The following is an 86,850-nucleotide window of genomic DNA, read 5'->3' as shown; positions in this document are numbered from 1 at the left end:
TCGCCTAAAAAATAGTCGCTGTCAGTGCCATGGTCGAATGTTCAACACGCCCTAAAACCATTATGCGATACTTTTGACACAAAATCAGTAGGATTTGATATAAACTCAATAATGATTGAGAAATATCATCAATTGATGCCGACCTTTTCGCTAGACACAAAAAAGCCAGTTAAGAGTCCCTTAACTGGCTTTTTTTGCATCAACTAAACAAGTTAGTCAATCATTAGCAGCTGTAGTACATATCAAACTCAACTGGATGTACAGTCACGTTTAGACGTTGTACTTCATCTTCTTTTAGGGCGATAAAGGCATCTAGCATGTCTTTGGTGAACACATCGCCTTTTAATAAGAACTCGTGGTCGTCTTTGAGTGCTTGCAATGCAACATCTAGACTCTCTGCAACCGTTGGGATTTGTGCTTCTTCTTCTGGTGGCAAGTCATATAAGTTCTTGTCAGCCGCTTCGCCTGGATGCATTTTGTTTTGGATACCATCAAGACCTGCCATCAATAGCGCGGCAAATGCCAAGTATGGGTTCGCTGTTGGATCTGGGAAGCGTGCTTCAATACGTACCGCTTTCGGGCTGCTTACATGTGGCACACGAATAGACGCTGAGCGGTTAGACGCTGAATACGCAAGTTTAATAGGTGCTTCATAATGCGGTACAAGGCGCTTATAGCTGTTCGTTGATGGGTTGGTAATTGCGTTCAATGCACGAGCGTGCTTAATGATACCGCCGATGAAATACAGTGCTGTTTCAGATAGTCCAGCATACTCATCACCAGAGAACGTGTTTACGCCATCTTTTGAGATTGACATATGCACGTGCATACCTGAACCGTTGTCACCAACGATTGGCTTCGGCATAAAGGTCGCTGTTTTACCAAACTGGTGCGCCACGTTATGGACAACATATTTCAACTGCTGAACTTCATCCGCTTTACGTACCATTGTGTTAAACGCTACACCGATTTCAGACTGGCAAGACGCCACTTCGTGGTGATGAACTTCAACGCGGCCTTCGCCAACGATTTCTTCGATACGCTCACACATCACAGAACGCATGTCATGCGAGCTATCGATTGGTGGTACTGGGAAGTAACCGCCTTTGACGCGTGGACGGTGAGCCATGTTGCCCCACTCGTACGTCTCATTGGTTGACCAAGCCGCTTCTTCAGCAGTGATCTTGTGGCTCACGCCAGACATGTCAACTGACCATTTTACATCATCAAATACAAAGAACTCAGGCTCAGGACCGAAGTAAGCCGTGTCACCAATACCAGTCGACTTTAAGTACTCTTCAGCGCGGCGTGCGATAGAGCGTGGGTCACGATCGTAGCCTTGTAGTGTTGATGGCTCGATAATATCGCAAGTCACGACCACAGTAACCGCATCAAAGAACGGATCAACGAACGCCGTTTCTGGATCAGGACGCAAGATCATATCAGACGCTTCGATACCCTTCCAACCAGCGATAGATGAGCCGTCAAACATTTTGCCATCTTCCATGACATCTTCATCGACAGTCGATGCTGGGAAACTGATGTGCTGCTCTTTACCGCGCGTATCAGTGAAGCGAAAGTCAACCCATTTAGCATTAGAGGATTGAATAAGATCTAATAATTTGTTCGACATACATAATCTCCGTTGTGTTGGTCACGTTATTGCAATTTAAAATTATTGGTGCCATTTTTTTGTTCAAAAATGTCGGATGTGCTTTTAATACCAAACAGCGCATTCAATATCACGCTTATTATCAGCACTATTTTGCGTATTAGTCAAGACGCTCATTTCCAGCACTGACTCAATCTGACCTATCGCCATCTTAGTGGTTTAAACATAGGCCAAGTCAATTCTAGCAATATATAACGCATCATGCTTTACTGTTTGGCTGCTCGTTAACAATTATTTTTTAACCAACTTTTTGGTTGTTCATAATCATAGCCCCATAAATGCAAACCGCGTGCCAATATATTTTTGAGCTGGTGGAGTTTATATTAAAAATAATTTATTTCTATTATTTACAGTTACTTATAAAAAATTACGCTGATATAAATAACTATTTTGTACAACTACCTCTATGTTGCGGTATTAATTGGCGCACCAATGATGATACATATGCACCACTATAGTGCTTTTGAGATATTACCCTTATTTAACTGTTCTCCCATGGTGCAATAACGATATATTTATTTGCCAACTTATACTTAAATGAAAAATATCAGAATGAGCAAAGCCCTCTTTATATAAGACTTATCTGGCAGGCTCGCTCCCTGCATTTGATAGAGGGAAAAATAGTGGTAAGATAACGACGCTTTATACAGTCAGATGGCGTTATCGCTTACTGACGCAAAGCTTTGGAACTACAATAAAATTGATAAGTTGACCTTTTAATGATTCTGATGATCGATAACTACGACAGTTTTACGTACAATATCGTGCAGTACTTTGGCGAATTAAAACAGGATATTACGGTTTGTCCTAATGACCAGATAAGTATTGAGCAGATTCAGATCCTTGCCCCTGATGTCATTGTTATCGGTCCAGGCCCATGCGACCCTGATCGTGCCGGTATCTCGCTAGAGGTTATCGAGCGATTTCAGGGCATTATTCCTATCCTTGGTATTTGCTTGGGTCATCAAGCCATCGGTCAAGCGTTTGGTGGTCAAGTGGTTAAAGCTGGTGAAGTCATGCACGGGCGCTTATCCGCTGTATATCATAATAACAAAGGGGTATTTGCTGGGCTTCCAAACCCATCACAAGTGACGCGTTATCACTCACTCGTCATTGATAAGCACACCTTGCCAGATTGTTTTGAGCTGACCGCATGGACGCAGAGCGTTGATGGTCGTATGGAGGAAATCATGGGTATTCGTCATAAAACGCTTGCCATAGAAGGTGTACAATTCCATCCTGAGTCCATCTTGAGTGAAGCAGGATATCAGCTGCTCAATAACTTTTTGCAGACTCACGGGGTGGCGACACTGACATCCGACGAGTTACCCCAAATAGGCTGATTTTGACTTGACATCCCGCTTTTATTACTCTATTCCAAACCATAAACAGATTCCCATAAAAATAATAGTAAGAGAGATCATAATGAGTACAACAACAGAAAACACACACACACCAGAAGATATTGAAAAATTGTCTGATGAGCAAACGCATCAATTGCTCACAACCGCGCTAGGCAGAATATTTCAGCACATTGATCTGACTTTTGATGAGATGTATCAAGTCATGCTAATCATCATGCAAGGCCGATGCAGTGATGCCATGATGGGCGCTATTTTGACCGGATTACGCATGAAAGGCGAATCCATCGATGAGATCACCGCATCAGCTAGTGCCATGCGTGCGCTGGCCGCCAATATCGAGCCAAAAAACTGCAATTATTTAGTTGATATTGTCGGTACGGGCGGAGATGGTGCCAACTTATTTAATGTATCGACCGCATCGGCATTGGTAGTTGCCGCAGCAGGCGCACAAGTTGCCAAACATGGCAATCGCGGCGTCTCAACCAGATCTGGTAGCTCAGACTTACTGGAGCAAGCAGGTATCAGTCTTGCGCTCACGCCAGAGCAAGCAAAGGACTGTATCGAAAATGAAGGGATTGGCTTTTTGTTTGCCCCCAATCACCACAGCGCCATGCGTTATGCCAATCCTGTACGCCGTGAGCTAAAAGCACGTACCATCTTTAATATTTTAGGCCCATTGACCAATCCAGCTGGTACGCCAAACCTAGTTATCGGCGTCTTTACCGCACAGCTGTGTGAGCCAATCGCCAAGGTCATGAAAAACTTAGGGGCTCGTCATGTCATGGTCGTCGGAGCAAAAGATGGTCTGGATGAAATCAGTCTGGCAACCTCGACCACAGTTGCCGAATTAAAAGACGGTGAGATATCTGTGTATGAGATGATGCCAGAAGATGCGGGTATTGAATCTCAAACGCTCATCGGTCTCGATGTCGACTCTCCAGAACAAAGCCTTGCGCTCATTCGTGCCGCGTTATCTGGTACAGACACTCATGACCGCGCCGTTCTAAAGGCTCGTGACATGATTGCATTGAACGCAGGGGCGGCCATATATACAGCAGGACTTGCCAGCAATTATCCCAACGGCGTCAGCCGAGCACAAAGCGTTATCCAAAACGGCGATGCCTTACTCAAGCTTGAGTCTTTGGCCAAGTACACACAGCAGCTAGTGTCTGAAGGTTAATTGCTACGCACCCAACTCGTCAAAAATTAACCGCGACCTTATTTAAGCCCATTCACCTTTTATGATATTTGGATAACAGCATGACCATAACAAAATCAGACATACCTTCCGTGCTACGGCGCATCGTTGCAACCAAAGTAAAAGAGGTAAAAGCGGCGCGCGAGATATTATCACTTGACGAATTAAAAGCAAAAGTCGCAGCTGACCATAAGCCACGCCGAGGCTTTGCCAATGCCCTACGCGCCTCTAGCGCTAAAAATAACGGCGTTGGTATCATCGCCGAAATCAAAAAGGCCTCGCCTTCCAAAGGCATTATCAATCATAATTTTACCCCTGCACTCTTTGCGCAGCAGTACGAGCAAGCGGGCGCCAGCTGTCTGTCGGTTTTGACTGATCGCGATTATTTTCAGGGCGATGATACCTATCTTATTCAAGCAGCAAATGTCTCAAGCTTACCGATACTACGCAAAGACTTTATGATTGATGCCTACCAAGTATATCAAGCATACTTGATGGGGGCTGACTGTATCTTACTCATTATGGCCTGCCTAGACGATGCACAAGTACAAGAACTGCATGCGCTGAGTATTGAGCTTGGTATGGATGTATTGATAGAAGTACATACACAGTCTGAGCTTGATCGGGCGCTACAACTGCCACGCTCAGCGCACAATATCTACGGTATCAATAATCGCGACCTAAATACATTTGAGGTCAGTTTGCAAACCACACTTGATTTAAAAAACCTACTAATAGAAGCGCTCGCAGCCGATACTGACGATACAGCGAGCACACCACTTATTGTAACCGAAAGTGGTATTCATGATAGTGATGATATTCGTCTTATGTTAGATAATAATATTCAGACCTTTTTAATCGGTGAGCAATTTATGAAAACCGATCACCCTGGACAAGCGTTACAATCCTTACTTGCGAGCGTTGCAGTAGACGAGTAAAGTAACTCACACTTATATAAACCACTTGAATAAATCGGCTATCATATAGCTTATTCAAACTTTCTTTCATCCATCAACGATACGTTAACTTTTATGTCAAACTCTCTGTTTTCAAAAGAAATGCAAGATCAACTCAAAGAACTAAAGGGCCAATTGAGTAAAGGCCGAGATACCAATAGCCCTGAAGGCGAAAATCAAAAGCCCACTGAGCCTGTCGCTTTGCCAACGCAAAAGCAAGTCAAAAAGACCGTTAAACAAATGGACAGCGAGCATGTCGACGATGATAAAGTGCTGTTTATGCAAGCGATGCATGGTGTTCAGCAACTAGAAGACAAAAATGTACGCTCACCAGTCAAAGCGAATAAAGCTGGCAAACCTGATGCAGTGACGCTATCAAAACGTGCCGCGGCACAAGGTAGTGAAGCCAGTGACTTGGGCGCAGGCTTGTCAGACATGCAGGCGCTACTAAACCCTGTCGCCGCTGAAGCTTACCTCTCATATAAGCAGCCAACCTTGCAAAACAAAATCTTCGATCAGCTCAAAAAAGGCAAGCTGCGTTGGTATGATGCGGTAGATATCCATGGTTGTACGATAGAAGAAGCCCGCGACGCCATGACTCAGCTACTGAGTCAAGCAAAACAAAAAAATGAAACCATGGTAAAAATCGTTCATGGTAAAGGTAGCGAAGCGATTCTAAAGACCTGTGTCAATGGTTGGTTACGTCAATTGCCAGAAGTATTGGCATTTTGCTCTGCACCGCCAAAAGACGGTGGCAATGGCGCGGTATTGGTACTGCTCAAAAAGCCTAAAACAGATGGTGAATAGAAGTCATCGCTTATGACAACTCTATTAGATAAAAAAAGGACTGCTTACTTGCAGTCCTTTTTTTATCTATAACTCGTATATCAATCTTTAACGATTTTCCCTTTAATATGTGCCTCTTACCCTTTACTATTAAGTTTATTAGAGCACTGTTTAATGAGCCAAGCGAAATCCCTATGAGTATCAAAACCATTAAAAATAAACAAGCACTACAGGAAAACATCACCGCATTAATTGCAATTGAGCCAAAATTCGCGGCTGTCTACGAGCAAGTTGGTCTACCTGATCTTAGGCACAATGCAGGTGGGTTTGAGCAATTAATGAGAGCGATGGTCGGTCAGCAGTTGTCTGTTGCGGCGGCGGCAAGTATTTGGAAAAGATTGGTTGAGGCCAAATTAACCACACCTCATGACATTCGTGAAGCGACAGACGATACCTTAAAGGCGCAAGGGCTGTCTAAACAAAAAACTCGCTATGTGCGCTCCTTGGTCGATCATAATATCGATTTTGCAGCTTTAGAAAATATGCCTAATGAAGACGCCATCAAAACGCTTACGGCGGTCACTGGTATCGGACGCTGGACCGCAGAGATGTATTTATTATTTTCCTTAAAACGTGCAGACATACTCGCGGTCGATGATTTGGCGATCAAAGTGGCAGCAATGGCGTTGCTGGGTCTAGCCGAACGACCAACACCTAAGCAGCTTAACAACCTCACTCAGCACTGGTCACCTTATCGCAGCGCTGCCAGCCTACTTCTGTGGTCATACTACGGCTCATTGCGCAATAAAAACGCCATTCCTTTATGACTCACCTGACAAAGTAAATAGCCGTAGGCGAAGAGTTCTTGCCTAAGGCTGATTCCATATAGAAAGGCTAAATTTATGCTTGGTGTGTTTAAACTTACTTTTTCGTAGCATACGACTTTTGTGTTTGAGCGCTTTTAGCGCACCCTTTCTACTGACAGTTGCCATAGATAACTTGTGGTTATTTGCCATATCATCGTTAGCATTGTCGGGGTCTTTGTTGATAGTCACATCATCAGAATTATTATCACCATTGCCTTCTAAACTGACATTTGTTTCATTGCTATTCGTATTGCTATGGTCTTCTGAGGCGTCATCCTCTGTTTTAACAATATTGTTTTCCATATGATGTTCAAGCTCAGCTTGATTGACAATCAGCTGCTGGGTTGGCAATGCATGTTCGACATCATATTTTGCGACTTGGTTTAATACATCAACGAATACCACGTTTTGCTTATCATAAAACTCCATCACATCATTGGCATTGATATATGCCTGTAGCTGAATGACGTAGCAGTCTTGGCGTAGCTCTAAAATATTAACTTGATTCCACTCTTGGTTGGTCATCTCATGCTCTTTTAAAAACTCATCTAAGTCTTTGACCATCTTGAAGACCACATCGATATCCGCAGTACGCTTCAGATATAACTGATGAAAGAAGCGGAACATATCACGCGAGGTAAAGTTTTCAATCTGCATCGATGAAAAATCACCGTTTGGCACCGTGACAATGGTCCGTGTCAATGTGCGCACACGTGATGAGCGAATACCGATGTCAATAACAGTACCTTCATAAGTGCCAAATTTGCAATAATCACCGATACGTACGGGCGAATCCGCTACGACAACGACGCTCCCAACGAGATTTTCAATGGTCTTTTGTGCACCAAGTGCCAATGCCAAACCACCCACACCCAGTGCAGCAATACCTGTGGTTAAGTCAAAACCCAAATTACCAAAAATGACGATAACCGCAAATATCAACAGTAATGCTTTGACGACTTTTCGGAGCAGTCCCAAAATAGAGACACGTTCAGTATAGTTTTTCTTATAGCTCAGATTGACAGCGCGAGTGAATATCGCATCAATAACCCTCAGCAACAGCCAAGTCAATGCCAACCAAGAAGCAATATCAGTAAAGCGATTGACTGGTTCGCGCAGCGTGACGGACACGCCTGCATAGACCATCACTTCAGATAAGATCAGCGCCATAATGACCACAGAAAGCGGCAGTATCACTTTGTCCGGTAATGGCAAAGGCACACCGCGCACACGAGGATAAACAATCCTCAATAGATGGTATAACAGCCATACTGCGATATAAGTGAGGACAAAGCTGCTCACAATCATGGATAGCGCAGCGACCAAATCAGCCAACTGATAACCAAAGAGCTTTTTGCCATCTAATGAATCCACCGTGTAGCGCGACACCAAGGTCGGCTCTGAGTTTTCTATCACTTCTGGTATGGAACTCAGCGTCTCACTCGAGAACTGCCAATATTGCTCGTTCTCTTTAGAGACCACTTTTTCTAGTAACAACGACACACTTTTTTCACCGATGTTAATCACACCGACATTTTCTTGATTCGGTGGTAATTGATCCGTGAGATTGCCCTCAGGGGTATTACTGATCTGTAGGTCAGGCCGAAATCGGCCACCTGCATCCAGGGCTTGCTTAAACTGACGTACGACTGTGGTTGGGTTATCAGACTTGGATAAATTAAGATAATTGCTTGCCAGCAAATAATCGTTTTCACCCAGTGCACTGATAAAACCCTGTACGGTGTGGCGCGGTGTGTCACGCCCAAACGAATCTGGTATAGGCGTGCTCGCCGACTCTTCACTGCCAGTCGTGCCATTTACGCCAAGCGTTGTCGTTTCTGCAGCAAAAGCAGTATGCGGCACCACCATACTCAACACGGCAGCCAGCAGCAGCGCTATGACTATAGAGGGTATTTTGATGATGGAATTTAGGAGAGAGGACGCGGTACTGGGAGTCAGATTATGCTTAGTAGACAAAACAAACCTCTTAGCTTAACGAGTGGCACAATGAAGAACACATAATATCTGGCCTATGATAGCAATTATTTATAACAGCAGTGCTTTTGATTATAGGTTTTTGTCGCTAACTGTGTGAGTCAGTTATTTTATCGCTCTGTGCAACCTCTCTCACTTGCTAAAAATGATATGTATTAATAAGAAAAGTAGCTTTCCAATGAATGAGTAGCTGTAAAAAGGCGTTTAGTTTTGCATAAATAAGCATTTAATAGTGCATAACGTAAATTCAAATAGGCGTTTAGTTTTGCATAGGTATGCAGTATTAAACGCCTAACATTATACAGCGTTTAAACACCTGCTAAACGCTATACTTTGAATAGATAACGTCTGGTGCTTCGCCTAGTACCTTTGAACTTCTCTTTTCGTAATAGCACATCTTACCTGTCTCCATCTCACCTGTGAGCAATATGGTCGCACCAGATGTTGTCTGAGCGACTACCTGCCCGCCGCCACGCTGTCCTGTGATACGTGCCACGCCTCGCTCTGTACGCCCCAATATCTGATTAAACTGACTTAATAGATTCACCGTGCGCTCCTTATACGTCCATATAGCGATCAACAGTGACCGTCTGCGATACTGTCAAAGCACCATCATCCAGCCCAGTATCGACGCTCACGCCTGTGACGACGCCACGCCATGCGCCCTCTGGGTCGTTAATCTGCCAAACCTGCCCTAATTGTGCGAGCTGTATGTTGTATTTATCCGCCCAGCGCATCTTGAGCGTGTAGTCGCCATGAATGCCGCTGTCTGACAGTATAGCTGTGCCAGCGGGGACGATAGCATCTCTATCTGTGTATAGGTCGTGACTATGGGTCGGTGCCTCAGCGTCTTGGCCTTGATTTTGGCGATAAACCTCGCCACCCTCACTAGAACCCGTCAGCAAAACCGTGTTATACTGTGCATTGGTGCGTCTTTTGTCGCTGATATCGGTTATCACATCGATAGGCACTGTTACGTCTGGCGTAGCGCTACTTAGCTGCCATGCAGCGACAGGCCAGCGTGGTTTGACCGACAATGTTGCCTGTGACGCATCACTGACGACAAACCCGCCTCCAGCCTCTGCAACATCTTGAATAACGGCAATTGGCGTCTTATTAGCGACGCTGTACGCGCCTGCTGGCACTAACCAGTCGTTAATATCCCAATCTAGCACGCTGATAGGCAAACCATTGAGCTGCTGCGCGACAATTTGGCTCACATAGCTTGCTTGATCTATCAATCCGCCTTGTGACCCCGCATAATCCGCGCCCAATCGCGCAGTAATCGAGCGTCCAGACAGACTGTGACTGCTTTGTGCAAATTTGCGGCTACGCGACTGCTCCTCTGCAATGAATCCGAACACAAAACCATTAACCGTGACGTTAATCATCGGCTCTGAGCCGCGTGGTGCATCTAGTTTTGTCTTAATCTTAGCGTAATCCTTAGCAGTGATCGTGATATCACCCTGCCAACAGTAGCTGTCCATGTCTGTCTTGATGCCAAACGACAATATATCGACAGCAATGCCACCAATCGTCGCTGTAATGATGTTGTGCACGATATAACTCCTTAAATTTGGTATAGATAGCGGCGGGTCATCATGCCAACACGTCAGTGATAGCGGTAAATTGCTTGATAATAAACCACCCCGTCGGCGTGCCATACGCAACGGTAACTGACTGCTAGGCGGCCTAATACGGCAAACATTATCAGGCTTAACGGGTGGCGGCTCAGGTATGGGGTAATAACGATCTGGCACTTGCACCGCGTGCTGTATTTTTACCGCTTGGCACTTATCAATACCCATGCCATGCAGTTTGTGCCCCGCGCTTACGCTATGATTAATCGCTGATTGTAGCGGTAGCGTCTCGCACTGCTGATAATGCGCCACTTTTGCGCTGTGAGCCTTAACACAGCGCGTATAGCCGACTGTGCCGCTGTGCGTGTACTGAGTCTCACCAGTTATGTGGATAAATGCGATATAGCTAATACGCGCATCTGCTGCCAGCTCAAACACTTGCGATGTCAGCGTAGCGCTAGGATTAGCTATCGCTATCAGTCCGCGCTGGGTCATAGTGTAGCGCTGACCGATGTTAATCACGTCTGTGCGCATGACAGCGCGGTCATTTGCGATATGATGCCCGTTATGGTGCCAGTCACGGCATTGATTGATTGTGCGCACGCCAGTAATCACGCTGCTGACATATGACGCCAACGCGGTCATCGGTGGGGCGTATTCTTTGGGTGGCTCTGGGTCGGTTGGCTCTTCAGGGTCTGTCGGGTCTACAGGCGGTACATAACTACCCGTGACTGTGCCAAGTTTGCGAGTCAAGCCAAGCGGTAACGCATTACTAGGCGGCTGCTCGCTGATTAACTCAGACAGCGGCAGTGGCAGCGCGTTTGATGTCACATACATGACTGGCGCAAGCGTACCAAGCGGCTGACTGAGCGCAAGGTATAGCGCATTAGACGCTGGCTGGTCGCTAATCTTACGCTCCATACGCAACGGCAACGCATCAGCATAGACGTAGGTGTAGCGTGATAAGTCGCCTAATTTACGATCAAGTGGCAACTCAAGCGCACTAGATAAGCGATTAGCACTAATAGCACGCTCAAGCAAAAGAGGTAACGAGTTAGACATGATTACCCCAATTTATTTTAAGTAGTTTGCCATGACTGCCATAGCGCTTGCTGCTCATCAATAGTCAAATCGTCAGCAGGTTTGACGTAATCCCATACAAACGGCTCAAGCTCTTTTTTGTAGTCCCGAGCCATGACTAAATACTCTTTAGTGGGATCAAGTCCTAAAAACATATAATGGCCGTTATGCAAAGACTCCGTTTTGCGCACTACTTGCAAGTCACTAGAATCTAGCAGATAAATATCACGCTTATTTTCTTGTCCGCGCACTGTGACAATACCGTCACCTGACCCTGCGATATAACCAGCTTTTATTGCACCAACAATTACAGTATCAACTATCATTTATAGCTCCCAGTAATCTAATGGTATAAATAACGCGCGAGAGTTGGTGTCGCGATCCATCTTATTCATCCAGCGCAACATCGGGCGGCCTTTGATCGTAACCGCCTCTGTTGTTTTGTCGTTACTGCGCGACGCGACGCTGATATAAAATGGAGTAAAGTAACTACTAATAATCAATTTTTGCACAAAATCTTTGTCGGGATATAAAGATATAGACACGTATTGCTTATCTGTAAGCTCTGCACCGCTACGCATATCAATGAAGCTAACACCCGTACCCAGCAGCTCGTCCACGCCATAACCTGCCGTACCATTATCCGCTGCTTTATTGTTTTTAAGCATTAGCATTGGCGACCCAGTGTCGCGCAGCGGGGACATACTGCCGACGTAGAGTATATTATTTTTATCACTTGCAGATGATCGCCCCATCTGATAGCAAAATAAAAAGCCAAAGTCGCTAGCAATGAGATGCCATTCTGTACCACAGTTAGCGTCTCGGGCTATCATATTGATTTTTGCTAAAAACGCAGCATCACTAATACTAGCAGGATTATCTTGACTGACAATCTGATAGAATCCGTAGCCATTTATTATCTTGACATCGACTGGGTTACCCGTCTGTAGAGGACGACGCAAAACTATTTTATTGTCATCCTCGTGTAACGCTGTCCACCCTGCGCCTGTCTTTGACCCATAACCCGTGACTAAACAGGCTTTGATTATCGTTTTGATTACAAGATCACCATCAGTCATCTGCGGCGCGTCAGCGTCTTTGCTTGAGTAATATTTAACAGGGTGCTGCTCTGGTGTTAATAAACTCATCTCTCTCTCCTTAAACTGTAATCTCAGTAGTATCACCATACAAGCACTGTGTATAACCATCAGTGCCAGTCGGTGGGTTTGGATTAGGTTGCACAGCGCACAGTACCCAAATTGGCAGTAGCGTGCCCCATGTATTAAAGCGGATAATATCCTGCGATGCCCACGGCGCGTCGCTTCCAAACGCCTGTTTGGGCAGCGTAAAGTAAGGCTTGCCCGTGGCGGGGTTGATCGGCGCTAGGTCGGTCAGCGTGTCACCGCGCATGACAAAGCCTAGCGTCTCACCATATAGCTCAAACGTGTTTGTACCGGTCATCTTAATCATCCAGCGCTCTTTGATAGCGCCGTCATCGGTCAAGACCATTGGGTAGTCTTTTAGATTGAGCTTATTAAGTAACTGATCGCCTTTGGGTTCGTCGCGCCAGACGTTATCCCAATTGCGCTGAGTAAACGGTATCGACACGCGCACTTGCAAATCACCGCCAATCAGAACGCTTGAGACGTAGGTATCAGCAATGGGATAGCTGCGACGCATGGCAAACAGCAGTGTCAGCGTGCCATCGATGTCCGCTTGGATGATACGGTTGCGCTCCTCTTGTGCGTGCATTACCTTGAGTGGCATCTTATACATAGATAGATCAAGCGGCGTGCGCCATGTGATAGTGCCAGCTGCGAGGTCGTAGTCCCACAGCTCGGCATTGACGGGCGTGTCATCTGCATCACTCACAGCAATGCGCGTGACATCGTTGCGCGGTAGCGTGACCGTCTGACCGCCTGTGTGAGCGCTGCCAATGTCAGTCGTGACGCGGTTGCCGATGATAATAGTATCGCCACGACGGAATATCGGAATACGGCCGTCTTGGGGTAGTCGCACGGTGTCGATTTTGACGACGTTGCTATCAATGGGTAGGTAGCTGTATGAGGTGGCGTTATATGTGATTGTCTCAGCAAACACTGACTTGGGTTGCCAAATCTGTCCGTCAGTTGTGACCGCATCGGCGCTATACCATGGCTCTGACTCATTGCCAGCAGCAGCGACCCACGCACCAAACTGGACGCTTGCGACGCCATATTCGACATCAACCACGCCCTCAATATTGGCGGCCTTTAGATTGCCTTGCGCGTTGGCGACGGCTGATATGCGTGTGCCGTCGACGGCGGTTGCCCAAACGTTTAAGCTATCAGGACGTAGCGGCGCGGATGGCGTGCGAAAGGTCACTTGGTCGACGGGATTACCCGTAAGGCTGGTGAGTAATGATGTCAATGTCGCAGGGCTGCCATTGACCCACTGCCAAGTTGTTAGCGTTGCGCGGCCAGACTGATAATCGATATCGCCGACAGCAGTAGCAGCGCCGTTGCTCGGATTGAGGTCAGTGTATAAACGCCCTTCACGGTCAAAGTAGCTTTTCCCTGCCCAGCTAAAGTTAACGGATGACGGGGTGACAACCTCAGAATAATTGGGTAACAAATCAATCTCGATAGGGCCGCTTGCTAGATTATCTGTGACGGCTGTGTCCGAGCCGTCAGCAAAGCTAAATAGCGTAGCATTAGTGGTATCGTCACTGGGTAACGTGCATAACACATCTTCGTACTCATAGTGATGTACCGCAAATGTGGTTTTTGTGGGTAGCTCATGAACCATGCCACCATTACCGCCAGACGTGAAGACTATCTCAGTAAACGCACCAATAATTGCCTTGGGTAAGTTAAAGGTCATCGACGGATCAAACTCACCCGCGCCCGATGCGTAATCAATTGAACCTACGATAACGCCCTTTCTATTGATTAAATTGCCATTGCTATCATCGGTGATTGTCGCTTCTAGTTTTTGGTCCCGCTTAGCAAAAAAATTGCCATCAAGCTCACCGAAACCTAACGGCATCGGTAACTCATAATCAATCTGTAGCGTGTTTGGCAAAAGACCATGCGCGGTAAAAGAGACTTTGTCAGATATGTTGGTTGCTGACAGCACGATAGGTGACTGCTGCACCTCACCTGTACTGTACTGCACCGTAATATCAAGTGCGCCTGCCGGATGATTGAAGTTAGCGCCTGTATCGATTCGTAGCTCTCGCGTTTTGGCGTTATATTTGCCTGTCCAGTCGCCCGTTATATTGCCACGCGCATCACTGACGGCGGTCTTTGCTGTGCCGTCATTCCACGTAAGCGATAACGATGACGGTACAGCCGCTTGGCTAAGCGTGAGCAGCATCTTGGCGCTTGACGCTTGATCGCTACGATTAAAGTAGCGCGCCCGTCCGCCCCAGGTAAACATCACCGATGAGCCGACGTCTGGTAGCTCGCCTGTGCTGATCTCAACACTGCCTGTCACAAAGTTGACTGAGCCTGAACCATGCGCTGCTGATGCACCGCGTAGCACACCATCGCCGCTATCACGTAAATCATACCAACGACCTTGAGCACGATAACTGACCAATAGACTGCCCGGTGCGGGTGGCGGATTGATATTGCGTGACCAAATATAACCACGATTATTAATCGTCACAGGCGTACTGGCTGTGTCGCCCACTTGCAGCTCACTACCCGCAGGTCGAAACTCTAGCGAGGTGATATAACCGCTGAAGCTGGCGCCGTTGATTGTCACCTCACCAGCCGCTTGATTGACACTGCCCACGACCGTCTCACCAATGACTAGAGCAGAGCCTTTATCCTTGATTTGGCCTGCGGCGGTATCGATAACTAGCGTGCCTGGCGTGATGGCATTGCCTGTATATAGCGCGGTCGTAGAGCCGGTGCTGTGTGATTTATTAATTGACAAGGTAATGATGCCGCCTGCACCTGTCTTTGAGCTGTCTAGCAAGGTTTGGCGCTGACCTGCTGCTGTTAGGTCAGTTAGGCGTACTTCAACCTGATTGGTGGGCACGATTTTATCCATTAGGCTTGGTACTTGTAGCGTGATGTCGTTTAGCGTGATAGGAGACGCTAAAGGCTTGACGCCATAGTATTGCGCCGCGTCTGCTACCGCTGTCTCACGTATCTTGCACGGATTGTCAGTATAACCCTCTACTGGATAATCAGACCCAACAAAATCCGCTTGTAGCTTAGCGCTAATCTCCATCTTGACGACAGTCACTGTAAACTCACGTCGGCTGCCGCTGGATTGAGCGACAAACGTACGATCTTCAGACGTGACTCGCGTCACTTGGATGTACTGCTCATGCTTAGGATAGCCCGCCTTGTTTTGACGCAAGCAGTACACATCACCAACTAACGGCAACGGCTCGCCAACGCGCTGATACGCTTGCACTAAGCGGCTGTTTTGGCTTTGTGTTGATAGCAGTAGCATACGGCTCTCAATCGTCGCTACGTTGTACGCTTCAACGCGGTCAAGCGCTTCGTGGCGCAGCTCACCAAATTTGGTAGCGCGTGACAGTAGATAACTCACAGTGGGGTCTGATGGCGGTTTGGTAATCGCAGCAAACGACCCGATAAGTGGCTCATCATCGATACGCTGTACGCCTGCATACATCAGACGGGCATAAAACCCACCGTTAACCCTAGCGATGTTAGAGATAGGGTTAAACAGCTCATTAGCCTCACCGCTAATCGGCGTACCAAGCGGCATACCGCCGCCGTCGTCATTGTCTGTCAGGCGTTCGGATGGAAAAAATTGCAGGTCGCTGCGTTTGATTTTAGTCTCTGGTGTGGTCATTTAACTGGCCTTTAAATTGCGGTTAAATTGTCATTAAATGGATATTGGCGGTCATGGGGTCTGCTGGGCGCTTGTCGCTGGGCTTATAGTTTTTAATATCGACGATATCGCTTAGCGCTTGGGTGGCAAAGATGACATCAAACGCCCGCCCGTCCGGATGGGTCAGCGTCAGCTCAAGCTCAGGCACAGCCGACCATGCTTGCAGCAGCTCTACATCACTGCGTGTGATGCGCGCGTACTCACAGTCGAGCGTAATCGGGCGACCAGCGAGCATCGTGCCTTGCTGAACGTGCATCGCGCCGTTTAATGAATACTCAGGCTCAGACTGCTTGAGTGGCGACCACTCATACTCATCTGACCAGATATACTGGGCGTGTAGTGTGAGCGTCGATTGAGTGTCTTTGCGTGATAGCGTCCAGGTCATGAGCGTCTTTTTGCCTCGTCTTTTAGTTGTTTCATAAATTGCTCGACTGCCTCTTTTGCTGCTTGCTCTTTAGCTGCTTCGATACGCGCATCCCAAGCGTCGGCGACATCAGACGCACTATAGCTATTATTACTTGTGCCATTCCGGCTAGTTTGCCGTGATGACGATGATGACGCAGAGGGTGATTTGGCTTGTTTTTCAGCTTCGCGCTCACGCTTTTCTTGCTCTTGACGCTTTAACTGCTTACGCTCTTCTTTGTTAATCTCTTTTTGCAATCTGAGCGCATCGCTATAATGCTTAACCTCTTCGGCATTGCCGCGCTTGCGTGCTTCGCGTAGTAAATCTTCGAGCTTTTTTAGATCTTTGGTTTGTTGAATCTCCAGCGCCTTATCATCTTCGCCGCGCAGCCTTGCAAGCTCCCCCTCTAGCTGGTTAGCCGTTTCGCGAGCTTCATCGGCGAGGTCAGTCATTTTTTGCTTGGTGTCATCAATTGCGTTTTGCAGATTATCGAGTGTCGCCTGATCCATGCGGATGAGACCTTTGATATTGGCATCAGTCGCTTGCCGTAGCGCGTGCTGGGCATCTGTCAGATCACGACTGGTCACTGATGTGCCGCTAAGCGCGTCCGTCATCTCCTCTGCGCGCGCTTTTGCTTGCGTAAAACTCGTTATTTGCGAGGTCACGACATCATCGACGCGCTGCATATTATTGGCAAAGTCTTGCACGCCCAAAAACCGCTGACCTTCAAAAATACCAACGCTGTCCATAAACTGCGCCCACGCGCCATCGACTTGCTCAGTCGTTGCGCCCATCTCTTCAAGCGCGGCAATCTTGCCTTTAATGCGTGCTGTTATTTGCTGCATGATAGCCAGACTGGCACTCTCACTTTGCGTCGCATCATCAGTCGCCATTGACGCATTCCAAACCGCAATAGATTGCTCTTTTTTAGCATCAGTATTGGCTTTGGTTGTGCTGGTGTTGGCGTTGGTAGTGACAGCGTTATCAGCCAATGCTTGGCTTTGCGCCGCGATAGCATCAGCAGCTGCCTTGGCCGCATACGCGCCGCCCTGCATACCCGCTTGCAGCACTTTTTGCTGCTCAGCAGTGACGACAGATGACAGTCCATAGTGCTGAGTCATATCACTTAGGGCTTTAAACTCTTCTTTGGTCTTGGCCGCATTTAGACCTTCCGCAAATAACGCAGCGAGTAGTTTCGCTTTTTCGGTGGCGCTATAGGTACTCTCTGATATGCTCTTTGCTCCGTGCGCAATGAGGTCAAAGGTTTGCTGCGTCTTGCTATTGATGCCATTTAGATTTTGCGCGACATCGATACCGAGTGATGCAAATGTGCCATCAATCGCTTGTCGGGTGGCCTCTGCTTGCTCGTTGGCGGCATTGCCGAGCTTTTCGACAGCGGCGGTGGCTTGGTCTACCGCGACTTTTGCTTGCTCTGTACCATCCGCAGCGCCAGCACCTAGGCGACTAAGCAGCTCAGCACCGACGACCGCTTCATTGCCCGTTTCGACGATGGCGGCGATAAGTGCAGCAAACTGCTCAGGCTTATCAAAACTGTCTATCATTGCGGCAACATCAGCGCGTATCTGATCTACTGCTGCGCCAGTCTCTTGACTGCCTTGAAATGCGGCATCGACGATACCGCCAAAGGTATCGGCTATTTGATCGCCTGCGCTGACTACTTCGATAGCAGCTTCGTCAGCACTACCAGCGATAGAGTCAAAAGAGTCCCTAATGCTTTCGCCTGACTTTGCTATTTCGGCGGTTGCATACTCTCTAAAGTCCTCGCTCGCTTGCAGCACATTGCCCATAGACTCAGACATACCATCAGCCGCATCGCTCGTTATGCCAAAAAACCCAGCGACAGAGCGACCGACATCTAGTGTCAGCTTATTGAGCTCAACAAATACAGTAATGACCATCGACACAGCCACGCCGATAGCTAAGACGCCAGATTTCAGCACATTAAACGTGATGGCGAGCGCCTGAAACGCACCGTTCGCAGCAGTACTGATGCCGCGCAAATAATCCAAGCTGTTGCTGACTTTATCCAAGATTGCCGACATATCGACATTGCGAATAAAATCGATGACGTAGGTCGTTGCCTCACTAAATACCGCAGCGACACTATCGCCAAACCGTTTAATCTTGCCAGACGCGGTCAGGTTATTAATCTCGTCACCCAAATCTTTAAACGACTGCGTCATACTGCCCAAAAACGACTCGCCCAGCGTGTCTTTGAGCGACTGCCATGCCGAGCCAAGACCAGCAAGCGCACCTTGCCAGGTGTTATTCATCGTATCGGCTTGCGACTGTGCCGCGCCGCCTGCATCATAGAGCTTGGCGGTTAGCTCATCGAGCGAGCCAATACCTTGTGATAGTAACGCCTTGAACGCTGGGCCTGCTTCCATTCCCAAGGCGTTGATGGCTTTTTGACCTTGCGGCCCTGCCGCGGCTAACTGACGTATAGCGAGGTTAAAGTCATCGGTGGTGATATTGATATTGGCAAGCTCGCGACGAAACGTAGACGCGTCATTGCTAAACTGACTCAAGATAGAGTTAAACGCAGTACCCGCACGGCTCGCATCGACACCCGCATCAGCAAATTTACCGATATAAGCGGCGGTCTCCTCGATGCTCACGCCCAATGCAGCAGCAGATGGGGCAGCGTAAGAGAGCGCTGCGCCAAGTCCTTGCACATCCGTATTGGCACTGGCCGCAGCCTTTGCCATGACGTCAGCGACACGGGCAGAGTCATCGAATGACAGCCCCATGCCTTGCACAGCCTTGGTCACAAACCCCGCAGCCTCGGCCAGCTCCAAGCTATTGCCTTGTGCCAGCGCCAGTACAGACGGTATCGTCTGGAGTGAGGCTTCGGTGTCGAGACCAGCACGCGCAAGGATTTCAAACCCTTCAGCCGCTTGGGTAGCGTTATAGCGTGTGGTTTTTCCCAGCTCCTCCGATGCCGCTTTGATACGGCCCATTTGCTCAACAGTCGCACCAGATACCGATTGCACAGTAGCGAGCTGCTGTTCAAAGTCCGCCGCACCTGTAATAGCTTCGGTAAAAAACCCTTTGATTTTGCCGATAATAAAAGTAATACCGATTAAAGCACCTAGAGTTTTGAGCGTGCCAATCATCCGATCAAAGGCGCTGGTCGTCTGGTCAGTATTACGACCCAAGATATCGACATCATCCGCGCCTTGATTGGCGGCATTGCCAAGGTCGCGCAGACGCTGGGCTTGCTCATCGGCTGATAAGTTGTCCCACTCGTTACGTAGCTGCTCAGACGCCTGGCGCAGCTGATCGGTATCGCCGCCTGCCGCGTCGATACGATTAATCAGATTGTCAATCTGTGACAATCCATTGACGCCAGCAGTAATCAGCAGCTCTGTATCTAAACGTGCAGCCATAAAAAAACCCTATCAATCGATAGGGTCATTGTTGCGTATTGGGTGCGTACTGGTTAGATGACGGGGTTCAGGTAAAGACAGCCATTAGCACAAGCAGTAAAAAAGCAATGCAAAACAAAATAATTGGCCGCCTGCGGTCGCGTTTGGGTCGATTGCGAGTAGCACCAGCGGCATTGCAGCGATGTAGTGTGGTATGTGATAACCCCGTACCGGGCAGCCCGACAGTCGTCCTAACGCCAGTCTTACCCACTGTCACATTGGCACCACGTCGACCAACTGAGACGCTGGCACCTTTTTTACCAAGATTTACTCGCACGCCTGGCACAATTTTAATCGACCGTCGAAACCTAAACCCCATATCATGCTCCTTGTCTTAGCGCTCGGCGGTCATATAGTCATTGTCATAACCGCTAAAATCAAACTCAAATTCCGCGTCTGGCACACCAATCAGCGGTACTGATATCGATGCCTTGCCAGACGTTTTTATCGCTTTTATGAGCTTTTCCATGTCACCCAGCGCAAAGCTGTTTTCGCTGAATACACCATTAACGCTTTCGCGGACTTGATAGACAGCGCTTGTGCTGCCGTTTTTCTTATAGCGTAGCTGGCAATTTACCGCGCAATCAGTACTGGCAAATAGCACGGTGATGTTTAGATAGTCTTTTGCCACACCACTTGAGTTGATAAAGTTATGTATTCTTACCAGCATAATGGCGTCGTTATACTGATTGTCTGTCGCAATGGTATTGAGCGAACGCATCTGTGCAAACCTTGATGTACCAGTCTGGCTGTACTCCCAGAGACTCTTGCCATCAGGGGTGGTGGGCGATGACGTAGAACTGCCGATACCACTCATTCCAGCGCGGGCAGCATCCATATCATCATACCCGCCGCCACATCCTGCTATCATTGCTACCAGCGATAATGCTAAAAACCTTTTCATACCTCACCTTTGTCGACAAACTTTATCGCATCATACAACAAAAAATCAGCAAACAAAAATTGTCTGCTGATTTTATTAAACACTTGCGCTAGTTACTTTTACTGATTACTTGTACTCAGTAAAGCGCATGGTCGGCTTGCCGGGGTCTTTGATAAGAGGCCCGGATAATCCGCCCTCCCACCAGTCGTCACTCATCCAATTGATTTCGCTGTCACTAGATAGGTCGCCATGCGGCATGTCTAAAATGCCATCCGCGCCGCTGATGCGGTCTTTGCCATCCAGATACATCTCAAGTGGCAATGATGACAGCGTATTGGCGTCAATCATATAGCCTGCACGTCCAAGCGTTGTGCCGCTATAAGTCACGGTGCTGTCGGCTACAGGCGTGGCAGTCTCGTTAAATCGGATCATACCTAGACGTGGATTAAGCTCATACTGCGTCGCCTCAATAACATTGGGCGTGTCTTCTGTGTCGCTGAGTACAAATGTTGCCGGGTCGATATCACGATGGGCAAGCTTAATCCAGCCAGTAGTGACCGTCAGCGGCTCGTCAGTAATGGTCACAGGCGCGGTCTCCAAGTCCACAGCCTCACCCATCATGACGCGCGCCATTGCAAGCTTATCAAAGGTATTAAACTTAATCGACAGCTCAGTGGTGCCAGGCTTGCTATCTGAGTCGATGACCTCGCCATACTCGCCGCGACCAGTGCTGGTTAACTGGTCTTTTTCAGACTCTTTGCTGGTCGTAAGCTCAGTGACGTTACCAACCATCAAAAACCCGTCGTTAGTACCCCATTTGCGTGCGTATAAGTCGCCGCTGTACTTCTTGCCTCGTTGTGCCATGAGAAAATCTCCTTGTGGTTTAAATGCTATTTAAAAACGTGCTTGATTAAGGATTAAAATTACTTTTTACGCTTGGTATGGCGGTTATTGCGCGGGTTATGCGCGATGAGTAGCCAGTGGGCGTGACAGTCCAAAATACTTGATGACCACATAGTGTTGTCCTTATTTGCAGTATGTAAGAGTGACGCAAAAAGCTTAGCGGCCTTGGCCATCTGCATCAAAGCGTGGCGCAGTGCATCTGCGAGCGTTAGGTTTTTATGCATAATCAGTCCTGCACCACGGCGACCGTGGTTGTAAATCGCAAGGGGAAAAACGCAAAGCCATACTCATACTGAATAGCAAGCGCCTTTGCTTGCTTAAATGATGATACTGTCAACGCGCGCCCCTGTTCATCAACTGGGTCAAAGCCTTGTAGCGCCTTGCTAATCGCAGTCAATGTCGGACCCACGCTATCAGCGGCGGGGTTTGGCGTGACTTGCTGCTTGGTTAAGATGACGCTAAACCCAATTTCAATTGTTTGCTCGCGGCTGTCGTTGTTGTCACTACTTGGCGTAAAGCCGTCAAGCAGCACATAGACTGCGCCGTCTGTGGGGATTTGGCGGCGGTCTTTACCGCTAATCGCCGCAAAGTCTTGCGCCTCGCACACTTGATAGACCGCATCGATACCGCGCAATCGCTCCAGCAAATACGGATAGCAGGCTAAAATATCATCACGCCAGGCGGGTTTGTTATCAGTCATCGTCATAGTAGGTCACTCATAAAATCATTTAGCAGCGCTTGAATATCGGTCACGTCATCGCTGGATAGTCCAAATATCTCGCGCTGCTCCATATTAGGCGTGCCCGTCTGGTGATACTTGGCGTACGGACGGTCTGAGCCAACGCTGACAGACGTACTCGATGCAAAGGTGGTGATTGAGCGCATCAAGTCGCCACGGTCTACCAGCGTCCCACCGCGTCCGTTTTTAGCCTCTAGCGTTGACGGCTTAAGATCAGCCCAGCTTGAGCCATCAGGCGCGGTCTTGGTGCTAAACCGCTCACGCGTGCTGCCCTCTACGACAGCGCCTATCGCCTGCATGACGGGTGTTAAGTCGCCCATGCCTTGGGCTAGCCGCTCTAGTCTGTCCGATACGCCTGTTAGATCATGTACGACATCGACTTGCATCAGTTATCCCATAAAGTTGGCACGGGGTTTGGTATTACATGCACCGTACTATCAGATGGCGGCTTGACGACTTGACCTGTCAGCATCGACGGGTCTTTTTTGACCTTATCGAGCCATTTTGTCGCGGCTTCATAACGCGCCTCGACGATGGGCGTGACGCCATTGTCATACAAGTAGTACCGCGCGATGTCACACGCTTTGAGCTTGAGCACGCGTGGCGCTGTGTCTGCTTGATACTCAAGCCCTGCGGGGCGCAAATAACTCACCACCTCACTGACCGCATCGCCAATCGCGGCTTGCATGACCACATCATCAATCACTGAGTCATGACGGGGCTGCTCATTGGTAACACCTACCATCTCTTTGCTGCCAAAGCGATCAATCATGTCTTGTGATGTAATCATGTTTTTACCTTAAAAACTGTTCGGCTGGGCGATGCCACGGGTGACGCACATCAAGCCCTTTTGGATATCGGTTGCGCCAGTAGCAATCCAACGCTGGTCTAAGCCGTCAGTGCTTTTGAGCTTATCGATCAGCTCGCCCATCTCCTGACCTTTCGCTTTGACTTGATTCATCAGATCAATATCAGCGTCAGTCAATTGGCGGTAGCCTGTGATTTTTGGTTTATCGCTCATCATCTTTACCTTGTCTTAAAAGTTTGTATAAAGACCCTTGACCGACTGTCGCCAGTCAAGGGGAAAGGCGATTAGGTCGCTTTTAGCGTAGCGGCAAGGTCAGGACGTAGCAGCAATGGCAATGGGTTGGACTGCGCCTCTAGGTCATAGCCCTTACCATGACCCAACGGCTCACGGCTCGCATAGTACGGCTTGGCTTTGGTATTGACCGCAGCAGCAGTATCAGCAGGGGCAAAGTACTCGCGGAACGTCTTGCGGGTGCCTTTCGGAATGATCTCAGCTTCGCCAGCTTTGATTTGCAGACCAGACTCAAATACATGGTCATACTGGATAAACTCTAGGTTTTTATGCTTAAAGCCGACATTGGTGTCGCCTTCGCGGTAGACCTTACCGTCTTGATAGCGCTCATATAGCGCAGTCATCGTTTTGTGATAGATGACCGCCTGCATAAACTCAGGCGAGCACAGTACATACCAGCCATTCACAGGCTCGCCGCCACGCTTTTTGCTGAGTGCAGTCACCGCATCATCAATCATCTTGCCGACGTTTGAGCTTTCGCCGGACAAATTCCAGGTAAAGGTCTTGCGAGTCAGGCCAAAGCGATCATAGATATCGACCAGCGGCGTACCATCTGCGTCCAAGATTTTGCCTTTGATGGCGCCTAGCATCAAATGCTCGCGCGTATATTCAATATCAAACTTCATATCAGCAAGCTTGTCATTGACTTTACCTGCGACCGTTTCGGCTTTGTTGTCACTACCAAACGACTTGACGTTTTGCACATCGTCAGCGCGCACGATGTCGTGCTTGGGCAAATGCAGCATCTCAAACGACTCTCGCTTGCCGCGACTAGTCGTCGCCACTGGCTCGCCAGGCGTGCCGCGCGGGACGGCTGGCACTAACGACAGCACGCCTTCTTTTGACTCAACGACCACGCTGGTGGTGTCTAGATATTCAGGCTTAAAGATGCCCAGACTACGGATGATCGTAGGCGTGGCAGGTAGTTTGTTAATAGCCTCAGTCATAGGCTTCACGCCGTATTGACTCTCATTAGATAAAGGCATAATGCAATCCTTGTTAGCTGTAAATTAAATGCGGTTTAAATTAGGGTTAAAGAGTTGTTAATTAGCGTTTAGGCGCTGGGCGTGCCGACGTACTTGATACCGTACAAATCGCCTTGCTTGATAAGTGCTGCGGTAGTCAAGGCCACGGTATTATCTTCATCAGTAAACTGACTGTCGATATCGGCTTGTAAGACGCCGCCCAAAAACATGACGCAGTTATGCGGCTGTACCAACACTTCGCCATTGGTCTCGTCAGTCAGCGCGATCAAGTGCTCGTTACGTTCTGCATATTTGACCAGCTGTCCCGCTTTAGTGCCGACAGGCGCAGGGATAGCAATGCGGCTATTTGGATCAGCCTCTGATTTGAGGATATCGCCGATGGTTAAATCAGGCATAGGGTGCTCCTAGGGTTCGATGTGTAAAAGCGTGTGTAATAAGTTGCGTAAAACAATCACCGCACCGTAATGCAGACGCGCGGTGACTGGTTGTATGATTTAGATATAACCTTTTGCGGCGTCGGCGCGTGCCTCGGCATCGCGTAGCATGGCATTGGTTTGGTGTTGCTGATTTTGATTACCGCTGCCGTGCTGCTCACTGAGCAAAAACCCTGGTGGCGGGGTGCGCTCATCCGCACCTTGCGGCTTAGGTAAGTCGCCAATTAGCGCGGTGGCATCTGCGTCATCAGCAGATAGCAGCATCTTATATGTCGTAGCACTGATACCGTCCCAGCCTTCGTCATTTTTGGCAAATCCCGCTTGTGACAGTTGCGCATCGACATTGGCAGCATGTGCCGCTTCGTCGGCTTCTTTGGCTTTTTCTTTTAGCTGCTCAATCTCTTCGACCAGCTTTTCGTTTTGCTCTTTCATCGCTTCGAGCGCCGCTAGGGCTTCTTCTAGGGTCATATCGTCACCTGTTTTATCAGTTGGGGATGGGGTTGGTTGTGAGGTAGGTGCGTCTGTGCCGTCATCTGACAGCACCATCGCAAATGTATCGCTATCAACGCCTGTGGGGGTAAACGACACCTCATAGCAGTGTGAGTTACGCATGATGAGCACAGGGCCAGTCACGGTTTGCCCGTTTACTGTCTCAGTCTCACCATGTGCCAGCTCATCAACTGTCTGCGACTCGATGTGCGCGGACAGCTGCCAAGGAAACCCAGCATCAGCATCGGTTGCGACATCATTGCCGTACACGTTATTGAGTAGATAACCGTCGATATTGAGCGTCTGATCGACTGACAACGCGCCAAATCCTGCGCGGCAGCCTCGGTCGTGCAATAGCAGCATAGGCAGTTTGGGATGCGACTTGACGCTTGATAGCTCAATCACGCACTGCATACCGCCATAACTAAACGGCTTGCCTGTATGCGCCACGCCACTAAACTTGCGCAGCTCGCCTTGCGGGGCGGCGTCACCAATGGCGACATCAGAGGATAATTGCACTTTAAGGGTTCGCGGGTTTGCAGTCGTCTTTTTAGATTTGGGCATAATGGCGTCCAGCTAATGAGTAAAATCGCTTTAATAAAATACAGAACATCTATAAAGCCTCATTATGCTAGTCGCTGAGCATCACGGTTAGATGACGCGGTTCAGGTAGTCAGATTAAGCCAGCAAGCCCAAAAATCGCAGGCACAAAAAAAGCGCCTTAAATTTGCGATTTAAGGCGCTTTGGTTGTGTTTTGGCGTAATGATATAGGTGTGAGTTTAAAAACGCGTGGTCGAGCGTTTAAACGGGTGTTAAACGCTATCTGTACTAGGCTATCAAACTACATCCGCACCAGCTCAATAATATTCAGCGTTTTTAACTCACTATCGACCGCCAGCGTCATCTTATGCAGCCCCTTATCACTGGTATATGTGATGACGTATTGCCCGCCTGATTTGCTGATTTGCTCGATACTGCCCAGCATATCACTGGTAGAGGCCAGCAGCGCACGCACATCATCCAGCCCCATCTTGCCGACCATATCGCCCAGCAGCCGCTCAGGCAGCCACGCAATCACATTATCAATACCCAGCTGGTCTTGCACACTAGCGCTCATCGATGCGACTGCCCACTGCCTATCAGCCTTGGCAATGTCCGCTGCGCTCATCTTGCTCAATGCGGTGAGGCGCTCGGCAAACTGCTCGGTATTGATATGCGGCGTCATCGGTTTAAGTGACGGCATATCCAGCACAGTCTGCATATAGTTATCGAGGTCTAGCTTATATTGCTCAGCTTTCGCCGCTTGCTTGGCCTTGGGGACGTGCGACCACGTTTGCGCTTTTTCGCTGTATAGACTGCGTATGGCCGTCAGTCGGTCATGGTTATGGTCAAAGCTTGGGTCGATGCCTTGGGGCGATTTTATCTTATCGCCTGTGCGCGGATTTTCTGTTTCCACCTCGTCCAGCTCAATCTCGTCACTGATGCCCGCACGCTCCGCCTGTGCGCGTGTCAACTGCTTAACCCAGCACAGACAGCCATAACCATTGGGCGGCATGATACGCTGCCAGATAGGGTCATCGACAGGGCGTATGATTCCATAGTAGCGTTTGTGCTCGTCTCGCTTACGTCCAGCGACAGATGGCATATATTGCAGATAGGGCAATGCCGCCTTGGTGTCTTGGATGCGCTGCCACTGCCCAGCGGCGTATGAGCTGTGCAGATTGGTATGATAGATAGTGCGCAGTCGCCGCGTGCTACCCAGTTGCACTGCTTTACGCTCACCGGTCACAGGGTCAGTCATGACTTGCTCGCCCCACCAGCCACGGCTCATCAGGTACGGCTTGAGGCGTTTTTCAAAGTCCCTAAAATCTGTACCGTTTGCCAAGGCGGCCGTGATAGCGTCTTGCGTCTCACTCAGCATATCCTCATCGAGCATCTTAGCGACACTAAACGCCACAGCGTGCTCACGCGCGAGCATATCCAGATAGCTATAGCTAGACAGCAGCGACTTGCCCTTAAAATTGGCCAACGCCTCAAAATTTATCAGCTTGGCAAAATTAGCCTCATCATACTCATCGCCCATTTATGACTCCTCGTCGGTGCGTGCGGCCATATCGGTGATGCCCTGCACATAGCTGTCACCGCATTGATTGGCAAGGTCGGCGATCAGCTCGGCATCAGGCAGATCAGCCGTGCGCAAACGCTCCTCAAACTCACTATAGCTCTCGCAGTCACCCAGCAGCGACAGCAGCGCGGTTATCTTGGGCTGCATGATAGCGCGGTCATGCTCTATGTCGTCATCAGTGGTCGGCTCAGTGATATTGTCAGGCAGGCCGTTTGACATCTGCATCGACAGCGCTTGCACTTGTTTGGCTAATTGAGCGACCGCAGGCTTATCCGATGGCTCAACCATCTTAAAGTGCTTTTCTTCGTAACCTAAAATCTCAGAATAATACTCTTTGGTAAATACAATCTGCCCAGTCTCTGCATAGGTCTTATCGACCGTCGCACGGTTTTGGTCGGGCTTGGTCTGCTTTTGATACTCAAACCAAATCCCTTGCGGGGCGACGATGGGCACGCCCCAGTACTGATTGACCGTGATAATCGCATCGATGGCGTGCTGGATGCCCCGTGTCATCAGCGACAGATAGCCGCTGATACGGTCATGCCGCGCCTCATCATCGGTCTCTTGTGCAGCACGGCTACCAGATGTCAGCTCAGAGGTTTTTACCTTGCCCAGCAGTAGCTTTTGGATGCGTCTATTGGCCAAGCGCTCAAACAGCTCAAACGCCTCGCCGTTGCCATTGAGCTGATGCAGATTAATCTCATCATCAGCGCCCACACCCATCGCGCCGCCATTGATAAAGGCAAATATCTTGCTGGTAAAGTCGGTCACGTTACCGCCAAAGCCACTACTGCCTTGCTTGCCGACGACATACGGCTGAGCATAACGAGCGATAAACTGCCCAGCATACGCCCATTCGCGCCGTCTGAGCGCTACCGCAGGATAGGCACGGATGACCAACAGCTCACCCGCTGGCCGTGCTGGCACCGCTTTGTTTTTAAGTACCAGGTACTTGATGTTTTGGTCAATCTCAATCACCTCATCCTCAGTACCAAACGTCACCGTACCGTCTCGCTGGGGCGTGTAGCTATCCAGCTCGCCATCTTTGGACAAGATAGATTTGAGCGTCAAAAACCCATTGGCTTGTTGCTCAAACACATACTCCGCCACCGCATAGCCGTTAAACTTAGCGAGTAGCACCAGCTGGATAAAGTCGGGCAGCAATCGGCGCACAGTCTTAATCAGATGATTAATCAGCTCCTCATTGACATCCTCACCCCAGATACGCCATGCCTCAGCGTTGATCGCACCTTGCAGATCCTCATAGCAGCTGATGACCTCATCGTCCGCCATCACTGCATCTAGCAGCTCTTGGCGGGTTTTGCCCGTCTCTGACAGCAGCTGGTCAGCACTGGCCGCGTCACTGGCCTCTAGTGCGCTATCAATGGCGACCAGCAGCTTTTTGGCATCAATTTTTTGCTTCTTGGCTTTTATCCCAAACATAATTTATCCTCAGTAATACAGTGACGGCTGTGGCACATCGAGCGGCTGCGCTTGGGTAGACTGTGCAAAGCCAGTGGCGAGTTTCCAGACCATTTCCACCGCATCAGGGCCATCATCATGATCCGCCTTTGGAAAGTGCTCAAACTGACGGATGAGCGTCGCTTGCTCTGTATGCAGCAGTAGCAGCTTATTGCTCATGTGTGGCTGTAGCGCCTCGATGCGTAGCAGCTTATCGCTATGTGGATTGACAGGATTGGCGGGCACATGGATGCCTTGCTGTGCTGAGCGTTTGACCAATTCTGTGCGTAAAAACTCCTGAAACTGCACAGACTCCACCGCCCACACCAGACAGTTAAACTCGCGCTGATACTTGATGACATCCGATATGATTTTATCGGGCAGCCGCTTTTTGATATCCGCCTTGACGATATACACCTTGCCGTTCAGTCGGTCATAGCCGCCGATGACGATAGCAGACGGGTCACGACTTGCGCCAGCTTTACCCAATGACGGATCAACCGCACCAAAGTAAATCAACCCCGCAGGCAGCGTGTGCCAATAATGCACAGCATTGTTAAATGGCGCATCCTCACCAGCAGATGGGTCGTTTTGATATTCACAAGCAAAGGTATCATGACCATCACGCGCGCGGATTTTCATCAGCGCAAGGATTGGACGCGCCGCCCACGACACGATAGCGCCTTTGTCCATCTTGCGCTTATTCTTAATATAAAACGCATCAGCATCATCAAGGCGTTTGGCCTTAAATAGCGCCTCCCACTCGTCCCAAATCTGCATATTATCGGGCATCTTGATGACAGCCTGAAACCGTGCAGAGCGCCATGCACCATTGTCCAGCGTGCGATTGAGCACACTGTCATAGTGCAATATCGTGCCGATATAGATGATATCCAGCTTTTCGCCCGCAGCGCCCAATGGCATGATGGTCTTTTTTAGCCAGTTATGCAGCTTGTCACGCTGCTCAGGTTTGCGCACGTTGTCATCGTTCTCGATGTCATCGAGTATCACCATGTCTGGGCGATACGCGCCATGTCGCAGACCACGCAGCTTTTTGCCTGCGCCAGCCACTTGTACCTTGATGTTATTAGCGGTGACGATAGTGCCTGCTTGCCATACACGGCCAGCGCCAAACACCTTGGGGAAGTCAATACGCAGCCGCGGATTAGCCTCAAGCTCCGCTTTGATAGCCTCAAGCATCGGGTACGCCTGATCGATAGAGTCCATGACGATAAGGCTATAATGCGTCTGCTCAGTAACGATACGATATAGCGTGTACAGCTGACTGACGATAGTAGACTTTGCCTCACCACGCGGGGCAGCGATAGCGTCTAGCTGGCTATCAGGCGTCTTTAATATCTCAGCCAGTCGCTTAAATAAATACTTGTGCAGATTGGATTTGGCGGGGTTGCGAATATAGTGAGGGAAGTAGTTTTCAACAAAGTAATCAAAGCCCGTATCGGCGTCTTTTACTTTTTTGACACGCGCCTCAATGGCTTTGGGGTCATCGTCCCAGCCTGTGCAATTCGCCTCGATGTTTGCTCGCAGCTCATCGCCCAGCGTGATTAGATTTTTTAAAAACTCTCTATTTTTCATATCATCCCGCGCACGTTGTTAGCATAATCACAAACAGCCAAATACAAATCCATGACAGCTGACTACTAATAACCTTTAGGCGTTTAAGTAGCGCTTGTTCAAAGTCGGTCATACGTCAGCCTTTCAAATTTGGTAATTGCTCAATCCAATCAAGCGCTTCTTGCGAACTATCAAACTGGCTTTCGATTTCGCAATTAGGGTCTATATCTAATATGTCAGGCTCAACACCGTCAGCAAGGAAAACAAAGTAAGACCAGCCGCCGCCATATGCGCAACGTGATGAGTACAGTTCTTTAGTCTTAATACCCTTTTTTTTCAATTTTGCTTTTATCTTTTTACAACTCATTTCAATGCTCCATCCAATGTCTGCCCAAACGGCTCAAGCAGCGCCATAAAATCAGGCAGCAGCTCAGGCTTATGCTCTTGTAAATAACCTGCTAATAGCTCCAGCACTTGCAGCGCGATAGCCAGCTTGGACGTCTCAGGCAACAGTTTGCGGCTTGATGCGACGGTCTTGTTATAAGCATCGGCAAGGGAAGTCAGCATCTCAACGCGCTGATTGGGCGCGATATCATCAGCGGTCTTGATAGCGTCCATTGTCGCCTTAAACTGGATGATAAAATCAGTCAGTATCTGGCGCGATATATCCTCTAAATCGCCGCCTGCCATGCTATGCGCGGTCTTGACCTTATCCCAGTCATCACCATTTTCAGCCGCTGCATTTTTCCAGCGCTGGGCAGTTGGATAGCTGACTTCAGACATGACTGCCGCCATAGCGAGCGATAAGCCCTCAAAAATATAGCGCTTACGCAGATCATCCTTTGTCGCTTGACTATGCGCCATTTTTAGCCCCCAAACTTAGCTTTGATAAGCTCGATGCCGACGCTGACGACCGTACCGCCAACGCCGCCGGTAAAAGCGCCTGCCATAGCGCCCGCCATCGTGGCGCGCTTGCTGATGTTAGTCTCTAGCGTGTCAAACTGCTGTATCATCGTCTCGTTTTGCGACTTAATGTCGCCCAATAGCTGCATGACCTCATCAGGCGCATCAGTCTGGGCTTGAGGCATCGGGGCTGTGTCTTGCTGATGTTTTGGCATACTCACTTGTCCGCTTTTTGGTCCATTTTGTCACCGAGTCTGGTGACATCGTTTTTAATCTCACGCAGCATATCGATGATCTGTGCGTTATCTCGATGCGACTCAGACTTGCTCTGATAGTCGCGGTACACCTCAGCCTTGAGTGATGCCACTTCGCTTGTCAGCTCGTCGATCTTAGTACCATCTTTATCCCGTGCATTACTCAGCGCCGTCACCCAGCGCCAAAATATCGCCGTGACGACGGTAAATACCGAGCTAATACCAAACATAATCAGCGCATCAGACATACCACCCCCTTAGCGCTTGCGCTCATAGTGTGACTGGCAGTCAACGCAGCGCGTCGCCCACGGCACAGCAGCTTTGCGCTGGATACCGATGGGTTTATCACACTCCACGCAGTCATAGATGCTATTAGCAGGGGCGGTATAAGCTTGGCGATACGTATCATCTAACATGCGCTGTACTTGGCGGCTTGATAACTCTCTAATATCAGTCATGATAATGATCCTTAGACTGACTAATAAACCGCAGCACAAACCCAGCCATCGCCACGACTGCTATCATCTTTTGTTGCAGCTCAGGCGGCAGCAATGCCATCACCTCCGGCGGTAGCGGGTTTAATGTCAGATAGACGATGAGTAGCATCGCCCACGTACTAAACCAGCGCCAGCCATCTCGCCAGTTCGAGACCACCTTAACTTTATTTTTTTGCATCATTGCACTCCGCGTCTTGCGTCTTGTAGCAGCTTGATGTCGTTGACGTGCCCGTCAGCCGCTGCTGCCAGTTTTGTAATTGATCCGCTACACTCTTTGAGTAGCTCACCTGTGGTAGCGGCGTACTCAACTCGATAGTCGGCGTCTGTAGCGGCATTGGCGGCGAGTCGGTCGATAGTCTGTGACAGCCGCTCATTAGTAGCGTTAGCACGAGCAGCATTAGCAGCATCGGCTTTGGCGCGAGCGGTTGCCGCATTGATAGCAGTGATGGTCTGGTCATATTGCTCTTGCTCCAGTTTGCGCGCGCGGGCCTCATAGTCAGCGCGTAATGTCGTCAGCTCAAGCGTGTGCTCAGTTTGCATGTTCTTTGCGCCATCGCGTATATTGCTGCACGTACTGATAGCGCTGACAGACACTGATAACAGCGCGCCGATGGTCAGCTCACGCCAGTATTTTGCTACTAATAACAAATACGTCATTACCAGCCCTCACTTTTTGCGCGAGCATAAGCGCTTGCAAGCTTATTGTCGTAGTCATTGCGCTGATAGTCCTTGCCGTTATAACCGCGCGCAAATGCAGCCCAGTTTTTGCGACGTAGCACCTTATCCAGCCCAGTCGCCTTAATATAGCGACATACCGCGTCCAGCTGCGCCCCTTCGGACTCATACATCAGCGTCACAAATTCGCGGATAGACTCATAACCCAGCATCTGCCAGTTAAATCCCATCACCTGCCCAAATCCCCAGCTACACGCTTCATGCGCGGCGTCCCAATTGAGCGTGGCGGCAATCTCTAGCTTTTCGTATTGAGGGCGGACGTTATATGCACCACTGCTTGAATTGCAGATATCAGGATATTTACCGACCATCTCATCGCGCTTGGTGTACCATCTGCGCGCGGTCAATGCCTGATAATATTTATGGCGCTCAAATAAGATGACGGGCGACCCATCAGCATAAAACCCACCCTTTGGCGACTCGACATCATTGAGCGCCTTGATAGCAGCAGGCTCTACATCGATACGCTTAGCAGCGGCTATGATGTCGGCGCGGGTGGCTTTTGGCGGTTTTTTATGCGGGGTAAGCAGCACAGCAGGCTTGGCAAGCCCTATGCGGATAAGCAAGTCTTGCAGCTCAGCAGTTTGAAACTGACGCAGCAACACATGAGCGGCATCGACATTGTCTTGCGTCAGTGATTTGGATGATTGCTGAGAGCGTAGCCAGTCAAAAAACTGCGTACGATCGCTGACCATGTTTTGCTCAGACATAACACACTCATATCCATAATTGATTTATGTCTATTATGCGTAGCGATGAGCAAAGCGGTTAGATGATGGGGTTCAGGTATTGCGGCGAGTGTTTGGACAAGCACAAAAAAAGACCCGCGTTATGCGAGTCTTTTTATCAGTCGTTTAAATGGGGTTTAAATATCAGTTAACTTATAAATTAACCGCCTCTTTTAACCCTTTACCAGCGATAAAGCTCACCCGCTTTTTGGCTGGGACTTCTACTTCTCCACCTGTAGCAGGATTGCGGCCGATACGGGCAGGCTGTGGACGCGCCTTAAACGTCCCAAAGCCGATCATTTTAACCTCATTGCCATTGGCCAGCGCCTCAGTCACGCGAAACTCAAACGACTGTAGCATGATCTTAACAGCGGTTTTAGTCATGCCTGTGTCAGCAGCGATGGCGTTGATTAATTCTTGCTTATTCATAATATTATCCTTAGTTTAAGATTAAGTTTCTATAGAGTGGATTAGCGACTGCGCAACCCACCGTTTGGGGCTAAACAATAGATTTAATATCAGCAGGCACTTCCTGATAACGCTCGCCTTGACGATACTCCAAGCGCTTGCCACCTTTACTCAAGCGACACGCTCGGTTATACAGCCCTGTTAAATGGGCGCAGGTGCTTTTAATCACCCACTTTTCGGTATCGATATCTAGCGCCGTGATACCTGCTGGATTTGGCGCAAAAATAACGGTTTTGATACTCATGACCAACTCCCGATAAACATTAAAGCGAGCGCAGCGACCATTGCTACTGCAACAAACTTGTGTGTTTTTGGGTTAGCTCCTAAAAAGTGTATAAGTAAAACGCTTATAACCGATAGCGCAAAGCCTGCTATCACCATCCAGTCTTTATTGATATATTCCATAACGTCCCCTAACAATTACTAAAATCAAGGGCGATCTGCCGATACGCGCCTGTCTCATCGTCACGCTCATAAAATCGGATATACTCTTTGGTATCGGTCACTTGCACCGCATCACTGATAGCCTCCATCGCGCGCAGCCACTTATCATCATTGATATCGAGTGAACGCAGACTCAGTACACGATGCGTCGAGATTTTACCCTCTTTATCGACCTGAAACGCCTGATTAATCAACGCCTTGATATTGTCATTACTGCCTTGCGTCCACTCAGTCAGACACTCATCAATCAGCGACTTGGCGACTTGCAGACGCTCATCAAACACGATGTTCTCACTGACGGCCAATTGGATTTTAAACTTGCCATCATAGCTCAGCAGCGTCGTATTGCCTTTTTTGCCGCCGATTTGCACGTCGTACTCTTGAGCAGAGAGGGTGATAAAGTCATTAAAAGCGGCAAACAGCATGATCTTTTTGCGCTTCATGTCTTCATTTAGCGCTTTGGCATGACGCATCATCATGCGTACTTGCTCATCACGCAGCTTATCGACGGGCTTAACTTTATCGACAGGGATCAGATGGCCTTTGGCGTTCATCATATAGCCGTCAGGCACGACAGGCGCGGCGGCAGTGGCTTGCTCATTTGTTGCCGCACTGGTGGCGACAGGGGCGGTGGCGTTTGGGGTTTGATTATTCATCGTTAGTTTCCTTTTGTTTGTCTGACATTTGGTCTGTAATTTGACGAGCAATTTCTGCGGCTAGTTCATTGACGGGCATACGTAGTGCATCCTGCTTATCTGATGGTTGCGCGTCTAAAAACTCTTTGGCGGACAGCGCCAGCTCCGCAGGGATATCAGACGACAACCTATTTACTGTACGCGCAAACAGCTCATAGCCGATATCTTCTATCATTTGCTGGATACCCACAGTGTCTGCTTTATAACGTTGTGTTGACATGATTACTTTCCTTTTTGGTTTGATTGATTTTCGTTTAGCGCGGGGGCGTGCTCAGGCAGCATATACATCCAGCGTGGGTGATCGGTGTACTGGCTATAAAACCGACGGCGCACCACACGGCCACTTTTATACAGTTGTCTGAGCGTCGATCCCGCCGTATCCTCCAGCATATCCAGCTCATCCGCGATGTCTTGGATCGTCGCAGGGGCGCAGCGCAGCTCATTGAGTATAGCGACGGCGCTAGTTAGTCTAGACATCAATACTTCTCCTTAATCCGCTCATACGTTTCATCAGCAGACTCACCAGGCATCTGCGCCTGCATCACAATATCCCACGTCTCGCGCTGGGTTTTACCGGTCAGCACAGGCTTGCGCAGGCCATTCAGCATCACTGTCGCATTACTTGTCGCACTGCCAGACCATGCCTTGGCCGCCTCATCGCCCTCAGTTGAGTGCTTGCGATGGTCATAGCCTTGGACGATACGGTACAGATAGTTATGCGTGGTCATCGGCGTCTTAAGCGAGCCGCTATCACGCGCCGCCAGCACTTGATTGATACCCCACGCCCACGCGGCCACAGGGGCATCAGTCGTCTGACGATCAAACGTCAGCTTGCCATTATTGATAAAGGGCGTCAGCTCAGACAGTAGCGTCGTCGCACGACCAAACGCCAGCTCGCGCTCAGGCGGGCGAAACAACCCCAGATATTTGAGCATCAGCGGCGCAAGCGGCGCAGGCACATTGAATGCAGCGGCAAACGCACGGCCAGCGGCGTTGGTACTGACTAGCATATCGAGCGATGCGCTAGCACCGCAGTTATGACAACGTGTTTTCATAGCTATCTCCTTATACAATCCACACAAAGACCGCGCACGTAGCGCCGAGCAGCAGAGCCATACAGACGATGACGTTAAACACATACATCTGATCGACTGCCAACTTGAGCGCTTGGATATCGGTATCCGTACGACGCTCAAACTCAGGATAGCGAGCGAGCATATTTTGCTGATATTGCTGTTTGAGATAATCATCGACGCTCTGTCTGTTGCGGTCAGCGCTGGTTTTAGAGCTATCAGTCGCCTCGGCTGACCAGTCATAGCCGCGTAGCTCGTCGGCCAGCGCTTGCTCGTCAGCACTCAGTACAGGGCAGTCGATAGTCTCACGTAATTTTTGCATACCGTGACGATACTCCTCTCGCGTTGGCAAAATCGGTACATGATGGTCAGGTTTTGCACGGGTCTTATCCATTATTGTCGTCATTATCATCACCATTTAATCAGTTATTAATCAGTTGTTAGTTACATCAAAACCGCAAATCAGTTATCAAACAAACTCAGTTGCGTATCAGCTCGCTTGCTCTCAGCGCGTAGCACTTTGTAAGCCCAGCGTTCGCTAAACCCATACTGCTTCATACAGTGGTGGATGGCTGCCGTCTGTGTCGAGCCACCAGCGACCATCGTCAGCACCTGCTGACAAAACTCCTGATTGCGTAGCTGTATCAGCGCCGCATGGCAGCGCGGGATATAGACATCATCGCCACCATAGACCTTCGTCAGCTTTTGGGTAGCAGCGCTGCCGATGGTATCGACCAGTTTGCGCAGGGCGTTTGAGTCGATAGCACCTGTCGGGATAGCAAAGTCCACACCGCCAAACGCCTCTACGAGCTTAAGTGTGGTTTCATAGCCGATCAGCTCAGCGATATCATTGACGACATCGGGCAGTAGCGCAGGCTGCAATTCATTGACCAATGCATCGATATCTAGCGGCGTGTGGCTCATTGACGGCTCCATCTATGTTTATTTGCGTTCATTTGCGTTCATTTTTTGCTTAGTGTTACTTTTTTCGCTGCTGATGCACGCTCAGCGCTTGCGTCAGCTTGTACAGTTGCGAGTCATTGAGCCATTGCAGCCGCTTGATGCCAAACATACTCTCAGCCATACCGTGAGCGTAGTTCCAGTGCAGCCCCATATCCGCCAGCATCGCCTCAATTTTGTCCATCAATGGCTGCCGCTTTCCGACCACTGACGGCTTTTTGCCGTGATTTGGTGCAGCTTTTGGGGTAAAGCCGCGTGACTCCATGTCTTTGATAACCGCTTCCAGCTCACCAATCAGCATTTTTTTACAGCTACGCTTACCAGTCACACGCTCCAGCACATCGCGGTAAGTCGCATCATCCAAGCCCAGCTCTTTTTTGCCGATATGGACTTTCGCCATCAGCGCCATCTTAGCGGTGCTTACTTTTGCTCTTTTATTTGACATCTTTTAGCTCCTTAACCGTGGCGACGACCATGTTTGTTGACTTGTCATAGTCGATAGATACGCGTGTTCCGCAGTTTGTACAGTGACCAATACTTAGGTGCTCACTTTTCATGCCTCGCACTGTGGCAGTGCTTTGGTAGATGAGAGTGACAGGACAGACAGGGCAATCCACGTCATAAACCACACGCGCATTTTTCACTTTAATAGACATCTCAATCTCCTTATTAATCAATCAACATCTCAGCAAAGCGCTCAATGATCGCCTCGTTGACATCCGTGTCATTTATCACCGCGATACGGCGTACCCCGCGCAGCAGCTTGTTCAGACGGCGCGCATTGCCTTTGCTCACCTCATACAGCCGCTGGTTAAACGCATCAGTTCCCAGCGCCGACTCACAAAACATATTGATATCACCAGCAGGCAGACGCGTCTTGATATCCAGCGCCAGACCCACACGGCTAAACAGCTGCTTATACTCACCGCGCGCACCGCGCAGGTTGGCACGTAGGCGAGGCATACCCGCGAGCACGATAGCGCAGCCCGTCTTATCATGAATGCGGCGCAGTATCTCAAGCGGCTTATAGCTCAGCAGCTCCGCTTCATCGACGATCAGTAAGCGGTCAGAGCCTTTGAGCTTATCGATCACAGCGGTCATCATCGCGTGACTGTTTTTCGCAGGCGTAATACCCAGCAGGGCGCACAGTTCTTGTAGCATCACCTTGGCGGTAAACGTCGGATCAACCTCCATCATCACTACATTAGACTTACGTGCCGCATACTCTTTAAGCGCCATTGTCTTACCCAGTCCCGCCTCACCGATGACCAGATAGATATCACTCATGTCATGCGCCAGACCGCAGATTTCCAAGATGCGATTGGCAGTAGGCGTGGGCACAAAGTCCGCCGCCACATCCTTTTGCTTGCTGCGATAGCGCTCTGCCAGCTCAGCGACAGCCTTATCGATAGCAGCCACGTCGCCTTTATACGCGCCTTTTAAATACTGATTGATCGCAGTGGCAGAGTAGCCCAGCTGCGCAGCGGCCTTGGCTTGACTCAAACCCGTGTTTTCGATATGCTCTTTTAAAAGTTGAATGCTCATTTATTTAGCTCCATTTGACTTTTTAGTTTCATCCAAATCCAAATCACTCAGGAACATTGCATATTCCTGCTTGGCTTTGGGCGCGACGGGCGCAGCTTGCATCAGCTCATGCAATGTCTGCGCTTTTTCATGCTCTAGTGTTGGCCGCAGCTCAGCCTCAGCCTTCACGCGCTCTTCATCCAGTTTTTTCAGCCTACGCTCAGCACGCTGGCGGCGACTTCGTTCGACGACCGTTTCACTAAACGCCGCCTTTTTATTACCATCGAGTATCGCATCACAGATATAACCACCATCTGTATCACGCACGATGATGCTACTGGCGTCATGCTGATCGAGATACGCTACGACAGACTGGCCGTCCCATACCTCCAGCGCCTTGTGCCAATACTCATTGTTATAGACAGTGATCCACGCACGCTGTACCACACGAGTGACCGCAGGGCGAAACATATCCCGCGCCTCAACCTCGGTCAGCGGTATGATGTCGGCCGCGTCCATCTGCTTCATGATGTGCTGGCGCATTTGCAGCGGTGTCACATTACCGATGGCAGTATGCTTGTGCTCAGTGTTGTACCAATGCACAGCAGCCTCGATCACATCCAGCAGCTGGTTCCAGCTTGGCAGCTTACCCTTGGCCCATTTCTGTTTTGGTGTCAGCTCGCTGCGGCCTTCCGCCTCTGCCTTAGCAAGGCTGGTCGTCGCGGTACTGATTTTGCGCAAGCTGTCACTGTCCACATTAGGGCCGTGATAAGTCTCAAACTGACGCGCGATAGGCTGCGCAAGTGTTTTCATGACACGCTCAATGATGCCGCGCCCCTGCGGATTGCCGGGGATGCCTGTCTCGTGATGGACACCGAGCCGTGCAAACACACCGTTTACATCCGTATCAAACACCTTATTTTTCTGACCACCGCCGTTATCTGAGTAGTAGATAGCAGGGATGCCATGATTGACCATCGCGTGGCGCAGCGCATCGCCCACCGCGATATTGTTCTCCGCATAAGCCAGCGACCAGCCCACGATATAGCGGCTTGCCGTGTCCATGATGAGCGTCAGCTCAGGGGTGAACGGCTGCCCATGCTCAGGGTGCGCCACCTTCATCTTCAGACTGTGACCATCGCCCGTCCACACATCGTTATTCATAAGCCCAGACCAGTCCCGCTTTTGATACGTCTTAAGCGCTTTCATCTTCGCCCCAGTCAGACGACCCGCCTCACGGAGGAACTTAGGCATCTTATCCAGTGCGCGGCGCACCGCATCATAGTGGGGCACAGCATCTGCGCCATGCTTGGCAGCGTAGGCTTTTTCAAACGTCCGATAAGCCTCAGCCATCCCCACGCCATTGGTATTGCGAAACACCGCCATATAGTCTGGCAGCCACTCCATCTGCGTTGGTGCGATTTTTGGCTGACCCTGCTTTTGCGGTGCCAGTGCAGCAAGGCGCTCTGTTGGTGTGTTGCATTTATCCGCAGCGATACACCAGTCATGCAGTGCACGCTTACCGATACCCACCTTGCCGCGTGCGCTCGCTCGCGCCTTAGCACATATCGCGTTATAGTCAGCATGGTCATCGACTGGCAGCGCCGCATCACGGCTCATAGCGACCACCGCATCCAGCGCCTTGTTACGACTACCCAGAGCCGCCTCATACTGACCGACTAATAAAGTCATCTGAATGCGCGCATCAGCAGTAGCACGCTGAGCATCGTCAAGCGCTTGCAGATCACGATTAGCAATAGTCGCAACTTGCCGTGCCGCATCAGCAGACTGCTTGGGTACAAGTACTTTGTAGGCTTTCGCCTTGATTTCGGCTTGCACCTCAGCGGGCAGACTGTCAAAAGCGTATTCAACACCACCACCACGTCCTGACCGTTTACGGTTAGACCAGTCATCTTTTTTTGCTCGATAGATGACACCAGCTTTTGTTGATGGTAAACTCTTTAACCGATAGTCGGCTAATTCTTGCGCATTCAACCACTTTTTAACTTTCATAACCTTTATCCTGTTAAAAATTGATTGCTTAAGAATAACGGCTTGGCCAGATATCGCTTGCCTCTACGCCAATAGCGCCTGCGATGATACGTTCAGCCTTTGGATAAGGACGATACAAAGCATTACGCAAACTGTTACGCGAATAACCGCTTGCCTCTGATAGCCTTGACATATTCGTCCCTGCTTTTTTAATAGCCGCTATAATGTCGGCTTGATGCCAGTCTTCTGGCATCTTTTTTTGACTTTGAAAAGAATACATTCAATTACTCCTTTTGCTTATTGAATGTATTCATTCTAACCGTAAAGTGTTTAGCTGTAAACAGTAAAAAGACACTTTACAGTTAAAAAATAGCTGCAAAGCATCCGATTAAAGGTAACGTATTGATATAAAAGGGGTTTATTTAACTGTAAAAAGGAAAATAAAATCTAAATATTTTTTACTCTTTACGGTTTATTAACTGTAAAGCATCAATAATGGATTCTAGCTGATGAATAGACAAGAAATCGGAAATCGCTTAAAGAATGCCAGGGAAGACTGTGCGTATTCCAGAAACCGTGTTGCAGCGGAAGTAGGCATAGGCACGACAACATTGCAGCAATGGGAGACAGGCACCAGAGAAGCGTCCATCGAAACCATCGGAAAGCTGGCAGAGCTATACTGTGTTAGCTCTCAATACTTGATATTTGGAGAAGTATCGCCATCGCCTAGCCATGTCAGCACACCGCAGCCCCCTGATAGCGCTGACTCAGACACTACCAGCGACGACTACGTTTACATCCCAGCCTATGACATCGAAGTCAGTGCAGGGCATGGCAGCGTATGCTTTACAGACGCCGAGCCACACAAGCATCTAGCATTTAGACAGCGCTGGATCACAGCCAGAGGGCTACAAGCCGACGCCCTCGCAGCGCTGTTTACCAGAGGCGACTCCATGACACCCACCATCCCAGAGGGCGCAGCCGTCATCATCGACCAGACCCGCAATCAGGCGCTGGACGGCAAGGTCTACGTCATCCGCATCGACGACAGGCACTACGTCAAGCGTACCCAGTGGCTCATAGGCGGCGGTCTCAGGCTTATCAGCGACAACAAGCTCTACGACCCACTCGACATCACCAAGGACGACATGGCAGCAAACAACATCCAAATCTGCGGTCAAGTCATCCATGCAAGCTATGACCTGCCTGACTAGCAGTGCTATACTGGGCGGACATACAGGAGCGCACACCATGACAACAGAACCTGAAAACCCCTTGCAATCAGTCCGTGACACCATCTGCCTAGGCTCAAAGGACTATAGCCTAAACCACCGTGACGCTTGACTTTATGGCATTGTGGTTGGCTGGGATGACTGTCTCGATAGCATTGCCAAGCAGCACAACTGGTCAGCCGCTACCGTCAGCCGACTAAAGAGACTCCACACCGCCTACCAATCCCAGCTAAACGCCTAACCATCACCCACAAAAAAGGGCAACCCATCACAGGCTGCCCTCATCACTTCTTAACCGCTCTTTAAATACCGTTTAAACGCTCATCACATTATTATCACTTATGCACAATTAAACGCCTATTTTATATCATTAAACCTCATTTTTTATCATTCCCTAGTTCTGCATAACTATTCGACCCAATTTTGTCTAACCCTTGTTATTATTAGCTTAGAGAGTGATAATGATGGTCTTTCCTCTATACTTAACCTATGCAATACTAATCACTGCCCCACATAGCATCTCATCATGAATTATATTCATCCTACCGTGAAGAAACATTAGGTTAAAGTGGTTTATAAAGGCGGAACTTTTGTAGATAATGAGCGCAGTTTTGCTTATATACTGTTTTTTGTAATTTTTGACACCTTTTACGTCTTAATAGTTATTTCTTATGTCTGCATTTTTTAATTTGATTACTTTGGAATCGACCATGTTTTTATCACGTTTATCTTCACGTACCTATCTTCGCCTAAGTATTTTAAGCGCGCTTGGTCTGCTTGCCGCCAACACCGCGATGGCAGTGACCCCTGAGACAACCAGCATTGATAACGGTGAGATGCCACAGGTTGAGCTTGATAAAATTGTCGTGACAGCGACGCGTACACCCACTAAAACAAGCAATGTGGTCGCGCAAACTCGCGTCATTGATAGCGAAGAGCTGCAGCGTTATCAAGGTCAAAGTGCACTTGATGTATTAAAACGCCAACCTGGTGTCAGCTATTACACTAACGGGGGACCTGGTACGGTATCAAATTTTTATATGAGAGGTTACGACAACAAGCAAATCTTGGTATTGATTGATGGTATACGGTATAGCTCATTAAGTGCAGGTGGAGCAACTCTAAGCCTACTCCCTGCTGATCAAATTGAGCGTATAGAAGTCGTCTATGGGGCTTCTGGTTCTAGTATTTATGGCGCTGATGCAATGGGTGGCGTGATTCAAGTTTTTACTAAAGGCAGCAACGTTGAGCGTAGTCAGTTCTCAGTAACCACAGGCATAGGCTCAAACGATGAATATCTATACGGCGCTAGCGCTCAGTTTACTAATGGTAAAGGCACTTCAGTCAGTTTATCTGCTAGCCACAATGAAACCGATGGTATCAACGTAACGCTACCTAATAATTTTGGGTACAATCCTGACGATGATGGCTTTGAGAGCGATAACTTTAGCATTGCCTTAAACCAACGTATCAATGAGCAGTGGTCTGTAGGTGCTAGCGGGTTGTATAGTAAGTCAACGACTGAGTTTGATAATGGAGCGACACGAGACGATTATTCTGACCAAGAAAATGGAGCTGCTCAAGCCTTTGTTGATTGGCGTTACTTGCCTGGCTCATCAGTGAAATTACAATACGGTCATTCTATTGATAAACTGGATAACAAGTTTGGCGATATATTCGATACCAAACAAGATCAAATTAACTTAATTGGTAAGCATAGACTACCCGTTGGACAAGCTATTTATGGTTTAGAATACCTAGACCAAAGTTTAGACACTACAGCTTCTGGATATAATATTGAAGACCGTGATGTAAAAAGTGCGTTCTTAGGCTATCTGCTAGCTAATAATCAGTTTGATGCTCAAGCCAATATACGCTTCGATGATAACTCGCAGCATGGCGACCAAACCACTTATAATTTAGGTGGTGCTTATCATTTCAACCCGAGCTTACGTATTGGTGCTAACTACGCTAAAGGCTTCCGCGCTCCTGATTTTAACGAATTATATTATCCAGGCTCCGGAAATCCTAGACTAAATGCTGAAACTAGTGATAACTATGAAGCTTTCATCGAATATGAGACATTGCTACAATCCACACGCTTGACAGGTTATCATAACAAAGTTGATGATTTAATTAACTTTAATGCGCTATACGATAGTGATGGAAAATATATTGGTGGTAGTTATGAAAACATTGAACAAACAAAAACTAAAGGGGTTTCATTAACTTCAGATTGGGTTATCAATAATTATCTGCTTGGAGGTAGTTATGACTATCAGCAAGCTAAAGATGATAGCGGTAAAGCCAATGATGGTAACTTTCTTGCTATTCGTCCTGAGCATAAAGGCCTAGTCTACATGGGATATCGTTTACCAAGCTTAGATATTCGTGCTGAATATCAGTATGTAGATGATTACTACAGTGGCACTGATAATACTGATGCACAACTCGTTGACAGCTATGGTTTGTTGAATATTAGTGGCAACTATCAGTTAACCAATAACCTAACTATGACCGCGCGTCTTAATAATGTTACTAATAAGAAGTATATTACCTTACCTGGTTATAACACCGACGGCACTAACTTCTTCACGTCTTTAACCTATAACTGGTTCTAAGCCTGTCTAGCAGTATAAAAATCCTGTCGTTATCAAAATAAATTAAGGTCATCAATCGATGGCCTTTTTTTGTATGAGTAAATACTCCAAACGCTTACTATTTATATCAAGCAAAAGGTGACAAGCTGCATCGCATCTATTACAATAACGACCTCCGAGAGGTGTTGCGCCATAATCATCGATCACTGCATCTAGGCTTTATCGCTAGGCACATCAAGCATTATGTTAGGCTCGGTTAACTGTTTGCAGCATTTTTTGCTTATTAACAGCGCAAATAACGGCACCTGCGTTTTTATTCTTTTTATCAATCATTGACCACTGATAGGAGCATATTATGGACGCAGTGTCTACCACCCCATCTGCCCATACCATCGACCCTTCCTTTACTGACTATAAAGTCGCTGACATCAGTCTGGCTGACTATGGCCGCCGTGAAATCACCCTTGCCGAAGCTGAAATGCCTGCATTGATGGGTCTACGTCGTCGCTATCAAGACGAGCAGCCACTCAAAGGTGCCAAAATCGCCGGCTGTATTCATATGACCATTCAGACCGCAGTGCTTATCGAAACACTCGTTGCGCTAGGTGCAGAAGTACGCTGGACCTCATGTAATATTTTTTCGACCCAAGACCACGCAGCGGCAGCAATCGCGGCGGCTGGCATTCCTGTGTTTGCTTGGAAGGGCGAAACTGAAGAAGAGTACGAGTGGTGCCTCCGTCAGCAAGTACATGTCGGCGGCGAAGCATCAGGCGAGCTTTGGGAAGCCAACTTGATCTTAGATGATGGCGGCGACCTTACTGCGTTGATTCACAATGAATATCCACAGATGCTCGATAGCATCCATGGTATCTCAGAAGAGACCACCACAGGTGTGCATCGTTTGATCGAAATGCTAGGCAAAGGCACGCTAAAAGTACCGGCTATCAACGTCAACGACGCGGTGACCAAATCAAAAAATGACAACAAATACGGCTGCCGTCATAGCTTAAACGATGCTATCAAACGCGCTACCGATATGTTCCTTGCTGGTCGCCGCGCTTTGGTTATCGGTTACGGCGATGTAGGTAAAGGCTCTACACAAAGCTTACGCCAAGAAGGCATGATTGTCCGTGTGTCAGAAGTGGATCCTATCTGTGCCATGCAGGCATGTATGGACGGCTTTGAAGTATTATCACCATACATCGACGGTGACAACACTGGCGGTGCAGACAGCATCAACAAACGATTGCTTGAAGACACAGACTTGATTGTCACCACGACTGGTAACTATCACGTTTGTGACCGTCATATGCTAGCGGCCCTTAAGCCTGGTGCGGTTGTATGTAACATCGGTCACTTTGATACCGAGATTGATACTCAGTTTATGCGTGATAACTGGCGCTGGGTTGAGATCAAACCACAAGTTCATCAAATTTTCCGCTCAGATGATGAAAACGATTATTTGATCTTGCTTGCTGAAGGTCGTCTAGTGAACTTAGGTAATGCTACTGGTCACCCATCACGCGTCATGGACGGCTCATTTGCCAACCAAGTATTGGCTCAAATGTATCTGTTCGAAGAGAAGTTCGCTGATCTGCCGACTAATGAGCGCTTTGATAACTTATATGTAAAAGTATTGCCTAAGAAGTTAGACGAAGAAGTGGCCGCTGCGATGGTTGCAGGCTTTAACGGTACACTAACCAAGCTGACCCAAAAGCAAGCTGAATATTTGGGTGTGCCTGTCGAAGGTCCATTCAAACCTGACACTTATAAATACTAAAAGGAGCCTGACTGTGAGTAAGCCTGCTTTCTCCTTTGAGTTCTTTCCTGCAAAAACCGAGCAAGGTCACGAAAAGCTTCTTGGCACTTATGATGAGCTAAATAAGTTGTCACCAGCGTATTTTTCGGTGACCTACGGTGCGGGCGGGTCGACTCGTAGCCGTACCTTAGACATCGTACAAGCACTAAGCGCGCGCAGTGAGACTGAAATTGCGCCGCATATGTCTTGTCTTGTATCGGCGATGACAAAGCACAAATCGCTGAGTTACTTGAGTTTTATAAAAGCTTAGGCATCAGACGTCTTGTCGCACTACGTGGCGATTTGCCATCCGGTCAGGTGGGTATGGGTGAGCTGCCATTTGCAGTAGATTTGGTCAAGTTCATTCGTGAGCACTCAGGCGATCACTTCCATATCGAAGTGGCGGCCTATCCTGAGATGCATCCACAAGCGCGTAGCTTTGAGTTTGATGTTGACAACTTGGTGAATAAGTACCGCGCTGGTGCCAATGCATCAATTACGCAGTTCTTTTATAATGCAGACAGCTATCTGTATTTGCGTGACACGTTAGAGAAACGCGGTATCGATACCATTGCCCAACCATTGGTAGCTGGCATCATGCCGATCACCAACTCTAGTAACCTGATACGCTTTGCTGATAGCTGCGGCGCTGATATTCCGCGTTATGTGCGCAAGCGATTGGCAGATTTTGGCGATGACAGCAAATCTATTCGCGAGTTTGGTTTTGATGTGGTGTATCGCTTATGTGAGCGCTTAATGAGCGAAGGCGTGCCAGCCATGCATTTTTATAGCATGAACAAAGTTGAGCCAAATAAACGCTTGGTTGAAGCATTAGGACTTACTGTTTAATACTTGATAATCTTGATAATTAAGCAAGTATATAATGAATTTATAACTAACTGGCGCTCTTCGGAGTGCCAGTTTTTTTATTGGAAAATTTTATCTACTGGACATTCATGTATCAAAAAACACATTTCATCTTAATGTATTTCTTAAATTTTTCTTACTATATGATAATGTCGTTTATCCGTTGAGCGCTGTTATCTAGCAGTAATTATCATAAAGGGAGTGCCTTTCGTAGCATCAAGTGATATTCTATTGGGTCAATAATAATCGCTCACAATCAAATAATAGGAATAAGACCAAGTGCGACGTTTTTTTTATGCCATTAATAACGACAATACTGATGCTATGCCTTTACCTAAGCTGGGTGACCTACCTCTAGGGAGCCACGTTGAGTTACCAGACAGCGTCGTCCATCACTGGTGCCGGGTACTGCGCGCCAATGTCGGTGACCAAGGTATTTTGTTTGATGGATTTGGCGGTGAGTATCAGGTAGAGCTACAAACCATTAGCAAAAAAAAGGCCACTGCTACTCTATTGTCTCACTTAGATGATGATCGCAGCTCACCTATTATTAGCAAAATTGGTTTAGTAATGAGCCGTGGCGAGCGGATGGATTATGCGGTACAAAAAGCAACAGAGCTTGGTGTCACGGCTATTCAACTGCTTAGTAGTCATCATGGTGAGGTCAACCTAAAACCTGCACAAATCGAGAAAAAACTGGCTCACTGGCAACAAGTCGCTATAGCAGCATGCGAGCAATGCGGCCTGAATCGCCCACCTCTGATACTTACCCCATTATCTATCAATGAATGGCTAAACCATTCTGATTCTTTGAATACAGCAACAATGGTCAGCCCTATCGTCTCTATACTCAGTCAAGACACTTATTATCAAGTGCTACGTAGCGCTGCAGATCTACGTATGCAGATGAGTGTGCCTGCGGCAGGACAACCTGCAAAACCTGAGAAACTGGCCTCAGTTCTCAAGCAAGAGTCTCCCTATATTGAACTATTGATTGGTCCTGAAGGTGGTCTCAGTAACGATGAATGTCAAAAAGCAGAATCTGTAGGTTTTATGCCTTGGCAAATTGGCAACAGAGTATTACGCACAGAGACGGCGCCAGTCGTTGCTCTAGCCACCTTACTCGCTCTACATCATTCAAGTAAGTAATCAATAATAATATTTACTATCGTTTGCACACATTAATAAAATAGAACTTTTGTTTTATATTGTGTAGAATCAAAAGTGATCTTAGTTCTAATTTAGTAAAGTGAATCACAGTACTTATTTTTTATAAGCCTTTATTTTTTGTGAAACATTATTATGAGCAACTTTGACCCCATTTCAGTATCGATTAAACAGCGACTCATGGCCCAACTGTGTGAGCAGATCGAAGATGCTGTTTTTGTATTAGACAGCAATTTACGCTATCTATCTGTCAATGCCAGCTATGAGCTTATGATTGGCTATAAAGAGTCCTTTTTGGTCGGTCGTCCACTCGGTATTTACGCGGCTGAATTTTTATCAGATGAAGAGCAGCTTATCCTAAAAGACATCAAGAGCAATTTAAGAGAGTCAGGTTTCTACGAGTTGGATTTTTCCATGGCCAATCGCTATGGTGAGACGATCGATTGCCAAATCACCTATCGTAAAATTTGTATCGATCAAGCTGTCTATCATGTGGGTATGCTACGCGACATGTCTGCCGTCGTTAAAGATCAAAAGCAGGTTGCTCATTTACTCAACTACGATCAACTCACTGGATTGCCCAATCGCAAAGTGTTTTTGAGTCAGGCCAGTGACGTTTTATTAGACACCTATCAAGAAGTCGTGATTGTACGTCTCAATATAGACCGCTATCGCAATCTGGCAAGTTTGCTGGGGTCTGAGGGAATAAACACTTTAATACAGAAGTTTGTGAAACGTATCAAAGAGCTCCATTTAGAGCATTTACGCTGCTTTTCCCACTTTGGCGGGGATGACTTTGCGTTATTGTTTGAGTGTCAAGATGGCAATATGGTACGTCATCAATTAGATACGCTCATGCAGATGTGTGAGCTGCCCTTCACAATGAATGGAAACGCGGCCACAGATGCAAATATCTACTGCCATATTTCTGTAGGCGTCAGTTACTTTCCCAAAAATGATGCTCAGGTCGCAGGATTGTTGAGCAAAGCAGAAAAAGCCCTACAGTATGTCAAACAACACGGCGGCGATGATATCCGTTGGTATGACAAAACCATTGAGGAGGCCACTTCAGGCAGCCTACAGTTAGAGTCAGAGCTTAGAGTGGCCACGTCAGAAGGTCAGTTTATACCATATTATCAACCAAAATTTTTGTTAGATACGGGTATTATCACAGGTTTTGAAGCATTGGTGCGCTGGCAACACCCGACTCGTGGATTGTTAAAACCAAAACATTTTATCGATGCTATTTTGACTCACAAGCTATCGTTTGAGCTGTTTGCTCAAATGGCCAATCAGATTGCCAAGCAGTTATCTGAATGGCAAAAGCAAGGGTTTTGTCAGCATATCTGTATCAATGCCGATGCGGCCGAATTTAGCCACCCTGATTTTTTTGCGATGGTAAGCGGTTTGCTAGCACAGCACAATATTGTAGCTTGCCAGCTACATATTGAAGTGACTGAATCCTCTTTGATTCAGCGCCATGATGATGTGCGAAAACAACTAACCTCTCTCAAAGAGTTAGGTGTCTGCCTAGCGTTAGATGACTTTGGTACTGGTTACGCCTCTTTGAGTTATCTACAAGAATACCCCTTTGATTTTATTAAAATTGATAGGAGCTTTATCTCAAAAATTGATACCGACCGTACTCAGCATGCCATTGTAAAAGCCATTCTAGACTTGGCAGATGCTCTAGACATGCATGTGGTGGCAGAAGGTATCGAAACCGAACAGCAGCGCGATGTGTTGTTCGATATGGGTTGCAAAATTGGTCAGGGCTATTGGTTTGGCAAACCTGTCCCTGCTGATGTGGCCACTGATATGCTGGTCAAACAGTATGCCACCGAATAGCTCTTGTTTTCTGGGTATCATAAACCGCTTATTGGCGCCTTTGCCTCTAAAGCGGTTTTTCTTTATGCGAACGTTATTTTTATGATGAAAATTGGCTGATATAACTCTGAATCTTTGATCTGTCCTGTTGTATATCGATCAATGTTTCATAGGGTTATTAATGATTCAGATTGAGGCCTAACGTTGATTGCACAATCGATGCAAGACAGGTTCATGACTTATCAGTGCTTTCACCAAACTTGTATAATCACCGATGAACGCCTATCTTTTATAGTGAATTTGTCAGAGCTTACTATTTATCAAACCGACTCTGGCGATCACCATTATTCTTAATACTATTTTATGTAATCGATGACTTGATTGATCTGTTTTACTACCTATTTTTATACACTTATTTAGGCTGCTCAGATTGACGAGAGCTAAATTTGGACGCTATAAGACAGCGCAACCATAGGCTCGCTATTGATTATCATCAACTACATTCTAAAAAGGACAGGAAGTTATGCAATACAAAGCGCCCTTACGTGACATTCAATTCGTGATGCATGAGCTACTCGATAGTGAAAGCCACTACAAAACGTTGCCTGCATTTCAAGAGGCTGATCGTGAGTTGATGGACAGCCTATTTGAGATGGCGGCAAGCTTTGCCGAAAACGAGCTATCACCATTGAACCAAAGCGGCGATGCAGAAGGCTGCCAGTTTGACAACGGTACTGTGACCACACCCACAGGCTTTAAAGACGCTTATAAGCAGTACTGTGAGCTTGGCTTCCCTGCTTTATCTGCTGAAGAAGAGTTTGGTGGTCAAAACATGCCGTTCTCACTATCAACGGTCATCAATGAGATGGTCGGTACGGCTAACTGGTCATTTTCTATGTATCCTGGCCTATCGCATGGCGCTATCCAGACCATCGAGCACCATGGCACTGATGAGCAAAAACAAACTTACCTAGAAAAAATGGTCACCGGCGAATGGTCAGGCACCATGTGCTTGACAGAAGCCCATGCGGGTTCTGACTTGGGTATTATCCGTACCAAAGCTGAGCCAAATGATGACGGTACTTATAGCATCACCGGTCAAAAAATCTTCATCTCAGCAGGCGAGCACGACCTCACCGACAACATCATTCATATCGTTCTAGCCCGTCTACCAGGCGCGCCTGCTGGCACCAAAGGCATCTCACTGTTTATCGTACCTAAAGTGTTGGTCAATGAAGACAACAGCCTTGGCGAAAACAACAACGTCGTCTGTGGCTCTATTGAGCACAAAATGGGTATCAAAGCTTCAGCGACTTGCGTGATGAACTTTGATGGTGCAAAAGGCTACTTGATTGGCCCAGAAAACCGCGGTTTACAGTGCATGTTTACCTTTATGAACGTCGCTCGTATCGGTACTGCTGTTCAAGGTTTGACTGCAGCAGAATATGCGTTCCAAGGCTCATTGACTTACGCAAAAGATCGCCTAGCGATGCGCGCGCTATCAGGTGCCAAAGCGCCAGAGAAAGCTGCTGACCCAATCATCGTTCATCCAGCCGTTCGCAACATGCTGTTGACCGAAAAAGCCTTTGCCGAAGGTGGTCGTGCGCTCGTTTATTACCTCTCACACTTTGCCGATACCGTTGCCAAAGGCGAAGGCGATGATCTTAAATTTGCAGATCAAATGCTGTCACTGTTGACACCAATTGCTAAAGCGTTCTTGACTGAAACGGGGCTCGAAGCTGCCAATCACGGTGTTCAAGTTTACGGTGGTCATGGTTTTGTTAGCGAATGGGGCATGGAGCAAAACGTCCGTGATACCCGTATTGCTTGCCTATACGAAGGCACCACTGAGATCCAAGCTCTTGATCTTCTTGGACGTAAAGTGCTGGGCTCGCAAGGCAAACTGCTTGCAAACTTTGTCAAAATTATCCAAACATTCTGTGAAGAGAACAAAGAAAATGACGAGATGGGTCAGTTCATCCGCCCGCTTGCCAAACATGTCAAAGAATGGGGTGATCTAACGTCACGTATTGGGATGCAAGCCACTGAAAACCCAGACGCTGTTGGCGCTGCCGCGGTTGATTATATGTACTTTAGTGGTTATGTAACTTTGGCTTATTTATGGGCGCGTATGGCATTGGTTGCTCAAACCGCTATTGCTGACGGCACTGGCGAAAAAGCATTCTATGATGCCAAGGTCAAAACGGCTCAGTTCTATTTCACTAAACTACTACCACGCACCACGACCTATGTACAGCGTATCAGCACAGGCGTTGAGCCATACATGAGCATGGATGTGGACCAGTTTGCTTTTTAATTAGCCCCAAATCCCTCTCATATCGTATTTTTATCGGCAACATACTTCGGTGTGTTGCCGATTTTTTTTGGTATGGGTCTTACTGTGCTGATTATGATCGTTGATAGCAACCAGTCGCGTGCTTTTTATAAGTAGTTGCTCTGTCCAAAACCTACTCAATGACTGCAATAGTGGCTGCTAACTTTTGGTGCACGCACAATTCACGAAGAAATACACCCGCTCACAAGCTTATTTGTTAAACTTTGAATATGAATCGCTAAGGTTACATCAAGAGAACAGTTGATAATCTTAACAACTCCAATTTTATCTATTTAAACCAAAGGAATGTTTATGGCTGTTTATAACGCCCCTCTTAATGACATGCGTTTTATGTTGAATGATGTATTTAAGGCGCCACAATTTTGGCAAAATAACGAAAACTTAGCTCATGTCGACATGGAAACGGTTGATATGATTTTGGAAGAAATGGCAAAACTTTCAAAGAATATTCTATTGCCTATCAACCGTAGCGGCGACGAAGAAGGTGCAACCTTTGAGGGTGACGGTGTTGTTACTACGCCAGCAGGCTTTAAAGACGCGTACAAACAGTATGCTGAATCAGGCTGGGTTGGCTTAAGCGGTAACGCTGAATACGGCGGTCAAGGCTTCCCGAAAATGGTTACCATGCTCACCGAAGAGATGGTTTTTACGGCCAACCAATCGTTTGCCCTATACCCCAACCTGACCGTCGGTGCAACGCTGTGTCTGAATGCGGCTGCCTCTGAAGAACAAAAGCAAACTTACTTAGAAAAAATGTATAACGGTGAATGGTCGGGCACCATGTGCTTGACAGAGCCGCATGCAGGTACTGATCTTGGTATCATTAAAACCAAAGCCGTGCCTAACGATGATGGTAGCTACAATATCTCTGGTACCAAAATCTTTATCACTGGTGGTGAGCATGACCTCACTGACAATATCATTCATTTGGTATTGGCAAAAACCCCCAATGCCCCAGAAGGCTCAAAAGGCATCTCATTGTTTGTCGTGCCAAAATTCTTGGTCAATGAAGATGGTAGCTTGGGCGAGCGCAATACATTAGCTGTTGGCTCTATCGAACACAAAATGGGTATCAAAGCGTCTGCCACTTGCGTCATGAACTTTGATGATGCCAAAGGTTGGATGGTTGGTGAGGAAAACACTGGCCTATCCTCAATGTTCATCATGATGAACTATGAGCGTGTCACTATGGGCTTACAAGGTCTTGGTGGTTCTGAACTTGCTTATCAGAACGCGGCTCTATATGCCAACGACCGTGGTCAAGGCCGCAGCGATACGCAATTACAAAGCCCAGAAAAACCTGCGGATGCCATCATCCACCATGCAGATGTCCGTCGCATGCTATTGAACGCCAAAGCCAACACTGAAGCTTCACGTTGCTTTGCGATGTATGTCGCCAAAAACCTAGACGAAGAAAAATTTAGTACCGATCCTGAATCAGCAAAAGCCGCCGCTGCTCGTGTTGCCCTACTGACGCCAGTGGCTAAAGCATTTTTGACTGATAAAGCGCTAGAAGCAACCGTTGATTGCCAGCAAGTCTTCGGTGGTCATGGCTATATCCGCGAATGGGGTATGGAGCAAATCGTTCGTGATACGCGTATTGCTCAGATTTATGAAGGTACCAACGGTATTCAGGCACTTGATCTGTTAGGCCGTAAAGTGGCAAAAAATAACGGCAAATATGTCATGCATTTCTTGGGTGAGATTCGTGATTTCGTCAAAAACATGCAAGCGGATCATGGTATCAAACAAGCCACTTTGGATGCGGCGGATACGATTGAAGAGCTCACTACAACGGTGCTGAACAATATTGGCGAACGCAAAAACGAAATCAATGGCTGTGCGGTTGATTATATGCATGCCTTTGGCTACCTTGCTTACTCATACATGTTTGCGTTGATGGTAGAAGCCGCCAACGGTAAAGAAGGCGATTTTTACACCAATAAAGCCAAGCTTGCAGATTACTTCGTTGGCCGTATCTTGCCACGTATCGATGCTCATGCACAAATGGTCAAAGCTGGTAGTGACCCGATGATGAACTTTGATCTTGACTACTTTGATGTACCAGCCAGCTAAATGCTCATCATGAAGACCCGATAAAACCATGAAAAAAGGACAGTTCAATGACTGTCCTTTTTTTTGGCAAAATAACTGCTAACAAAATAATTCACTATCCATGCGTGGTTACGATTAAAATAGCGCAAGATAAGGTGTCACTTAAGTGCCATAAAAAGCCATGATTCCTAACAATATCATGCACATTGTTAAATAATAAAAACGATTGAAACAACCACAACAAAGGGTGCGACGTGTCAGAATTAAAACGCATATTACAACAGATTACAGCCCTAAGTGATGTGCCCGATCCTGCGGTGCTCAAACGCTTGATCGAGGAACTACGAGTCAGCGACAAAGAACCTGCTTTAGCCAACCAAAACATTCAAACCCTTATTGATATTCTCCATCAACATCCAGAATACGGCGATGGGCTTTCTAGCTTCGTTTTAAAACTGATTATCCAGTATCGTCAAATCGCGCTTTATACTGATACTGGAATCATGTCTGACCAAGGGTTTTTCAACAGCTTACGGCGGTTAATTGGTCACCGCTTTTTGCCAATATTGCCTCAAGACGATTCAGTTGTCGAATTGATCGGCTATTTATTTGATAAGCGTACCGACGAGCGCTGGCTTGCCAATATCGAGACTCAGAAATGGGATGAGCTTGTGCAACTGCTTCGGGTGGAGTCAAAACACCTAGACTTGGTTGCTACAGCAAAGAACAGTATTTTGAATGCGATTATTATTTTGTCTTATCGCATCAGCGGTCTGGGCTTACATCCTGATTTGATGGATTCTTATCCGCAGATGCTCAACTACTCCGCCTCTTTTGTTGCCCAAAACCAAGAAGCGGTGCTCTTTGTCAATCAGTATAGACAAGCGCATGAGCTCGATACCTTAACAGATATCACCCCAGAGCAAGCCGTTGATCCAGCGCCATTGCTGGTTATGATTGAGCAATGCGAAGATATCGTTGCGACTATCCGCAAACGGATCTACAAAACAGGTATTTCTATTCGCTTGACCAATATGATGCTGCGCTTAGATCAAAGCTTGCAGCGCATGCGTATCTTGACGGAGCTGGTCACAGACGACAATCAAAGAAGAGATCGCGCCGTCATTGAGTTGATCCAGACACTGATTACCACTGCCAATCGCCGCTATAGCATTGGTCACTTGATTGATAACAACACAAAACTCTTGTCACGCAAAGTCACCGAAAACGCCAGTCGCGTGGGTGAGCACTATATCAGCACCGACAAGGCTGGCTATCAAAAAATGCTCAAAAAGGCCTCTATTGGCGGTTTCGTCATTGCCTTTATGGCCACTATAAAAATACTGGCTTATCAATTGGCACTCGCGCCGATGGGTAGAGCATTTATTAACAGTATGATTTATGGCTTAGGCTTCGTTTTCATTCACGTGATTCGAGGCACAGTAGCGACAAAGCAGCCAGCCATGACCGCCGCCGCTATCGCTTCCACCATCTCTGAAGGCTCTGGCAAAAAATCGCATCAGTTGACTAAATTATCAGAGTTGGTCGTTGATATCTTGCGTACGCAATTCATCGCTATCATGGGTAACGTCATGTTAGCCGTTCCTGTTGCGCTTATTATTTCTTTTGCTTGGTTGCAGTATACAGGCGCGCCAATGATTGGCACAGAAAAAGCAAGTCATCTGCTGCATGACTTGGATCCGTTTCATTCATTGGCTCTTCCCCATGCTGCAATTGCTGGGGTATATTTGTTTTTAGCAGGTCTTATTGCAGGCTACTATGACAATTTGGCAGTATACAACCATGTGGGTGCGCGTATACAACGCCATAAGCTACTACAATATATCCTGCCTAAATCATGGCTTCAGCGCTTAGGCGGCTTTATAGAAGCCAACTTAGGCGCCATCATGGGTAATTTTTTATTCGGGGTCTTTTTAGGGAGTACCGCCACCATCGGCTATATATTTGGTTTGCCAATTGACATCCGCCATATTGCCTTTGCTTCCGCGAACTTGGCACATGGCCTATTCAATATATCTGCCGATGACATCAGCTGGAGCCTCATTTTAGTTTCTATACTTGGCGTGGCACTTATTGGTATGGTCAACCTGATCGTCAGCTTTTCGCTGGCATTGTTTGTCGCCTTACGCTCCAAAGAAGTGCGTTTCTTTGAATGGAGTCGCCTCACAAAGCTGGTCTTTGGACACATCATCAGCCACCCTTCTGATTTTTTCTGGCCGCGTGATAAGCCAATGAAGTATGCGCGTATTGATAGTCAAGGTCATATGATATTTGATGATACCTCCGCACAAAAAAATGGAAAAGCCGTACCAAGTAATTATGTGGTACGCCGGTTATCCGATGTCAGAATACTGCCCGAATCCAAGCAAGCAACCGCGCAAAATTCAGAAACCAATACGGACATATATTATGACAGTCAACCACCAGGCGATCACAATCAGCCTCATAACTCTCCCAAAAAGATTATAGACCTAGATGATGGACTAGCAGATGAAGAACTAAACAGTAAGCCTTATACCAATGATATCCAATACGATAAGGTCACCAAGACGCTCAATACTATCAATCACGATACTAACGATAGTATTGGTCATGAGTCAAATCATGCTGATGATGATAAGTCGACTGGTGATGCCAAAACACCTTTGCCAAAACCTAAAAAACCACCAAAGCTGCCTGATTAATTGGGTAGTTTAGGTGGTTTTATGCAAGGTCGATAGCTGATCTTTGACTTAATCGTCACAACATTTGTCATGAGAGTAAGCTAAAAGGGATTAATATGACATGTTACCTTTATCTTATGAATTATGTACTTTCAAAACAGCCATTACCTGCCCAACATACGCTTTGCTATCAAAAGCGTTTACGCGCCCGATGTGACGCCGCAGAACTTTCATGCCGTGGCTGAAGTCTATCTTGAAGGGAGCCGACACGATGATCCGCATCGGTGTTGGATCCGACGCGTCCAGCGTTGCGTCCTTAACCGCATTCGGATCTATAGAATTGGTCAACCAATCGGTATCTGTGACCAAACAAAAATAAAATCTTGACCTTCGGCATGCCATATTGCGTGTTCAAGAATAAGCAAGACTGCTGCTACAAACGAGTAGGAGCATTAGTTATTATGACAAGGTTCAATATGACCTACTGCTTCGTTATAATTGCTTCTTACCTCTTTCCAACTCTAGCAATAGAATTCTTGCATAAGTCATCGCTAGCCCTTGCAACTCCGTCAGTGAAAGTCAATAAACTGGTACTTTTGCAAGAGATCTAATAGTTAGTATTTTCATAGCGCCTATTTTGATTATATTTTTAATCATACTTATTATGATGAATTGGGCTAAAGCAGACAAAAATGATGTTAAGACAATTAAAGTTTTATCAAAAATTCTTATTATTATATTTATTTTAGATTTGATGATTTTTTCATATATATGGAGCAATATTGGTAGGTTTTACTAAGATGCATCTAAATGCAACTCTTATTCAGCCTGTTGTATTAAGCCAATTTTAACCCTCGCTAAAAACTTGAGCACTGTGCGCTAGAAGTTGTTACTTGACCATCACTCAAGCGATAAGCCAATAAATAATTGCCCCACACGCAGCCACCATCGAGCGCACGCGCATATGGCAAGTCAACCTCACCTTTTAGGGCCGCCCAATGACCAAACAGTATCTTGCGTGTGCGCGGTACTTGCCACTCAAACCAAGGCAAAAAATCGGTTGGCATCGGCTCATCAAGCCCAGCATTAAAATCAAACTCAAGCGCCCCATCCTGCTTACACAGGCGCATACGCGTAAAGTAGTTAGCAATCGCCCGCATTTTGGTAAATCCTGCAATATCATCATGCCACTTATCCGCTTTTTTACTATACAGATTAGGCAACAGCTCATCAAGCTGCTCTAAACTTCCTTGTAGCTGTGCCTCTAGCTGCTGCGCATAGCCTGCTGCTGCCTCAATGCTCCAGTGCGGAGGGATACCTGCATGCACTAATACCGTACGCTCATCTGGATACGCCAATATCGGCTGATGCCGTAACCATTCGAGCAGCTCCTCACAGTCATCAGCAGCAAAAATAGGCGCAGTTTTGTCTTTGCTCTTGAGTTTTGCCGCGCCGCGCCAGACGGCAATCAAATTAAGATCATGATTGCCTAACACAATGGCTGCCGCACCTTGCTCACACAATGATTTGACATCGCGTAACGTATTTAATGAATCCTCGCCACGCGCCACCAAATCACCCGCAAACCATAATTTGTCTTGCGCGGGATCAAAATTTAGTGTCTGTAGCAGTTGTAGATAGGCGGCATGGCAACCTTGCAGATCCCCAATGACATACTGATGGCGAAAACTCATAATCCCTCTATGATTTTTATATGATAATTGGGAGTTATTTGGATCAAACGTCTATATGGCGTGTTTGATTACTTAGATTGACAAAATCTGTAACGCTCAACGTCTCAGGACGTGCCTGCGGATCGATACCGCAAGCGGCAAAATCATCCTCACTCAGCGTCGGCAACAAGGTTGATTTTTTGAAGATAGCGCGTAGCGTTTTGCGACGATGATTAAAAGTTTCACGTACCACGATAGCAAAATGTGCTTCATCCTCTGCCACCACGGGTTTGTTGATATGCGGCGTTAGGCGAAAAACGGCACTGGTGACTTTTGGCGGAGGATTAAAAGCCCCACGAGGCACTGTGAGCAAATAATCTGTATCACAGTAATACTGCATGATGACAGACAGACGACCATAAGTTTTGCTACCAACGTCGGCTGTGATGCGCTCAACCACTTCTTTTTGTAGCATAAAGTGCATGTCTTGAATGACATCGGCAAAGCTCAGCAAATGAAACAAAATAGGCGTTGAGATGTTATATGGTAAGTTCCCGACGACACGCAGCTTACCGCGCTCCTCGCTGTAAAACTCACGATAGTCCACATGCATGGCGTTATCTTTGATAATCGTAAAATTTGGATGGCTATTGGCACCAATACGAATGCGTAAGCTGTCTGCCAAATCGCGATCTAGCTCAACCACTGTCATCGCATCTACTTCTGCCAATAGAGGCTCGGTCAATGCGCCCATACCAGGCCCAATCTCAATCAAATTATCATCACGCTCGAGACGAATGCTTTCCACGATTTCGCGAATCACGCTGGTATCATGCAAGAAGTTTTGACCAAAGCGCTTACGCGGTTGGTGCTTGGCTGTACGTAAACTGTTAGAAATGGCTTGAGCATCAAATGTAGAGTTGGACATAAGAGAGTCTTAATGTATAAAAGATAAATGAGAGATGGTAGCAATGTGCTGGTGTTATAATGGCAAATTATAACACAGCTCATAATTAGGGCGTGTTTTTGAGATATTCTATCTATAAACCATGTACAATCTAGCACAATCAACACGGCAGCTTTTTGCTCCCGAACCATTTACCATAATGCAGCTTTATAAGAATAAGGGTGGTACCCTAGTGAGGACTTGAACACTAGGCTGTGGGCTAGGAGTATCAAGGTTTAAAATCTCTGAATTGGTTGCAGTGTACTTCATGGTGTACTTACCATAAATATTCCATTAGTGATCGGTGCGCTATACAGGCATCGGAATACTAACCTTAGGTATAAATTTATATACCATGAAATTGATAGTATGAGTCGTTACGAACGTTATGTTAAATGGTTTTGACTAAATTATTCTGAGACGAAAATAATATGAAACAAGAAGAAATTAGAGAAAAAATGACCATTCTTATTGATAAGTTATTATCAAATACTTTAAGTGAGCAAGAAGATGACAAAGTTTTGGATGAAATCAGTCGAATTTCTCCATATCGATATTGGAGTGATTTAATTTTCTGGACTAACGACTACGTTGATGAGATTGATGGAAACCTTAAGTTAAAGCACGACGAGTTTTTTGATGAGGTATTTAACGGTTCTAAATTAAATGAAGAACAGGAAAAACAGAAAATCAAAGAACTTTTGGCACATTTAATAACAAATGATTTTTCAGGTTTGCCGATACAGTCTAGCATGGCTGTAAGCGCTGAAATTGATAGACTATCTCCTGATAAGAATTGGTGGGCAATCCTATATTCGAATACAGGCGTTTTGAATCCAGAGTTTATGGATAGAGAAGGTGATTTTAATTATGAACTGTTTGTTGAAAAGCTATTTGATTAGCATGAGTTTATTATTTGAGAGTATAGTTCCCATGTAGGGTGTCGAACCAGCGAAAGCACCTGATTGGTCATCCTAATGTATACCCCAGCGGAACCAGCTATTTCACCCTTCAAACCCATTTATAGGCCACTTAAAACATACCAGTATAATGGAACCACTTATATCAGGTCATGCTTGATAATTTATAAATAGACATAGCTGACATTAGACTTATCCCATAATGCCTAACACATCTAGATAAGACAGCAACTTATACAATAGTTCCACTAACAATGGATCTGTCTGCCATCTCATTTGCCATTACAATGGCTTGGTATAAACTCGTCGCACTTGCGCCGCCACGCCCTGCCAAATCAAGCGCGGTGCCATGATCGACAGAGGTGCGGATATAAGGCAAGCCTAAGGTTAAATTAACAGTATCGCCAAAACCGTGTGATTTGAGTACGGGCAACCCTTGATCGTGATACATCGCAATGACCGCATCACAGTTTGCCAAATGTCTGGACGTAAATAACGTATCGGCTGGCATCGCCTCAGAGATATTGATACCCGCATCGGTGAACTCTCGTAAGACTGGATTGATAATCTCAATCTCCTCCATACCCAAATGCCCACCCTCGCCTGCATGTGGATTGAGGCCGCAAACCAAGATACGAGGCTGCATGAGACCAAACTTCTCTCTCATGTCATCGATGACGATTTGTACCGTTTGGCGTACATTGTCGGCAGTAATCGCAGCAGGTATGTCTTTTAATGGCAAATGGGTAGTGACAAGCGCGACTTTCATCGCTTGATTGGCTAGCATCATGACGACTTTCTCACAGCCACTTTGCTGCATAAAAAACTCAGTGTGACCGCTAAACATAGTGCCATCTAACAGCTTGATACCAGCATCTATCAGCGCTGATTTTTGTAAGGGACCTGTGACGATAGCGGCGACTGTTCCATTTACTGCTAACTGATGAGCAATGTCTAATTGCTGAGCCACCATCGCTGAGTTAGCAGTATTGATTTGTCCGCCAGTAACTGGTCCTGCGCAAGGGACGTTAAGCAAAATAAAAGCACTATCAGCATCTATATCCTGCTGTGCTATCTGCTCGGCCGCGTCCATATCAAAGTCATCAGCCTTGTTGTCAATGGTTTGCCAAATAGGCACTTCTGTCAACACGCCAGCTGAAACCAGCTCATTTGCACGGACTTGCATCGCGTTTGCGTCAGCGGTCACCCAGATGGGACGGTCAAAATCTTGCAGCTTGCCCTCTGCCGCCAAACTCAGTACGACATCCATTCCAATGCCCGCAGGCTCACCTGTCGTGATTAATAATGGACGTTTTTTTTCTGTCATAGCAATAGCCTTATTTTATTTAAGCTTTTGATTTTATTATATTTATCGTCAATATTTTCAGTTGTTACGTTTAGACAATGGATGCGGTCTCTTATTTTATGCATAACAACCACTGTAGATTTAGTTGCTTACCCAGCCTAAAAAATCACATAATGTGTTAAACTTTCGCTTCTGATTGTAGCATTTGCAGGCAAATCTAAAACCATGTTTTGGTATTTCTAACGTAGAGAAATACTGTGCCTGTTTTGCACGCTCATCAATCTCTTTTTTATACCCATTTTGACTCATTAGGCACTCATGGCAGAAAACGACAAAACCGACGACTTACTCAATCAGACACCGCCGCACAATATCGATATTGAAAAGGCATTGCTCGCGTCTTTGATGAGTATCGAAGAGGCGTATGATAAGATTGCCGATATCGTCACCAAAGATGACTTTTATGCGGGGCGACATCAATATATTTTTGATGCGATTGCTCACCTTGCAGCCGTGAATGAGCCTTATGATACGGTCATGGTACACGACTGGTTAGAGGCGCAAAAGCTGCTCAAAGGCGCAGGAGGTGACAGCTACTTAGCCGATATTTTGAGCCAAAGTCCGGCAACATTGTTTAACCTGACCGCTTACGCTCAGCGCGTACGTGAGCTCTCAACGCTGCGTCAGCTCATTACCACCGGTAATGACATGCTAGCGCTGGCCTACAATCCAAAAGACCAAAGCGTCAGCGATATCTTGGACAATGTCGAAGGCAAGATATTTAGCATCAATGAGCAGCATAACAAACGTGCTGAGCAGCGTGGCCCTGTCGGTATTACCTCGGTCTTAACCAATGTTATTGATCAGATCCAAGAGCTAAAATCCAACCCCGATGGCATGATTGGCTTGCAGACGCCATTTGTCGAGCTGAATAATAAAACGCAAGGGCTACAATCAGGCGACTTGATTATCGTCGCCGCTCGTCCTTCTATGGGTAAAACCACCTTTGCAATGAACTTAGCAGAAGGGGTTTTATTCAATGAAAACCTGCCCGTTGTCGTGTTTTCGATGGAGATGCCGGCAGAGTCTATCGTCATGCGTTTGCTGTCTTCATGGGGCGCAATTAACCAGACGCATCTACGTTCCGGGCAAATGAATGAAGATGAGTGGGCAAAGATGATGAACGCCATTCAGCATCTACAGTCTAAGCATTTATATATTGATGACAGTACCGCCTTGCCGCCATCCGAGATGCGCTCACGCTGTCGACGTATTGCCAAAAACCATGATGGTCGTTTGGGTGCCATCGTCGTCGATTATCTCCAGCTGATGAAAGTACCGAGCCTAGATGGTAACCGTGTGGGGGAGATCTCTGAGATTTCTCGTAGTCTAAAGGCACTCGCACGTGAGCTTGAATGCCCAGTGATTGCCTTGTCGCAGCTTAACCGCAGTCTAGAGAACCGCCCAAACAAGCGCCCCATCATGTCGGATTTGCGTGAGTCTGGTGCAATTGAGCAGGATGCCGATTTGATTATGTTCATCTATCGTGATGAGGTTTATAATGAAAACTCAGACCTCAAAGGCGTGGCGGAAATTATCATTGGTAAACAACGTAACGGCCCTATCGGCACCGTACGTTTGGGCTTTGAAGGTCAGTTTACCCGCTTCATTAATCTAACCCCTGAATACTATCAGGGCGTCAGTTTTGAAAATGACGAGTAATCAGCGTTATAACATTTAAGTCTTAGTAAAATGTAAGTCCATACCGATTTTGGCTTACTCATAAGTTAGTAAGTAGCTTTAACCAAATAGCCAGTATAGTATCAACTCCGTTGATGCCGTACTGGCTTTATCACTTCATAATTCCACTCATAAAGAAGGCGATTATGCGCACCATTACCATAAAACCAAAAGCCATTACTCATAATCTCAATCAAGTAAAACAACGCGCACCGCAAGCAAAAGTCTTAGCGATGGTCAAATCCAATGCGTATGGGCATGGCGTTGCAGCGGTATTACCAGCCCTGCAGCAAGCAGATGGTATTGGGGTTGCGACTTTAACCGAAGCATTAGAAGCTAGACAACTGGGCTGGGATAAAACCATTGGTCTAGTAGAAGGGGCATTTAGCGCTGATGAGTGGCAACAAGCCATTGATCATGATATTAGCTGCGTGATTCACCACGGACCACAGATAGAATGGGCACTGCAAAATATCCCACCAGCTGGTAGTGCGACTAATGTGGTTTGGCTAAAATACAACACGGGGATGAATCGCTTAGGCTTCAATGCTGAGGGCGTACTATCAGCAGCCAAGCGTTTGCATGACGCAGGTTATCAGTTGATCCTAGCCACACATTTTGCCAACGCTGATGATCATGACCATCCATTAAATGCCATGCAGATTGAGCGCTTCTCAAGTGTATTAGCGACTTTGAAAGATACCATTAGCCTAGATATCAAAGGCTCATTATGCAACTCTGCTGGCATCGTCAACTTCCCAGAGCACCATTATGATTGGGTACGCCCAGGCATCATCTTATACGGTAGCTCGCCTGTCGTCGATAAAAGCGCGCAGGATTTAGACTTGCAGCCCGCGATGGAATTTAGTGCTCAAATCATGGCATTACAAACGGTCAGTGCCAATGATGCGATCGGCTATGGTAGCCGCTGGCGTGCGCAGCAAGACACCAGAACCGCTCTCGTGAGTGTGGGTTACGGAGACGGCTACCCGCGTGTAATAAGTGACGACGCTTATGTCACCGTCATCGACACTAACGACAATCAACGCTACCGCTGTCCTGTGATTGGGCGTGTGGCAATGGATATGATCGTCATTGATGTCAGTACAGCGCCTGAAAGCCTTACTTTAGATAGTAAAGTCATGCTCTGGGGCGATGCGCCGCGTGTCGATGAAGTGGCAGGACATGCTGGGACCATTAGTTATGAGCTATTGTGCCGTCTCAGCATACGTCCAGACCGTATACAGGCCTAGGTACTCACCTTAAGCAAACCGTTATTGATAGCTCATTGATGTGAGTTTAGTCTACTTGGTGAGCTATGTAATCTTGGTAAAATTGCACGTTTACATTGAAAGTAAATACGCTATACTAAAAGTTTGTTATCAACCCAGTATACGCACTGACGCGATGCTATTGAAGACTGATGACGTTTCACTGACTGCGATCGACTGCTAGGATTACTATGAGTTTGCGCCATTTTTTAACCTTATCTGATTTAACCAAACAAGAACTAGAAAACTTAATCAAACGTGCAAGCGAATTGCGTAAGATGCAACATGCAGGCGAGATATATCAGCCGTTTGTTGGTCGTACACTTGGCATGATATTTGAAAAATCCTCGACGCGTACGCGTATCTCCTTTGAGACGGGTATGGGTCAGTTTGGTGGTAATGCTATATTTTTATCACCCAACGATACGCAGCTCGGTCGCGGTGAGCCGTTAGAGGATTCTGCTCGTGTGATCTCCAGCATGGTGGATATCATCATGATTCGTACCTTTGGGCACGAAAAAGTCGAGACCTTTGCTGAATACTCAAGCGTCCCTATTATCAATGCGTTGACCGATGACTATCATCCCTGCCAACTACTTGCTGATATGCAGACTTATTATGAGCATCGCGGTAGCATCGAAAATAAGATCGTCACATGGGTCGGTGATGGCAACAATATGTGCTCATCCTTTATGCAAGCGGCCAACCAGTTTGGTTTTGAATTACGAGTAGCAGCGCCTTATGGGTTCGAGCCTGATCCAAAGCTTATGGAACGTTTCTCACATTGCGTGAGCTTGGTCGAAAACGTCCAAGATGCGGCAAAAGATTCTAACTTAATTGTCACCGATGTGTGGGCAAGTATGGGTCAAGAATCCGAGCAAAATACGCGCGCACGTCGTTTTGCCCCTTATCAAGTGACGCCGTCTCTATTAGACAAAGCTGACCCTGAAGTGGTGTTTATGCATTGCTTACCTGCTCACCGCGGCGAAGAGATCTCCCATGATATGCTGAATGATCCGCGCTCTGTTGTGTGGGATGAAGCCGAAAATCGTCTACATGCGCAAAAAGCCTTGATGGAGTTTTTGCTAAAAGACAAAATCAAGTTGTCTTAATCACTTACACACCCTCATAGCTAAGCAAAGTAAGTTACTTGTCAAGCAAGACACAAAAAAGGCAGACTATATACTAGTCTGCCTTTTGCATTATTCAATTCTTAGCAAGCGTATGGATATGAATTAACGCGTGAGCGTCGTTACGCCATCTGCACCTGCTTTTAATAGCACATCCGCTTGGTTCGCCGCAAAGATACCATTACAGACCACACCTACGATATTATTCAGCTCTTTTTCAAGCGCGATTGGATTACTCACATCCAAGTCATAAGTATCTAGAATGACGTTGCCGTAATCAGTGACAAAGTCTTCACGATAGACAGGCTCACCGCCCAATTTTGCTAATTGACGCGCGACATAAGAGCGCGCTTGCGGCAGGACTTCAATTGGTACTGGAAACGCGCGACCTAAGATCTCAACGCTTTTGCTCTCATCGACCATACACACAAACTTTTTGGAAGCAGCCGCGACGATCTTTTCGCGAGTCAATGCACCGCCGCCGCCTTTGATAAGTTGCAAGTGTTCATTGACCTCATCAGCACCATCAATATAAACATCTAGCGTACCAGCAAAGTTTAGATCAACAATTTCGATACCAAGCGCACGCAGTTTGTCTTCAGTCACCTGTGAGCTGGCAACCGCACCAGCAAGCTTCAATTGTGGCAACAACTCAATCAAACAATTGACCGTACTACCCGTCCCTACCCCAAGTATCATATCATCTTCGATATAGCTTAGGGCAGCGCGGGCGGCGGCTTGCTTTTGTGCTTGCTGATCACTCATCATAAATCCTTGGAAAATAAACGTATGGTCTTAAAAAAGTAAAAGGCTAAAACAGATAAAATGCGCGGCTATTATAACCGATGATATTCATCGATGTTAGCGCAATCACATCATTAATTGGCTGGTCACTGCATATTTATCGAGTACTGGACTGATACTGATCTTTGCCGCATGTCTTCACTTTAGTGGCTTTCGGGCATAAAACCCTAAGAAAACTGCAATTGAGTCTTGCAAGATACTCAAAATCAGCATAGGCTAATCTATTTCGTTTTTATATTCATTCTGTTTAGGGATTACTATGCTGTCACACTGGGTACGAGCCATACTACAAGCCACCGTCTATGACGTTGCTATTCAAACACCACTTGAAACGGCGCCCAAGCTGACCCAACGTTTTGCCAATGACATTCGTTTTAAACGTGAGGACTTACAACCGGTCAAATCCTTTAAATTGCGCGGTGCTTATAATCGTATCAGTCAGCTAAGCGATGAGCAAAAAGCGCGCGGCGTTATCTGCGCCTCAGCAGGCAACCATGCACAAGGCGTGGCTTACTCGGCGCGCAAACTGTCACTGAATAACATCATCGTCATGCCAACCACGACTCCCGACATCAAAGTAGATGCCGTCAGAGCACTCGGTGGTAATGTGGATCTGCACGGTGATAGCTTCGATCAAGCAAACCGCTATGCTATTGAGCGTGCTGAGCGCGAGGGCCTGACCTTTATACCGCCTTATGATGATGAATTGGTGATTGCTGGGCAAGGAACCATCGCGCTTGAGTTGACCCAACAGTGGCGTAACATGGATTATGTGTTTGTTGCCGTTGGTGGTGGCGGTCTGATTTCAGGTGTCGCCGCATTTTTGGGAGAAGTGGCACCGCATGTCAAAGTGATCGCGGTAGAAGCGGAACAATCAGCTTGCCTAAAAGCCGCACTTGAAACGGGTGAACGTGTCAAACTTGAGCAAGTCGGACTGTTCGTCGATGGCGTGGCAGTCGCACAAATTGGTGAACTGCCTTTTGACGTCGTGCGTACGCAGAAAAGTGACAATTCAGGCCCTATCGTGGAGCCTAACGTCGTCACCTGTAGCAACGATGAAGTCTGCGCAGCGGTCAAAGATGTGTTTGAGGAGAGCCGCAGTATCGTGGAGCCTGCAGGCGCGTTAGCGGTTGCTGGTATGAAAAAATACCTTCAAGCCAACGAGATTACGGGCAAAAACTGCGCGGCCATCATTTGCGGCGCTAATATGAATTTTGACCGTCTGCGTTATATTGCTGAGCGCACTGAGATTGGCGAGAAAAAAGAAGCTATCTTTGGTGTTACTATCCCAGAACAAACTGGCGCTTTCTTGAACTTCTGCCGCAGTCTGCATGGTCGTAATATTACTGAGTTCAACTACCGTGCCGATAGCAAAAAGTCACCAGACTCAATGGAGCCTGCCTCAATCTTTGTCGGTATTGCATTAAAAGAAGGTGAAAAAGAGCGTCAAACTATTAGTACTCAATTGGCAAATGATGGCTATAGTGCTTATGATTTGACCGATGACGATATCGCCAAATCGCATATTCGCCATCTGATTGGTGGTCATGCCAAGGTCGAAAATGAGCAGCTGCTACAGGTGGTGTTTCCAGAGCGCCCAGGTGCCTTACTTACTTTCCTAGAAAAATTAGGCGATGATTTTAATATCACTTTATTCCATTATCGTAATCATGGTGCCGCTGAAGGCCGTGTACTGGTTGGTCTACAAGCCTCAGAAAGCAACTCTCGCCAGCTACAAGATGCCTTACTAGACATCGGCTACGACTGCATGACCGTCAATGACAATATTGGCTATCAGTTATTTTTGAAATAATGACTTAACGGGATATATTTAGACCTTATTATAAAAGCGACTTGTCATATGATGGGTCGCTTTTTACTTTCTATAATCTGCTACAGACGGCGACGAACACAAAACCTTATTTGTAAATACCAAATATGCCCTCATATTATTTGATATAAAAACAAATACAGAGTGAGCTTTATGAAAAAAAATACTGATGATAACACCCAAGGTTTGGTCAAAATTCGTCTCGATAAATGGTTATGGGCCGCTCGGTTTTATCGCACGCGCACCCTTGCCAAGCAAGCCATTGAAAGCGGGCGTGTGCATTATGGCGGCAGCCGCGTAAAAACAAGTAAAGAGATTTCAGTCGGTGATGAGCTAACCATCCGTCAAGGCTCAGCGACCGCCATGACCGAAAAAACTGTCATCGTCGAGGCACTATCGGCCCAGCGTGGCAACGCTGCCGCCGCTGAAGTACTATATTCAGAAACCAAAGAGAGCGAAACGCGGCGTGCCTATTATGCAGAACAGCGCAAACTTGCCAACCTTGCTCGTCCTGATAATAAGCCCAACAAAAAAGAGCGCCGTGACTTACAGCGCTTTAAAAATAAGCAAGATTGATATGGTCAAAGAATCAGGGTCACGTGACGCTATTGTCTAGTCTCTATCCTTGCCATTCCAAGCATTAAGCGTTACGCTAGTCATTGCTTTACTCGATTGCATGCTAATAAAAGCCACATGAATAATGCTGGTTTCTTATAGCATGTTTTTTTTGTTATAAAAGGTCATGTTATGCTGATGAAAGCCTGTACTCCCTCGTCTGTATTATTGGTTTGTTTAGGAAACATCTGCCGCTCCCCTACCGCTGAGGAAGTTTTCCGTCAGCAGGCAGCAATCGCTGGACTCTCCATAAAAATAGACTCAGCAGGCACCAGTGACTGGCACGTTGGTGACTCGCCCGACGCACGCTCACAGCGTCATGCCAAGTCTCACGGCTACAAAATAAATAAGCTCGTTGCACGCCAAGTCAGCGCCGATGACTTCCGTGATTTTGATTTGATCTTAGCCATGGATTCACAGAATTTGGCTGACCTACAAGCCATTAAAGACGACATGGCAGAGTCAGAAGAGGACTTAGCCCGACTGGCCCTGTTCAGTGAAGAAGACCCTACCTATGGCGGTACCGATGTCCCAGATCCATATAAAGGCGATAACGATGATTTCGAAGAGGTGATCGAGCGTATCGAATCAAGTGCAAAGGCTTGGATTGAAAGCTGGAAAGCCTGCTAGCCATAAATTCTATATTTCTGCTACTCTTGCATCCGTTATCCTCTATAATATGGTTAATCCTCTATAAAAGAGCTGCAGCGTTAACCGCGCTTGAAGTATCACAGTTACGTCTGCACTCAACTGCCTTGTATCTCTTTTAAATTGAATCAACTATAGCTACCTTATTATTTATTATCATTTTGCCCCATAGGCTATGTTATGACCCAAGCTGCACGCCTTGATCTCGACGCTCAGACCATGACTATAAATGACTCATCAGCGACTCTGTTAGTCAGTAATTCAGTCGATTTGGCACATAGCAATACGATGGCACTGTCGTGTGTCGCTGACTCTGTAGTGACGTTGACCAATGAGGCACAGCTTGATGACTTTATGGCAACCTATGCAGAGGATGTAGAGCATCAGCTGTCATTATTTGTCTTATCTGGCGGTAGCAATGTTTTATTACCAGCAGCGTTAAATGCGGTGGTATTGCAACCCAAAATGCGCGGTATTCACCTGACTGCACAAACTGACGATTATGTCGATATCGAAGTAATGGCGGGCGAAAACTGGCATGATCTAGTCGTACATACAGTCAATCAAGGCTGGTATGGGTTAGAGAATCTTGCGCTCATACCTGGCCTAACTGGTGCAGCACCAGTACAAAATATCGGTGCGTACGGAGTGCAATTAGAAGACTGCTTACAATATGTACGCGCCTATCATTTACCGACACAAACTTGGCACCATTTATCAGCGGCCGACTGTCAATTTGACTATCGTGATAGTATCTTTAAACGCACGCCAAACACATGGCTTATTAGTCGCGTCGGTTTCAGGTTACATACTGATCCTACCAATATTTTAGCCAGCTATGGAGATGTACAAACTGTGGCGCAGCGCTATGCTGAGCAGCAAGGACGAGTACAAGCCACACCCGTTGATGTCATGCAAGCCATTATAGATATTAGACAACAAAAGCTACCAGACCCAAAGCAGCTACCTAATTGTGGCAGTTTTTTTCAAAACCCTATTATTGGTCAAGATCAATTTACGGCGTTGCAAACAACTTATCCAGCTATCGTTGGTTATCCGATGCCTGACGCGATGGTAAAAGTTGCCGCAGGTTGGCTCATTGAGCAAGCAGGATTAAAAGGGGGCGGCATCGCACCTATCATGACTCATAAACATCAGGCGCTGGTACTGACCAATCATACTCCTTATCAAGCAACTCAAGAAGATGTGGAAACAGCACAGCGCTATATCGCCAACATCGTCTATGAGAAATTTGCAATTCAGCTATCACGTGAGCCAGTTTGGGTGAATGCTGATGGCTTAATTGGATATGCTGAGCATGTGGTCTAAACAATCATGGTCTAAACGCTTATGGCGAAACTATTTGCGTTCAGCCGAACGAATGGTGAAGCTATTCCGCATCATCAATATTACCTTTGTATTAGGCTCAACGTCTGTTATTTTAGTCCTAATCAGTTTGTTCACACCGCTATTCTCACAAGCCGTTGTCTATATATTTGCGCTTCTTCCTTTACCAAAAATGCCTTCTGCTGCTATGAGCTCTCCGCCGACTGCTTACGTGGTATTAGGCGGTGGTCTAACTAATGATAATAACAATCAAATCATCCTCAATCGCTATAGCCTGAACCGTGCCCGTACCGCGGCTGGGGCCTATCACGATCTTCCCTTACCTATTGTACTAAGCGGCGCTGAAGCCCCTTGGCTAGGTCAATGGCTCATTGAGCATGGTATCGATGGGCTGATAAGCGAAAATGCCAGTATGAATACGTGCGAAAACGCCCGTTTTACAGCCAAGCGTATTCCGCTTCATCACGTTTACCTTATTACTGATAGCTACCATATGGCACGTGCGCGCAGACAGTTTGCCTTGAATGGTATTAATAGCACATCACTTAGCGCACCACTGCCAGTTAGACGCGACTGGACGAAACCTGCGCAAAACCTAAGTCATTCACGGCGGGCTGTTTATGAAATCGCCGCCTATCTACGGGATGTGATACGTCCGCAAATGAACTGTCGTCACGCTGATGATGTGACTTCACAGCAGCTCCTAACACCGCGAGGCAGTGCCAAAAAAGTATCTGATGAATAGGTTTTTATACTAAACGCGCAGCTAATATCGTCATATGATGCTACGCCTCATTCTAATGCCTACAGATCATCCACTGCATTTGCGATGGGTGTATAATAATAAAAGACACTGCTATTGAAGAGAGTTACCATGCTCAGTATATTTTTATTAATCCCATTAAGTCTCATGCTATTTGTGGTTGCCATCTGGGCGGTGCGTTATGCGGTAAAATCAAACCAGTTCGAAGATTTGGACAATGCATCACAGCGTATCATATTGGATGATCGTCAAGAGCGCAGGCAAACCATGCAAGCTCATGAGCGCGCGGTGCAGTCGCAGTCCTTTGCAAATACCGATCCGTCAGATGACAACGTTGATAAAGATGCGCTCGTTCGTACTGATGTAGAGAAAAACACAAAAATCTAACCTTTATTCTCCTCTCTTTTCATCGTGTAATGATGAGCTTTCGTTAGATAATAATCGTGTCTATAGATACGGCCTTTATGACTTTTAGGAGATGCATCCATGACCATGGCTTTACTTGCTGCGGCATTACTGATGGGTTTTTTTGGCTCGCCGCATTGTTTGGGTATGTGTGGCGGTCTTGTAACAGCATTTGGGCTGTCTATGAAAGATGTCAGCCCTACTAAACGCCGCGCGCTGGTTGCCACCTATCACGTTGGCCGTTTAACCAGTTATGCACTGCTGGGTTTAGTTGCTGGATTTATTGGCATTACCGTACTAGAGCCGCTTATAATGGGTAATAGCATGCCGCGCATCTTGTTAGGACTAGTACTAGTATTTGTCGGTGTGACCATGCTTGGTGCCCCATTCTTGAACAAACTTGAGCGTTTTGGCATGCGCTTTTGGCAGTATCTGAGTCCACTACGTCAAAAGGTATTTCCACTCAATACTTTTCCGCGCGCACTAACAGCAGGTTTGCTTTGGGGCTTTTTGCCTTGCGGTTTGGTATATGGCGCTCTACTGATTGCAGTGGTCGCTCACAACCCATTAAGCGGTGCCGCATTGATGTTCGTGTTCGGTTTAGGAACCATACCGATGCTGGTTGCAACGCACGAGACAGTCGGCTGGTTACGTGACAAGATTGGTCGTTTTCGCTTAAGGCAGTTAAATGGCGCGGTGATGGTACTCTCAGGTCTGGCTGTTGCTGTCGTACCTATGGTCATGGCAAATATGCATGGTGGACACGGTGATGGGCATGCGCATATGGATCATAATAGCCATTCTGCGATGATGTCTGAGACTGATGCTCATGACATGAGCCACATGAATCATGAAATGCAAGACATGGACCATCGTATGAATGATACGGATCATGGCATGCATGATATGGGTGATGACGCCACCTCCATGCATCATGGTCAATAATTTCTAACACATAACTCGAGTACTGCGCGGACTTTACCAAGCGTACAAAAACCCCTTAATATCAAAAATGATATTAAGGGGTTTATTGGTTAAGTGATACCTATTTATAGTAATTATTCCTGCCACTGCTCAAGCGTAAACTTGGTTTCTAAATGCTTCTCTAATGCTGGTATATTAAATGCGTCATCTTCACTGACAAAGCTAATGCTAATGCCTGTTTGCCCAGCGCGGCCCGTACGACCAATACGGTGGACATAATCATCTGGTTGATCCGGCAAGGTATAGTTAACGACATGACTGATATCATCAACATGGATACCGCGCCCTGCAACATCTGTCGCCACCAAGATAGACGCGTGACCATCCTTAAAGCGCTGCAAGTATTTCTCACGTTTTTGCTGAATCACATCACCTGAGAGCATGACAATCTTATGTGCTTGGCGCAGTTTATGATAGAGACGCTTGACTTGATCTTTGCGATTGGCGAATACAATGACCTTTTCAACGGCCTCATCACTGATAATACGCTGCAGGGCTTCGAGTTTTTGATCTTCTGTCAGTAAGTAAAAGTGCTGATCAACCAATTCGCTGGTTTTGTGTTCTGGCTCGATTTCCACAAACTGCGGCTCATGCAACCAGCGATACGCCAAATTCATCACATCTTGGTTAAAAGTAGCAGAAAACAGTAAGCTTTGACGGTCTGTATTGGCAGGCATACGACCTACTAAGCGCTTGATATCAGGGATAAAGCCCATGTCCAGCATGCGGTCTGCTTCGTCCAATACCAACACCTCTACTCGATCTAAATACACCATGCCTTTATTGGCAAGATCAATTAGACGGCCAGGCGTTGCCACCAAAATATCAACGTATTGGCGCTCAAGCTCATGCTGCTGGGTTTCGTAATTGGTACCACCCATGATACAGACACTATGCAGCGACGTATATTTGGTCAATGCTATGCAGTCGTCAAATATTTGCTGAGCCAGTTCGCGAGTTGGCGCCATGACCACAGCGCGCGGCTCACCAAGATAGCGCTCTTCGTCGTTGGTAAATGGACGCTTAAGCAAGGCTTCCATAATAGTCAGTAGAAAAGTCGCTGTCTTACCGGTTCCCGTTTGTGCCTGTCCGATGGCATCTTGACTTGCTAGTGTATGCGGTAGTATTTTCGCCTGAATCGGCGTGAGTTCCGTGAATCCCAAATCACTCACTGCCCGCAGGGTTGCGGTTGAAAGTGGCAAATCAGTAAACGTCGTAAAATGACTCAAAAAAATATCCTTTTAAATTAGTTGCTTATATGTTGTCCATTACAGATCATCTTATAAAGAGCAGTCTACTATCGATAAAAAATTCCTGCCATTATGGCAAAGCTGTCACGATAGATAGTAAACAAACATCCAAGCATAAAAAAAGCCAAGCCCAATACCTGCCCTACCAAATATGCTGTTGTTCACTCAACATGGGTAAGACAAGATAGGCTTGACTCAATAGTATATCAGGTGTTTGTACAGACATTATATCTAAACTGCTTTAATGTCTGGATAGATTACTCTTCTAACTTTCTGACTTCTTCAGCTTGTAGGCCTTTTTCACCTTCTACTACGCTGAACTCAACTTTTTCGCCATCTTTTAAAGAACGATAGCCATCACCCTGAATCGCGCGGAAATGGACAAAAATATCTTCTCCGCTGTCACGTTGAATGAAACCAAAGCCTTTTGAGTCATTAAACCACTTAACGATACCTTGCTCACGAGCTGACATAATATTACTTCCTAAAAAAGTTCGCTTAGCCCCAAATTCCTTTGCAACATTGCATATAAACGGGATCTAAGATGATGAAATCAAAAACTTAAGAGTACTAATCTAGTCACAGTCATCTTTAAAACGCTTATATAAAAGAAAGCCAATCTTGCAAACTATCTCTCATATCAATGACAGTAACAAACTTGCAATATTTATTGCATAAAAAATATCATAGCACGGGTTTTTAGCAACATAAAGACTTTTAACACGCTTTTTAATGCATGGGTGAGTTTTTCCTGTAATTTTTTTATAACCCAGCCTACAAGCTGCTATTATAAAGGGATACGCTGGATCAGCGTGTGCAACCTATTTGTCATGCATACCTTATTCATTATAATAAATCATCCACATATTTAAACAGCGATAGAGATTACTATGACGTCCTCTTCTCCATCTACAGCAGCAGAAAATCCTGCTGACCAACACATCGATCAGACCCTCAATCACAAACTGCTACTTGTGAACGGTGTCAATCTAAATTTATTAGGCAAACGTGAGCCTGAAATTTATGGCCATATGACGCTGGTAGATATCGAAAAACGCTTGGTCGAACGAGCCGCTCAGCACAGCATTGAATTAACTTGTATACAGTCAAATCATGAAGGCGATCTAGTAGACAAGATCCAATACTATGGCTTATTAGCAGACAAATCTGCCCAAGCTGATGCCATTATTATCAATCCTGCTGCATTTACCCATACATCAGTTGCACTACGTGATGCCCTATTGGCCACGCAAAAACCCTTTATAGAGGTCCATTTATCCAACGTTCATGCGCGTGAGCCTTTCAGGCATCATTCCTATTTGAGCGATATCGCAGTCGGTGTCATCTGTGGTTTGGGTCACATAGGGTATGAGATGGCATTAGAATATTGGCTAAGCAACATGTATAACATCAACACTATCAACCAATAGCATCATAGCTTTTGATGAATAAAAAACCTTGTCAGACGATTAAGGTATCTTTATTTTTCACACATTAGTTAAACAGTAATTGTTTGATGAAAATAATAGAATTATGACTGAGCAAACAATCCACTATATGGTGATATGAATGGCAAAAACGTCCGGAAAGCGCTTTATGAAACTCGCTGGCATGACAGCAAGCATCGCCGGCAAAGCCGCTAAAAACTCATTTAAGCATCTCTCAAGTGACGAAGAAAAGCGCCTACAAGCTCGCTCAGACTTGATGCAAGACGTGGGTATCCAAATTGCCGAGACGTTAGGTGAGATGAAAGGTGCGGTGATGAAAGTCGGACAAATTGCCTCACAGTACAAAGACGTGTTCCCGCCTGAGGTTGCAACTGCCCTAGAAAAACTCCAAAAAGATGCACCGCCCATGCCTTATGCGCAAATACGTGCACAAGTTGAGCGTGAGCTTAAAGCACCGATGGCAGAGCTGTTCAGTGAGTTTGACGAGACGCCATTTGCCGCAGCATCTATCGGGCAGGTCCATAAAGCTGTGCTACCTTCTGGACAAAGAGTCGTGGTCAAGGTCCAGTATCCTGATGTCGATGAAAACTGTGATAGCGACCTCAAACAGGTGCGCATGGCGCTAAAAATTGCAGGTGTGCTCAATATGAGTAAGCAGTTGCAAGAGCAGTTATTTAATGAGATTCGACAGAGTCTACACGACGAATTGGACTATACCAAAGAAGCGCACAATCTGCGTGTATTTGGTGCCTTTCATGCTGATGATGAAGGTCTCATTATCCCAAAAGTCATTAGCAGCCACTCTTCTAGACGGATTTTGACACTGACTGAGGAGATGGGAGAGACATTGACCGTCGCTGCAACATGGGACAATGCCATTAAGCAAAAAATAGCAAAGCGCTTGTTTCATTTTACCGCAGGACAACTATTTAGTCTGTACCGTATGCATTGTGATCCGCATCCAGGCAACTTTGCTTTTCGGCAGGATGGTAGTGTTGTGGCGTATGACTTCGGCGGTATTCGTAGTTATAGTGACAACGAGGTCCAACTATTCCGTCGTTTTGCCAAGCATGCTATCAAAGGCGATGTGACCGCGCTTGAGCAAGACCTTGTCGCCTTAGATATTCGCCGTGATGATGATAAAAACATCCCTGGCGAGTTTTATGAAAAATGGCTATCTATTGGTCTAAAACCACTATCTATCCGCCCATACCAAGAAGGGCCATTTGATTTTGGTAGCAGTCAAATACACCATGAGGCGATTGCCCAAATGCGCACTTCATTAAAATACTTCGGTCAGTTTCAGCCCTCTGCCACCACCATGATGTTAGACCGTACCGTATCTGGACAGTACTGGAATCTGGTCAATCTCGGCGTTGAGACTGACCTCTCGCCGCTCGTTGATGAGTACATCGAGGTCTAATAAGCGATCAATTGACAATAGCAGTCAAACCTGTCACTAAATGTGGAGCGCGTGCCCGCAGCGATCACAAAAGTCTGCGCCTACTGCATGACCAAATTTACCGCAGTTCGGACAAGTGACAGGGTTGAGCTGCGGACGCATATTACGAGCCAGCTCAGAGGTAAAAATACCGGTCGGTACAGCGATAATCGAATAACCTGTGATCATAACCATGGTTGCAATCGCTTGACCTAACGGCGTCTTGGGCGACATATCACCATAGCCAACTGTCGTCATCGTGACGACTGCCCAATAGATAGACAATGGAATACTAGTAAACCCGTTCTCAGGCCCCTCTACTACATAAATAATTGAACCAAAGATGGTTACCAATAGCACAAGGGACAAGAAAAAGACTGTAATTTTCTGCTGACTGGTTTTGAGTGCAGACGCCAAAAAACCTGCTTGTTGCATATAGGCTTTGAGTTTTAGGACACGGAATACACGTAAGATACGCAGTACTCGTATGACAAGTAGATACTGCACCCCTACAAACAGTAAGCTCAGATAGCTTGGCAGCACAGACAGCAAATCCACTATCCCAAAGAAGCTAAACGCATAACGCAAGCGATTGGGTGCTGAAAAAAGCCTGAGCGCATACTCAATGGTAAATAGAATCGTAAAAAACCACTCTGCATAAAAAAACAACGTGCCATATTGCAAGCGCATGTACAACACACTATCAAGCATGACGACAGCAACACTGGCCAAAATCGCAATCAACAATACAATATCAAAGAGCTTACCCAAACGGGTATCTGTACCTTCGATAATAATATGCGTACGGTTACGCAAGTGTGTTAGGGCTTCAGCAGTTGGTTGCTTCATAGAATCAGTAACTTTATAAAATCAATGGCTTGATAGCGTTCCATGACTTAAAATGTGATGGATAAGGGCAAGTTGGTCAAAATAGTTAAAACTGGTTTATAATATTGCTCACTTATCACAGTGAATACAATCTATAATTTGCCACAGTGTAGCAAAAAAGCACTCTCAACAACATACAAATCGTTAACGTGCAAGTAGCGCTATTACCTTATGTAGACAAAGTAATGATCGTATAAAATCAAATGATCAGAAATTAAAGGTTATAACTAACCGCTTTTTTGCACATAAAAAACAATACGTAAACCTTAAGGATGTTATATGGCAGGCCATTCAAAATGGGCAAATATTAAACACCGTAAAGCCCGTCAGGATGCAGTAAAAGGTAAAATATTTACCAAAATTATCCGCGAAATCGTCTCAGCTGCCAAACAAGGCGACCCCGACCCTGACAAAAACCCGCGCTTACGGGCGGTTATCGAAAAAGCGCTATCAGTCAATATGACTCGCGACACGATCAACCGTGCTGTCGACCGTGGTACAGGCGGCGGTGATAATGAAAACATGGAAGAAGTCAGTTACGAAGGCTACGGTGTCGGCGGTGTAGCGGTACTGGTCGAAACCATGACTGATAACCTCAATCGTACGGTCAGTGAAGTACGTCACGCTTTTACCAAATGTGATGGCAATCTTGGTACTTCAGGCTCAGTGGCTTATCTGTTTACCAAACGCGGCGAAATCACCTTTAATGATGTAAGCTTAGAAGACGAAGTCATGATGGTGGCACTAGATGCGGGCGCCGTTGATATCGAAAACGATGGTGAAAGCTTGCTTGTCATCACTGAGTGGGAAACTTTCGGTCAAGTTCAAGACGCGCTTAACGCTGCTGGTCTTGTCTCTGACAATGCTGAGGTGACCATGTCACCCTCTACCACGGCTGAAATCGACAACGTGGAAGATGCTGAAAAAATCCTAAAGATGATCGATATGTTAGAAGATGCGGATGATGTGCAAGAAGTTTATACTAACGTGAACTTCTCTGCTGACGTCATGGCGCAGCTTGAGGGATAGCCAGCTTAATAACTAAATACTGGCAAGAACACCCCCAGAAAAAAGCACCAAGCCATTGTCGGTTTGGTGCTTTTTTCTGTTCAATCACTCAATAGTTCAAACGTTATGTTTATCTTTACGTTCTACACCTAACCCCTTCAAGCGCTAGCAGATATTTCTTCTTATCTAATCCACCTGTATAGCCACCAAGCTTACCGTCGCTCGCAATCACTCGATGACAAGGCACAATGATACTAAAAGGATTTTTGCCATTAGCCTGTGCAACCGCGCGGAACCCCTTCGGGCTATTAACACGCTGCGCGAGGGTGGCATAGCTGATGGTTTCGCCATAGCCAATCTCTTGCAGCGCCCGCCATACGCCTTGTTGAAACTCAGTACCCAAAGAAAAATCTAAGGGCAAGTCCAATGTCTTGCGTTTACCAGCAGCGTAATCTTTGAGCTGAAAGATCGCCTCTATCAACAATGCTTGAGTAGGCTCTTTCATGCTTAGGCTATTGCTGTCTATAAAGGTGAAGTCTTCATCTGTCAGGCTATAATATTTTTTAAGCTTGGGAACAGATTTTGAGCTGTGCCAAGTATTACCGGGCAGCAGCCAGTTGGCTTCAACGAGCACAGGTTGGTCATGCTCATCGAGACGGGCAATGAGCGTTAATCGATACGATCCAAAAGCTGCTTCGGTCACTATCATGGCTTTGATTTCCAAATTATTTTAAAGATTGTTTAGCCGTTACAAATAGCGGTTCTACTCTTTGTCATCTGTCTCAAATAAAGCAGCGACAAATTGCTTCGGACTAAAGGCGCGCAAGTCATCAATCGACTCACCCACACCAATATAGCGGATAGGTACATTGGTCGTTTCAGCGATATTAAATACCACACCACCTTTTGCCGTACCATCGAGTTTTGTGATGGTGATACCCGTAAGTGGTACCACTTTGTCAAATAGCTCAACTTGGTTAATGGCATTTTGACCCGTGCCAGCATCGAGTACGATCATCCCTTCATGCGGGGCGCTTGGGTCCGCTTTACGCATCACGCGCACCACTTTCTCTAGCTCTGCCATCAAATGCGTCTTGTTTTGTAGGCGTCCAGCCGTATCCGCTATGAGTACATCGATATTTTTTGCTTTGGCAGATTGCATCGCATCAAAAATCACCGACGCACTATCAGAGCCATGGCCTTGTGCCACCACTGGAATGTGGTTTCGCTCGCCCCAAATCTGTAGCTGCTCGGTGGCAGCCGCACGGAACGTATCCCCTGCTGCGAGCATGACTGATTTGCCTTCACCTTGCAAACGCTTGGCAAGCTTACCGATAGTAGTGGTTTTGCCAACACCATTGACACCCACGACCAAGATCACGAATGGCTTTTTGCTGGTATCAATCACTAGCGGCTCAACCTTAGGCGTTAGGATATCAACCAGCTCACTTTGCAAGGCTTTATAGAGTGAGTGAGCATAAATAAGGTCACCACGGGCAGTCTGTTCGGTGAGATTCTTGATAATACGGTTGGTTGCATTGACACCGATATCAGCAACCAGTAGCTGGTCTTCGACCTCTTCTAATAGCTCGTCATCAATCTCTTTACCACCGATAAGAATACTGACCATGCCTTCGGCCAAGTTTTTGCGTGACTTACTAAGCCCCGTTTTCATACGATTAAACCAGCTGCCTTTTTTCTTATTGTCTTGTGGCTCTGCAGCAGGCTCTTGCGGCGTGGTTGCTTGGGTATTGCTGCTAGCGGCTGGACTTACGCTTGGCGTGTCCCCGAGCTGCTCTTGTAGTGGCATGGTTGGAACGGTTGAGGCGGTGTTAGCGTCGCTTGCCGGCGCTGTTTTGGCGTTTGAAAAACTTTCAGAGCTACTTGTAGGAGCATTTTGCTCTTCTGTCATGACAATGGGCGTGGCCAGAGCAATATTTTCTTCTGACTGATGATGAGAGAGCTCTTCATTTGCTGTATTGTGTGCTTGTACAGCCGTACGCTCTGTTTCATCAATAATAGGCACCGATTGCACCGGTAGACTGGGTAAGGTAATATCATCGTCATCTAAATCATCGAGACCATCATCAAGATTGATGACCACACGGTTGCTATTGTTTGGGTTATTCATAATTTTGCCCTAAAAGTAATTGCTATCAATTATTTGTTTATTGTAGAGAAGTTTATAGATGGCCATATGATTTTTTGCCATACAACCATTAATTTTGGTCTATTTTAGCATAATTCCAGTCATGCTCGGCCCTTACCATGGCAGACTGTCATCAAAAATCCGCTGTTTAAAAAGACATCCATTAATATAAGAAAGTTTTGCTTAAGGTTTGGACACAAAACTCTGACTTATTACTTGCCAGACTTCGCCTACTCTACCAAGACTTAGTCTAAAATTATTAGGAAATACTCATGTCATTATTCTCTACATCTTCTAAGCGCATCGCGAGTACCAGTGCGGCTGTTTTTTTGATCACTACCCTCTGTTTGACAGGTTGTAATACGACGCAAGATATTAGACCGACTGCGAGTGTTATGGTAGGTGCTCAGACCTCTTTATAATGCGCTTTGTTATTGTGATTACCACTACTCTCTTTCGTCATCATTTTATATAAGTAGACCATATCATGCCATTGTCTTCACCGCTCACTACTACGCCGTTACGTATCGCCTGTGCTCTAACGGTGGCAACATTATTTTCTGCCTGTCAAACCACCTCATTACCTTCTAGCATGACTACCACCACAAAAAACACGGTCACGACAGATGGGTCATCTCAAAGCGCATTTAGTAAAAATAAAACAACTGATGAGACAAAGCCCTCTGCATTGACAATGGATATGTCAGGTCGACATGAATATCAGTTAGAAAATGGCCTAAAAGTGGTCATAAAAGAAGACCACCGCGCACCCGTTGCCATGACCCAGATTTGGTATCGGGTGGGCTCGGCAGATGAGCCGCTGGATAAAGGCGGCATCTCTCACTTACTTGAGCATATGATGTTTAAAGGCACTCCTGATGTTTCAAGTGATGATTATGAGCGGTTGATTGCCAAGTTTGGCGGGGTTAACAATGCCTTTACCAGTTATGATTATACCGGCTACTACGAGCTATTCCCTGCCAATCGTATGCCATTGGCGTTAGAGCTTGAAGCAGATCGAATGAAAAACCTCACCTTCAGTGACAAAGAGTTTGCCAAAGAGCACCAAGTCGTCATGGAAGAGCGACGTCAGCGTACTGATGACAATCCCCTTGCCAAAGCTTACGAATCATTTCGTTTGCTAGCATTGCCTGACAGTCCAAAGGGTGAATCTGTCATTGGGCCCATGAGTGAGCTAGAATCCATCAAGCTCTCGGATCTAAAAGGCTGGTACAAGACATGGTATGCACCCAACAATGCCACTTTAGTCATCGTCGGTGATGTGCAACCACAAGAGGTGATCGCTCAGGTCAAACGCTACTTTGGTAATCTTGCGCCAAGTGACGTGCCTAAGCGTAATTCGGTTCGTCAAAAAGGCTTTCGTGGTTATCAAAAAGTAGACTCTGAGCAAGCGGTGCAAGTGCCCGTTTTGCTAATGGGCTACAACGTACCTAGCTTGGTGACGGCAGGCGCAAACGATGAGAAGCAGGCTTATGCCTTATCACTTGCTCAGGATGTACTAGATGGTGGTCTATCTGCACGCTTGGAGAGTCGATTGATACGTGAACAAGGCCTACTGACCACGGTTGGTACTTCTTATGACTTACTAGATCGCGGTGATGGGCTATTTATGATCCAAGCGACAGCGCGTGAAGGCGTTAGTTTGGACCAAGCACAACAAGCGATTAGCGCAGAGATAGAAAAGCTCAAAACCGATCCCATTGCCGCCGATGAAATCAGTCGCGCCAAGACCAATGCCGTCACTGGCCTAGTATATGCACAAGACAGCATGGAAGGACAAGCACGTATGATCGGCTCATTACAGTCTATCGGGCTAGATGATAGATTGCTTGCAAAACTACCAAACAAGCTCGATGGTATCAGTGTTGCTGATATTCAAGCTGCCAGTAAGAAGTATTTGGTTAAGGACAATTTGACGGTCATGCATATCGTGCCACCGAAACAAGACACGCCCAAAGCAAAATAGCTGGCACCTATTATTATAATGTCCAATCCCATGATCAAACCGTATGCTGAATAAGAAGAATATCATGACTCAGAATGACCACGATTTACCTGCAAAAAAATACGATCTAGAGGCAACTGTACTGTTTAAGCAGCCCTCTACTTTTTCGCTCAAAAAGCTGTCCTCTATTAGCACCGGTATTGTTTTTGCATTGAGTATATTGACCACTACCGCTCAAGCAGACAGTGCAGGCGCTGAAGATTACCGATCCCCTGCTGCGGTCGATACCAGTGCGCCCATTGCTGCTCTCTCTACACTTACTAGTGTTGCTGAAGCAAAGCCTTTAGAGGTGACAGTACCAACCATTCAAGAATTTAAAACAAAAGCAGGCGTGCCTGTCATGTTTGTGCAGACAACCGCATTACCTATCGTCGATGTGGACTTACGCTTTAACGCCGGTAGCGCCCGTGATGGCAGTATCAATAAAGACGGTTTTGGCATCGCCAATATGACCGCAACAATGCTTGAGCAAGGCTCTAACCGTCTAGATGAAGATGCGTTCACCCGTGCGGTTGAGACATTAGGTATCAATCTAAGCAGTAGCGCCTACAAAGACATGTTTATTGTGTCGCTACGTAGCTTATCTGACGATAATCACCTTTTGCCAGCGGTTGACTTGATGACACAGATGGTGAGCGAACCCACATTTGATGAGGCGATTCTTGCCCGCAATAAAGCAAGGCTCCTCGTTGGCTTGCAGCAGCAAAAACAAGACCCCAATAGCCTTGCCAGCATCGCTTTTGACAAGGCTCTATACGGTGATCATCCTTATGCGCATCCATCTGTTGGCACGCTAGAGAGTGTCCCCAATATCAAAAAGCAGCAGCTAATAGACTTCAAAAACCAGTATTTAGTAGTAGCAAATGCCTCTATCGCCGTGACAGGCAATCTGACATTGGCACAAGCGAAAAAATTGGCTGAGGACATCACAGCCAAACTGCCAACGGGTCGTGCTGCCGCTGAATTACCTGAGCCTAAACCTCTGACCAAGACACAACATATTCATATCCCCTTCCCAAGCACCCAAACCACGGTATTAATGGGACAGCTCGGCAGCAAACGTGCCACCAACCCCGTAGCCCAGCAGCAACAAACCAACTTTGCGGTTGGTAATGAGGTGATGGCTGGTAGTGACTTCAATGCCCGTTTGATGACTGAGGTTAGACAGAATCTGGGGTATACTTATGGAATTTCAGGCTCGATGAACCCGATGCTAGCACGCGGACCTTACCAGATTGGCTTTTCGACACGTAATGACAAAGCACGTGCGGCAATCGATGCAAGCCTAAACGTTATCAATGAGACTCTAGATGAGGGCATTACTCAGGATGAGATACGCCTCACGAAAGACAATCTCAAAAATAGCTTCCCGATGGGTTTTGCAAGTAACGCAGGGATCAATGGTTTGCTAGGGATGATGAATTTCTATCAGTTGCCAAATACTTATTTGGCAGATTATATCAACCGTATTGACCAAGTCACGCTATCGGGGGTCAATAAAACCATGCGTGATACCTTAAAACCTGAGGATTTTTTGATCGTGACAGTTGGACAAGAGGATCCTTGGATGCGCACAAATACTGAATAGTAATTTTGTATGAGTTGGCTAACTCAATTTACTTGGGTAAAAAAATCTGACAGGATGTTTTGTGAGTGGCATAAATATGTGAATTAAAGGATGTGCTATATACTTAACGACTCACATATTTACCATATCTCACTGTACTTGCTTACTACATTAAAGAAACTTGCTACATCAAAGAAAATGACGGAGTTTTCTTGTCAGAGATAGTCAGTTCAATATCATAACTCAAGTTTTGAGGCCTATGCGTCGCACCATTGTAGCTTAGTCGAATGACATGCTTATCATAAGAGCTTACTTTATAGCTGCCATTAGCAAAATTATGTAGTGTTGGTATTATCAATAATGCTTCAAGTTGGCGATTATTGGTTTTGATTGAAATATACTGACCTTCACGTAGATATAAAAAATAATCACAATAGTCATTGACCATCACTTCTGCCACGCGCTCGACGACCTGATTGCCTTGCTCTTCTGCTATTAGTTTTGGACATACGTCGGTACGCTTTGATGCCAAACGCGCATAAGAATTTGTAATACTGTTTTTAATGTTCTCAGCGTTTTTGGCAATATCATCGTTCGTCGTCTTATCTGCTATTAACGCGCTGTTTTCAGAATAGGTTTCTGAGCTACAACCACTCAGCAACAATGTAGACAAAGAGACAGCTCCTGCCAGCACAGTATGTGCATGTCTTGAGCGAGCCCCCTTCCTTCTACTATTGTTCGAATTACTGCATCTTGCGCTTACTGAGTCCTGATTTATCATAAATCTCGCTTATAATAACCATAATCTTCTTCCTTGAAGAGTAATAAGGATATAAAGATAGTGAATAAAAATATTCATATTAGAACATAAATATTAGACCTCTTGCAAAAGTACCGTTTTATTGACCTTCGTTAACGGAGTATCAATGG

85 protein-coding genes and 1 pseudogene are annotated in these 86,850 nt (G+C 46.7%); 31 read left to right on the top strand and 55 right to left on the bottom strand.

The window, feature by feature from the left end:
• Positions 1–223 precede the first annotated feature (223 nt).
• The gene (gene glnA, locus L0G63_RS01285) at positions 224–1,633 is read right to left on the bottom strand and encodes a type I glutamate--ammonia ligase (RefSeq protein ID WP_301449027.1); all 1,410 of its coding nucleotides are present in this window, start codon (positions 1,631–1,633) and stop codon (positions 224–226) included.
• Between the two features lie 758 nt (positions 1,634–2,391).
• Between glnA and L0G63_RS01280 the strand changes: the two genes are divergently transcribed.
• The 5 genes from L0G63_RS01280 (at position 2,392) to L0G63_RS01260 (ending at position 6,803) form a co-directional block, all read left to right on the top strand.
• Positions 2,392–3,015 (top strand): aminodeoxychorismate/anthranilate synthase component II, encoded by a 624-nt coding sequence (locus L0G63_RS01280; protein WP_301449026.1) that lies wholly within the window; start codon positions 2,392–2,394, stop codon positions 3,013–3,015.
• An 82-nt stretch (positions 3,016–3,097) separates the two neighbouring features.
• On the top strand, positions 3,098–4,216 hold the full coding sequence (gene trpD / locus L0G63_RS01275) for an anthranilate phosphoribosyltransferase (RefSeq protein WP_301449025.1): 1,119 nt from the start codon (positions 3,098–3,100) through the stop codon (positions 4,214–4,216).
• 80 nt (positions 4,217–4,296) lie between these two features.
• Positions 4,297–5,172 carry an indole-3-glycerol phosphate synthase TrpC gene (gene trpC / locus L0G63_RS01270; protein WP_301449024.1) on the top strand — a complete coding sequence of 292 codons (876 nt, stop codon included), beginning with the start codon at positions 4,297–4,299 and terminating at the stop codon, positions 5,170–5,172.
• 93 nt (positions 5,173–5,265) lie between these two features.
• Positions 5,266–5,997 carry a Smr/MutS family protein gene (locus L0G63_RS01265; protein ID WP_301449023.1) on the top strand — a complete coding sequence of 244 codons (732 nt, stop codon included), beginning with the start codon at positions 5,266–5,268 and terminating at the stop codon, positions 5,995–5,997.
• 173 nt (positions 5,998–6,170) lie between these two features.
• Positions 6,171–6,803, top strand: a complete 633-nt coding sequence (locus tag L0G63_RS01260) for a DNA-3-methyladenine glycosylase (RefSeq protein WP_301449022.1) — start codon at positions 6,171–6,173, stop codon at positions 6,801–6,803.
• 42 nt (positions 6,804–6,845) lie between these two features.
• Here L0G63_RS01260 and L0G63_RS01255 read toward each other — a convergent pair whose 3' ends face one another.
• The 44 genes from L0G63_RS01255 to L0G63_RS01040 form a co-directional block, all read right to left on the bottom strand.
• Positions 6,846–8,819, bottom strand: a complete 1,974-nt coding sequence (locus tag L0G63_RS01255) for a mechanosensitive ion channel family protein (RefSeq protein ID WP_301449021.1) — start codon at positions 8,817–8,819, stop codon at positions 6,846–6,848.
• A 337-nt stretch (positions 8,820–9,156) separates the two neighbouring features.
• Entirely contained in the window at positions 9,157–9,384 is a 228-nt protein-coding gene (locus L0G63_RS01250; protein WP_301449020.1) for a hypothetical protein, read from the bottom strand.
• 10 nt (positions 9,385–9,394) lie between these two features.
• Positions 9,395–11,479 (bottom strand): hypothetical protein, encoded by a 2,085-nt coding sequence (locus L0G63_RS01245; protein ID WP_301449019.1) that lies wholly within the window; start codon positions 11,477–11,479, stop codon positions 9,395–9,397.
• A gap of 17 nt (positions 11,480–11,496) precedes the next feature.
• Positions 11,497–11,823, bottom strand: a complete 327-nt coding sequence (locus L0G63_RS01240; RefSeq protein WP_301449018.1) for a hypothetical protein — start codon at positions 11,821–11,823, stop codon at positions 11,497–11,499.
• On the bottom strand, positions 11,824–12,645 hold the full coding sequence (locus L0G63_RS01235; protein ID WP_301449017.1) for a hypothetical protein: 822 nt from the start codon (positions 12,643–12,645) through the stop codon (positions 11,824–11,826).
• A 10-nt stretch (positions 12,646–12,655) separates the two neighbouring features.
• Entirely contained in the window at positions 12,656–16,315 is a 3,660-nt protein-coding gene (locus tag L0G63_RS01230; RefSeq protein ID WP_301449016.1) for a hypothetical protein, read from the bottom strand.
• A gap of 22 nt (positions 16,316–16,337) precedes the next feature.
• A complete protein-coding gene (locus L0G63_RS01225; protein WP_301449015.1) occupies positions 16,338–16,739 on the bottom strand; it encodes a hypothetical protein in 402 nt (133 codons plus the stop codon).
• Positions 16,736–20,167: a phage tail tape measure protein gene (locus L0G63_RS01220; protein ID WP_301449014.1), complete on the bottom strand. Its 3,432-nt coding sequence runs from the start codon at positions 20,165–20,167 to the stop codon at positions 16,736–16,738. Before L0G63_RS01220 ends, L0G63_RS01225 begins: the two co-directional genes overlap by 4 nt.
• Before the next feature lie 67 nt (positions 20,168–20,234).
• Positions 20,235–20,525, bottom strand: a complete 291-nt coding sequence (locus L0G63_RS01215) for a DUF4236 domain-containing protein (RefSeq protein WP_301449013.1) — start codon at positions 20,523–20,525, stop codon at positions 20,235–20,237.
• 15 nt (positions 20,526–20,540) lie between these two features.
• Positions 20,541–21,110, bottom strand: a complete 570-nt coding sequence (locus tag L0G63_RS01210; RefSeq protein ID WP_301449012.1) for a hypothetical protein — start codon at positions 21,108–21,110, stop codon at positions 20,541–20,543.
• Between the two features lie 105 nt (positions 21,111–21,215).
• Complete coding sequence (locus L0G63_RS01205; protein WP_301449011.1) at positions 21,216–21,953, bottom strand: hypothetical protein; 738 nt, start codon at positions 21,951–21,953, stop codon at positions 21,216–21,218.
• Between the two features lie 59 nt (positions 21,954–22,012).
• Positions 22,013–22,216 (bottom strand): hypothetical protein, encoded by a 204-nt coding sequence (locus L0G63_RS01200; RefSeq protein WP_301449010.1) that lies wholly within the window; start codon positions 22,214–22,216, stop codon positions 22,013–22,015.
• 2 nt (positions 22,217–22,218) lie between these two features.
• On the bottom strand, positions 22,219–22,698 hold the full coding sequence (locus tag L0G63_RS01195; RefSeq protein WP_301449009.1) for a hypothetical protein: 480 nt from the start codon (positions 22,696–22,698) through the stop codon (positions 22,219–22,221).
• Positions 22,695–23,117, bottom strand: a complete 423-nt coding sequence (locus L0G63_RS01190) for a phage virion morphogenesis protein (protein WP_301449008.1) — start codon at positions 23,115–23,117, stop codon at positions 22,695–22,697. Before L0G63_RS01190 ends, L0G63_RS01195 begins: the two co-directional genes overlap by 4 nt.
• On the bottom strand, positions 23,117–23,521 hold the full coding sequence (locus L0G63_RS01185) for a DUF1320 domain-containing protein (RefSeq protein WP_301449007.1): 405 nt from the start codon (positions 23,519–23,521) through the stop codon (positions 23,117–23,119). The genes L0G63_RS01190 and L0G63_RS01185 overlap by 1 nt, the downstream gene beginning before the upstream one ends.
• Before the next feature lie 9 nt (positions 23,522–23,530).
• Positions 23,531–23,755: a hypothetical protein gene (locus tag L0G63_RS01180; protein ID WP_301449006.1), complete on the bottom strand. Its 225-nt coding sequence runs from the start codon at positions 23,753–23,755 to the stop codon at positions 23,531–23,533.
• Positions 23,756–23,823: 68 nt separating this feature from the next.
• A complete protein-coding gene (locus tag L0G63_RS01175) occupies positions 23,824–24,816 on the bottom strand; it encodes a major capsid protein (protein ID WP_301449005.1) in 993 nt (330 codons plus the stop codon).
• Between the two features lie 68 nt (positions 24,817–24,884).
• Positions 24,885–25,211: a hypothetical protein gene (locus L0G63_RS01170; RefSeq protein ID WP_301449004.1), complete on the bottom strand. Its 327-nt coding sequence runs from the start codon at positions 25,209–25,211 to the stop codon at positions 24,885–24,887.
• A gap of 99 nt (positions 25,212–25,310) precedes the next feature.
• Positions 25,311–26,303, bottom strand: a complete 993-nt coding sequence (locus tag L0G63_RS01165; RefSeq protein WP_301449003.1) for a hypothetical protein — start codon at positions 26,301–26,303, stop codon at positions 25,311–25,313.
• A gap of 278 nt (positions 26,304–26,581) precedes the next feature.
• The gene (locus tag L0G63_RS01160; RefSeq protein ID WP_301449002.1) at positions 26,582–27,823 is read right to left on the bottom strand and encodes a phage minor head protein; all 1,242 of its coding nucleotides are present in this window, start codon (positions 27,821–27,823) and stop codon (positions 26,582–26,584) included.
• The gene (locus tag L0G63_RS01155; RefSeq protein ID WP_301449001.1) at positions 27,824–29,308 is read right to left on the bottom strand and encodes a DUF935 family protein; all 1,485 of its coding nucleotides are present in this window, start codon (positions 29,306–29,308) and stop codon (positions 27,824–27,826) included. It abuts the gene before it with no gap.
• Between the two features lie 9 nt (positions 29,309–29,317).
• A complete protein-coding gene (gene terL / locus L0G63_RS01150) occupies positions 29,318–30,922 on the bottom strand; it encodes a phage terminase large subunit (protein WP_301449000.1) in 1,605 nt (534 codons plus the stop codon).
• A 115-nt stretch (positions 30,923–31,037) separates the two neighbouring features.
• Positions 31,038–31,268 (bottom strand): hypothetical protein, encoded by a 231-nt coding sequence (locus L0G63_RS01145; RefSeq protein WP_301448999.1) that lies wholly within the window; start codon positions 31,266–31,268, stop codon positions 31,038–31,040.
• Complete coding sequence (locus tag L0G63_RS01140) at positions 31,265–31,765, bottom strand: DUF1804 family protein (protein WP_301448998.1); 501 nt, start codon at positions 31,763–31,765, stop codon at positions 31,265–31,267. The genes L0G63_RS01145 and L0G63_RS01140 overlap by 4 nt, the downstream gene beginning before the upstream one ends.
• 2 nt (positions 31,766–31,767) lie before the next feature.
• Positions 31,768–32,019 carry a hypothetical protein gene (locus L0G63_RS01135; RefSeq protein ID WP_301448997.1) on the bottom strand — a complete coding sequence of 84 codons (252 nt, stop codon included), beginning with the start codon at positions 32,017–32,019 and terminating at the stop codon, positions 31,768–31,770.
• Positions 32,020–32,021: 2 nt separating this feature from the next.
• Positions 32,022–32,306 carry a hypothetical protein gene (locus tag L0G63_RS01130; protein ID WP_301448996.1) on the bottom strand — a complete coding sequence of 95 codons (285 nt, stop codon included), beginning with the start codon at positions 32,304–32,306 and terminating at the stop codon, positions 32,022–32,024.
• A 9-nt stretch (positions 32,307–32,315) separates the two neighbouring features.
• Positions 32,316–32,516, bottom strand: a complete 201-nt coding sequence (locus L0G63_RS01125; protein WP_301448995.1) for a TraR/DksA C4-type zinc finger protein — start codon at positions 32,514–32,516, stop codon at positions 32,316–32,318.
• The gene (locus L0G63_RS01120; protein ID WP_301448994.1) at positions 32,509–32,736 is read right to left on the bottom strand and encodes a hypothetical protein; all 228 of its coding nucleotides are present in this window, start codon (positions 32,734–32,736) and stop codon (positions 32,509–32,511) included. The genes L0G63_RS01125 and L0G63_RS01120 overlap by 8 nt, the downstream gene beginning before the upstream one ends.
• A complete protein-coding gene (locus L0G63_RS01115; RefSeq protein WP_301448993.1) occupies positions 32,733–33,212 on the bottom strand; it encodes a hypothetical protein in 480 nt (159 codons plus the stop codon). The genes L0G63_RS01120 and L0G63_RS01115 overlap by 4 nt, the downstream gene beginning before the upstream one ends.
• Positions 33,212–34,000, bottom strand: coding sequence for an N-acetylmuramidase family protein (locus tag L0G63_RS01110; protein ID WP_301448992.1), 789 nt, complete (start codon positions 33,998–34,000; stop codon positions 33,212–33,214). The genes L0G63_RS01115 and L0G63_RS01110 overlap by 1 nt, the downstream gene beginning before the upstream one ends.
• A gap of 171 nt (positions 34,001–34,171) precedes the next feature.
• The gene (locus tag L0G63_RS01105) at positions 34,172–34,447 is read right to left on the bottom strand and encodes an HU family DNA-binding protein (protein WP_301448991.1); all 276 of its coding nucleotides are present in this window, start codon (positions 34,445–34,447) and stop codon (positions 34,172–34,174) included.
• 70 nt (positions 34,448–34,517) lie between these two features.
• Entirely contained in the window at positions 34,518–34,730 is a 213-nt protein-coding gene (locus L0G63_RS01100) for a hypothetical protein (protein WP_301448990.1), read from the bottom strand.
• Positions 34,727–34,891 carry a hypothetical protein gene (locus L0G63_RS01095; protein ID WP_301448989.1) on the bottom strand — a complete coding sequence of 55 codons (165 nt, stop codon included), beginning with the start codon at positions 34,889–34,891 and terminating at the stop codon, positions 34,727–34,729. The genes L0G63_RS01100 and L0G63_RS01095 overlap by 4 nt, the downstream gene beginning before the upstream one ends.
• Positions 34,892–34,899: 8 nt before the next feature.
• Positions 34,900–35,586, bottom strand: coding sequence for a DUF3164 family protein (locus L0G63_RS01090; protein ID WP_367618345.1), 687 nt, complete (start codon positions 35,584–35,586; stop codon positions 34,900–34,902).
• Positions 35,579–35,845, bottom strand: coding sequence for a hypothetical protein (locus L0G63_RS01085; protein WP_301448988.1), 267 nt, complete (start codon positions 35,843–35,845; stop codon positions 35,579–35,581). The genes L0G63_RS01090 and L0G63_RS01085 overlap by 8 nt, the downstream gene beginning before the upstream one ends.
• A 2-nt stretch (positions 35,846–35,847) precedes the next feature.
• Positions 35,848–36,102, bottom strand: coding sequence for a hypothetical protein (locus tag L0G63_RS01080; protein ID WP_301448987.1), 255 nt, complete (start codon positions 36,100–36,102; stop codon positions 35,848–35,850).
• Entirely contained in the window at positions 36,102–36,680 is a 579-nt protein-coding gene (locus L0G63_RS01075; protein ID WP_301448986.1) for a hypothetical protein, read from the bottom strand. Before L0G63_RS01075 ends, L0G63_RS01080 begins: the two co-directional genes overlap by 1 nt.
• Positions 36,681–36,690: 10 nt before the next feature.
• A complete protein-coding gene (locus tag L0G63_RS01070; RefSeq protein ID WP_301448985.1) occupies positions 36,691–37,092 on the bottom strand; it encodes a hypothetical protein in 402 nt (133 codons plus the stop codon).
• Positions 37,093–37,160: 68 nt separating this feature from the next.
• Positions 37,161–37,622, bottom strand: a complete 462-nt coding sequence (locus L0G63_RS01065; protein ID WP_301448984.1) for a Mor transcription activator family protein — start codon at positions 37,620–37,622, stop codon at positions 37,161–37,163.
• A gap of 55 nt (positions 37,623–37,677) precedes the next feature.
• Positions 37,678–38,103, bottom strand: a complete 426-nt coding sequence (locus L0G63_RS01060; protein ID WP_301448983.1) for a gp16 family protein — start codon at positions 38,101–38,103, stop codon at positions 37,678–37,680.
• Positions 38,093–38,314, bottom strand: a complete 222-nt coding sequence (locus L0G63_RS01055) for a hypothetical protein (RefSeq protein WP_301448982.1) — start codon at positions 38,312–38,314, stop codon at positions 38,093–38,095. Before L0G63_RS01055 ends, L0G63_RS01060 begins: the two co-directional genes overlap by 11 nt.
• Before the next feature lie 13 nt (positions 38,315–38,327).
• Positions 38,328–39,203, bottom strand: a complete 876-nt coding sequence (locus L0G63_RS01050; RefSeq protein ID WP_301448981.1) for an AAA family ATPase — start codon at positions 39,201–39,203, stop codon at positions 38,328–38,330.
• Positions 39,204–41,195: a Mu transposase C-terminal domain-containing protein gene (locus L0G63_RS01045; protein ID WP_301448980.1), complete on the bottom strand. Its 1,992-nt coding sequence runs from the start codon at positions 41,193–41,195 to the stop codon at positions 39,204–39,206.
• Between the two features lie 28 nt (positions 41,196–41,223).
• Positions 41,224–41,454, bottom strand: a complete 231-nt coding sequence (locus tag L0G63_RS01040; protein ID WP_301448979.1) for a helix-turn-helix transcriptional regulator — start codon at positions 41,452–41,454, stop codon at positions 41,224–41,226.
• Between the two features lie 229 nt (positions 41,455–41,683).
• Here L0G63_RS01040 and L0G63_RS13660 point away from each other — a divergent pair, with 229 nt between their 5' ends.
• From L0G63_RS13660 to L0G63_RS00995, 9 genes and pseudogenes are all read left to right on the top strand, one after another.
• Positions 41,684–42,388 carry an XRE family transcriptional regulator gene (locus L0G63_RS13660; RefSeq protein ID WP_367618344.1) on the top strand — a complete coding sequence of 235 codons (705 nt, stop codon included), beginning with the start codon at positions 41,684–41,686 and terminating at the stop codon, positions 42,386–42,388.
• A gap of 728 nt (positions 42,389–43,116) precedes the next feature.
• On the top strand, positions 43,117–45,027 hold the full coding sequence (locus L0G63_RS01030; RefSeq protein WP_301448977.1) for a TonB-dependent receptor: 1,911 nt from the start codon (positions 43,117–43,119) through the stop codon (positions 45,025–45,027).
• Positions 45,028–45,361: 334 nt separating this feature from the next.
• The gene (gene ahcY, locus L0G63_RS01025; RefSeq protein WP_301448976.1) at positions 45,362–46,786 is read left to right on the top strand and encodes an adenosylhomocysteinase; all 1,425 of its coding nucleotides are present in this window, start codon (positions 45,362–45,364) and stop codon (positions 46,784–46,786) included.
• Positions 46,787–46,799: 13 nt separating this feature from the next.
• A pseudogene (locus L0G63_RS01020) lies at positions 46,800–47,653 on the top strand (methylenetetrahydrofolate reductase).
• 297 nt (positions 47,654–47,950) lie between these two features.
• Entirely contained in the window at positions 47,951–48,820 is an 870-nt protein-coding gene (locus tag L0G63_RS01015) for a 16S rRNA (uracil(1498)-N(3))-methyltransferase (protein ID WP_301448975.1), read from the top strand.
• A gap of 153 nt (positions 48,821–48,973) precedes the next feature.
• The gene (locus L0G63_RS01010) at positions 48,974–50,686 is read left to right on the top strand and encodes a GGDEF domain-containing phosphodiesterase (protein ID WP_301448974.1); all 1,713 of its coding nucleotides are present in this window, start codon (positions 48,974–48,976) and stop codon (positions 50,684–50,686) included.
• A gap of 502 nt (positions 50,687–51,188) precedes the next feature.
• Positions 51,189–52,982 (top strand): acyl-CoA dehydrogenase C-terminal domain-containing protein, encoded by a 1,794-nt coding sequence (locus tag L0G63_RS01005; protein ID WP_301448973.1) that lies wholly within the window; start codon positions 51,189–51,191, stop codon positions 52,980–52,982.
• A gap of 330 nt (positions 52,983–53,312) precedes the next feature.
• Positions 53,313–55,097, top strand: a complete 1,785-nt coding sequence (locus tag L0G63_RS01000; RefSeq protein WP_301448972.1) for an acyl-CoA dehydrogenase C-terminal domain-containing protein — start codon at positions 53,313–53,315, stop codon at positions 55,095–55,097.
• A 233-nt stretch (positions 55,098–55,330) separates the two neighbouring features.
• A complete protein-coding gene (locus L0G63_RS00995) occupies positions 55,331–57,781 on the top strand; it encodes a site-specific recombinase (RefSeq protein WP_301448971.1) in 2,451 nt (816 codons plus the stop codon).
• Positions 57,782–58,617: 836 nt separating this feature from the next.
• Here the strand turns inward: L0G63_RS00995 and L0G63_RS00990 are convergent.
• Together L0G63_RS00990 and rsmA are read right to left on the bottom strand one after the other, a co-directional pair.
• Positions 58,618–59,454, bottom strand: a complete 837-nt coding sequence (locus tag L0G63_RS00990) for a symmetrical bis(5'-nucleosyl)-tetraphosphatase (protein WP_301448970.1) — start codon at positions 59,452–59,454, stop codon at positions 58,618–58,620.
• Positions 59,455–59,497: 43 nt separating this feature from the next.
• Positions 59,498–60,361 carry a 16S rRNA (adenine(1518)-N(6)/adenine(1519)-N(6))-dimethyltransferase RsmA gene (rsmA, locus tag L0G63_RS00985; protein WP_301448969.1) on the bottom strand — a complete coding sequence of 288 codons (864 nt, stop codon included), beginning with the start codon at positions 60,359–60,361 and terminating at the stop codon, positions 59,498–59,500.
• A gap of 449 nt (positions 60,362–60,810) precedes the next feature.
• Between rsmA and L0G63_RS00980 the strand changes: the two genes are divergently transcribed.
• Positions 60,811–61,281, top strand: coding sequence for a hypothetical protein (locus L0G63_RS00980; RefSeq protein WP_144296245.1), 471 nt, complete (start codon positions 60,811–60,813; stop codon positions 61,279–61,281).
• Between the two features lie 250 nt (positions 61,282–61,531).
• On the opposite strand, the gene pdxA is transcribed toward L0G63_RS00980, so the two are convergent.
• Positions 61,532–62,626, bottom strand: coding sequence for a 4-hydroxythreonine-4-phosphate dehydrogenase PdxA (gene pdxA / locus L0G63_RS00975; protein ID WP_301448968.1), 1,095 nt, complete (start codon positions 62,624–62,626; stop codon positions 61,532–61,534).
• Positions 62,627–62,923: 297 nt separating this feature from the next.
• Between pdxA and dnaB the strand changes: the two genes are divergently transcribed.
• The 3 genes from dnaB to argF all read left to right on the top strand — a co-directional run bounded on the left by dnaB (position 62,924) and on the right by argF (position 66,728).
• Positions 62,924–64,327, top strand: a complete 1,404-nt coding sequence (dnaB, locus tag L0G63_RS00970) for a replicative DNA helicase (RefSeq protein ID WP_301448967.1) — start codon at positions 62,924–62,926, stop codon at positions 64,325–64,327.
• Positions 64,328–64,491: 164 nt separating this feature from the next.
• Entirely contained in the window at positions 64,492–65,598 is a 1,107-nt protein-coding gene (alr, locus tag L0G63_RS00965; RefSeq protein ID WP_301448966.1) for an alanine racemase, read from the top strand.
• A 209-nt stretch (positions 65,599–65,807) separates the two neighbouring features.
• A complete protein-coding gene (gene argF, locus L0G63_RS00960) occupies positions 65,808–66,728 on the top strand; it encodes an ornithine carbamoyltransferase (protein WP_165597694.1) in 921 nt (306 codons plus the stop codon).
• A 123-nt stretch (positions 66,729–66,851) separates the two neighbouring features.
• Here the strand turns inward: argF and rpiA are convergent, their stop codons facing one another.
• Positions 66,852–67,511 (bottom strand): ribose-5-phosphate isomerase RpiA, encoded by a 660-nt coding sequence (rpiA, locus tag L0G63_RS00955; protein ID WP_301449031.1) that lies wholly within the window; start codon positions 67,509–67,511, stop codon positions 66,852–66,854.
• Positions 67,512–67,809: 298 nt separating this feature from the next.
• Here rpiA and ilvA point away from each other — a divergent pair, with 298 nt between their 5' ends.
• The 7 genes from ilvA (at position 67,810) to L0G63_RS00920 (ending at position 74,104) form a co-directional block, all read left to right on the top strand.
• Entirely contained in the window at positions 67,810–69,363 is a 1,554-nt protein-coding gene (gene ilvA / locus L0G63_RS00950; protein WP_301448965.1) for a threonine ammonia-lyase, biosynthetic, read from the top strand.
• A gap of 171 nt (positions 69,364–69,534) precedes the next feature.
• Positions 69,535–69,957, top strand: coding sequence for an RNA-binding S4 domain-containing protein (locus tag L0G63_RS00945; RefSeq protein ID WP_301448964.1), 423 nt, complete (start codon positions 69,535–69,537; stop codon positions 69,955–69,957).
• A 171-nt stretch (positions 69,958–70,128) separates the two neighbouring features.
• Positions 70,129–70,626 carry a low molecular weight protein-tyrosine-phosphatase gene (locus L0G63_RS00940; protein ID WP_301448963.1) on the top strand — a complete coding sequence of 166 codons (498 nt, stop codon included), beginning with the start codon at positions 70,129–70,131 and terminating at the stop codon, positions 70,624–70,626.
• Between the two features lie 237 nt (positions 70,627–70,863).
• Positions 70,864–71,973, top strand: coding sequence for a UDP-N-acetylmuramate dehydrogenase (gene murB, locus L0G63_RS00935; RefSeq protein ID WP_301449030.1), 1,110 nt, complete (start codon positions 70,864–70,866; stop codon positions 71,971–71,973).
• A complete protein-coding gene (locus L0G63_RS00930) occupies positions 71,963–72,736 on the top strand; it encodes a YdcF family protein (RefSeq protein ID WP_301448962.1) in 774 nt (257 codons plus the stop codon). Before murB ends, L0G63_RS00930 begins: the two co-directional genes overlap by 11 nt.
• Positions 72,737–72,865: 129 nt before the next feature.
• Positions 72,866–73,141: a cbb3-type cytochrome oxidase assembly protein CcoS gene (ccoS, locus tag L0G63_RS00925; RefSeq protein ID WP_301448961.1), complete on the top strand. Its 276-nt coding sequence runs from the start codon at positions 72,866–72,868 to the stop codon at positions 73,139–73,141.
• Between the two features lie 99 nt (positions 73,142–73,240).
• Positions 73,241–74,104, top strand: coding sequence for a sulfite exporter TauE/SafE family protein (locus L0G63_RS00920; RefSeq protein WP_301448960.1), 864 nt, complete (start codon positions 73,241–73,243; stop codon positions 74,102–74,104).
• Positions 74,105–74,217: 113 nt separating this feature from the next.
• Here L0G63_RS00920 and L0G63_RS00915 read toward each other — a convergent pair whose 3' ends face one another.
• Both L0G63_RS00915 and L0G63_RS00910 read right to left on the bottom strand, forming a co-directional pair.
• Positions 74,218–75,372 (bottom strand): DEAD/DEAH box helicase, encoded by a 1,155-nt coding sequence (locus tag L0G63_RS00915; protein WP_301448959.1) that lies wholly within the window; start codon positions 75,370–75,372, stop codon positions 74,218–74,220.
• 278 nt (positions 75,373–75,650) lie between these two features.
• Positions 75,651–75,866 carry a cold-shock protein gene (locus tag L0G63_RS00910; protein WP_058024053.1) on the bottom strand — a complete coding sequence of 72 codons (216 nt, stop codon included), beginning with the start codon at positions 75,864–75,866 and terminating at the stop codon, positions 75,651–75,653.
• A 417-nt stretch (positions 75,867–76,283) separates the two neighbouring features.
• Between L0G63_RS00910 and aroQ the strand changes: the two genes are divergently transcribed.
• Together aroQ and L0G63_RS00900 are read left to right on the top strand one after the other, a co-directional pair.
• Entirely contained in the window at positions 76,284–76,823 is a 540-nt protein-coding gene (aroQ, locus tag L0G63_RS00905; RefSeq protein WP_301448958.1) for a type II 3-dehydroquinate dehydratase, read from the top strand.
• A 139-nt stretch (positions 76,824–76,962) separates the two neighbouring features.
• Positions 76,963–78,264 (top strand): AarF/ABC1/UbiB kinase family protein, encoded by a 1,302-nt coding sequence (locus tag L0G63_RS00900; RefSeq protein ID WP_075107415.1) that lies wholly within the window; start codon positions 76,963–76,965, stop codon positions 78,262–78,264.
• Positions 78,265–78,300: 36 nt separating this feature from the next.
• Here L0G63_RS00900 and L0G63_RS00895 read toward each other — a convergent pair whose 3' ends face one another.
• Positions 78,301–79,131: an ion transporter gene (locus L0G63_RS00895; RefSeq protein ID WP_075107416.1), complete on the bottom strand. Its 831-nt coding sequence runs from the start codon at positions 79,129–79,131 to the stop codon at positions 78,301–78,303.
• 318 nt (positions 79,132–79,449) lie between these two features.
• Here L0G63_RS00895 and L0G63_RS00890 point away from each other — a divergent pair, with 318 nt between their 5' ends.
• Positions 79,450–80,199, top strand: a complete 750-nt coding sequence (locus tag L0G63_RS00890; RefSeq protein WP_058024057.1) for a YebC/PmpR family DNA-binding transcriptional regulator — start codon at positions 79,450–79,452, stop codon at positions 80,197–80,199.
• A gap of 115 nt (positions 80,200–80,314) precedes the next feature.
• On the opposite strand, the gene L0G63_RS00885 is transcribed toward L0G63_RS00890, so the two are convergent.
• Together L0G63_RS00885 and ftsY are read right to left on the bottom strand one after the other, a co-directional pair.
• Positions 80,315–80,887 (bottom strand): methylated-DNA--[protein]-cysteine S-methyltransferase, encoded by a 573-nt coding sequence (locus tag L0G63_RS00885; protein WP_301448957.1) that lies wholly within the window; start codon positions 80,885–80,887, stop codon positions 80,315–80,317.
• Positions 80,888–80,941: 54 nt separating this feature from the next.
• A complete protein-coding gene (gene ftsY, locus L0G63_RS00880; RefSeq protein ID WP_301449029.1) occupies positions 80,942–81,853 on the bottom strand; it encodes a signal recognition particle-docking protein FtsY in 912 nt (303 codons plus the stop codon).
• Positions 81,854–82,599: 746 nt separating this feature from the next.
• Between ftsY and L0G63_RS00875 the strand changes: the two genes are divergently transcribed.
• The 3 genes from L0G63_RS00875 to L0G63_RS00865 all read left to right on the top strand — a co-directional run bounded on the left by L0G63_RS00875 (position 82,600) and on the right by L0G63_RS00865 (position 85,941).
• Positions 82,600–82,749, top strand: coding sequence for a hypothetical protein (locus tag L0G63_RS00875; protein ID WP_301448956.1), 150 nt, complete (start codon positions 82,600–82,602; stop codon positions 82,747–82,749).
• Between the two features lie 71 nt (positions 82,750–82,820).
• A complete protein-coding gene (locus L0G63_RS00870) occupies positions 82,821–84,314 on the top strand; it encodes a pitrilysin family protein (protein WP_301449028.1) in 1,494 nt (497 codons plus the stop codon).
• 64 nt (positions 84,315–84,378) lie between these two features.
• Positions 84,379–85,941, top strand: a complete 1,563-nt coding sequence (locus L0G63_RS00865) for a pitrilysin family protein (RefSeq protein WP_301448955.1) — start codon at positions 84,379–84,381, stop codon at positions 85,939–85,941.
• A 163-nt stretch (positions 85,942–86,104) separates the two neighbouring features.
• On the opposite strand, the gene L0G63_RS00860 is transcribed toward L0G63_RS00865, so the two are convergent.
• On the bottom strand, positions 86,105–86,593 hold the full coding sequence (locus L0G63_RS00860) for a hypothetical protein (RefSeq protein ID WP_301448954.1): 489 nt from the start codon (positions 86,591–86,593) through the stop codon (positions 86,105–86,107).
• Positions 86,594–86,850: the final 257 nt, after the last annotated feature.

This window comes from Psychrobacter sp., from assembly GCF_030454045.1.
Lineage (GTDB): Bacteria > Pseudomonadota > Gammaproteobacteria > Pseudomonadales > Moraxellaceae > Psychrobacter.
Note: the sequence above shows the minus strand (reverse complement) of the source record. Positions and strands in the feature narration are given on the sequence as shown.

What these genes read in the sequence shown, in the direction of transcription:
- L0G63_RS00895 (WP_075107416.1), bottom strand. Translation starts at nt 79,131, where the DNA reads ATGAAGCAACCAACTGCTGAAGCCCTAACACACTTGCGTAACCGTACG.
- L0G63_RS01210 (WP_301449012.1), bottom strand. Translation starts at nt 21,110, where the DNA reads ATGAAAAGGTTTTTAGCATTATCGCTGGTAGCAATGATAGCAGGATGT.
- L0G63_RS01115 (WP_301448993.1), bottom strand. Translation starts at nt 33,212, where the DNA reads ATGACGTATTTGTTATTAGTAGCAAAATACTGGCGTGAGCTGACCATC.
- L0G63_RS01125 (WP_301448995.1), bottom strand. Translation starts at nt 32,516, where the DNA reads ATGACTGATATTAGAGAGTTATCAAGCCGCCAAGTACAGCGCATGTTA.
- glnA (WP_301449027.1), bottom strand. Translation starts at nt 1,633, where the DNA reads ATGTCGAACAAATTATTAGATCTTATTCAATCCTCTAATGCTAAATGG.
- L0G63_RS00890 (WP_058024057.1), top strand. Translation starts at nt 79,450, where the DNA reads ATGGCAGGCCATTCAAAATGGGCAAATATTAAACACCGTAAAGCCCGT.
- trpC (WP_301449024.1), top strand. Translation starts at nt 4,297, where the DNA reads ATGACCATAACAAAATCAGACATACCTTCCGTGCTACGGCGCATCGTT.
- L0G63_RS01145 (WP_301448999.1), bottom strand. Translation starts at nt 31,268, where the DNA reads ATGAGTTGTAAAAAGATAAAAGCAAAATTGAAAAAAAAGGGTATTAAG.
- L0G63_RS01045 (WP_301448980.1), bottom strand. Translation starts at nt 41,195, where the DNA reads ATGAAAGTTAAAAAGTGGTTGAATGCGCAAGAATTAGCCGACTATCGG.
- L0G63_RS01040 (WP_301448979.1), bottom strand. Translation starts at nt 41,454, where the DNA reads ATGTATTCTTTTCAAAGTCAAAAAAAGATGCCAGAAGACTGGCATCAA.
- L0G63_RS01120 (WP_301448994.1), bottom strand. Translation starts at nt 32,736, where the DNA reads ATGATGCAAAAAAATAAAGTTAAGGTGGTCTCGAACTGGCGAGATGGC.
- L0G63_RS01205 (WP_301449011.1), bottom strand. Translation starts at nt 21,953, where the DNA reads ATGGCACAACGAGGCAAGAAGTACAGCGGCGACTTATACGCACGCAAA.
- L0G63_RS01280 (WP_301449026.1), top strand. Translation starts at nt 2,392, where the DNA reads ATGATTCTGATGATCGATAACTACGACAGTTTTACGTACAATATCGTG.
- alr (WP_301448966.1), top strand. Translation starts at nt 64,492, where the DNA reads ATGCGCACCATTACCATAAAACCAAAAGCCATTACTCATAATCTCAAT.
- rsmA (WP_301448969.1), bottom strand. Translation starts at nt 60,361, where the DNA reads ATGTCCAACTCTACATTTGATGCTCAAGCCATTTCTAACAGTTTACGT.
- L0G63_RS01060 (WP_301448983.1), bottom strand. Translation starts at nt 38,103, where the DNA reads ATGTCAAATAAAAGAGCAAAAGTAAGCACCGCTAAGATGGCGCTGATG.
- ftsY (WP_301449029.1), bottom strand. Translation starts at nt 81,853, where the DNA reads ATGAAAACGGGGCTTAGTAAGTCACGCAAAAACTTGGCCGAAGGCATG.
- L0G63_RS01215 (WP_301449013.1), bottom strand. Translation starts at nt 20,525, where the DNA reads ATGGGGTTTAGGTTTCGACGGTCGATTAAAATTGTGCCAGGCGTGCGA.
- ilvA (WP_301448965.1), top strand. Translation starts at nt 67,810, where the DNA reads ATGCTGTCACACTGGGTACGAGCCATACTACAAGCCACCGTCTATGAC.
- L0G63_RS00940 (WP_301448963.1), top strand. Translation starts at nt 70,129, where the DNA reads ATGCTGATGAAAGCCTGTACTCCCTCGTCTGTATTATTGGTTTGTTTA.
- L0G63_RS01055 (WP_301448982.1), bottom strand. Translation starts at nt 38,314, where the DNA reads ATGTCTATTAAAGTGAAAAATGCGCGTGTGGTTTATGACGTGGATTGC.
- L0G63_RS01235 (WP_301449017.1), bottom strand. Translation starts at nt 12,645, where the DNA reads ATGAGTTTATTAACACCAGAGCAGCACCCTGTTAAATATTACTCAAGC.
- L0G63_RS01245 (WP_301449019.1), bottom strand. Translation starts at nt 11,479, where the DNA reads ATGTCTAACTCGTTACCTCTTTTGCTTGAGCGTGCTATTAGTGCTAAT.
- L0G63_RS01000 (WP_301448972.1), top strand. Translation starts at nt 53,313, where the DNA reads ATGGCTGTTTATAACGCCCCTCTTAATGACATGCGTTTTATGTTGAAT.
- L0G63_RS01095 (WP_301448989.1), bottom strand. Translation starts at nt 34,891, where the DNA reads ATGGAATATATCAATAAAGACTGGATGGTGATAGCAGGCTTTGCGCTA.
- L0G63_RS00885 (WP_301448957.1), bottom strand. Translation starts at nt 80,887, where the DNA reads ATGATAGTGACCGAAGCAGCTTTTGGATCGTATCGATTAACGCTCATT.
- L0G63_RS01105 (WP_301448991.1), bottom strand. Translation starts at nt 34,447, where the DNA reads ATGAATAAGCAAGAATTAATCAACGCCATCGCTGCTGACACAGGCATG.
- aroQ (WP_301448958.1), top strand. Translation starts at nt 76,284, where the DNA reads ATGACGTCCTCTTCTCCATCTACAGCAGCAGAAAATCCTGCTGACCAA.
- L0G63_RS01200 (WP_301449010.1), bottom strand. Translation starts at nt 22,216, where the DNA reads ATGCATAAAAACCTAACGCTCGCAGATGCACTGCGCCACGCTTTGATG.
- L0G63_RS01090 (WP_367618345.1), bottom strand. Translation starts at nt 35,586, where the DNA reads ATGAATAATCAAACCCCAAACGCCACCGCCCCTGTCGCCACCAGTGCG.
- L0G63_RS01185 (WP_301449007.1), bottom strand. Translation starts at nt 23,521, where the DNA reads ATGATTACATCACAAGACATGATTGATCGCTTTGGCAGCAAAGAGATG.
- L0G63_RS01070 (WP_301448985.1), bottom strand. Translation starts at nt 37,092, where the DNA reads ATGGATAAGACCCGTGCAAAACCTGACCATCATGTACCGATTTTGCCA.
- L0G63_RS01160 (WP_301449002.1), bottom strand. Translation starts at nt 27,823, where the DNA reads ATGGGCGATGAGTATGATGAGGCTAATTTTGCCAAGCTGATAAATTTT.
- L0G63_RS01065 (WP_301448984.1), bottom strand. Translation starts at nt 37,622, where the DNA reads ATGAGCCACACGCCGCTAGATATCGATGCATTGGTCAATGAATTGCAG.
- L0G63_RS01165 (WP_301449003.1), bottom strand. Translation starts at nt 26,303, where the DNA reads ATGCCCAAATCTAAAAAGACGACTGCAAACCCGCGAACCCTTAAAGTG.
- L0G63_RS01100 (WP_301448990.1), bottom strand. Translation starts at nt 34,730, where the DNA reads ATGAGTATCAAAACCGTTATTTTTGCGCCAAATCCAGCAGGTATCACG.
- L0G63_RS00920 (WP_301448960.1), top strand. Translation starts at nt 73,241, where the DNA reads ATGACCATGGCTTTACTTGCTGCGGCATTACTGATGGGTTTTTTTGGC.
- L0G63_RS00875 (WP_301448956.1), top strand. Translation starts at nt 82,600, where the DNA reads ATGTCATTATTCTCTACATCTTCTAAGCGCATCGCGAGTACCAGTGCG.
- L0G63_RS01180 (WP_301449006.1), bottom strand. Translation starts at nt 23,755, where the DNA reads ATGATGAGCGATAAACCAAAAATCACAGGCTACCGCCAATTGACTGAC.
- L0G63_RS01175 (WP_301449005.1), bottom strand. Translation starts at nt 24,816, where the DNA reads ATGCCTTTATCTAATGAGAGTCAATACGGCGTGAAGCCTATGACTGAG.
- L0G63_RS01010 (WP_301448974.1), top strand. Translation starts at nt 48,974, where the DNA reads ATGAGCAACTTTGACCCCATTTCAGTATCGATTAAACAGCGACTCATG.
- L0G63_RS01190 (WP_301449008.1), bottom strand. Translation starts at nt 23,117, where the DNA reads ATGCAAGTCGATGTCGTACATGATCTAACAGGCGTATCGGACAGACTA.
- L0G63_RS01110 (WP_301448992.1), bottom strand. Translation starts at nt 34,000, where the DNA reads ATGTCTGAGCAAAACATGGTCAGCGATCGTACGCAGTTTTTTGACTGG.
- L0G63_RS00900 (WP_075107415.1), top strand. Translation starts at nt 76,963, where the DNA reads ATGGCAAAAACGTCCGGAAAGCGCTTTATGAAACTCGCTGGCATGACA.
- ccoS (WP_301448961.1), top strand. Translation starts at nt 72,866, where the DNA reads ATGCTCAGTATATTTTTATTAATCCCATTAAGTCTCATGCTATTTGTG.
- ahcY (WP_301448976.1), top strand. Translation starts at nt 45,362, where the DNA reads ATGGACGCAGTGTCTACCACCCCATCTGCCCATACCATCGACCCTTCC.
- L0G63_RS01005 (WP_301448973.1), top strand. Translation starts at nt 51,189, where the DNA reads ATGCAATACAAAGCGCCCTTACGTGACATTCAATTCGTGATGCATGAG.
- L0G63_RS01075 (WP_301448986.1), bottom strand. Translation starts at nt 36,680, where the DNA reads ATGAAAACACGTTGTCATAACTGCGGTGCTAGCGCATCGCTCGATATG.
- L0G63_RS13660 (WP_367618344.1), top strand. Translation starts at nt 41,684, where the DNA reads ATGAATAGACAAGAAATCGGAAATCGCTTAAAGAATGCCAGGGAAGAC.
- L0G63_RS01195 (WP_301449009.1), bottom strand. Translation starts at nt 22,698, where the DNA reads ATGACGATGACTGATAACAAACCCGCCTGGCGTGATGATATTTTAGCC.
- L0G63_RS01220 (WP_301449014.1), bottom strand. Translation starts at nt 20,167, where the DNA reads ATGGCTGCACGTTTAGATACAGAGCTGCTGATTACTGCTGGCGTCAAT.
- L0G63_RS01135 (WP_301448997.1), bottom strand. Translation starts at nt 32,019, where the DNA reads ATGCCAAAACATCAGCAAGACACAGCCCCGATGCCTCAAGCCCAGACT.
- L0G63_RS01260 (WP_301449022.1), top strand. Translation starts at nt 6,171, where the DNA reads ATGAGTATCAAAACCATTAAAAATAAACAAGCACTACAGGAAAACATC.
- L0G63_RS01050 (WP_301448981.1), bottom strand. Translation starts at nt 39,203, where the DNA reads ATGAGCATTCAACTTTTAAAAGAGCATATCGAAAACACGGGTTTGAGT.
- terL (WP_301449000.1), bottom strand. Translation starts at nt 30,922, where the DNA reads ATGAAAAATAGAGAGTTTTTAAAAAATCTAATCACGCTGGGCGATGAG.
- L0G63_RS01170 (WP_301449004.1), bottom strand. Translation starts at nt 25,211, where the DNA reads ATGCCTGATTTAACCATCGGCGATATCCTCAAATCAGAGGCTGATCCA.
- L0G63_RS01085 (WP_301448988.1), bottom strand. Translation starts at nt 35,845, where the DNA reads ATGTCAACACAACGTTATAAAGCAGACACTGTGGGTATCCAGCAAATG.
- pdxA (WP_301448968.1), bottom strand. Translation starts at nt 62,626, where the DNA reads ATGACAGAAAAAAAACGTCCATTATTAATCACGACAGGTGAGCCTGCG.
- L0G63_RS01155 (WP_301449001.1), bottom strand. Translation starts at nt 29,308, where the DNA reads ATGTTTGGGATAAAAGCCAAGAAGCAAAAAATTGATGCCAAAAAGCTG.
- L0G63_RS01080 (WP_301448987.1), bottom strand. Translation starts at nt 36,102, where the DNA reads ATGTCTAGACTAACTAGCGCCGTCGCTATACTCAATGAGCTGCGCTGC.
- L0G63_RS00990 (WP_301448970.1), bottom strand. Translation starts at nt 59,454, where the DNA reads ATGAGTTTTCGCCATCAGTATGTCATTGGGGATCTGCAAGGTTGCCAT.
- argF (WP_165597694.1), top strand. Translation starts at nt 65,808, where the DNA reads ATGAGTTTGCGCCATTTTTTAACCTTATCTGATTTAACCAAACAAGAA.
- L0G63_RS01030 (WP_301448977.1), top strand. Translation starts at nt 43,117, where the DNA reads ATGTTTTTATCACGTTTATCTTCACGTACCTATCTTCGCCTAAGTATT.
- L0G63_RS01130 (WP_301448996.1), bottom strand. Translation starts at nt 32,306, where the DNA reads ATGTCTGATGCGCTGATTATGTTTGGTATTAGCTCGGTATTTACCGTC.
- trpD (WP_301449025.1), top strand. Translation starts at nt 3,098, where the DNA reads ATGAGTACAACAACAGAAAACACACACACACCAGAAGATATTGAAAAA.
- L0G63_RS01240 (WP_301449018.1), bottom strand. Translation starts at nt 11,823, where the DNA reads ATGATAGTTGATACTGTAATTGTTGGTGCAATAAAAGCTGGTTATATC.
- L0G63_RS01225 (WP_301449015.1), bottom strand. Translation starts at nt 16,739, where the DNA reads ATGACCTGGACGCTATCACGCAAAGACACTCAATCGACGCTCACACTA.
- L0G63_RS00910 (WP_058024053.1), bottom strand. Translation starts at nt 75,866, where the DNA reads ATGTCAGCTCGTGAGCAAGGTATCGTTAAGTGGTTTAATGACTCAAAA.
- L0G63_RS00930 (WP_301448962.1), top strand. Translation starts at nt 71,963, where the DNA reads ATGTGGTCTAAACAATCATGGTCTAAACGCTTATGGCGAAACTATTTG.
- L0G63_RS00980 (WP_144296245.1), top strand. Translation starts at nt 60,811, where the DNA reads ATGAAACAAGAAGAAATTAGAGAAAAAATGACCATTCTTATTGATAAG.
- murB (WP_301449030.1), top strand. Translation starts at nt 70,864, where the DNA reads ATGACTATAAATGACTCATCAGCGACTCTGTTAGTCAGTAATTCAGTC.
- L0G63_RS01140 (WP_301448998.1), bottom strand. Translation starts at nt 31,765, where the DNA reads ATGGCGCATAGTCAAGCGACAAAGGATGATCTGCGTAAGCGCTATATT.
- L0G63_RS01265 (WP_301449023.1), top strand. Translation starts at nt 5,266, where the DNA reads ATGTCAAACTCTCTGTTTTCAAAAGAAATGCAAGATCAACTCAAAGAA.
- L0G63_RS00865 (WP_301448955.1), top strand. Translation starts at nt 84,379, where the DNA reads ATGACTCAGAATGACCACGATTTACCTGCAAAAAAATACGATCTAGAG.
- L0G63_RS01230 (WP_301449016.1), bottom strand. Translation starts at nt 16,315, where the DNA reads ATGACCACACCAGAGACTAAAATCAAACGCAGCGACCTGCAATTTTTT.
- dnaB (WP_301448967.1), top strand. Translation starts at nt 62,924, where the DNA reads ATGGCAGAAAACGACAAAACCGACGACTTACTCAATCAGACACCGCCG.
- rpiA (WP_301449031.1), bottom strand. Translation starts at nt 67,511, where the DNA reads ATGAGTGATCAGCAAGCACAAAAGCAAGCCGCCGCCCGCGCTGCCCTA.
- L0G63_RS00945 (WP_301448964.1), top strand. Translation starts at nt 69,535, where the DNA reads ATGAAAAAAAATACTGATGATAACACCCAAGGTTTGGTCAAAATTCGT.